General features: G+C 69.7%; 91 protein-coding genes, 1 tRNA gene and 5 pseudogenes. 67 read left to right on the top strand and 30 right to left on the bottom strand.

Translation table 11 applies throughout. From position 1 onward, the window contains the following. Positions 1-311 precede the first annotated feature (311 nt). The 6 genes from ACFV0T_RS18675 (at position 312) to ACFV0T_RS18700 (ending at position 5518) form a co-directional block, all read left to right on the top strand. The gene (locus ACFV0T_RS18675; RefSeq protein ID WP_385779897.1) at positions 312-878 is read left to right on the top strand and encodes an ester cyclase; all 567 of its coding nucleotides are present in this window, start codon (positions 312-314) and stop codon (positions 876-878) included. A 183-nt stretch (positions 879-1061) separates the two neighbouring features. Then, positions 1062-1823: a hypothetical protein gene (locus ACFV0T_RS18680; protein WP_385779900.1), complete on the top strand. Its 762-nt coding sequence runs from the start codon at positions 1062-1064 to the stop codon at positions 1821-1823. Positions 1824-2330: 507 nt separating this feature from the next. Then, positions 2331-2936 (top strand): hypothetical protein, encoded by a 606-nt coding sequence (locus ACFV0T_RS18685; protein WP_385779903.1) that lies wholly within the window; start codon positions 2331-2333, stop codon positions 2934-2936. A gap of 333 nt (positions 2937-3269) precedes the next feature. Then, a complete protein-coding gene (locus ACFV0T_RS18690) occupies positions 3270-3455 on the top strand; it encodes a hypothetical protein (protein ID WP_385779906.1) in 186 nt (61 codons plus the stop codon). 90 nt (positions 3456-3545) lie between these two features. Next, the gene (locus ACFV0T_RS18695; RefSeq protein WP_385779909.1) at positions 3546-4568 is read left to right on the top strand and encodes an NADP-dependent oxidoreductase; all 1023 of its coding nucleotides are present in this window, start codon (positions 3546-3548) and stop codon (positions 4566-4568) included. Positions 4569-4828: 260 nt separating this feature from the next. After that, positions 4829-5518: a DUF899 domain-containing protein gene (locus ACFV0T_RS18700; RefSeq protein ID WP_385779912.1), complete on the top strand. Its 690-nt coding sequence runs from the start codon at positions 4829-4831 to the stop codon at positions 5516-5518. A gap of 183 nt (positions 5519-5701) precedes the next feature. Here ACFV0T_RS18700 and ACFV0T_RS18705 read toward each other — a convergent pair. Both ACFV0T_RS18705 and ACFV0T_RS18710 read right to left on the bottom strand, forming a co-directional pair. After that, positions 5702-6190 (bottom strand): annotated as a pseudogene (locus tag ACFV0T_RS18705) (LysR substrate-binding domain-containing protein); the annotation flags it as partial. A gap of 91 nt (positions 6191-6281) precedes the next feature. Further along, positions 6282-7037: an aminoglycoside adenylyltransferase family protein gene (locus ACFV0T_RS18710; RefSeq protein WP_385779915.1), complete on the bottom strand. Its 756-nt coding sequence runs from the start codon at positions 7035-7037 to the stop codon at positions 6282-6284. A 750-nt stretch (positions 7038-7787) separates the two neighbouring features. Between ACFV0T_RS18710 and ACFV0T_RS18715 the strand changes: the two genes are divergently transcribed. The 6 genes from ACFV0T_RS18715 (at position 7788) to ACFV0T_RS18740 (ending at position 24649) form a co-directional block, all read left to right on the top strand. After that, a complete protein-coding gene (locus ACFV0T_RS18715) occupies positions 7788-11924 on the top strand; it encodes an amino acid adenylation domain-containing protein (protein ID WP_385779918.1) in 4137 nt (1378 codons plus the stop codon). Continuing rightward, positions 11924-21058 (top strand): amino acid adenylation domain-containing protein, encoded by a 9135-nt coding sequence (locus ACFV0T_RS18720; RefSeq protein ID WP_385780194.1) that lies wholly within the window; start codon positions 11924-11926, stop codon positions 21056-21058. Before ACFV0T_RS18715 ends, ACFV0T_RS18720 begins: the two co-directional genes overlap by 1 nt. 10 nt (positions 21059-21068) lie before the next feature. Then, positions 21069-22139, top strand: a complete 1071-nt coding sequence (locus ACFV0T_RS18725) for a GSCFA domain-containing protein (RefSeq protein WP_385779921.1) — start codon at positions 21069-21071, stop codon at positions 22137-22139. Between the two features lie 52 nt (positions 22140-22191). Beyond that, positions 22192-22779 carry a hypothetical protein gene (locus ACFV0T_RS18730; protein WP_385779925.1) on the top strand — a complete coding sequence of 196 codons (588 nt, stop codon included), beginning with the start codon at positions 22192-22194 and terminating at the stop codon, positions 22777-22779. Between the two features lie 93 nt (positions 22780-22872). After that, positions 22873-23751 (top strand): TauD/TfdA dioxygenase family protein, encoded by an 879-nt coding sequence (locus ACFV0T_RS18735; RefSeq protein ID WP_385779928.1) that lies wholly within the window; start codon positions 22873-22875, stop codon positions 23749-23751. 40 nt (positions 23752-23791) lie between these two features. Further along, positions 23792-24649, top strand: a complete 858-nt coding sequence (locus tag ACFV0T_RS18740) for a hypothetical protein (RefSeq protein WP_385779931.1) — start codon at positions 23792-23794, stop codon at positions 24647-24649. A 172-nt stretch (positions 24650-24821) separates the two neighbouring features. Here the strand turns inward: ACFV0T_RS18740 and ACFV0T_RS18745 are convergent, their stop codons facing one another. Together ACFV0T_RS18745 and ACFV0T_RS18750 are read right to left on the bottom strand one after the other, a co-directional pair. Next, positions 24822-27698: a SpoIIE family protein phosphatase gene (locus ACFV0T_RS18745; RefSeq protein WP_385779933.1), complete on the bottom strand. Its 2877-nt coding sequence runs from the start codon at positions 27696-27698 to the stop codon at positions 24822-24824. A 421-nt stretch (positions 27699-28119) separates the two neighbouring features. Continuing rightward, entirely contained in the window at positions 28120-28764 is a 645-nt protein-coding gene (locus ACFV0T_RS18750) for a TetR/AcrR family transcriptional regulator (RefSeq protein ID WP_385779937.1), read from the bottom strand. A gap of 312 nt (positions 28765-29076) precedes the next feature. On the opposite strand from ACFV0T_RS18750, the gene ACFV0T_RS18755 reads away from it, so the two are divergent. Continuing rightward, positions 29077-29841, top strand: coding sequence for an SDR family NAD(P)-dependent oxidoreductase (locus tag ACFV0T_RS18755; protein ID WP_385779940.1), 765 nt, complete (start codon positions 29077-29079; stop codon positions 29839-29841). Positions 29842-30184: 343 nt separating this feature from the next. On the opposite strand, the gene ACFV0T_RS18760 is transcribed toward ACFV0T_RS18755, so the two are convergent. Beyond that, positions 30185-30553: a VOC family protein gene (locus ACFV0T_RS18760; protein WP_385779943.1), complete on the bottom strand. Its 369-nt coding sequence runs from the start codon at positions 30551-30553 to the stop codon at positions 30185-30187. A 263-nt stretch (positions 30554-30816) separates the two neighbouring features. Between ACFV0T_RS18760 and ACFV0T_RS18765 the strand changes: the two genes are divergently transcribed. Both ACFV0T_RS18765 and ACFV0T_RS18770 read left to right on the top strand, forming a co-directional pair. Then, positions 30817-31218 carry a hypothetical protein gene (locus ACFV0T_RS18765; RefSeq protein WP_385780196.1) on the top strand — a complete coding sequence of 134 codons (402 nt, stop codon included), beginning with the start codon at positions 30817-30819 and terminating at the stop codon, positions 31216-31218. A gap of 416 nt (positions 31219-31634) precedes the next feature. After that, the gene (locus ACFV0T_RS18770; RefSeq protein WP_385780199.1) at positions 31635-32174 is read left to right on the top strand and encodes a hypothetical protein; all 540 of its coding nucleotides are present in this window, start codon (positions 31635-31637) and stop codon (positions 32172-32174) included. A 200-nt stretch (positions 32175-32374) separates the two neighbouring features. Here ACFV0T_RS18770 and ACFV0T_RS18775 read toward each other — a convergent pair whose 3' ends face one another. The 3 genes and pseudogenes from ACFV0T_RS18775 to ACFV0T_RS18785 form a co-directional block, all read right to left on the bottom strand. After that, positions 32375-32878, bottom strand: a complete 504-nt coding sequence (locus ACFV0T_RS18775; protein WP_385779945.1) for a nuclear transport factor 2 family protein — start codon at positions 32876-32878, stop codon at positions 32375-32377. A 334-nt stretch (positions 32879-33212) separates the two neighbouring features. After that, positions 33213-33323 (bottom strand): annotated as a pseudogene (locus ACFV0T_RS18780) (IS982 family transposase); the annotation flags it as partial. A gap of 101 nt (positions 33324-33424) precedes the next feature. Then, a complete protein-coding gene (locus ACFV0T_RS18785) occupies positions 33425-34156 on the bottom strand; it encodes an SDR family oxidoreductase (RefSeq protein ID WP_385779948.1) in 732 nt (243 codons plus the stop codon). A 95-nt stretch (positions 34157-34251) separates the two neighbouring features. Here ACFV0T_RS18785 and ACFV0T_RS18790 point away from each other — a divergent pair, with 95 nt between their 5' ends. After that, positions 34252-35103 carry a LysR family transcriptional regulator gene (locus tag ACFV0T_RS18790; RefSeq protein WP_385779951.1) on the top strand — a complete coding sequence of 284 codons (852 nt, stop codon included), beginning with the start codon at positions 34252-34254 and terminating at the stop codon, positions 35101-35103. 344 nt (positions 35104-35447) lie between these two features. Here ACFV0T_RS18790 and ACFV0T_RS18795 read toward each other — a convergent pair whose 3' ends face one another. Continuing rightward, positions 35448-36704, bottom strand: coding sequence for an MFS transporter (locus tag ACFV0T_RS18795; protein ID WP_385779954.1), 1257 nt, complete (start codon positions 36702-36704; stop codon positions 35448-35450). Between the two features lie 592 nt (positions 36705-37296). On the opposite strand from ACFV0T_RS18795, the pseudogene ACFV0T_RS18800 reads away from it, so the two are divergent. The 5 genes and pseudogenes from ACFV0T_RS18800 to ACFV0T_RS18820 form a co-directional block, all read left to right on the top strand. Then, positions 37297-37542, top strand: a pseudogene (locus ACFV0T_RS18800) (cysteine hydrolase family protein); the annotation flags it as partial. A gap of 657 nt (positions 37543-38199) precedes the next feature. Next, positions 38200-39354 (top strand): anion permease, encoded by a 1155-nt coding sequence (locus ACFV0T_RS18805; protein ID WP_385779956.1) that lies wholly within the window; start codon positions 38200-38202, stop codon positions 39352-39354. 21 nt (positions 39355-39375) lie between these two features. Further along, complete coding sequence (locus tag ACFV0T_RS18810; protein WP_385779959.1) at positions 39376-39612, top strand: hypothetical protein; 237 nt, start codon at positions 39376-39378, stop codon at positions 39610-39612. 20 nt (positions 39613-39632) lie between these two features. Further along, the gene (gene ppk2, locus ACFV0T_RS18815; RefSeq protein ID WP_385779962.1) at positions 39633-40517 is read left to right on the top strand and encodes a polyphosphate kinase 2; all 885 of its coding nucleotides are present in this window, start codon (positions 39633-39635) and stop codon (positions 40515-40517) included. A 652-nt stretch (positions 40518-41169) separates the two neighbouring features. Next, a complete protein-coding gene (locus ACFV0T_RS18820) occupies positions 41170-43059 on the top strand; it encodes an arabinofuranosidase catalytic domain-containing protein (RefSeq protein ID WP_385779965.1) in 1890 nt (629 codons plus the stop codon). Between the two features lie 232 nt (positions 43060-43291). Here the strand turns inward: ACFV0T_RS18820 and ACFV0T_RS18825 are convergent, their stop codons facing one another. Then, positions 43292-43948 carry a TOPRIM nucleotidyl transferase/hydrolase domain-containing protein gene (locus ACFV0T_RS18825; protein ID WP_385779967.1) on the bottom strand — a complete coding sequence of 219 codons (657 nt, stop codon included), beginning with the start codon at positions 43946-43948 and terminating at the stop codon, positions 43292-43294. 223 nt (positions 43949-44171) lie between these two features. Then, entirely contained in the window at positions 44172-44639 is a 468-nt protein-coding gene (locus ACFV0T_RS18830) for a MarR family winged helix-turn-helix transcriptional regulator (protein ID WP_385779970.1), read from the bottom strand. Positions 44640-45338: 699 nt separating this feature from the next. Here ACFV0T_RS18830 and ACFV0T_RS18835 point away from each other — a divergent pair. The 8 genes from ACFV0T_RS18835 to ACFV0T_RS18870 all read left to right on the top strand — a co-directional run bounded on the left by ACFV0T_RS18835 (position 45339) and on the right by ACFV0T_RS18870 (position 51737). Continuing rightward, positions 45339-46178, top strand: coding sequence for an LLM class flavin-dependent oxidoreductase (locus tag ACFV0T_RS18835; protein WP_385779971.1), 840 nt, complete (start codon positions 45339-45341; stop codon positions 46176-46178). A 52-nt stretch (positions 46179-46230) separates the two neighbouring features. Continuing rightward, positions 46231-46383, top strand: a complete 153-nt coding sequence (locus ACFV0T_RS18840) for a hypothetical protein (protein ID WP_385779974.1) — start codon at positions 46231-46233, stop codon at positions 46381-46383. Beyond that, positions 46376-47407, top strand: a complete 1032-nt coding sequence (locus ACFV0T_RS18845) for an LLM class flavin-dependent oxidoreductase (protein ID WP_385779976.1) — start codon at positions 46376-46378, stop codon at positions 47405-47407. The genes ACFV0T_RS18840 and ACFV0T_RS18845 overlap by 8 nt, the downstream gene beginning before the upstream one ends. 19 nt (positions 47408-47426) lie before the next feature. Continuing rightward, positions 47427-48149 carry an NADPH-dependent F420 reductase gene (locus ACFV0T_RS18850; RefSeq protein WP_385779979.1) on the top strand — a complete coding sequence of 241 codons (723 nt, stop codon included), beginning with the start codon at positions 47427-47429 and terminating at the stop codon, positions 48147-48149. 496 nt (positions 48150-48645) lie between these two features. Beyond that, the gene (locus tag ACFV0T_RS18855; RefSeq protein ID WP_385779982.1) at positions 48646-49353 is read left to right on the top strand and encodes a hypothetical protein; all 708 of its coding nucleotides are present in this window, start codon (positions 48646-48648) and stop codon (positions 49351-49353) included. Between the two features lie 5 nt (positions 49354-49358). Then, a complete protein-coding gene (locus ACFV0T_RS18860; protein WP_385779985.1) occupies positions 49359-50063 on the top strand; it encodes a DedA family protein in 705 nt (234 codons plus the stop codon). 331 nt (positions 50064-50394) lie between these two features. Further along, the gene (locus tag ACFV0T_RS18865; protein WP_385779986.1) at positions 50395-50850 is read left to right on the top strand and encodes a hypothetical protein; all 456 of its coding nucleotides are present in this window, start codon (positions 50395-50397) and stop codon (positions 50848-50850) included. 134 nt (positions 50851-50984) lie between these two features. Then, positions 50985-51737, top strand: a complete 753-nt coding sequence (locus ACFV0T_RS18870) for a hypothetical protein (protein ID WP_385779990.1) — start codon at positions 50985-50987, stop codon at positions 51735-51737. A 175-nt stretch (positions 51738-51912) separates the two neighbouring features. Here ACFV0T_RS18870 and ACFV0T_RS18875 read toward each other — a convergent pair whose 3' ends face one another. After that, positions 51913-52833, bottom strand: a complete 921-nt coding sequence (locus tag ACFV0T_RS18875; protein WP_385779994.1) for a LysR family transcriptional regulator — start codon at positions 52831-52833, stop codon at positions 51913-51915. A 414-nt stretch (positions 52834-53247) separates the two neighbouring features. Between ACFV0T_RS18875 and ACFV0T_RS18880 the strand changes: the two genes are divergently transcribed. The 4 genes from ACFV0T_RS18880 to ACFV0T_RS18895 all read left to right on the top strand — a co-directional run bounded on the left by ACFV0T_RS18880 (position 53248) and on the right by ACFV0T_RS18895 (position 56814). After that, positions 53248-54030, top strand: coding sequence for an SDR family NAD(P)-dependent oxidoreductase (locus tag ACFV0T_RS18880; protein WP_385779996.1), 783 nt, complete (start codon positions 53248-53250; stop codon positions 54028-54030). 99 nt (positions 54031-54129) lie between these two features. Continuing rightward, positions 54130-54477, top strand: coding sequence for a carboxymuconolactone decarboxylase family protein (locus ACFV0T_RS18885; RefSeq protein WP_385779999.1), 348 nt, complete (start codon positions 54130-54132; stop codon positions 54475-54477). Positions 54478-55476: 999 nt separating this feature from the next. Next, positions 55477-55950, top strand: a complete 474-nt coding sequence (locus ACFV0T_RS18890; RefSeq protein ID WP_385780002.1) for a VOC family protein — start codon at positions 55477-55479, stop codon at positions 55948-55950. 432 nt (positions 55951-56382) lie between these two features. After that, positions 56383-56814: a hypothetical protein gene (locus tag ACFV0T_RS18895; protein WP_385780201.1), complete on the top strand. Its 432-nt coding sequence runs from the start codon at positions 56383-56385 to the stop codon at positions 56812-56814. Between the two features lie 225 nt (positions 56815-57039). Here the strand turns inward: ACFV0T_RS18895 and ACFV0T_RS18900 are convergent, their stop codons facing one another. Then, positions 57040-58929, bottom strand: a complete 1890-nt coding sequence (locus ACFV0T_RS18900; RefSeq protein WP_385780004.1) for a LamG-like jellyroll fold domain-containing protein — start codon at positions 58927-58929, stop codon at positions 57040-57042. 620 nt (positions 58930-59549) lie between these two features. Here ACFV0T_RS18900 and ACFV0T_RS18905 point away from each other — a divergent pair. Both ACFV0T_RS18905 and ACFV0T_RS18910 read left to right on the top strand, forming a co-directional pair. Beyond that, positions 59550-60131: an SMI1/KNR4 family protein gene (locus ACFV0T_RS18905; RefSeq protein WP_385780006.1), complete on the top strand. Its 582-nt coding sequence runs from the start codon at positions 59550-59552 to the stop codon at positions 60129-60131. 533 nt (positions 60132-60664) lie between these two features. Further along, the gene (locus ACFV0T_RS18910) at positions 60665-61084 is read left to right on the top strand and encodes a CBS domain-containing protein (RefSeq protein WP_385780009.1); all 420 of its coding nucleotides are present in this window, start codon (positions 60665-60667) and stop codon (positions 61082-61084) included. Between the two features lie 271 nt (positions 61085-61355). Here the strand turns inward: ACFV0T_RS18910 and ACFV0T_RS18915 are convergent, their stop codons facing one another. Beyond that, positions 61356-62528 carry a PP2C family protein-serine/threonine phosphatase gene (locus ACFV0T_RS18915; protein ID WP_385780011.1) on the bottom strand — a complete coding sequence of 391 codons (1173 nt, stop codon included), beginning with the start codon at positions 62526-62528 and terminating at the stop codon, positions 61356-61358. Positions 62529-62906: 378 nt separating this feature from the next. Between ACFV0T_RS18915 and ACFV0T_RS18920 the strand changes: the two are divergent. Continuing rightward, positions 62907-63116: pseudogene (locus ACFV0T_RS18920) on the top strand (ABC transporter permease); the annotation flags it as partial. Between the two features lie 180 nt (positions 63117-63296). Here ACFV0T_RS18920 and ACFV0T_RS18925 read toward each other — a convergent pair. Further along, positions 63297-63866 (bottom strand): TetR/AcrR family transcriptional regulator, encoded by a 570-nt coding sequence (locus ACFV0T_RS18925; RefSeq protein WP_385780013.1) that lies wholly within the window; start codon positions 63864-63866, stop codon positions 63297-63299. Positions 63867-63956: 90 nt separating this feature from the next. Between ACFV0T_RS18925 and ACFV0T_RS18930 the strand changes: the two genes are divergently transcribed. After that, positions 63957-65459: an MFS transporter gene (locus ACFV0T_RS18930; protein ID WP_385780016.1), complete on the top strand. Its 1503-nt coding sequence runs from the start codon at positions 63957-63959 to the stop codon at positions 65457-65459. A gap of 136 nt (positions 65460-65595) precedes the next feature. Here the strand turns inward: ACFV0T_RS18930 and ACFV0T_RS18935 are convergent, their stop codons facing one another. After that, positions 65596-66408 (bottom strand): TetR/AcrR family transcriptional regulator, encoded by an 813-nt coding sequence (locus ACFV0T_RS18935; protein WP_385780019.1) that lies wholly within the window; start codon positions 66406-66408, stop codon positions 65596-65598. A gap of 285 nt (positions 66409-66693) precedes the next feature. Between ACFV0T_RS18935 and ACFV0T_RS18940 the strand changes: the two genes are divergently transcribed. Continuing rightward, positions 66694-68406, top strand: a complete 1713-nt coding sequence (locus ACFV0T_RS18940) for an MFS transporter (RefSeq protein WP_385780021.1) — start codon at positions 66694-66696, stop codon at positions 68404-68406. Positions 68407-69086: 680 nt separating this feature from the next. Here the strand turns inward: ACFV0T_RS18940 and ACFV0T_RS18945 are convergent. Both ACFV0T_RS18945 and ACFV0T_RS18950 read right to left on the bottom strand, forming a co-directional pair. After that, positions 69087-69944, bottom strand: a complete 858-nt coding sequence (locus tag ACFV0T_RS18945) for an alpha/beta fold hydrolase (RefSeq protein WP_385780203.1) — start codon at positions 69942-69944, stop codon at positions 69087-69089. Between the two features lie 510 nt (positions 69945-70454). Continuing rightward, on the bottom strand, positions 70455-71069 hold the full coding sequence (locus ACFV0T_RS18950) for a dihydrofolate reductase family protein (RefSeq protein ID WP_385780024.1): 615 nt from the start codon (positions 71067-71069) through the stop codon (positions 70455-70457). A 384-nt stretch (positions 71070-71453) separates the two neighbouring features. Between ACFV0T_RS18950 and ACFV0T_RS18955 the strand changes: the two genes are divergently transcribed. The 3 genes from ACFV0T_RS18955 (at position 71454) to ACFV0T_RS18965 (ending at position 75122) form a co-directional block, all read left to right on the top strand. Beyond that, positions 71454-72683 carry a glycosyltransferase gene (locus ACFV0T_RS18955; protein ID WP_385780206.1) on the top strand — a complete coding sequence of 410 codons (1230 nt, stop codon included), beginning with the start codon at positions 71454-71456 and terminating at the stop codon, positions 72681-72683. A 584-nt stretch (positions 72684-73267) separates the two neighbouring features. Continuing rightward, positions 73268-73948 (top strand): hypothetical protein, encoded by a 681-nt coding sequence (locus tag ACFV0T_RS18960; RefSeq protein ID WP_385780027.1) that lies wholly within the window; start codon positions 73268-73270, stop codon positions 73946-73948. A 94-nt stretch (positions 73949-74042) separates the two neighbouring features. Next, positions 74043-75122, top strand: a complete 1080-nt coding sequence (locus ACFV0T_RS18965) for a WGR domain-containing protein (protein ID WP_385780030.1) — start codon at positions 74043-74045, stop codon at positions 75120-75122. Positions 75123-75424: 302 nt separating this feature from the next. Here ACFV0T_RS18965 and ACFV0T_RS18970 read toward each other — a convergent pair whose 3' ends face one another. Next, a complete protein-coding gene (locus tag ACFV0T_RS18970; protein ID WP_385780033.1) occupies positions 75425-75862 on the bottom strand; it encodes a hypothetical protein in 438 nt (145 codons plus the stop codon). Positions 75863-76150: 288 nt separating this feature from the next. Here ACFV0T_RS18970 and ACFV0T_RS18975 point away from each other — a divergent pair, with 288 nt between their 5' ends. Further along, the gene (locus ACFV0T_RS18975) at positions 76151-76504 is read left to right on the top strand and encodes an antibiotic biosynthesis monooxygenase family protein (protein ID WP_385780036.1); all 354 of its coding nucleotides are present in this window, start codon (positions 76151-76153) and stop codon (positions 76502-76504) included. A 217-nt stretch (positions 76505-76721) separates the two neighbouring features. Here ACFV0T_RS18975 and ACFV0T_RS18980 read toward each other — a convergent pair whose 3' ends face one another. Next, on the bottom strand, positions 76722-78119 hold the full coding sequence (locus ACFV0T_RS18980) for a PP2C family protein-serine/threonine phosphatase (RefSeq protein WP_385780039.1): 1398 nt from the start codon (positions 78117-78119) through the stop codon (positions 76722-76724). 100 nt (positions 78120-78219) lie between these two features. On the opposite strand from ACFV0T_RS18980, the gene ACFV0T_RS18985 reads away from it, so the two are divergent. The 13 genes from ACFV0T_RS18985 (at position 78220) to ACFV0T_RS19045 (ending at position 91888) form a co-directional block, all read left to right on the top strand. Continuing rightward, positions 78220-79104, top strand: a complete 885-nt coding sequence (locus tag ACFV0T_RS18985; RefSeq protein WP_385780041.1) for an SAM-dependent methyltransferase — start codon at positions 78220-78222, stop codon at positions 79102-79104. A 217-nt stretch (positions 79105-79321) separates the two neighbouring features. After that, positions 79322-79969: a hypothetical protein gene (locus tag ACFV0T_RS18990; RefSeq protein WP_385780044.1), complete on the top strand. Its 648-nt coding sequence runs from the start codon at positions 79322-79324 to the stop codon at positions 79967-79969. A gap of 110 nt (positions 79970-80079) precedes the next feature. Beyond that, entirely contained in the window at positions 80080-80229 is a 150-nt protein-coding gene (locus ACFV0T_RS18995) for a hypothetical protein (protein ID WP_385780046.1), read from the top strand. 34 nt (positions 80230-80263) lie between these two features. Continuing rightward, positions 80264-80902 (top strand): RNA polymerase sigma factor, encoded by a 639-nt coding sequence (locus tag ACFV0T_RS19000; protein ID WP_385780048.1) that lies wholly within the window; start codon positions 80264-80266, stop codon positions 80900-80902. A gap of 499 nt (positions 80903-81401) precedes the next feature. Further along, positions 81402-82628: an acyl-CoA dehydrogenase family protein gene (locus tag ACFV0T_RS19005; protein WP_385780050.1), complete on the top strand. Its 1227-nt coding sequence runs from the start codon at positions 81402-81404 to the stop codon at positions 82626-82628. Between the two features lie 5 nt (positions 82629-82633). Then, on the top strand, positions 82634-83863 hold the full coding sequence (locus ACFV0T_RS19010; protein WP_385780053.1) for a CaiB/BaiF CoA transferase family protein: 1230 nt from the start codon (positions 82634-82636) through the stop codon (positions 83861-83863). Further along, the gene (locus ACFV0T_RS19015; protein WP_385780056.1) at positions 83860-84639 is read left to right on the top strand and encodes a crotonase/enoyl-CoA hydratase family protein; all 780 of its coding nucleotides are present in this window, start codon (positions 83860-83862) and stop codon (positions 84637-84639) included. Before ACFV0T_RS19010 ends, ACFV0T_RS19015 begins: the two co-directional genes overlap by 4 nt. Before the next feature lie 54 nt (positions 84640-84693). Then, entirely contained in the window at positions 84694-85677 is a 984-nt protein-coding gene (locus ACFV0T_RS19020) for a 3-hydroxyacyl-CoA dehydrogenase NAD-binding domain-containing protein (protein WP_385780059.1), read from the top strand. Next, positions 85674-86567, top strand: coding sequence for a 3-hydroxyacyl-CoA dehydrogenase (locus ACFV0T_RS19025; protein ID WP_385780062.1), 894 nt, complete (start codon positions 85674-85676; stop codon positions 86565-86567). Before ACFV0T_RS19020 ends, ACFV0T_RS19025 begins: the two co-directional genes overlap by 4 nt. A 172-nt stretch (positions 86568-86739) precedes the next feature. Beyond that, the gene (locus tag ACFV0T_RS19030) at positions 86740-87210 is read left to right on the top strand and encodes a hypothetical protein (RefSeq protein WP_385780212.1); all 471 of its coding nucleotides are present in this window, start codon (positions 86740-86742) and stop codon (positions 87208-87210) included. Positions 87211-87672: 462 nt separating this feature from the next. Next, positions 87673-89982 (top strand): SpoIIE family protein phosphatase, encoded by a 2310-nt coding sequence (locus tag ACFV0T_RS19035; RefSeq protein ID WP_385780065.1) that lies wholly within the window; start codon positions 87673-87675, stop codon positions 89980-89982. 136 nt (positions 89983-90118) lie between these two features. Then, entirely contained in the window at positions 90119-90598 is a 480-nt protein-coding gene (locus ACFV0T_RS19040) for a MarR family winged helix-turn-helix transcriptional regulator (RefSeq protein WP_385780068.1), read from the top strand. 222 nt (positions 90599-90820) lie between these two features. After that, the gene (locus tag ACFV0T_RS19045) at positions 90821-91888 is read left to right on the top strand and encodes a hypothetical protein (protein WP_385780208.1); all 1068 of its coding nucleotides are present in this window, start codon (positions 90821-90823) and stop codon (positions 91886-91888) included. Positions 91889-91990: 102 nt separating this feature from the next. Here ACFV0T_RS19045 and ACFV0T_RS19050 read toward each other — a convergent pair whose 3' ends face one another. The 4 genes from ACFV0T_RS19050 to ACFV0T_RS19065 form a co-directional block, all read right to left on the bottom strand. Further along, positions 91991-93313 carry an epoxide hydrolase family protein gene (locus ACFV0T_RS19050; RefSeq protein WP_385780071.1) on the bottom strand — a complete coding sequence of 441 codons (1323 nt, stop codon included), beginning with the start codon at positions 93311-93313 and terminating at the stop codon, positions 91991-91993. A gap of 736 nt (positions 93314-94049) precedes the next feature. After that, positions 94050-94271, bottom strand: a complete 222-nt coding sequence (locus ACFV0T_RS19055) for a helix-turn-helix domain-containing protein (protein ID WP_385780074.1) — start codon at positions 94269-94271, stop codon at positions 94050-94052. Further along, a complete protein-coding gene (locus tag ACFV0T_RS19060) occupies positions 94271-94762 on the bottom strand; it encodes a DUF2975 domain-containing protein (RefSeq protein WP_385780077.1) in 492 nt (163 codons plus the stop codon). Before ACFV0T_RS19060 ends, ACFV0T_RS19055 begins: the two co-directional genes overlap by 1 nt. 401 nt (positions 94763-95163) lie before the next feature. Next, positions 95164-95292, bottom strand: a complete 129-nt coding sequence (locus ACFV0T_RS19065) for a hypothetical protein (protein WP_385780079.1) — start codon at positions 95290-95292, stop codon at positions 95164-95166. 124 nt (positions 95293-95416) lie between these two features. Between ACFV0T_RS19065 and ACFV0T_RS19070 the strand changes: the two genes are divergently transcribed. After that, positions 95417-95707 (top strand): hypothetical protein, encoded by a 291-nt coding sequence (locus ACFV0T_RS19070; RefSeq protein ID WP_385780082.1) that lies wholly within the window; start codon positions 95417-95419, stop codon positions 95705-95707. A gap of 86 nt (positions 95708-95793) precedes the next feature. Here ACFV0T_RS19070 and ACFV0T_RS19075 read toward each other — a convergent pair whose 3' ends face one another. Beyond that, positions 95794-96675 (bottom strand): diacylglycerol/lipid kinase family protein, encoded by an 882-nt coding sequence (locus tag ACFV0T_RS19075; protein ID WP_385780085.1) that lies wholly within the window; start codon positions 96673-96675, stop codon positions 95794-95796. Between the two features lie 137 nt (positions 96676-96812). Next, positions 96813-98405 (bottom strand): FAD-binding oxidoreductase, encoded by a 1593-nt coding sequence (locus tag ACFV0T_RS19080; RefSeq protein ID WP_385780088.1) that lies wholly within the window; start codon positions 98403-98405, stop codon positions 96813-96815. A 76-nt stretch (positions 98406-98481) separates the two neighbouring features. Here ACFV0T_RS19080 and ACFV0T_RS19085 point away from each other — a divergent pair, with 76 nt between their 5' ends. From ACFV0T_RS19085 to ACFV0T_RS19100, 4 genes are all read left to right on the top strand, one after another. Beyond that, positions 98482-99081, top strand: coding sequence for a TetR/AcrR family transcriptional regulator (locus tag ACFV0T_RS19085; protein ID WP_385780091.1), 600 nt, complete (start codon positions 98482-98484; stop codon positions 99079-99081). After that, positions 99078-100676 carry a glycerol-3-phosphate dehydrogenase/oxidase gene (locus ACFV0T_RS19090; RefSeq protein ID WP_385780094.1) on the top strand — a complete coding sequence of 533 codons (1599 nt, stop codon included), beginning with the start codon at positions 99078-99080 and terminating at the stop codon, positions 100674-100676. The genes ACFV0T_RS19085 and ACFV0T_RS19090 overlap by 4 nt, the downstream gene beginning before the upstream one ends. A gap of 222 nt (positions 100677-100898) precedes the next feature. Continuing rightward, the gene (locus ACFV0T_RS19095) at positions 100899-102590 is read left to right on the top strand and encodes a hypothetical protein (protein WP_385780097.1); all 1692 of its coding nucleotides are present in this window, start codon (positions 100899-100901) and stop codon (positions 102588-102590) included. Then, entirely contained in the window at positions 102580-104250 is a 1671-nt protein-coding gene (locus ACFV0T_RS19100) for a hypothetical protein (protein ID WP_385780100.1), read from the top strand. The genes ACFV0T_RS19095 and ACFV0T_RS19100 overlap by 11 nt, the downstream gene beginning before the upstream one ends. 272 nt (positions 104251-104522) lie before the next feature. Here the strand turns inward: ACFV0T_RS19100 and ACFV0T_RS19105 are convergent, their stop codons facing one another. After that, positions 104523-105071, bottom strand: a complete 549-nt coding sequence (locus ACFV0T_RS19105) for a DUF1062 domain-containing protein (RefSeq protein WP_385780102.1) — start codon at positions 105069-105071, stop codon at positions 104523-104525. Between the two features lie 497 nt (positions 105072-105568). On the opposite strand from ACFV0T_RS19105, the gene ACFV0T_RS19110 reads away from it, so the two are divergent. Further along, on the top strand, positions 105569-106123 hold the full coding sequence (locus tag ACFV0T_RS19110; RefSeq protein ID WP_385780104.1) for a GNAT family N-acetyltransferase: 555 nt from the start codon (positions 105569-105571) through the stop codon (positions 106121-106123). A 91-nt stretch (positions 106124-106214) separates the two neighbouring features. Here ACFV0T_RS19110 and ACFV0T_RS19115 read toward each other — a convergent pair whose 3' ends face one another. Continuing rightward, positions 106215-106400: a hypothetical protein gene (locus ACFV0T_RS19115; RefSeq protein ID WP_385780107.1), complete on the bottom strand. Its 186-nt coding sequence runs from the start codon at positions 106398-106400 to the stop codon at positions 106215-106217. 686 nt (positions 106401-107086) lie between these two features. Between ACFV0T_RS19115 and ACFV0T_RS19120 the strand changes: the two genes are divergently transcribed. Next, the gene (locus tag ACFV0T_RS19120; RefSeq protein WP_385780210.1) at positions 107087-109537 is read left to right on the top strand and encodes a SpoIIE family protein phosphatase; all 2451 of its coding nucleotides are present in this window, start codon (positions 107087-107089) and stop codon (positions 109535-109537) included. A gap of 562 nt (positions 109538-110099) precedes the next feature. On the opposite strand, the gene ACFV0T_RS19125 is transcribed toward ACFV0T_RS19120, so the two are convergent. Continuing rightward, a tRNA-Met gene (locus ACFV0T_RS19125) sits at positions 110100-110173 on the bottom strand. 166 nt (positions 110174-110339) lie between these two features. On the opposite strand from ACFV0T_RS19125, the pseudogene ACFV0T_RS19130 reads away from it, so the two are divergent. Together ACFV0T_RS19130 and ACFV0T_RS19135 are read left to right on the top strand one after the other, a co-directional pair. Then, a pseudogene (locus tag ACFV0T_RS19130) lies at positions 110340-110537 on the top strand (HAD family hydrolase); the annotation flags it as partial. Further along, on the top strand, positions 110527-110628 hold the full coding sequence (locus ACFV0T_RS19135) for a DUF6210 family protein (protein WP_385780109.1): 102 nt from the start codon (positions 110527-110529) through the stop codon (positions 110626-110628). The pseudogene ACFV0T_RS19130 and the gene ACFV0T_RS19135, both read left to right, overlap by 11 nt. Before the next feature lie 322 nt (positions 110629-110950). On the opposite strand, the gene ACFV0T_RS19140 is transcribed toward ACFV0T_RS19135, so the two are convergent. Next, complete coding sequence (locus tag ACFV0T_RS19140) at positions 110951-111859, bottom strand: AraC family transcriptional regulator N-terminal domain-containing protein (RefSeq protein ID WP_385780112.1); 909 nt, start codon at positions 111857-111859, stop codon at positions 110951-110953. Between the two features lie 144 nt (positions 111860-112003). Here ACFV0T_RS19140 and ACFV0T_RS19145 point away from each other — a divergent pair, with 144 nt between their 5' ends. From ACFV0T_RS19145 to ACFV0T_RS19155, 3 genes are all read left to right on the top strand, one after another. Next, positions 112004-112321 carry a putative quinol monooxygenase gene (locus tag ACFV0T_RS19145; RefSeq protein WP_385780115.1) on the top strand — a complete coding sequence of 106 codons (318 nt, stop codon included), beginning with the start codon at positions 112004-112006 and terminating at the stop codon, positions 112319-112321. A 101-nt stretch (positions 112322-112422) separates the two neighbouring features. Then, complete coding sequence (locus tag ACFV0T_RS19150; protein ID WP_385780118.1) at positions 112423-113391, top strand: alpha/beta hydrolase; 969 nt, start codon at positions 112423-112425, stop codon at positions 113389-113391. 425 nt (positions 113392-113816) lie between these two features. Further along, positions 113817-115313, top strand: coding sequence for an IMP dehydrogenase (locus tag ACFV0T_RS19155; protein WP_385780121.1), 1497 nt, complete (start codon positions 113817-113819; stop codon positions 115311-115313). The last annotated feature ends 30 nt before the right edge of the window (positions 115314-115343 follow it).

Genomic DNA, 115343 nt, shown 5'->3' on the forward strand with positions numbered 1-115343 from the left:
AACACCACCCACAACTCATCCGGCACCAGCCGCTCAACCAGATCCGTCATGCACGGCTCAACGAACGATCACGCCATAAGAAACGGTGTCTAAGACTCCCGTGATGGGGTGGAGGTTGCAGGCCTCTCGCAGACGGATGCGGGGCGGGGGAGGTCGAGTGGCCCGTCCGGCGCTTTCGGCGGGTGTGCCGCCGTGGTGGCGAGGTGACGTCCAGGAGAGCGCCGATTGTCGATGTGAACTTGACGCGTCAAGTAGTTAGGATTCGGCGGGCACGCGACAAATAGTGACTGGAAGGCATGCACACCATGGGAATGACCGCCACGGACCTTGCCGTCGGACTCTTCCGAGTCCTCGAGACAGGGGATCCCGCTCTGGCTGCTGAAGTGGTGCACGAGGAGTTTCGTAACCGCGAGGCAGCCGTAGCGCCTCCGGCCTGCCGGATCTCCGGGCCGGCCGGCGTTCTGGCGTCGAGTGCGTGGATGAGGTCCGCGTTCGACGGTCTGCGGCTGCCCTTCGTGGAAACCATCCACAACGCCGATCAGGTGTGGGTGCGGCTTCGTATGCAAGGGCGCCACAGCGGTGCTTTCGTCCTTTTCAAGGACAGTGCCGTCGACCAGGTTGTACCTCCCACGGGACGGGAGATCGACTTCGAGCAGATCCATGTGCTCGACCTGCGTGACGGAAAGGTGATCGGGCACGAGGCGGTTCGCGACGACGTCACGATGCTCGGCCAGTTGGGCGTCTTCCCCCCGACGCCGGCCGCCATGATGCGCATGGTCACGTGGCGGGTCAGCGGACGGGCCGCGCGGGCTGCCGCCGAGGTGACGACGCAGGCGGCTCAGGCAGCCGCCGCGTTGCCGCAGACGCCCTCTGCGTGAACTCTCGTCCCACCCGCACGAGCCTTACGGCGCCAGGCGCCGAAGAGGGGCCGACGATCACGTTGCCCAGGTACGGCAGGGACGAGTGATTTCTGACTGCCGGTCGCTCTCCTTGCCTGATTGATCGTGGCTGCATGAGACTTGTGCGTCGGATTTCGGTGGGTGCGGCGGGGGAGACGAGCGATGAAGCTGATGAGAAGCGGCACTGGCCAGGGGGCCGACGGACATTCGCCGCACTCGCCGAGGGCCGGCCGGAACCGGCTCGTGGGTGCGGCGCTGATCATGTTGTCCCTTGCCGCAGCGCTGACTTCCTACGCCGTCTTCGCCACCTGGCTTCCTGCCGATCGCACCCGGTACCGGGAGTACAAGGCGGCCGACGTGTGTTCCGCCCGCACGGTCGTACCACGTGCGGAGGACTGCCTGCGCAAGGTCTCCTTCACAGTGGAGGGCACCCGGAAAGCGCGCAAGAACATGCGGGCGACCCTGCTCGGCCCCGAGCCCTTTTCGAGGATGGTCGTGTCGTTCGGCGACCCGGGGCCGGTGCTGGACGGGCTCGAGCGAGGCGACCGGGTCACCGGTACCGTCTGGCGCGGCGTGGTCGTGGTGGTCGCCGAGGGGGACGTCCGGCAGAATTCCGCCGACACGCCTCGCGACGAACTTCAGATGACGGCCGCCGTCGGCACGTTCGTGGGGCTGGTGGCGGCGCTGGCGCTGATGTTCGGTGCGATACGACTGGCCAGGCCGCGCGACCTCGGACTCTTCACCTGGCACCCATACGGCAAGTGGCTGCTCTTCGTCACGGGTGCCAGTTGCGTCGTCGTGGGCCTGTGCACCGTGTGGACGGGCCTTCCGTGGCTCCTCGTGCCCACGGTCTGCGGGGCGGTCGTCGCGGGTACGGCGTGGTTCCTCCACCGCGACCTGAGGCTCGGACAGGTCGGCCCGTAGAGGACACTGTCCGACGCGGCTTCGGGGTCCTGGTGCGCGGTGAGTGCTGGTGCGCGGTGAAGCGCGCGGTGGTCGCTCGCGCGGCCGATGTTCGGCAGCGCCGACTTCGGCCCCTCCACAGGGGGTGGAGGTCCACCTCGCGGCGCGAGGCCGTTCGTGATCGCGGTCGTGGCCACGGCTTTCCGTGCTTCCAGCACGGAAAGTGATCCGGAATCATTTTTCGCTCGGCGCCGACGGGTTACGCTCTCGGTCGTTGCGCTTCTTGCCACGTTGACGGGATGTCACCATGATTCGAGGAGCCCTTCCGAGCACTCCTGGGACCGTCAATCGGTGTCCGATGCGAGACCGCCCACCGCTCCGGCTCTCGGGTGCGACGACTCGTGCCTCGAATCCGCCTTGAGACGCACGCGCGGTCGCGGGTCGGCTGAGCCTCGCGCTCGCGACCGCCACACCTCACCTGGCTGAAGCCGGTCCACCATCGATGTCATCGCCGGAAGAGGAGCGTCAATGCGACTTTATGCCCAGACTTCAGCGCGTCGGACCCGTCAGGTGGTCGCGGACCTGATCGCCGTCGTCCTGATCGCGGCCGCGGTGAAGTTCGCCCTGGCCGTTCGTGACGTGATCCTGCTGCTGGCCGAGCCCGGACGGAAGGCGCAAAGTGCGGGCGACACCCTTGCCGACGGTCTCGGCGACGCCGGCGACGCGGCCGCGAAAGTGCCGTTCGTCGGGGATTCCCTGAAGAAGCCGCTCAAGTCCGCCGCCGACGCCGGCACCAGCCTCTCCGATGCCGGACAGTCGCTGCAGGACACCGTGGGCCAGGTCGCCACCTTGACCGCGGTCGCCCTGATCGTCCTCCCGGTGGCCTTCGTGCTGCTGTTGTGGCTCCCCCCGCGCCTGCGCTGGATCCGGCGCAGCGCCACCACCCGACGTCTGCTCGACGCCGACGGAGGCGCCGATCTGCTCGCTCTGCGCGCCCTCACCGGCCCGCAGCGCGCTCTGGCCGCGATCCCCACCCCTCCCGGTGGCCTTGCCGACGCCTGGCGCCGAGGAGACCAGCAGGTCATCGACGCGTTGTCCGAGATCACACTGAGGCGGGCGGGTCTACGACCCTGAGGATGCGGTCGGGAATGGCCCCACCAGGTCCAGGGGTCCTTGGTCTGCGGGCGCCTCGAAGCGTTGCCACTGCTGAGGGGCGCTGAAGCGTTGCCACTACCGGCGCCTTGGCGCAGCTCGTCTCTGGCACCGGTCCGCACCCCGCCACGCGCACTGACGTCTGACGGCCTCGTGCAGGATTCGGTCCCTGGCCCGTCGAGGCGACGACGTGCGTGCCTGCTGCCGTTCACGACGCCCGGACAGGGCTGTGCAGCGGCTTTCGCGCGGACGCGTCCGGTCGAGTTGCCCGTCCCACCCTGCCTACGTAACGTCGAATATCGCATCGATTTCCAGATGCGGGAGGTACTGGAGCGGGCCGAGGACGACGTGGCTGCCGGCGCGGCGCGCGTGCTTCTCGTCACAGGCGCCGGACAGGACCTCCGCCTGGGCGACGACGTCCTCACCAAAGTCGTTCCCGACGGCGAACTCGACGCGGGACAGCCCATTCCCACGACGTCCGTGACGTGGAGGTGGCCCTGAGCGACGGCCGATGCGGTCCGTTCGCGCGAGGCCCCCGCCCGGTCTCACTCCGTCGCAGAATCCGACAATCCCGCGCCCAGGAGGGCATCCGTGTCCGACACATTCACCTTCCCCGTGACCAGTCGCGAGTGGCATCTGCTCAGCCGCCCCGAGGGCTGGCCCGTTCCCCAGGATTTCGCCCTCGTCGAGGCCGAGTTGCCCGAGCCCGGAGAGGGCCAGGTACTCGTCCGCAACGCGTACCTCTCCGTGGACCCGTACATGCGCGGGCGGATGAGCGCGGCCAAGTCGTACTCGGCGCCCTTCGAACTGAACGAGCCCATGCAAGGTGGCGCCGTCGGCGAGGTGGTCTTCTCCCGTGCCGAGGGCATCGCCGTCGGCGACCATGTGCTGCACTCCAGCGGCTGGCGTGAGTACGCCGCCGTCGACGGCGAGCAGTGCGTCGAGGTCGATCCCGGGGCCGCACCCCTGCCCGCGTATCTCGGAGTGCTCGGCATGACAGGTCTCACCGCCTACGCGTGTCTGCTGCGCACCGCCTCGTTCCAGGAGGGCGACATCGTCTTCGTGTCCGGTGCGGCCGGCGCGGTCGGCAGCCAGGTCGGGCAGATCGCCAGACTCAAGGGCGCCGCACGCGTGATCGGCTCCGCCGGGTCCGACGAGAAGGTCTCCCTGCTGCTGGACGAGTACGGCTTCGACGCGGCGTTCAACTACAAGAACGGCCCGGTGTCCGATCAGTTGAGGGCCGCCGCCCCCGACGGCATCGACGTGTACTTCGACAACGTCGGCGGCGATCATCTCGAGGCCGCCCTGGGCTCGCTCAACCTGAAGGGCCGCATCGCGATCTGCGGAATGATCTCCGCGTACAACGACACCGAGCCCGCACCGGGCCCGCGCAACCTGGTCCGGCTGATCCAGACCCGTGGCCGCATGGAGGGGTTTCTGGTCCGGGACCACTACGACCTACAGCCCCGGTTCTTCGAGGAGGTCGGCGCCTGGGTGCGCTCGGGAGAGCTCAAGTACCGCGAGACGGTCGTCGAAGGAGTCGAGAACACTCTGGACGCCTTTCTCGGAGTGTTGCGCGGCGACAACACCGGCAAGATGATCATCAAACTCTGAGCCGCCGCCGCTGTTACCGCCATGCAGCGCCCACTTCCTCCATGGCGGCCCGAGGCTCCACGAGGTTCTTGACGAGCTCCAGGACCTGGTGCCGTGGTGCTGGACCGGCACGTGCGCCACACGAGGCGGGCCTCGCGCCGATGTCAGAGCTATGGATTCTCCGATGGGAACAGCCGACCACGGCCACGCCGATGAGTTCGCGCGTCGGGAGGGGTCTACACCCTCACACCGCAGACCGTGCACACGATCAGTGAGGGATCATGGACACCAACGCACTACCGCCCGTCGTCGACGCGGACACCTGGCAGCGTGAGCTCGACGAGCTACGTACCCGGGAGAAGGCCGCGACCCGGGAGCTCGACGCGATCGCCGCCCAGCGCCGCCGTCTGCCGATGGTCAGGATGCCCGAGTACGTCCTAGACGGCGCGGACGGACCGGTTCGGCTCGCCGACCTCTTCGAGGGCAAGAAGCAGCTGATCGTCTACAACCACATGTGGTTCTCCGGCGAGGAGTGGCAGTGCTCCGGCTGCACCGGGTACACCGCGCAGTTCACCCGGCTGGAGTTCCTGGACAACTACGACGCCCGTTTCGTCATCGTCACCCAGGGCCCGATCGAGGAGGCGCTCGCCTACAAGCACCGGGTCGGGAACACGATGGCCTGGTATTCCACCGCGAACAGCCCGTTCGGCACCGACGTGGGCGCGGCGCCCGGTGAAGGATTCGCCGTCAACGTGTTCCTCCGCGACGGCGACACCGTCTATCGCACCTGGCACACCACCGGCCGTGGCACCGAACAGCTGAGCCACACCTTCGCGCTGATCGACCTGCTGCCGTACGGACGGCAGGAGGAGTGGCAGGACTCGCCCGACGGTTGGCCGCAGTCGCCCACGTACAGCCGGTGGTCCGCAGCGAAGGACATCGCCGCGGCGTACGGCCCGGACTCCGCCTAAGGGCTGTCCCGTAATCCCCGGCGGGCGCACGACGACAGCTACGGCACCTCGCCGCGTTGTCGGATCGCCCGCATACGCCCAGTATGCGGACGACCCTCTGCCTTGCGATGCACCGCATCTGACGCCGCGCGCTGATCCACCAGGGATTACGGGACAGCCCTTAGGTCGCCTTGGCCGGTCGGATCACGCCGTCGGCATCCCGGGTGCGCGAACAGTCCGGCGGATCGCGTCGCGGAGCCAGTGGTGGGCCCCGTCGGCTGCGTGTCTCGGGTGCCAGGCCATGCCGATTTTCAGCGGTGGCAGGGCCAGGGGGATGTCGAGGAGGCGCAGGCCGAGGGCGGTGGCGTCGTCGGTGAGGGGCGAGAGGGCCGCGCCGGGGGGTGCGGCAGGTACGAGACAGACGATGTCGCCGCGGGCGGCGAGGGTCATGGCGGTCAGGTGGCTGGCGAGGACGACGCTGACCCGCCGGTGGAGGCTCTGCTTGCCCAAGGCGGTGTCGAGGGGCCCGCTGAACCGGCCGCGGCGGCTGACCGCGACGTGCTGGGCGGCAGCGAGCCGGGCCGGGGTCAGGGGTCCTTCGGTGAGGGGGTGGCCGGGCCGGACGGCCGCCATCATGCGGAGGCTGACCAGCTCTTCGACCTGGGTCTCGGGGTCCACGTGGTCGATGGAGCCGTGTGACCGGCGGGACGCTACGGACAGGGGCCCGGCGCGAACCTGGACCGGCGATCAGGGCGTCAGGCGGCGTCCCGTCCGTCGCCTGAATTCAGGTGCGCAACCGGTCGATCTCGGCGAGTACGCGGTCCACATGTGGACGCACTCGCGCCCGCAACTCGTCGCTCCAGCTCTCCTCGGAATAGCGGCAGTCGAGGTAGAGCTGCCTGGCGTGTTCAAGAGGGGGGCGGTGCTCGGGCGGGAGCCTGGCCAGGGCCCAGTCGGCGGCCGCGTCCTTCGTGGTGATCCGGCCGGTGGCTAGCGTGGTCCAGACGCGGGCGAAGGTCAGCAGGACGTTGCGGGTGTCGCCGTCCAGGGTGTCGAGCAGGCCGGGGATGCCTGCGACCACGGCCCGGATCAGGTCGCCGTGCGGGACGGGATCGAGGACCTGCGACAAGGGCGGGCCGTCCAGGGGATGCTTCCCGGCCAGCGCCATGGTGATCAGCGGGGCCAGATCGGGCATCGGCTCGGGCTTCGGGACCTCCCCGGCCTCGTACTCGGCGCGTAGCCACTCGCCGTACAGGAAGTCGCCGGTCGGAGGGTACCGCCAGGGCCGGATCTCGGACTGGACGACCACGGTCAGCTCGACCGGGCGGGCCTGGTTCGGGGAGCCGGAGATCCCGAGCAGTCCGCCGAGGAGCGCCCGCCGTTCCTCCTCGTCCATGCGCCGCCGTGAGACGACCAGCACATCCACGTCGCTGGCCGGCCTGAGGCCGCCGAGCACGGACGATCCGTGGAGGTAGGTGCCGATGACCTCTGGGCCCAGTACGCCGCCGACGAGCTTCACGGTCTCCTGAATCTGATCCATCGCGCCAGTCTGTCCGATCGGCCGGTCGGACCGCACGGCGTTCATGCGGCCACGGTCGAAGCGAGGCAACACCACCGGTGGTCGGCGGCGGGGCGTGGTCCGCGATCGGACGGCGTTCCACGGATCGGGTGCCCAGGAGCCCCGCCTGGGCGCGCCGGACGCCGCCCCCGTCGTCGGCGGTTCGGCCACCGGCGGGGCGTCGGGGGAGGGAGACCTCCGCCGGTGTCCGCTCCACCGAAACGTGTCAAGTGATACAGTCACACTTGTAACTTCTTGGTGACGTGCCCGTTCGAACGGGCAGGCGGGCGGGCTGCCCGCGCGCCGATCGCGAGTTGCTTTAGTGACCGGGGCGAATTCTTCGCACGGCTTCGGACTGTCTGACTGCGCGGTGTGAGTTCCAGACATTTAATGCGGTCCGACGGTGCTGATCTGGATTTCTCTATACCGTGCAGCCGTGCCTTCTGCGGCTTCCGCGGAACGCCGCGTCTACGCGAAGTTGCTGGTCAAAGTCAAGTGTTGACATGCCCTCCGCCTGTGAATGATGATCAAATCTGCGTCGTGCAGGCCCCCGATAAGTCCGCCTGACTAACGCGACGATGTGACGAGGGAATTGACGCCAATTTCCTCGGAATATGTCCCCCGGCATCCGGTGTGGATTTATCTGCTCAACGGTGTCCGCTGGGATGCCGCCATTTACTGCGCCCCAGTTCCTCCCCGCTCCCACCCCGACAGGAAGGCCAGGTCTTGCCGGTGCAGCACACCCGACGCCCCGTTTCCCCCGCTTCCACGGTCCGGCCCGCGTCCTTCGCCCAGCAACGCCTGTGGTTCCTGGCCCAACTCCGCGGCGCGAACGCCGCGTACAACGAGACCCTCGCCTTCGCGCTCACCGGCCCACTCGATCGCCCCACCCTGGCCGGTGCGCTCGACGCGTTGAGCGACCGCCACGAATCGCTGCGGACCCGGCTGATGGCCGATACGGGCGTCGTGAACCAGCACATCGACCCACCGGGTACGGGCTTCGCCCTGGCCTTCGAGGACCTCACCACGGAGGCCGACCCCGACGCAGGCGTGGCGTACCGCCAGTTGGAGGAGGCGGAGGGAGCGTTCGACCTGGAGGCCGGCCCGCTCGGCCGCGGGCGGCTGCTGGCCCTGGGCGGCGAGCGTCACGTGCTGCTCCTGACGTTCCACCACAGCATCTACGACGGCGCGTCGATGAACGTGATGATGAGGGAACTGGCGACCCTGTACGAGGCGTCGCTCGACGGCGGCCGGGAGCCGCTGCCCGAACTTGCGGTGCAGTACGCCGATCACGCGCACGCCCAGCGTGAGGCCGTCCTCGGCGGTGCTCTCGCCGCCCAGGAGGACTACTGGAAGCGGGCGCTGTGTGACGCGCCGCCCGTACTGGAACTGCCCGCGCACGGCCCGCGCCCGGCCGAGCAGGACTACCGCGGCGGGCGGGTCGAGTGGGACCTCGACGCTGACGTCACGGCCGCACTCCGGAGCCTGGCGCGAGAGCACGGCGCGACCCTGTTCGTGGCCGTCCTGACCGGCTGGGCCATTCTGATGTCGCGGCTGTCCGGCCAGGAGGACATCGTTGTCGGAAGCCCGGTCACGGGCCGACGCGGGCCCGGAGCCGCCGATCTCATCGGGTTCCTCGTCAACTCACTTCCGTTGCGCATCGATCTGTCCGGTTCACCCACCGCGTCCGAGGCGCTGACCCGCACCCGATCCGTCGTCCGGGAGGCTCTCGCCCACCAGGACCTGCCCTTCGAGCGCATCGTCGAGGCGGTGAACCCTCCCCGCAGCGCCTCCCACACCCCGTTGTTCCAGACCATGCTGGCGTGGGTGCCGGACCGGCGTGACCTGCTGCGCCTGCCCGGGATCGAGGCCGAGCCGCTCCCGATCGCCCACGCTCCGGCCAAATTCGACCTCGCCCTGTCGGCGACCGAGTCGCACGGGCGGATCACCGGACACCTGGACTACGCGACCGCCCTCGTCGACCACGCCACCGCCCGACGCTGGGCGGCCCATCTGCGCCACCTGCTCACCGACCTGGCCCGGCATCAGGACCGTGACATCCGGGCCCTGGAGCTGATGGACCCGGACGAACGCCTGCGGCTGATCCGCCAGGGCGACGCGACAGAGGCGGTGGCGGCCCAGCCGACCGCGACCGGCCTGACCGCGCCGGACCGGACCGCGGCCCAGCCGACCGCGACCGGCCTGACCGCGCCGGACCGGACCGCGGCCCAGCCGACCGCGACCGACCCGACCGCGGCCCACTCGACCGCGGCCCACTCGACCGGGCCGCATCCCACCGCGCCCGACCCCACCGCGACCGCTCTGCGCACAGCCGACGGCGTCGCCTCCCTCTTCGAGGCGCGGGCCCGCGAACATCCCACACGGACCGCGGTCGTCGACCGGGACCAGACGCTCGACTACGCCACGCTCGAGCGCCGTGCCAACCGGCTCGCGCACGCCCTCGTCGCCCGCTCGGTGCGTCCCGGCGACGTCGTGGGGCTGCACGCGCGCCGCACCGGCGACCTGGCCGTCGGCATCCTGGGCATCCTCAAGGCGGGTGCCGTCTACCTCCCGCTCGACCCCGGGCAGCCGCAGGAACGCCTCGCCGCCATGGTCGAGGACGCCGTGTGTCCCGTAGTGCTGAGCGACCACGGCGTCGGGGACCGTCCCGGGGACTGGCTCGACCTGCGCACCGTGGAGGCCGAAGGCGCGACGGGTGAACAGCCTCCGGCCGACGAGGGCCGTGGCCCGGACCGGACGGCGTACGTGATCTTCACATCAGGGTCCACGGGACGGCCCAAGGGCGTCGCCGTCGAGCACCGCAGCGTCCTCAACCTCTTCGCGGCCTGGCACGAACGGATGGGTACCGCCCCGGGTGAGGCCGGCTCGGCCTGGTCCAGCATCGGCTTCGACGCCTCGATCCACGAACTGCTGCTGCCCCTGACCACCGGTGGTGTCCTGCACATCGTTCCCGAGGAACTGCGCGGCGACCCGGACGCCCTGCTGGCGTGGATGCGCGAGCACGGGGTGACCCAGGCGTTCCTGCCGCCCGCCTACGTCAAGTGGATCGACGAGGATCCCGCCGAGCGGCTGCGTGACCTGCCACTGCGCAAGCTGCTGACCGGAGTCGAGTCCCTGACCGAAGCGGCCCTGCACCGTATGACGCAGTACCTGCCCGGCCTGCGGATCTGCTTCGGCTACGGCCCCACCGAGGCCACCCTGTACAGCACGGCCTACTACGATCCCCGCCCGCTGGACCGGCCCTGTCCCATCGGGCGCCCCCTGCCCGGTACCCGGTTCTACATACTCGACGGCCGTATGCGGCCCGTCCCGCCCGGAGTGGTGGGAGAGGTGTACCTCGGCGGGGCGTCCCTGGCCCGTGGCTACCTCAACCGGCCCGACCTCACCAAGGAACGCTTCCTGCCGGACCCGTTCGTGCCCGGCGCACGTGTCTACCGCACCGGAGATCTCGCCCGCTGGGGGCAGGACGGCCAGGCCCACTACGCGGGCCGCGCCGACGACCAGGTGAAACTGCGCGGCTTCCGGATCGAACCCGCCGAGGTCGAGGCGGCGTTCATGGCACTGCCCGGCGTCCGTGAAGCCGTCGTCCTCGTCGACCGTGACGCGGCCGGACAGCCCCGGCTGGTGGCCGGGGTGGGCAGGGGGACAGCGCCGGACCGCACCGCCGACGACTGGCGCACCGTACTCGCCCGCCGGCTGCCCGACTACATGATCCCCGCCGTCGTCCTCGGCCTGGAGTCCCTCCCGCTCAACCACAGCGGCAAGGTCGACCGGGGGGAGCTGCTGCGGCTCGTGCGGGAGCGGAGCTCCACCCAGGTCAACACGGCCAGCCCCCGGGACCACGTCGAACACGCCCTGTACCGCATCTGGCAGCGCGTCCTGCTGCACCCCGACATCGGCGTGAGCGACAACTTCTTCGACATCGGCGGCACTTCCCTCGCGGCCATCAAGATGGCCCACGAGGTCGGCGAGACCTTCGGCCGCCAACTCCCGGTCGCCGAGGTCATGTTGTGTCCCACCATCGAGGCGCTCAGCGCACTGCTGCGCGAGGACGGAATCCACCGCGCGCCCGGCAGCCTCATCGAGTTCCGCCGGGGCACGGGCCCCCGGGTGGTCTGCGTCCACCCCGCCGGCGGCACCGCCTTCTGCTATTTGCCCCTGGCCGCCTTCCTGCCTGAACAGGCCGGGCTGTACGGCATCCAGTCGCCGGGCGTGAACCCCGGAGAGGACGTCCTGCCCACCGTGGAGGCCATGGCCGAGGCGTACGTCCGTCTCCTCGAACCCCTCGGCGAGGGCCCCCTCGTCCTCACCGGGCTCTCCTACGGCGGTCTGGTCGCCCACGAGATGGGGCGCGTCCTGAGCCTGGCCGGCCGGCACGACGTGAGCGTCGTCCTGCTCGACACCCAGGCCACCGACGACGCCTCCGCCCGGATGGCGATCACTGCCGTCGACGCGGCCGAGTTCCGCGACAAGCTCGTGAGGTTCAACGGGATGTATCCCGGCATCGACGACGCACAGGTCGAACGCTATTTCCGCCTCTACAACCACAACCGGCTCACCGCGCGGGACCATCTCCCCGCCGTCTCCCCGGCCCGGCTCATCCTTGTCCAGGCCGTTCCCGGTGGCACCGACACGCCCTTCCACAGCGAGGTCCGCGACTTCTGGCGGCGGCGCGCGGAAGGGGAGTTCCGGGTGGAGACGTTGGAATGCGACCACTGGGAGATCCTGGAGGGCGGCGAGGCCGCCCGCGTCGGTGCCCTGCTCGCCGCCGAACTGGCGCACCACGAACCCGAACCGGCCACGCCGGCCGCCGCCCACGTCGTCGCAGCCTCGATACGGGAAGCATGATGATCCCCCCGGTCTCCCTCAGCCCGCTCGCCGACGCCGTCCTGGCCCAGGCCCGCCGGACGCCCTCCGCGGTGGCCGTCGAGGACGGCGCCCGGACCCTCGACTACGCCGAACTCGACCTGCTCAGCGGGCGGGTGGCCGATCGCCTGCGCGCGAGCGGAGTGCGCCCCGGCCACGCAGTCGCCGTCGGCCTGCCCCGTTCCTGGCGGCTGATCTGTGTCCTGCTCGGCATCCGCCGCGCCGGAGCCACCGTCGTACCCCTGGACCGGCTCAGTCCGCCCGAACGGCAGCGACACATCCTGGTGGACTCCGACGCCGTCGTCGTCGTCCGCGACGACCCGCGCACCCCGGACGAGGTGGCCGCCGAGCTGCTTCTGAGACCGGAGGAGCCGGCCGACCGGATCGGCCCGGCCGGGGACGCTCCGGCCTCCGACGGCGACACCGGCACGGGCTTCGTCTTCTACACCTCCGGCAGCACCGGCCGCCCCAAGGGCGTCGAGGTCACCGACGCGGGCGTCCTGCGTCTGGGCCGCCCCGGCTACGTCGAGCTGCGGCCCGGCGCCCGCTACGCCTGCCTCTCCAACCCCGCCTTCGACGCTCTCAGCTTCGAGGTGTGGGCCCCGCTGCTGACCGGCGGCTCCTGCGTCGTGCTCGACGACACCCAGGTGCACAGCCCGCACCGGCTCGCCGCCGTACTGCGCGAACGCCGTATCGACACGATGTTCATCACGGTCGCCCTGTTCAACGCGGTCGTCGAGAAGGTGCCCGACTGCTTCGCCGACGTCGGCCAGGTCCTCGTCGGCGGCGAACAGCTCAACGCCCCCCTGATACGCCGCTGGTACGACGCCAACCCCGCCTCCCACACCGTTCTGCACAACGTGTACGGGCCGACGGAGGCGACCACGTTCGCCCTGTACCACCCGATCCCACGGGACTTCGCCGGCGACACGATCCCCATCGGCACCGCGCTGTCGGGCACCGGCCTGCTGACGCGCACCGAGGACGGGCACACCGCCGAGCCGGGCGAGGTGGCCGAACTGCTGCTGTCCGGACCGGCGTTGGCGCGCGGCTACCGGAACCTCCCCGAGCAGACCGCGCGGAGCTTCGTCGAACTGCCTGACGTGAGCGGCCGCCCGAGCCGCTGGTACCGCACCGGTGACCTGGTCCGCCAGGACGCCGAGGGCCGCCTGACCTACGTCGGGCGGGCCGACCGGCAGGTCAAGGTACGCGGGTTCCGTATCGAACCCGGCGAGGTCGAACGGCAGCTCCTGGCCCACCCTGCCGTCCGCCGGGCCCACGTGTGCACCCGGCGCGACGCGGCGGACCACAACGAGCTGCTGGCCTTCGTCGTCCTCGGCGACGACCTTCCGTTCGACACCTACGAACGTCACCTCGCGGCCGCACTGCCGACCTACATGCGCCCGCACCACACCTACCGCGTCGACGAACTCCCCCTGACCGCCAACGGCAAGGTCGACCAGGCGGCCCTGCTGCGTGACGCCGGCACGCCGTGGCGCGGCGGCCACGAGGACGAGGTGGAGGTCAGCGCCGAGCAGCGGCCCGTGCTGGACATCGCCGAGGAGATCCTCGCCGTCGCCGGCCTGCGTCCCGGCGATCGCTGGATACCGAGTGGTGGCGACTCCCTGAAGGCGCTGCGGTTCCGCTTCGAGATCCTCGATCGCTTCGGCGTCGACCTGCCACAGGAGAGCGTGCTGCGGGCCGACTTCGCCGCCCTCGCGGACGCCGTCCACGCCCCGGACTCCGCCGCGGGCGAGCACCCGCCCGTACCGGTCGCGCTCGACGGCCCGACCGCACCGGCCACCGGCGAGCAGGAACGCCTCTGGCTCCTGCACCAGCGCGACCCCGAGGACCGCTCCTACGACGTACCTCTCGTCTTCCACGTCGAGGGAGCCGTCGACCCGCAGGCGCTGTACCGCGCTGTCCGCACGCTGGTCGAGCGCCATCCCGCCCTGCGCATCCGCCTGGTGCCCACCCCGAACGGTCTGCTCCAGCGGACCGAGGACCCTTACGACCCCTGGCAGCGGCTGGAAGTGCGATCGGGCGAGCGGTGGCAGGACACCGCGGACCGATTCTTCGGACACCGCTTCGACCTCACCGACCCCCGGATGCTGCGGGCCGCCTGGACGGAGCGGCCCGACGGCGGACTCCTCCTGCTCCACCTGCACCACGTCGCCGTGGACGGCTGGTCCCTCAACCTTCTCTTCCGCGACCTCACCGACGCCTACACCGGCGCGGACCGGACCCCTGTGCCCGCCGTCACGCCCCTCGACTTCGCCCGCTGGCAAGGGACCTGGCACACCAGCCCGCCCTACGAGCGCCACCGCGCGCGCCTGCTGTCCCACTACGGCCGCGAAGCCGAACCGTCACCCGCCCTGCCGGCGCCCGACAGCACAGACCGCCCCCGGGCGAGGCTGCTGCGCACCTCCCTCGACCTGGTCCGCCGCACCGCGTTGGACCGCCGCGCCGCGGAACTCGGCCTGACCAGGTTCCAGCTCCTGGTGTCCGCGTTCACCGCGAGCGTGTACGGAGTGACCGGGCAGAACCGGCCCCTGATCGCCGCCCCCGTGGCGAACCGGCCCCGACCCGAATTCGCGGACACCGTCGGCATGTTCGCGAACACCGTCCTGCTCGACCTCGCCGTACGCCCGCACGACTCACTGGCGGATCACCTCACCGAGCACGCCGACGCCGTGCGCACCGTCCTGGCCGGACAGGAGGTCGCCCTCGCCGACGTCCTCGCGGCCCCGGCGCTCCGCGAGCGCTCCCCGCTGTTCGACTACCTGTTCGTCCTGGAGAACACCGAGTTCTCCACGCTGCGCCTGGACGGCTGCCGGACCCGAGCGGAGTGGCCCGAACCGCTCGGCGCCAAGTGCGCCCTGACCCTGTCCGTCGTCGAGCACGAGTCCGGCTTCGACTGCCTGTGGGAGTACCGGGACGACATCGGCGCCGAGCGCGCGGAGGCCGCGGCCCGGCTCTTCCGCCACGCCCTCGACCACCTGACCACGGACGCCGACGTCACCCTGCGCGACCTGGTAGCCCCCTACCGCCGGTCCCTGCCCGACACCGGCAAGGGCTCCGTCCTGGAACCCGGCTTCACCACCGTCGCCGAGGGCTTCGCCCGACAGGCGGCCCGTACGCCCGACGCCCCGGCCGTCACCGACGGCGCATCCACCCTCACCTATGCCGAACTCGACGCACAGGCGAACGAACTGGCCTCCGCCCTGCGCGCCCGCGTGCCGTCGGACCCCGCCGCGCCGGCGACGGTGGCGCTGTACCTCCAGCCCTCCGCCGAACACGTCGTGGCGCTCCTGGCGGCGGCCCGCCTCAATCTGACCGTCGTCCCCCTCGACCCGGCCTACCCGCCGTCCCTGCTGCGTCACGTGCTCGACCAGGCCGACCCACTGTGTGTCCTGGTCGCCCCCGCCGACCTCGGCGTTCTCGACACCCTCGCGCCCCGGTCCCTGCCCCGGCACCCGGTCACCCTGGCCGACACCCCGGGAGCCGCGCCCGTGCCGCACCGGCATCGCGGACAGCGCCCCCTGTACACCCTGTTCACCTCCGGCTCCACCGGCACCCCCAAAGGCGTCCAGGTTCCCGACCGGACCCTGTGCAACCTGCTGTCCTGGCAACGTACCGAGGGCGGCCTCGAACGGACGGCCGTCACCCAGCAGTTCTCCATGCTGTCCTTCGACGTCTCCTTCCAGGAGATCCTCACCACCCTGTGCTCCGGCGGTCTGCTGCGCCTGGTGAACCCCGCCTGGCGGCAGGACGTCCCGGCCTTGCTGGACCAGTTGGAGACCGGGGGAGCGGAACGGATCTTCCTGCCGTACGTGGCCCTGCAACTGCTCGCCGAACACGGTGTGCGTACGGGACACTTCCCGTCCCGGCTACGCGAAGTGGTGACGGCCGGCGAGCAGTTGGTGTGCACCGACGCGATCCGCAGGTGGTTCGCCGGCCTGCCGGACGCGCGCCTGTTCAACCACTACGGCCCCACCGAGACCCACGTCGTCAGCGCCCTGTGTCTCGAAGGGGATCCCGCCGCCTGGCCGTCGCGCCCCGCGATCGGGCGTCCGGTGTCGCACGCCGTGCTGCGCGTGGTCGACGAGGACGGCCTGCCCGTCCCGCCCGGTGTCACCGGGCACCTGCTGATCGGCGGCCCGATGGCCGGGCGCTGCTACCTCGGCGCGGCCGCCGCCGCGCACCGCGACCGGTTCCTCGACGACCCCGACCTCGGGGTCCTCTACCGCACCGGTGACCGGGCCCGCTTCGACCGGCACGGCCTGCTGCACTACGCGGGCCGCGACGACAGCCAGGTCAAACTCGGCGGCCACCGACTGGAGTTGGGGCAGGTCGAGGCCGCGCTGCTGGAGTACCCCGGCGTGGCCAACGCGGTCGCGCTGGTCCACGACGGCCGACTCGTGGCCGCCCTCCAGTGCCGGGGCGAGGACCCCGACCCCGCGGAACTCACCGGCCACCTCGCCCGTCTGCTGCCCGCCTACGTGCGCGTCAGCCGCTTCCGTCGCCTGGCACACCTGCCGCGCACCCCCAGCGGCAAGCTGGACCGGCGGGCGGCCCTCACCGCCCCCGGCCACGAACTGCGCCCGTCGGGTCACACGTCCGCAGCTCTCACGCCGCTCGAACAACGGCTGACCGACCTCTTCGAGAGCGTGACCGGCAAGCCGGTCGCCGTGGACCAGAGGTTCTTCGACGCCGGGGCCACCAGCCTGGACCTGATGCGCTTCCACCTGCGCTGCGCCGGAGAGGGCGATCTCCCGTTCGGCGTACCGGACTTGTTCGAGCACGTCACCCCGCGCGCCCTGGCCCGCCTGCTCGAGACCGGTGACGAAGACGACCGGCCGGCCCGGGAGACCTCCGGGGAGCGGACCGAGGAGCCCGTCGCCGTCATCGGCATGGCCGTACGCCTTCCGGGTGCCCGCGACCTCGCCGCCTTCTGGGACCTGGTCACCACCGGCCGGCGCGGCATCGAGCACTTCGCCACCGGCGACGACCGGGTCGGCGCGCGCAGCCAGATGGACGGCCTGCTCGCCTTCGACCCCGGCCGCTTCACGATCAGCCCGCAGGAGGCGCGGCTGATGGATCCCCAGCAACGCCACCTGCTGATGAACTGCGTCGAGGCGCTCGCCCACGCCGGGCTCGGCGACCCGGCGGCCCACCGGGTCGGACTCGTCGCCTCCTGCGGAGAGAACACCTACTTCCAGCACATGCTGCGCGAGGGGGACCCGGACGCCCTGCCCGACGCCTTCCGGCTGGCCCTGCACCACGAGAAGGACTTCCTCGCCACCAAGGCCGCCTACCACCTCGGACTCACCGGCCCCGCTCTCACGGTCCAGTCCGCGTGCTCCAGTTCGCTCGCCGGTGTGCACGTCGCCGCCGGGATGCTGCGCCAGGGCGACGCCGACGTGATGCTCGTCGGCGGCGTCCTCGTCGACACCGCACTGACCGACGGCTACACCTACCGCCCGCAGCACATCTTCTCCCCGGACGGCCACTGCCGGCCCTTCAGCGCGGACGCCGCGGGCACCGTCGGGGCCAGCGGCACCGGCGTGGTCGTCCTCAAGCCGCTCGCCGCCGCCCGCCGGGACGGCGACACCGTGTACGCCGTCATCACGGGCTCGGGCCTGAACAACGACGGCTCCGACAAGCTCAGTTACAGCGCCCCCGCGCTCGCCGGGCAACGGGCCGCGATCCGGGCGGCCCTGAGCCGCAGCGGCCGCGAGGGCACCGACCTCGCGTATGTCGAGGCCCACGGCACCGGCACCCGGCTCGGGGACCCGGTGGAGGCCGCCGCCCTGCGGCAGGCGTACGGCCTGGCGGACGACGCGCGCGTGGCGCTGTCCTCCGTGAAGAGCCAGATCGGCCACCTGGGCGCCGCCGCGGGCGTCGTCGGCCTGGTGCGAGCCGTGCTCGCCGTGCACCACGGGATCATCCCGCCCACCGCGGACTTCGACCGGCTCAACCCCGAGATCGAGGACGGGCCGTTCCGTATACCGGTCGCGGCCGAACCCTGGCCGCACGGCGCGCCGAGAGTGGCCGCCGTGAGCAGCTTCGGTATCGGCGGAACCAACGCCCACCTGCTGCTCGAGCACCCGGAGCCGCCGCCCGGCCCCGCCGCTGCCGAGCCGGTGCCGTGCCTGGTGCTGTCCGGCAGCTCCGCGGCCGCGGTCCATGCGGACGCACGCCGTATCGCCGCCTACCTGAGAGCCCATCCCACCGCCTACCCGCAGGTCCTGCGCCATCTCCAGGCGGGACGGCCGGCACTCGGCCATCGCGCGGCCGCGTTCTGCCCGGACGTCGACTCCGCCGTCGCCTGGCTCGAAGCGCTCCTCGAGGTCACGGCACCGCACCCGGCGAAGCGCCCGCCTGCGCACGGCCGCGACCCGGGCGCACTCGCGCGGGCCTGGACGGCCGGCGACACCCTCGTGTGGCCCGACGGGCCCGCTCCCGCACCCTGGGACTTCCCGCCGCCCGCCTTCGACACGGCGGAGTACGACTTCCCCCGCGCACCCGGTCGGGCCGAGGCCGTAGGGTCGGCCGGCGAACCGGTCCCCCGGCGACTGCCCGCCGGCCAGTGGCTGCACCAGCCGGTGTGGACTCGGCTGCGCCGGGCCCGCACCGGCGGCCATGAGCCCCGGCGCACCGCCGTGGTGGTCGCCGCACCGGACGCGGACGCCGAGTCGTGGCGGTTCCTGGAGCGCCACTACGCCCGCGTGGTGACCGTTCGCGCGGGAACGACTTTCACCCGTCGGGACGAGGACCGCTACGAGGCCGACCCCGCCGACTCGGGGCAACTCGCCACCCTGATGGACCAGGTCGCCCGGGACGGCCGATCAGGTGTCGACTGGCTGCACGCGCTGCCGCTGGCCTTGGACGACAGCGTCGACGAAGACGCTCTGGAGACGGCCCAGTGGGCCTGCCTCGACACGGTCGCCGCCCTCGCCCGTGCCCTGTCCGACATCCCGGAGACGGACCGGCCACGCGCATGGCTGCTGTCCCATGGAGCTCAGCCGGTCACCGGTGCCGTCCGTACTCCTGCCGCCGGGCTGCTGGGCGCCGCCCTCCACGTTCCCCGGCAGGAACTGGGCGTGCCCCTGCGCTGGGCCGACCTGCCGGGTCCCCGCCCCGCCCACTGGGCCGCACACCTGCCCGACCTGCTCCTCGACGACACCCTCGCCGAACCGGCGACCGCGCTGCGCGACGGCTTCTGGTGGCACCGGACCGTCCAGCCCGTATCCGCCCCCGAAACCCCGCCGGACGCCGTACGGTCGGCGGCCCCCGGAACCCACCTGGTGCTCGGCGGTACCGGCGGCATCGGCGGCACCCTGGCCGCCAGCCTCCTGGAGCACCCCGGCAACCGCGTGGTCCTCCTCGCCCGCGGAACGGAAACACCGGCCCTGCCAGGAGCACACCCGGACCGTGTCACGCTCGTGACGGCCGACCTGGCCACCGACGACCTGGACAGGGTCGCGGACCGGCTGGCCCCGCACCTCGACGGTCTCGCCGGCATCGTGCACGCCGTGGGCACCCCCGCCGGCGGACTCCTCGCCCACCGCGACCCCGAAACGGCCCGCCACGCGACGACGGCCAAACTGCGCGGCGCCCTGCTCGTGGAGCGGCTCATCGCCGAGCACGATCCCGACTACGCGGCCTACTGCTCGTCCATGGCGGCCGGCTACGGCGGAGTCGGACAGTTCGACTACGCAGCCGCCAACGCCTGCCTGGACGCCTACGCCCACTACGCGCCCCCCGCCGGCGAGGACGCCACCGTGCGGATGACCATCGGCTGGGACGCCTGGCGCGAGGTGGGCATGGCTCAGCGTGTGCTGAGCGCGGACGTCCGCCACCAGCACCATCTGGCGGTGGCGCTCACTCCCGAGGACGGCGTGGCGGTGTTCGAACAGGCCCTGCGCATGCAGTTGCCCCATCTGCTGGTCAACACCACGTCCCTCGCCCAGGCGCACTTCTTCTACGAATCGACGGCGGCCACACCAGCCGCCCCCGCCCCACGACCCGGCCTCGCCCCACGACCCGACGCCGGCTCCGGCCCACGACCCGCCTCCGCGCCACAACCCGCGCCTGCGCACGACGACCCCGCCGTCGGGCTCAACGAGGTCCTGCTCGACCTCCTGGGCGTGGACGCCCTCGACCCGCAGGCCGCGCTGTACGACCTGGGCGCCGACTCGCTCACCCTGCTCGAGCTCCTCGACGAGGTGAAACGCCGCTACGGTACCGACGTCGAACTGTCCCGCCTGAGTCACCGGGTGAGCCTCGCCGAGATCCTCGGCCACCTCGAGGCCGGCGCACCGGCGTCCGCCGCGGTGGACGTCGAGGTCTGGCAGCGCGGAACAGGCCGGGACGTGCTCTGCCTGGTCCACCCGGTCGGCGGCGACATCCAGGCCTACCGGCCCCTGGTGGCCGCCCTGCCCGGCGAGCTGACGGTCTGCCTGATCGCCGACCCGAGGCTGCGCGATCCCGGGCTGCCGGCCCGGTCCATCGCCGACCGCGCCGCGCACTACCTGGACGCCCTACGGGCCGCCTTCCCCGAACCCGACCGCCGACTACGGCTCGCGGGCTGGTCGTTCGGGGCCTGGACCGCCCTGTCGATGGCCGCTCTCGCCGAGGCCGACGGCCGCCCCGCCGACGCGCTGCACCTCCTCGACCCGCCACCACCCGGCGCGGGCAGGCGGCTCGCCGCCTACGACGAACGACAGGTGGACGCCGTGTTCGCCCGAGAGCTGAACGGCGACACCGCTGAACGGCTCCCGGAGTCCGGCCGCGCCTACGCCGAACGCCTCGCGCGCTGCTGCCGCACCAACCTCGCCGCCATGGCCGAGCACCGACTGCCGCGGCTCGACCGGACCCCGACCACCGTGTGGCTCGCCGAACGCCCGGTCGAGGAAGGCATCCTGGCCCCGGAGCCGACCGCGCCGGACGCGTGGGAGGCGCACCTGCCCCGGCCGTCGCGCGTCCACCACGTCGACGCCACGCACTACGAACTCGTCGCGGAGCCACACGTCCGTCCGATCGCCGCCACCCTCGCGCTGCCCCCGGCCGAGGCGCACACCACCCTGTCCCAGTTCGCCGGAAGGGCCTGAGGAGACCACCGTGCAGCACCCCTACACCCGCCTGCCCGCGCGGTCCTTCTGGCGTACCGCCGTCGCCGAACCCGACCCGCTCGCGATCAGCGACCTGTGGACACCGAAGTTCACCATCGGCCAGGACGACCCCGTCGTCACCGCCGGATCCTGCTTCGCCGCCCACATCGGCCGCGCCCTCCTGGAGGAGGGCATGCACTGGTACGACGCCGAACCGGCACCACCGGGCCTGACCCGCGCCGAGCGGACGGCACGCGGCTACCGCCGCTTCTCCTTCCGCACCGGGAACATCTACACCGCCGCAGCCCTGCGCCAGTGGGTCGCCTGGGCGCTCGACGAGGAGAAGCCGCCCGAGGAGGTCTGGGAGGAGGACGGCGCCTTCCACGACCCCTACCGGCCCGCCATCGAACCGGACGGCTTCGCCTCCCACGACGAGCTGCTGCACTCCCGCGAGATCACTCTCGCAGCCATCCGCACCGCTCTCACCAAGGCCGACGTCCTCGTCTTCACCCTCGGCCTGACCGAGGCCTGGCACGACACGCGGACCGGCACCGTTCTGCCGATGTGCCCCGGGACCGTGCGCGGCACCTTCGACCCCGCCCGGCACGTCCTGCACCAGCACACGGTGGCGCGGGTCCACCGCGACCTGACGGACCTGCTCGCCCTGGCCCGCGGTGTCAACTCCCGGCTGCGCACCGTCCTGACCGTCTCCCCGGTGCCGCTCACGGCCACCGCCACCGGCCGCCACGCCCTCGTCGCCACCACCCACTCCAAGTCCGTACTGCGCGCGGCGGCCGGCCAACTCGCCGACGAGGCGGACCACGTCGACTACTTCCCGTCGTACGAGATCATCACGGGCTTCCCGTACCGGGCGCGCTTCTACGAACCCAATCTGCGCACGGTCAGTCCTGACGGAGTGGCCTTCGTGATGCGGCACTTCTTCCAGGCCCTCCAGGGCCGGACCGACCAGGCGCCCACCGCGCCCGGACCAACCACCCCTGCCGCCGGCGGAGAGGACCACTGGTGTGACGACGCCGTGCTCGACTACTACAGCCCCCGCCCGGTTCCTCCTGCTGGGTGACTCCCACGCCGGCTGCGTCGGACGGGCGGCCCAGGCCGCCGGCCTGCCCTTCGTGGGCGGCCCGGTGGGTTCGGGACGGGACTTCCTGGGTCCCTTCTTCGACACCGACGGCACCGACATCGCCTTCCGGGAGGCCGCAGCACAGCGGCTGTACCGGGAGTTCCTCGACACGCTCGGCGTGGGCGTCCTCGCCGGGCTGCCGGTGCCGCTGGTGTGCACGTTCGGACTGAGTGCGCACACGGTGGCCACCCGCCAGAACTGGGACGTCCACCGGGACCGGCAGGGCGCCGTCCCGGACGGTTTCCTGCGCAGCCGCCTCTTCGCCGACCTGGTGAGGGCGAGCGTCCGAGGAGCGCTCGCCTTCTACGACCACACCGCCGCGCTGGGCCTGCGCGTCCTGGCGCCGCTGCCGCCCCAGCGCGTGCCCGGCCTGTCCGACCCGCGCGTCTTCTTCGCGGCGCAGGACGTCGTCGGCGCCGAACTCGCCTCCCGGAACGTCGAGATCGTCGACCTGCGCGCCCGCGTCACCGACGGCACGGGACTCCAACGCCCGGCCTTCTGCCAGACGGACGACACGATCCACGGCAACCTCGCCTTCGGCCGCCTCGTCGTGTCCGAACTCCTCGACCGAGGTCTGTGACCCCCTGCCCCGCACCGATTGCCCCATTCCCCCATTTCCCGATGCCCCCATTCTCCCCGTTCCTTGATCCCATCGATGCCACGGAGGTCCCTCATGGAGGACTACGCACTGCAGGCCGTCGAACGGCTCACCACCCGGCCCGCCGAGCCGTACGACACCTTCTCCGCCGCCCCGATCACCCCGCTGCTCGGCGCGGAGATCACCGGCCTCGACCTGTCCCAGGAGCTGACGCCCCAGCAGGAGAAGGAACTCAAACACGCGTTCCACACCCATCACGTCCTGGTCTTCCGCGACCAGGACATCACCCCCGACGAACACAAGCGGTTCGCGCGCGTCTTCGGCGAACTGCACCCCGTCGCACTCGCGCCCGAGGGATCCGACCCGCACATCCTGGAGATCAAGGCCACCAAGGAGTCCCGCGAGGTCGCCGGCAACGGCTGGCACGCCGACGGGACCGCCGACGCCGAACCCTCCCTCGGCTCGATGCTGTACATCACCACCGTTCCCGAGGGCGGCAGCGGCGGCGACACCCTCTTCGCCAACATGCACCTCGCCTACGAGTTGCTCTCACCCGCCATGCGCGGCTTCCTGGACGGCCTGACCGCTCTGCACGACGGAGCCCTGCCGTGGACCGCCGCCGGAATGACCCCGCCGCCCGAGTACGAGGTGCCGCGCACCGAACAGCCCGTCGTCGCCCGGCATCCGGAGACCGACCGCAAGCTGCTGTTCGTCAACGCTCCCTACACCTCGCACATCACCCAGCTGTCCCGCGCCGAGAGCGACGCCCTGCTCGGCATGCTGTACGCGCACATAGCCCGCACCCCACTGCTCCACTGCCGGGTCCGCTGGCAGGAGCGCACCCTCGTGCTCTGGGACAACCGCAGCGTCCAGCACCACGCCGTGTGGGACTACTTCCCGCACACCAGGGAGGGCCGCCGCGTGGCCGTCAACGGCACCCGCCTGCACGCCTGATCCGGCTCTCCGACCTCCCCGACGAAAGGCAAGGTGCTCCATGACCACGACCGCCGCCTCGGAGGCGTTCCTCGCCGCGCTGCGGTCTTCGGCCGCCGAACCTCCCACGGCGGCCGTGGCCGGGGCACCCTCGCCGACCTGGCTGTGGCACGTCGCCTCCGCCCTCCACGAGCAACTGCCGGCGGACATCGCGGACGGCTGGGCGGCCCGACTGCACGGGCTCCTCGCCGAACGACCGCCCGCGACCGGCCTGCACGCCGTCCATGTCTGGCACGCCGACACGATCGTGCCACTCCTCGCCCGGGCGGTTCCCGACGAGGACTCCGCCGTGATCACCGCCCTGGGAGACCTGCATCGTGCGACGACGGCGGGCAGGCCGGCCGATCGCGACACGTGGAGGACCGTGCTCGGGCCGGCGCTCCTTCGCCTCTACGACGCCGCCTACGACCGGGCGAGCACGTACGCCGAGGCCCACACGAGTGCCCGCGACTACGCGCTGGCCAATGACTTCGTCCCGGCCGAGGCCGACATCTACGGTCACGAATACGCGCGGCTGAGCAGCGAGGCGAACGCGCGGGCCTTCGCCGAGGCCCACGCGCGGGTGCTCGGCGACGCACTGTCCCGCGCATACGTGACGGAAGGGAGGGACGGGACGGAAGAGAGGAATGGAACGGAAGGGAGGGAGGGGACGGACAGGAGGGACGGGAGGGAGGGGACGGACGGGAGAGACGTGATGCACGGGAGAGAGATGACGGACGAGTGTGCGGCGTACGCCGACACGTATCCCGGTGCTCAGGTGCGCGCCGTCGTCCGGGCCACGACGACGCGGGACGATCCGTTCCCGTCCGTACGCCTGGCCGAGGGACTCCTCCTGGCGCTGGAGGCCTCGCGGCCGTAGCGGCGCGCGCGGATCGCGGTGCCGTCGCCCGGATTCGAGCGCCGTGCCGCTCATCGGTCCGCGGCCACCACGAATACCTCGCTGTCCGCATGTCCGACGATGAGACCGACTTCGGCGGCGGCGGATTTCGCCGAGTCCGCCGCGGTCACCTGGGATCAGCGCTTCGCCACAGTCAACCCTGCTCCGAGGCTGGGCCGTTGAGGGACTGCTCCGTCCAGATGCACTTGCCGTCCGGGGTGTAGCGCGCGCCCCAGTGCTGGGTGAGAGCTGTGATCAGTTGGAGGCCGCGCCCTCCTTCGTCGGTGTCCGCCGAGCGGCGGATGCGGGGCATCGCGGGGCTGGCGTCGAAGACCTCGCAGATGAGTTTGGTGCTGTGCAGCAGACGCAGGCGGACGGGGCCTCTGGCATGCCTGACGACGTTGCCGACCAGCTCGCTGGCCAGGAGTTCCGTCGTGGGAATGAGATCGGGAAGGTCCCAGGCGGCGAGCTGCTCCCGTACGTGCCGTCGGGCCTGGCCCGCTGCCGGAGCGGCGTCGGGCAGTGGCCAGGAGGCGATCCTTTCGGCCGGGAGAGCGTGCAGTTGTGCGACGAGGAGCGCGGAGTCGTCGGCGGTCAGTTGGTCCACGGGCAGCAGACCGTCGATCAGCCTGTCGCACAGCTGCTCCAGGTCGGCCGTCGCCCCGTCGTCGTGAGCCGTGCCCAGGAGCCGGGCCAATGTGGTCATGCCCGCGTCGATCTCGCGAGTGGAGGACTCCACCAGGCCGTCGGTGTAGAGCACGAGCAGGCTTCCGTCGGGCACCGGCACCTCGACCTTCTCGAAAGGCATCTTCGTGACACCCAGCGGTGGGTCGGCAGAGGTGTACGGGAAGTGCACTGAGCCGTCGGGGTGGACCAGCGCGGGTGGTGGGTGACCGGCCCGTGCCATCGAGCAGACCTGCGAGGTGGAGTCGTAGAGGGCGTAGATGCAGGTGACGTAGGACTCCTCGCCCATGCCGCTGACGATGTCGTTGAGGTGGCTCATGATCTCGTCGGGTGGCAGTTCGAGGTCGGCGAGGGTGTGCACGGCGGTGCGCAGTCGGCCCATGGTGGCCGCTTCGGGCAGGCCGTGGCCGACGACGTCACCGACGACGAGAGCCACTTGGCCGCCGGAGAGAGGGATGACGTCGTACCAGTCGCCGCCGACGTCCATGCCCTGTCCGGCGGGGAGGTAGCGGGCGGCGGTGGTGCACGCCGGCAGTGTGGGCAGACCGCGCGGGAGGAGGCTGCTCTGGAGCGCGCGGGACCGAGTGTGCTCGAAGTCGTAGAGCCGGGCCCGCTCCAGGGCCTGAGCGAAGAGGGCGCTGATGGTACTCAGCAAGGCACGCTCGTCGTCGGTCAGGTGGCGTGGGTGGTCGAAGGCCACCATGCAGACGCCGAAGGTGCGCCCGGAGGCGGTCAGCGGCAGATAGGCCCACGCCTGCTCGTCCGCCGCCTCGGGCAGCAGGAGCTCGTCGGGTACGTGCTTGGACTTCTCTGCCTGGGAGGAGAAGAACAGCGGGGTACCCGAGGTGATCGTGTCCCACTCCGGGTCGCCGGGTACCCGGGTGCGGTTGTCGAGGGCGGGCCGGAACTGGCGCGCATGACCGACGGCCCCGACGTTCTGAAGTCGGTTGCCTTCGATGACCCGCACCAGCAAGCCGGACGCGCCGAAGGGTGAGAGGACCCTGCGGGCCACGGCGTCGACCACATCCTGTGAAGTCGTCGCCTTGGCGAGTTCGGCGTTCAACTCCGCGACACGAACCGCACGTTCACTCGCCGTACGTTCCGAACGCTCGGCCTCGACCTCCAGACGCCGGGTCTCCGTGACGTCGGTGAAATAGAGGGTGCGTCCGTCCGGCCCGGGGACGAGGCGTACTTGATACAGGCGGTCGCTGCCCCACAACATCGAGTCGAAGCTGGCGGGCCCCTCCTCCCGTGCCGCCGTGCGGAACTGCTCTTCCAGCCTCGGAGCAGGCCTGGTCGTGGGCAGCTCCCACAGCACGCGTCCGAACAGCTCCTCCTCGGAGAGGCCCAGGATGCGCTCGGCCGCCAGGTTGGCGAAGGTGACATGCCAGTCGTCGTCCACGGCCAGGAAGCCGTCGCTCATGTGGCGCAGGGCCCGGCTCAGGGCGTCGCGGGCGGTTCGGGACTCGCTGGTGTCCCAGCCCATACCGATCATCCTGTACGGCTCGCCAGTCTCGTGGTACGTCGGCTTGGCCCGGGCCCTGGTCCAGCCCCAGCTGCCGTCCGGTCTGCGCACCCGGTACTCGACGTCGAAAACCGATCGGTCACGGATCGCCCGCTCCACGGCGGCGAGCGTGTAGGCCAGGTCGTCGGGATGGACGACCCTCATCCAGTCCTCGACCTTGCCCGTAAAGGCGTCCGGTGTGACGCCGTAGAGGCCCATGGACGCTTCGTCCCAGATCAGCTCGCCGGTCTCGATGTTCCAGTCCCACGACCCGATGCTGACCTCCTTGAGAGCCTGCCGCAGACGAGCGGAGCTCCGGTCGTCCGGCGGAGGTCTGACCGGAGGTGGCGCCTGGGCCAAGCGTTCCTCGGTCCATGCGACAAGGCCGCGCAGGAAGTCCCACTGGCTCGAGGTGGGTTTTCCCTGCACACCGGTCTGGACGGTGAGCACGCCGATACTGCGGTCTGCGCTCGATATGGGCAGGGCGGCCAGGCCGGTGCTGAGCCATGCGACGCCACCGTGTTCTCGGCCTGAGCCGGCCGGTGCGGCCGCGTGCGTCCCGGGACCGGCGGGTGCCATCGGCACCCACACCTCAGTGCCGCGTTGGAGGGCCTGGGCCGGTGCCAGCGGGCCGTCCTGGTCGATGATCTCCCAGGCGTGGATGCAGGCGGAGGGAATACCGGTCGCCGAAACCAGCCGGAGCGCGGACATGGGTCCGCGGAGGTGGATCGTTCCCCCGAGAGCGCTGAGCTCCGCCACGGCGTGCTGCAGTGCCAGACGGAAGACTTCGCTCTCCGTGAGGCCACGGGCCACCGACCCGAGCAGGGCCAACCGACCGTTCATACGGGGAACCTTCATCTCGTGCAAACCGTGCCTGGCAAGATTCTTCCCGGCCGATGCCGTGTCCGCCATACGGGCTCGTGGGCCCTGGACTGTCGAGCTGTGTCGAGCAGCCCTGGCGAACTGCCTTGGTGGCAGTGGGTGACCAGGCAGGGGAGTCGCCGCCGCGCACGGATTCGCGGCGGGTGCCGCGCCGCTTTCCATGATCAAGTTTCCGGCGCCGATGACGGCACCGTCACCGGTGACGGTGGTGGTGACGGCGGTGGTGGCGACGTTCGGTGCGATGAGGCCGACGTCCCCAGCTCCCTTGCCGCGCACCCTGCTGCGGGAGCCGTCGTGGCCGCGGTGCGGCGTCCGTCTGGTGGCCGATAGCGCGGTCCGCCTCGCGGCCGCCGGCCGCGCGGACGCTAGAAGGACGCGGACGCTAGAAGGAGGAGGGAGGGGGAGTGACTGGGGTCTCGGCATGGGGCGGGGGCCCCGGCAGCTTCGCTGTGCCGTCGGCCTGCATGCCGTCGAAGACCAGGTGGAGGTAGCGGCGCCACAGGTGCGGCTGGGTGTCCTGCAGGCGGGACGTCGTCTGGGGGATCCCGCTCATCAGCAGCATGACGTCCTGCCCGGTGATGTCCTGGCGGATGGCACCGTGTCGGCGGGCGCGGTCGGTCAGCGCGTCGGTGACCGCGTCCAGCTTCTCCTGGCTTCTGTGTACTTCGGGGTGATCGTGGGCCACGCCGTGGACGACCTGGCAGAAGGCGCGGTCCTCGACCTGCAGCTCGACTGCGGCGCTCATGAACTCGCGCAGTCCGTATGCCGGGTCCTCGGCTTGAGCCAGTCGCTCGCCGGTCTCGGCGAGGCGGTCCATCTTCTCGGTGACGATCGCCGCCAGGAGGTCGTCCTTCGTGGTGAAGTGCCGGAACACGGTCGCTTTGCCGATCCCGGCCCGCTCCGCGATCTCGGAGACGGGCACTTCGGTGCCCTGTTCGGCGAACGCATCGGCTGCCGCGGTCACCAGGAGCTTTCTGGTCCGGACGGCATCGCTGCGCATCGGCTTGACCGCTGCTGGATCCGTCACGGCTCCTCCCTCGTTCACGAGCGCGTGCAGTTTAACGGACCCCCTGGTCAGCTTGTACGGCGCGCAATGTGACCTATGGGTCACCTTCCCGGGGTCCGAACGTGACCGCGCGGTCCGTATGCGTGTTACGGTCAATGTGACCGCCCGGTCCGGTTGTGTCGGAGGACCCGTCTCATCACCCCTACCGCCCTAACCCCTACCGCCCTCCGCTGTCGAGGCCTGGACGGCTCGTTGCACACCCTGATCGAGATGGCGTACACCCGCATCCCGGCAGCCTTGACCTCCGCCATGCCGGGCACCGAAAGGAGAAGCATGTCCAACCGTCTGCAGTCCAAGGTCATCATCGTCACCGGAGGCTCCTCCGGCATGGGCGCGGCCCTCGCGAAGCGCGCCGCGTCCGAGGGGGCCGCGGTGCTCATCGGGGCCCGTGACAAGGAGCGTGGCGAGGCGACCGCGGCGGAGATCGTCCGAGACGGCGGCAAGGCACTGTTCGTCCCGACCGACGTGACGGTCGAGGAGGAGATCGCCCATCTGGTCGATGTCGCCGTCAAGGAGTTCGGCGGCCTGCACGGCGCGTTCAACAACGCGGGCGGCGGCAACAGCCAGGGAGCGCTCGGAGACATCGACGCACCCTTCTGGGACAGCGTCATCGCCCTCAACCTGACCAGCGTCTTCTACAGCCTCAAGCACGAGATTCCGGCGATCGTGGCCAGCGGCGGCGGCTCCGTCGTCAACAACGCCTCCGTGGTCGGCGTCGTGGGTGACCCGGGGGCTCCGGCCTACGCGGCTGCCAAGCACGGCGTCGTGGGCCTCACCCGCTCGACGGCGCTCGACGCCGCCAAGGCAGGAGTGCGGGTCAACGCCCTGGTGACGGGTCTGGTGAACACCCCGCTGTGGCGGGGCTTCACCGAGAGCAACCCGGAAGCCGCGAACGCCCTCCTCGACCAGCAGCCGACCGGCCGCGCCGCCGAGGAGTCGGAGATCGCCGCGTTCGCCACCTTCCTGCTCAGCGACGAGAGCCCGTTCATCACCGGCGCCGCTCTCGCCATCGACGGCGCGCTGACCGCCGGCTACTGAGCCTTCCCCGGCCCGACCAGCCGGTCCGCTCCGCCCCACCGTGCGCCGGGCGTCGCACCCACACCGTGGCTGCGCGAACAGCCCCGGCCAACTGCGGTGCCCGTCACGTGGGCCCGGGCCGACTGGCGGACTCGGACGTTCGCGCCGCAGCCGCGTGACCGGACCGAGCGCGTTCGCACGGGCTCCCGACCCCTCTACGAGATGCAGGCCGACGACGAGGCGAAGACGGACAGGGCGGGTTGATCGCGACTCGATACGTACCGTTGCCGGACCGCATGACGCTGGGGTGTGCGGGGTCGGCGTAGCAGCTGGCCCACGATCAGCACACGCACCCGGAACAGCGTCACTGGGCCGGGATCGGCTGAGTGAGGTTCACCGGGTTGCCGTCGGGGTCCTGGATGTGGGCGACGCGCTGTCCCCACGGCATGTTGTTGGGGCCGCCGCGGACCGAGCCGCCGAGCGCCGCCACCCGGCCGAGCGTCTCGTCGACGTCGTCGACAGCGATGCTGAGCAGGATCCGCGACGCCGCCCCAGTCCCCGGGTCCGCCTTGGCCACCAGACCGAGGTCGGTGTCGCCGATGCGCAAGCCGAGGTAGAAGGGCGGGCCTTCCGCCGGTATCCGGAAGATCTCCTCAGCGCCGAACAATTTCGTATAGAAGCCGAGCAGAACGTCCTGGTCGGCAGTCACGATCACTGGCTGGATGGTGGACATGGCACTCCTGTCGAACGGTCGTGTCGCTGGGTAGACCGTTTGAAGACGGCGAACTCATCGGAAGAACCACCCCGCCGGACGATCTAGGACACGGACTGCCGCCGACGACCAGCACGAGCACCCGGAAACGAGGTCCGGTCACCCCGCTGAGGTGGCGGCGGCTCACAAGGACCGTCGGGACGGTTCGGCGGGCAAGTTCAGGAAGCGAGAGTTCGCCGTGAGCGTCGGTCGATCCGCACCCTGTGTCAGTGCTCCGCGGCATGATGAACGCCGTGAACACCGAGATGCTGATAGATGTCTGGCAGCGGCTCCTGGCCGACCCCCGAAAGTCGTGGGTGCTGTTCGAGCATGGCACTTGTGTCGTGCTGACCGCTCCGGATGGAGAACTTGCTGACCAAGCTACCGAGATCCTTGGCGAGTTCGGCTCGGTACATGCCGGCTCAGCGGCAGGAGACTTCGGGGTGATCGACCTCAAGGATGTCGAGGGATGGGTAGTCACCGGCCATCACAACGACGTCCTCACCTATGTCGGCCTTGATGAGCCTCGTGATCAGTCGGAGATCGCTGTCGGACTGTTGGGACGGTCCAAGCGTCATCGGGATGGCACCGAACTGCGCATCGTCCATGTCGAGGACAAGCGAGCTTCGGCGGACGCCGCGCAGTAGGGCACCTCACTGCGCGCGTGGAGCAGCTCTGGACGTGGTCGCCGATCTCGGAGGGCCCTCACGTATCCCCGCACGGCGCCAGGTCCGTCGCCCGAAGGACTGTGGCGGAGCGGGGCGCAGAAGGCGAGGGTGTGCTCAAGTACGGCTTCGAAATGGCTGAGGCCGCGGGTGGGAACGGGGGCGGCGTCCCGACGGTGGTGATGCGGTTTCGGTGGTTGACGACTTCGCCGAGGTCGGTGTCGTGCCGGCGGGGGAGCGGACCGATCAAGGCGTCGACTCGGCTGGGGTCCCGGGCCGGACCGATGGCCGTTGAGCGGTCGCCGTGCGGCAGTTGGGAGGCCTGCCGCTAGGCCGGGTTCGGCGGGGTAATCGGGAAGCGACAGCGGTAACCGTCGATGTTCGAGGAGGTACGTACCGTGCACGCCTTGAAGAGCTGGCTCGACCGCAGTCTGTTCGCACAGGGGGTCCTGGTTCTTGTGTTGGCTGTGGGGGTCAACGCCCTGCTCCGTCGGGGTGAGCACCCGGCGATATGGGTGATCCAGGCCGCGCTCTACACCGCCATCTGCGTCGGGTTCATGGCCGTACAACGTCGCAGGATCGCGCGTGCGGCCGGCACCGACCCACGCGGACTCGCTGAACTCAATCGCAAGATCGTGCACCGTGTTGTGCCACAGGATCCCCAGGAGCAGGCGACCATGCGACGGCTCGTCGACGAACACCTCGGGCGCATGGAGCGGGGAAAGCGGTGGCTGCCGTACTGGCTGGGCTTCATGGGCCTGGTCGCCGCCGGACTGCTGGTACTGGGGGTGAGCACCGGTGAACTGACCTTGCCGCTGGTCTTCGCGGTCGGAGTGATCGGGTTCTGCTACTGGATGATGTGGATGCGTCGCCGCTCGTTGGAGCGCTGTCGCTACATGGACTCAGCTCTGAAGAGTCGGCGGACAGTTCTGAGTTGAGCGGAGCTCCGCGAAGAGCGCGTCCCCCGCCGCCTCCTGCGCGAGGCCCGGTCTCATAGATGATCTAAGGGGCAGTTCGTGAGCCCGCTGCTTCGACCGTCCGTGGCAGGTACGGCGCAGCGGGCAGGCCGGGAAGGTGTCCCGGAAGGACCGCCGACGCCGTACCACCCGGTGTTGCGTGGCAATGATCCCCCTGTGTATCAGGACATGACCTTGTCCCGCAGGAATCGGACGACCTCCGTGAAGTCGGTCATGGGCAGGCCTTCGGAGGCAATCAGATCCACTTGGGCCAACACGGCGGCCTGGTCCCAGTAGAGCCGTTCGCTCTCCATCAGGCCGTCGCGGAATTTCACCTTCACCAACAGGGGTACTTCGAGGTCCCGTCCGGTCGGGGCGAGTCCGGGCAGCAGGAAAGGGATCTCCTGGTCGTGACGCATCCGCATGAGGATCTCTTCGACGAGGAAGTCGTCGCCCACCGACCGATCCACCGTCTCGGTGACGGTGTTCTGCGGAATGCCGGGAATGAAGACGTCCCGGTAGTACCGCCGTAGGTGTTCCTTGCCTGAACCACCGCTCATCGTCGGCAGATGCATCACACTGGCGTCGTCCACCATGGTGCTCACTGTCAGGTCGGCGTCCTTGGTCTCGAACTCGTACGCCGTGTGCTGCTCCCACAGGGCGACCATTTCCTCTTGGTTCACCATGTCTCCTTCGCAGGTCTCTCGCAGGTGAAGGGGCTCCTTGCCGATCAGCCCCAGGCCGACCAACGAGAGTCGCCACGGAAAGGGTGCGACCAGGGATCACTCGAACGTACGAGAGCCGCCCCGGTGGCACGTGCTGTCGTACACCCCCCTCCTTGGGGCGGGGCCGACTCGCGACTGGCATTCCGTCACCTCATGAGTCACCCTTCGGTGGCTGCTCGCACAGCCGACTGGCCTGAATCCAGGCGTATGACTCACGGCCGCACGCCGGACAGCGGCCACGCTCGTGCGCGGCGGGCGACACGCTCCATCTCGACTAGATGAATGATGCGAAGGGTTAGTGGTCATAGGCGGTCAGCGAGCGCATGACGGGCTGGCCGGTGTGGTCGTTGGGCCAGATCGCGCTGGTCAGGCCGAGGATGCGTTGCAGGACGCGGGCCATCACTCCGCCGTGGAGCATGTCGAGCAGGGTCTGCCGTTCGTCGGCCTTCGCGCCGGTGAGCGTGAAGGCAGCGCCATCAGCCTGGCGGGTGATGGCCGCAGTGCACATCACCAGGGCACCGCGCCGGCGTCGTCGAAGAACTGTCCGGTGGGGCCGTCGTCGGGCAGGGTCGCGAGTTTGATGGCGATCGCCGCGCCCTGTTCGGGGGTGCGCACGCCGCGGAAGCCGTTGAGGTCGGTGGCGACGTAGCCGGGGCAGCCGGTGTTGATCAGGATGTTCGTGCCGCTCAGCTCCCGGGCGTATTGGAGGGTGACGGCGTTCAGGAACGTCTTCGACGGCGCGTACGCCGCGGACACCGGACCTGCCGTCTGCTCGGCGGCGGGTCCTGACTGCCGGGTGAGGGAGCCGACGCTGCTGGACATGTTCACGATTCGTGGTGCGGCGGAGCGGCGCAGCAGCGGCAGCATCGCGTTGGTGACGCGGATGACGCCGATCACGTTGGTGTCCACGACTGTGTGTATGGTGGCGGGGTCGATCCGGGTGGGCTCCTGTGGCATGTCGCCTGCGATGGCGGCGTTGTTGACGAGCACGTCGAGGAGTCCGGCCTGTTCGTCGATCAGCCGTGCGGCGGCGGTCGCGCTCGCGTCGTCGGTCACGTCCAGCGGTACGGCGAACGCGTCGATGCCGGCGGCGCGCAGTTTCTCCACCGCGGCGCTTCCGCGCTGGTTGTCGCGGGCGCCGACGCCGACGCTCCAGCCGAGGGCACCCAGGCCTGCGGCGATCTCGTAGCCGATTCCCTTGTTCGCGCCGGTGACCAGCGCGATCGTCCGTTCAGTCATAGGGACGATGCTGCCTTCGGGCCTCGGCGGGGGTCCAAGACCGATCGGGTGCGCAACGATACCGTCAGGGTATTGATCCGGGATAGCGTGGCCGGATGGAGACCCGGGAACTGCGGTATTTCGTCGCTGTCGCCGAAGAGCTGCACTTCGGGCGTGCCGCGCAGCGGCTCGGGATCGCGCAGCCACCGTTGTCACGGGCGATCCAGCGGATCGAACGCCGGCTCGGGGCAGTGCTGTTGGATCGGACCAGTCGCACTGTCACGCTGACCGAGGCCGGCTCGGTGCTGTTGGTCGAGGGCCGGGCGGCTCTCGACGCGGTCGAGGCCGCCGAGCGTCGGACCCGCCGCGCCGCCCTTTCCGTGACCGGCAGCCCCGGCCTGGTCCTGGTCACGAAGGCCAGCGCGTCCAGGGAACTGCTGGCGAGACTGCTCGACGCGTACGCCGCCGAACCCGGCGCGGTCCCCGTCGACGTCATCCTGTGCGGTCCGGCCGAGCAGGAACGATTCCTGCGCGAGGGCCGGGCCGACGTGGCGCTGCTGCACCGGCCGTTCGACTCGACGGCCGGATTCCACACCGAAGAGCTCAGCACGGAGAGTCAGGTCGTGGTCCTGCCGGCCGGGCATCCGCTCACCGCCCGGGCCCATGTGCACATGGCCGACATCACCGGGCTGCCGGGCCTGCCCCTCCCACGCTGGCCCGACCCCGACGGCACCTACCCGCCCGGTCCGGGCCCGCAGGTCCGCGACCATGCGCAGTTGTTGCAGCTCGTCGCGCTCGGCCGGGCCTGTGCGGTCTCACCGGAGTCGTGCCGAGCGCAACTGCACGGTGACCTCGCCGCCGTGCCCGTGCTGGACGCGCCGACAGTCACCACCGTGATCGCCTGGCCACCGCACAGCCGGTCCAGAGCCGTCGCCGACCTCATCCGGACTGCGACACGTCTCCAGTAGCCCCCACCCGACCGGCCAGGCTCCACCCATCGTGGCCCGGCTCAGGCGGCAGATCGCGGTGGGTGCACGCGGCTGGTGTCGGTCTGCGCGACCAGGTGACATCTGTCTCGACCACTCACACCTTCGCATCATTCATCTAGGCCGCGTGCATGGTGGCCGCGTGCCGTGCCGTGCCGAATGCCCTGGTCGGGCGGCCGACGGTCCGGCCACGGCACCGTGCGTCAGCGACCGGGAACGGCTCGTACGTCAGGCAGGCTGGGCCCACATCGCCGCCGCAGCCGACCGCTAGCGGGCCCACCGCGGCCACGCCGCCAGGCTGCTCAAGATCGTCCGCAGACGGTGCATCAGCCCCGTCCAGTGCCTGTATCAGACTCCACATGAGGGTCGGTCGAGCGGTATTCGTCTGTCGAGTCGGTCTGAGTCGGTGTCCGCTTGGACGCCGTGGCGGCTGTCGTGAGGGCGTGGCGGTTGGACCAGGTCAGGGCTGCCGTCGCGGTCAGGGCGAGGAGGGGGACGGCGAATCCGGCTCGTGTGCCGCCGGGACCGTCGACGAGCCGGCCGGCCGTGGCGGCGGCGACGGCGATGCCCGCCGCACTCGCGGAGTTCGTCCAGGTGAAGGCTTGGGTCAGGACCGATCGGTCCATGACCGACTCGACAAGCGTCGAGGAGGCGATGATGCACGGAGCGACGCCCGCACCGGGGAGCAGGAGGGCGAGGCCGAGCTGCCAGGGGGTGTCGGCCAGGAGCGGCAGCAGTGACGCGGAGGCCAGGAAGGCCAGGATCAGGGGCAGTTGGGTCGCGGACGGGGTGTGCCGGCCGTGTCGCCCGTAGGCCAGACCGGCCAGCAGGCTTACCGCGCTCATCATTCCGTACAGGAATCCGGCTGCCGCGGCGGTGTGATGGACGTCGGCGAAGGCGCTCACCGAGACCTGCGTCGAGCCGAAGAAGACACCCAGGGCCAGATTGACCGCCAGTAGGGTGGCGAAATTCCGGGTCAACAGAGTCCCCGGGCCCCGGGCAGCCCCATGTTTCGGGGCGTCCGTTGCGCCGGGCGTCGGGGCGGTACGACGCAGCGCCGCGAAGGCCAGTCCGGCGCCGACGACGAGCGCCCCCGCCAGCAACGTACCTGCGGCCGGGTGCAATTGGGTTGCCGTCAGCACGGCGAGAGCGGGACCGAGGAGGAAGGCGACCTCGTTGCTGATCGTTTCGAGTGCGAGAGCCGGTGTGAGTTCAGCCCTGCCGTGCAGCAAGGCCGACCAGCGGGCCGCGGAGAGCGCACCGAACTGTGGGATGGTCGCTCCGACGGTGAGGCCGGCCGCCATCAGCGTCACCGCGGGCGCCCCCGTCAGGGCCAGCGCGACCAGGGCGGCGGTCGCTCCGGCGTGGGCACACAGGAGGGGGACGAGGACGCGCGGCTGTCCGAAACGGTCCATGAGACGGGCCGTCTGCGGGCCCACCAGGGTCTCCGCCACGGCGAACGAGCCAGTGACCAGGCCGGCCACCCCGAAGGACCCGGTCTCGGCATGGACCAGCCAGACGACGCCGAGACCGGCCATGGCCACCCCGACCCGAGCGGGCGCCGCGGCCAGGAAGAAGGCCACCGCGCCGGGGGTCCGCAGGGCTGAACGGTAGGAGGCGATGCCCGTCCTCCCCGATCCGGTGTTGCGAAACCCCCGTGCGGTACGGCGGAAATCCGGTGCGGTACGACGAAACCAGTGCCGCGGAGTCACGGTGAACCTTCCGCTGCGCGGTGGGACGGTCCGAGAGAACGACGCCCGTCGCGGGCACCACCCCCCGCCGCCAGGAGTCGTCCAAGTTGACGCAGACGGGGCGGAATCGAATTCCGCGTCGGCGTCGGCTCCAGCGCCGGCAGAAACGTTGAGTGTTGTGATCGAGGAAACGAGATCGAAGAGCGGGTCAGGCAGGAAACGACACTAGCGGCGAGGGAGGGCGGAGAGAAGACCGTCCCGGAGAAGTACGTCGGCCCGGCCGGCGCGACGGTCGCCGGTTCGGCGGTCTCCCGCGCAGCAGTCGCGGAGGACGGTTGGCTTTCCGGCGCTGAGTATCTGGCGTCGCGCCTCGTGCTGCCATCCCCGCAAGCCGCCGATCAGACCTCAGGGCCGATGGAGTGGCCTGTACCGCCAGCTGAGAACGCATCAGGCCCAGGGAGGGCGCGAGGATGCAGTTCCCAGCTTCTACGAGACCCCGCTCGCCTACCTCCTGGGCCAGCTCGACGTCGGACACGTCGTGCTCTGCGGACAGGTCACGGAACAGTGCGTGCTGTACTCCGCGCTGGACGCCCACATCCGCCACCTTCAAGTGACCGTGCCGGACGACGCGGTCGCCCACATCCATCCCGACCTCCCCGACGCCGCAATGGAGATGATGACGCGAAACATGGGAGTGAACATCTGCGCCGTGGACGCCGTGGAGTTCTAGCCGTGCTTCCCGCTAGCGCGCCAGACGGCTCATGGCAACAGGCGGGGCCTGGCGGCCCCATGGCGCGGCAACGCTTCCCAGCCGCCCTTCGTCCGATGGCCGGCCGTCCGCCCTTGGGTCGCCGCCGACCTGTCCGACCTGTCCGCGCGGCCCGGCCCGCCCGTCGCACGCTCTTACGCCGTTACACCTCAAGGATCGGGGAAGTTGCCTTGCACCAGGCGGATGCGGGGCTCTCTGACGTCGCATCGAGCGTCGACAACCTTCGAGTCCGACTTACCCTGCAGCCCCTCACCCCTCACCCCTCACCCCTCACCCCTCACCCCTCACCCCTCACCCCTCACCCCTCACCCATCACCCTCAGCCCCCGAGCCCCTCACCCCGCACGGCCACGAAGCACTTCCGCCCGCACTCGTCGTGAACTCCTGCGCCACACCGGCGCAACGCCAGACCCGCACCGACCTTGGGTACAACACCTCAGTGGACCCTCGCCGTTCAGCGCCGCTAGCCTGGCCGGGTGCGACCGTCGGCAGCGTGCCGCTCATGGAGTCGCCGGACCGGTCCGATACGACCCCAAACGCACATTCACCTCCGCTCGGCCACGCGTCCACGTCGCCTCCGGTTTCCCGGGTGTACGCCTCGGATTGCTTCCATCGAGCGATGGACCACATCACGTTCCTTGTGGCGGTCGTCATCGTCACGGCTCTGGCCTTCGACTTCACGAACGGGTTCCACGACACGGCGAACGCAATGGCCACGTCCATCGCGACCGGCGCGCTCAAGCCGAAAACAGCGGTCCTGATCAGCGGCGTCCTGAACATCGTCGGTGCCTTCCTGTCCACCGAGGTCGCCAAGACGATCTCGAGCGGCATCGTCGACGACACGCTGGTCACACCGGGCATGATCTTCGCGGGGCTGGTCGGGGCGATTCTCTGGAATCTGCTGACCTGGCTGCTCGGACTGCCGTCCAGCTCCTCGCACGCCCTGTTCGGCGGCTTGATCGGAGCCGTGTGGGTCGGCGCGGGCGAGCACGGCGTCCACTTCGACAAGATCATCGAGAGGGTGCTGATCCCTGCCGTGGCCTCACCGGTCGTGGCGGGTGTCGCTGCGCTGCTGGCCACCTACCTCGCGTACCGGATCACCGCGCGGGGCCGCCAGGAATCGGTGACCAAGGGGTTCCGGCTCGGCCAGATCGCCTCGGCCTCCCTGGTCTCGCTCGCGCACGGCACGAACGACGCGCAGAAGACGATGGGTGTCATCACGCTGACCTTGATCTCGGCGGGCTCTCTCGGCCACGACGCCGGTCCCCCCGTGTGGGTCATCGCGTCGGCCGGTCTCGCCATCGGACTCGGGACCTACCTCGGCGGCTGGCGGATCATCCGCACCATGGGCAAGGGGCTCACCGACATCCAGTCGCCGCAGGGGTTCGCGGCGGAGGCGGCCTCCACCACCGTGATCCTCACCTCCGCGCACCTCGGTTTCGCGCTCTCCACCACGCAGGTCTGTTCCGGAGGCATCCTCGGCGCCGGTCTGGGCAGGCGCCTGGCCGAGGTCCGCTGGGGCACGGCGGGCCGCATGGTGATCGGCTGGCTGATCACGCTGCCGGCCGCCGCACTGGTCGGCGGTGTCTCGGCGAGCGTGGTGAAGCACGGTGGGAACGTCGGCACCGCGGTGATCGCTCTGTGCGCCGTCGCCGTCGCCGCATTCATCGTCGTCGCCTCGCGCCGCGACCCGGTCCACGCGAACAACGTGAACGACACCCACAAGGTCACCGTCCGTGGCGGGACGCCTGCCGGCGTCGGCACCGCCGCCTGAGCCCGAAGAGAGTTTCGTACGATGGATCTGGACTGGACCGCACTCGGTGAGGTCACCGCGGTGAGTATCGGAGTCACCGTCGCAGTGGTCGTCGTCTTCGCGCTCGGTGTCCTGGGTATTTCTCAGGTCGAGACCGCGCGGGAGACGGACAGCGGCGGCACTCACGTCCTCGGTCTCGCCCAGGCCGGGATCTGCTTCCTGGCCTGCGCGGCCGTGGTCGCGTACGGGATTTATCTGATCGTGCCGCAGTTCCACTGAGGCCAAGGCGGAGAGACACGATGACAGCACTACTGGCGGGCATGACCGTCGACTACAGCGACCACGACGATCCGGTGCTGATCCGGCCGGACGGCACCCCGGTGGACACCTGGCGGGAGAACTACCCCTACCAGGAGCGCATGGAGCGCAAGGAGTACGACTGGCACAAGCGGCTGCAGCAGATAGAACTGCTGAAGCTGCAGAGCTGGATCAAGGAGAGCGGGCGCCGCCTCGTCATCGTCTTCGAGGGGCGCGACGCGGCCGGCAAGGGCGGCACGATCAAGCGGTTCACCGAGCACCTCAATCCGCGGGGCGCGCGCGTCGTGGCCCTGGAGAAGCCGACCGAGCGCGAGCGCGGGCAGTGGTACTTCCAGCGGTATGTCGAGCATCTGCCGACCGCCGGCGAGATCGTGATGTTCGACCGCTCCTGGTACAACCGGGCCGGCGTCGAGCGGGTCATGGGCTTCTGCACTGACGACGATTACCGGCGCTTCATGCGGCAGGCGCCCGCGTTCGAGCGGATGCTCGTCGACGACGGAGTGGACCTGATCAAGTTCTGGTTCTCGGTGTCCCAGGGCGAACAGCGCACCCGCTTCACGATCCGGCAGGTCGATCCCGTACGACAGTGGAAGCTCAGCCCCATGGACCTGGCCTCGCTCGACCGCTGGGACGACTACACGGCAGCCAAGGTCGCCATGTTCCGTGAGACGGACACCGTGCAGGCGCCCTGGACCGTTGTGAAGAGCAACGACAAGAAGCGGGCCCGTGTCGAGGCGATGCGCAGCGTCCTTGCCCGTTTTGACTACGCGGACAAGGACGAGGACGTCGTCGGCAGCCCCGATCCGAGCATCGTGGGTGCGGCCGCGAACCTGCTGGAGGCGGGCGAGGACGACCACGATCACTGAGCGGGCGCCCAGGAGATGTTCGCGGTGCATGGGTACGCCGCGGGCACGGCGCCCTGTGCCGCCCGCTTCGGGTTTCCGCGTCATCGTCGTCGATGAGTCGTAGCGGCGCAGCCGAAGTCGTGGCAGAAGATCGCGGCCACGAACGACGCGGCGTGTCGGTGAGGCGGCCAGAGCTGGGCGTCCACAAGGCGTGACAGCGGCTGCGGCCGGTTGTCGAATCCAGTAGCTCAGCGACGAGGGGCGACGAATCCGGCGCTGACGCGGCCACCAGGGCGACGACTCCTGGGGCCGCTGCCGCTGCCCCATTTCCTCCGACGACCGGTGGACCCTCCTAGCTGTCGAGAGCGTCCTATGGGACCGGCGGCACGTTCAGCGGGCCTGCGCTGCGAGCCGCAGCCGGGTCCGGCTCCGTGGCCAGTCGCAGGCGTCGGCGTGACCGCGCGTCCGGACGACCTCCGAACTCCACCGCGTCAGTTCAGTTTGCGCCGTGACCGAATAAACACGTTCCGACATCAAGCAAAGTACGTACCAAAGCGATGACACAAATATTGACGCCTTCAAACAGGCTGCGTAGGTTCCGAGCCGCGAGGCGAGCGGTCCGTCGATGTAGGCGGCACATCCGGTCAAGGCTCTACCTTGGAGGAGACTTGTCATGCGCATAACCAGATCGTCTTTGGCGGAGACAGTGTTAGGCGGGACTGCCGCCACCGTTCGACGAGCGGCGAGGGCGGTGGCGGTCGGGGTGTCGGCTCTCGGCCTGGCCCTCGGCGTCCTGGTCGGCTTTCCCGGCGCGTCGCAGGCGGCCGGCTCCCTTCCCTGCGACATCTACGGCGGCGCCGGCACGTCGTGCGTGGCCGCGCACAGTACAGCGCGGGCCCTCTACTCCTCGTACAACGGACCGCTCTACCAGGTCACCCGCGCCTCGGACGGCGTGAAGTCCGACATCGGCCTGCTGGCCCAGGGCGGCTACGCGAACGCGGTACAGCAGGACACGTTCTGTGCGAACACGACCTGCCGCATCACGAAGGTCTACGACCAGAGCCCGCGGCACAACGACCTCACGCCCGGGCCGGCAGGGACCGCCGGTGGCGTCGACCGAGGAGCCGACGCCAGTGAGATCGCCGTGACCGCCGGCGGCCACAAGGTGTACGGCATCTGGATCTCACCCGGCGTTGGCTACCGCTACACGGGAGTGGCGTCGGGTGTCGCCGTCAACGGGCAGCCCGAGGGTGCCTACATGGTGGCCAGCGGCACGCACGTCGGCTCCGACTGCTGTTTCGACTACGGCAACGCCGAGCGCACCCCGGCCGACACCGGCAACGGGCACATGGACGCCGTCAGTATCGCGACCACCTGCTACTTCGCGCCGTGCACCGGTTCGGGGCCGTGGGTCGAGGCCGACCTGGAGAACGGCATGTTCCAGGGCGACAACGGCTCCAACACCGCCAATCGCGGCAACAACAGCCCGTTCGTCACGGCCGTGCTGAAGAACGACGGCCAGACCGAATACGCCCTCAAGGGCGGCAACTCCCAGTCGGGCGCGCTGACGACGTGGTGGGACGGAGGTCTGCCCACGCGCGGCGGCTACCGGCCGATGCAACAGGAAGGCGGCATCATCCTGGGCATCGGCGGGGACAACAGCAACCGCAACAGAGGCACGTTCTTCGAGGGTGTCATGGTCGCCGGCTACCCGACCGACGCCGCGGAGAGCGCGGTCCAGGCGAACATCGTCTCGGCCGGATACTCCGGTGAGACGGACGTGCCCAACGGCCCGCAAGGGACGATCACCGGTCCCGGTGGCAAGTGTGTGGATGTCGCCGCGGACGACACCGGTACCAACGGCACGGCCGTTCAGCTGTGGGACTGCCAGACCTACGCCGAGGACCAGCACTGGACGCATCAAACGGACGGCTCGCTGTCCACGATCGGGCGGTGTCTGGACATCGTCGGCAACGGTACCGCCAACGGTGCCAAGGTCGAGTTGTGGGACTGCAATGGTGTGGGTGGTCAGAAGTGGGTGCAGCAGGCTGATGGTTCGCTGCTCAACCCGCAGTCGGGCCGTTGTCTCGACTCACCCAGCGGCGCCACCGCGAACGGAACGGCGCTGCAGATCTGGGACTGCAACGGCGCCACGGCCCAGAAGTTCTCCGTGAACGGCGGAGCCGCGGTCACCGGTCCCGGTGCCAAGTGCGTCGATGTCGCCGCGGACGACACCGGTACCAACGGCACGGCCGTCCAGCTCTGGGACTGCCAGTCGTGGGCGGTGGATCAGCACTGGACGCACCGCGCGGATGGTTCGCTGTCCACGATCGGGCGGTGTCTGGACATCGTCGGCAACGGTACCGCCAACGGCACCGAGGTCGAGTTGTGGGACTGCAATGGTGTGGGTGGTCAGAAGTGGGTGCAGCAGGCTGATGGTTCGCTGCTCAACCCGCAGTCGGGCCGTTGTCTCGACTCGCCCAGCGGCGCCACCGCGAATGGCACCCGGCTGCGGATCTGGGACTGCAACGGCTCCGCGGCCCAGAAGTTCGCGCTGCGCTGACGTACCTGTACCGGCTGTCCGGGCACCCGCGAGGTGCCCGGACGCAGGCCTCCGGCCCACGCGGGTGCCGTCGCGGCAGTCCGGGCGGTGCCGCGTGCGGGCGCCGCCCAGGGCTCCCGCGGCCTGGCAGCAAGGGCCACCCCGGGAAACGTGCGCGGGCCGGTGACGCCGGTCCTCCGATCCGCTGACGGGCGCCGCATGCCTGCACGGTGACGGCGTGGCGTCGGCTGTGTCAGACGTGCGTGAGGAGGCGCTCCAGCGGCCGGGGAACGCGATCGAGGTGCAGGTGCGCGACCAGGGCCTGCGCGTAGAGCGCCTTGCGGCCGCTGTGTGTGCCCATGAAGCGCCGCAGCTGGTGCTCCACGGGCCGTTCCCGCTGTGCCGGCTGGCCCTGGAAGGTGCGGAAGGGGCGCATCTCGCCCTGGGTCTCGATCACCTGTTGCACGCCCTCGGCCCCGACCGCGCGGATCAGTTCGTCCTCCAGGTCGGCGTCGCACACATGGAACCCGAGCGTCTCCAATTCGGTCTGCGTGAGACCGGTCCCGAGCCCGACCCGTTCAAGATGACGCTGGAAATGGCGCTCCTCGCCGATGTCGTAGAGACCGGCCAGCGGGAGGCCGAGCCCCGGCGGGCCGCACACGTCCAGGAAACGCCCGATGTTGGTCGCACCTCCGAGCGGTACGACCGCGACACCCTCCGCACCGAGGTCGCGGCCGTAGCGTGTGGCCAGCGCTTCGAGCGCGACCTGATCGCTGCTCCCCTCGACGAGCACGATCGTCCGCGCACCGCCGCCGGCCAGCTCCCGCGCCACCGCGGCGGCCGCGTCCGCCTCCGCTCCGCGGGCCGCCCACGCGACCAGTGCCTGGCGGAATCGCCTCAACTCGTTCACGAGACCTCGCTTCCCGATGCCATCCTGGCACGGCCGAGATCTCGTACGCACGCACGTTTTCCGGGGGTGGATGACGCAAGAGTTCGGAGGAGGTGCGGCTTCGGGTGAGCCGATCCACGGCCTCTCCCCGTCGCCTCGGACCCACCCGGTCGGGGCCGTATTCGAGTGATCGGGTCCGAGGAGGACACGCCCACGCGACACGGGCCGCCCCGACCCGGCCTGGTCAGGGCGCGTCCTCGTCCAGCTTCTCCAGCACGCGCTCGGAGATCTGGGCCAGCGTCCGCAGCTCCGCCGGCGTGACATGGTCGAGGAACAGAGCGCGCACCGCCTCCACGTGACGTGGGGCAGCGCCCTTGATCATCGCGCGCCCCGCGTCGGTGATGACCACGAAGGCGCCGCGCCCGTCCTCGGGACATTCCTGCCGCACCACCAGTCCGCGCCTGGCCATACGGGAGATGTGGTGAGAGATGCGGCTCTTCTCCCATTCCAACGCACGGGCAAGATCCAGAGACCGCTGCCGCCCGTCCGGTGCGTCCGTGAGTTCGACCAGTACGGCGAAGTCCGCGGGCGAGACCGTGGACTCCGTCTGCAACTGGCGTGACAACCGGCCCCGGAGCCTCTCCTGAAGGCGGACGAAGCTGCGCCACGCGTGTTGCTCCTCAGGCGTCAACCACCGCACCGTTTCTTCCATGGAGAGAGTGTAGGCTCGTTGACACATCACCAAACTGCCAGAGGTCTTCGGTGATGTGACCGGCCTCGCCTTCGCCCTGCCCGGCCGCATCTGAGGGTCGCCCTGACTCCTGAGGCGCGGCACCGCCTGAGCTGCCCCGGCTTTCTCGTGCCGCGCTTTCGGGCCCGCCTGTCGAACGCCGGCGCCCCTCGGATCGGCATGTCATGGCGCCTGGGCCTTCGCGTCCCGCGAAGCCGGACCGGGTCTGCTCGGCGAGGGGTCGGCCCATTCCCCATCGTGTCCGGACGGGGGAGAAGGTGTCCGGGACGGGCGGACCGCCACGCCCGACCTGGGTGGCGGCACTCTCGATGTGCTGGGCGGCGGTCGCGGAGCCGAGGCGGACGGCGAGGGGACCGCCAGGGGTCATCAGGGAGGGGCGCGGTCGCCCATCCGCTTCTTGCGGCGCGAGGAGCGCGGCGTTGTCACCTGGGGACACGGAGGACTCGCCGTGCGGGCGTGACGAGCGTTCGGAGCGGAGTGCCTCCGTCGTCTCGATGAAGGCACGCCAGATCTGCGGTTCCTCGGCGGTGGGGAACACCCTGTGTCGCTCTCCCATGACGCCACCCCCTTTGGTTGACACATCAATCATGTCTGCTAAAGATTGACACGTCAAGCATCCGGTGTGACGCCGGATGTCCCGGGAGTCAGCAGGAGGAGTCCATGACTGCCACAACGTTCCAACTGGGGCTGAACTCGTTCGGAGAGGTCGCGACCGACGGCGACCGGCCGCTGAGCGATGCCGAGACCGTTCGTCTGTTGATCGAGGAGGCCAAGCTCGCCGAAGCCGTGGGGCTCGACGTGTTCAGTGTCGGTGAGCACTACCGCCCAGGCCACAACGACAGCGCCACCCCCGTCCTGCTCGCCGCGATCGCCACCGCGACGGAACGCATCCGGCTCGGAACCTCGGTGACCGTACTGAGCACCAACGACCCCGTGCGGCTCTACCACGAGTTCTCCACCCTGGACGCCGTCTCGAACGGGCGCGCCCAACTCGTACTGGGTCGGGCATCGGCCACGGAGTCGTTCCCGCTGTTCGGCTACGACCTCGCCGACTACGAGGAGCTGTTCGAGGAGAAGCTCGACCTGTTCATGCGCCTCCAGCGCGAGGAGACGGTGACCTGGTCGGGGAAGTTCCGGCCGCCGCTCGTCGAACAGCAGCTGCATCCGCGGATGCCGCCGGGTGGTATCCCCACCTGGATGGGCGTGGGCGGCAGCCCGAACTCCGTGGTCCGTGCCGCCCGTTACGGCCTGCCGCTCATGCTGGCCATCATCGGCGGGCGCCCGCAGCGCTTCGCCGGCCACGTCGAGCTCTACCACCGCACGCTCGAACAGTTCGGGCACGCCGGGCAACCCGTCGCCCAGCACTCGCTGGGACTCATCGCCGACAGCGACGAGGAGGCGGACCTGGTGGCGTTACTGGCAGCCGGTCGTCGCCGCCCTCGCGGAGGAGCGCGGGTTCTACAAGCCGACTCGCGAGCGCTACCTGGCGGAAGTCGGTAAGGGCGCGCTCTTCGTCGGCTCCCCCGAGACCGTCGCCCGCAAGATCGCCACGATGGCCCGGGACCTGCACCTGAGCCGTTTCGACCTCAAGTACGACGTCATGAACCTGCCCCGCGAAGCCCGGGCCCGCACGATCGAGCTGCTGGGCCGCGAAGTCGCCCCGCGGGTGAAGCAACTGCTCACGAAGGAGCCCGCCCATGTCTGACCTCGTCTTCGGTCTGGACACGTTCGGCGATGTGCCGGAGGACGACTCCGGCAACCCGGTGTCCGACGCGCGAGCCATCCGGCAGGTTGTCGACGAGGCAGTTCTCGCGGAGGAGACCGGCGTCGACGTCCTCGCCCTCGGTGAACACCACCGCCCGGAGTTCGCGATCTCGACTCCGGAGACCGTTCTTGCCGGTATCGCCACCCGTACCCACCGCATCCGTCTGTCCTCCGGTGTGACCGTGCTGAGCTCCGACGATCCGGTCCGCGTCTTCCAGCGCTTCTCCACCGTGGACGCACTCTCGAACGGCCGGGCCGAGGTCATCCTCGGGCGCGGCTCCTTCACCGAGTCGTTCCCCCTCTTCGGATACGACCTGAGCGACTACGACGTGCTGTTCGAGGAGAAGATCGAGCTCTTCGCCAAGCTGCTGGAGGAGAAGCCCGTCACCTGGAGCGGCACCAAGCGGGCTCCGCTCGACAGCGCCGACGTCTTCCCCAAGACCGAGTCCGGGCACCTGAGCACGTGGGTCGGAGTCGGCGGTTCACCCCAGTCGGTCATCCGTACCGCGACCTACGGGTTCCCGCTCATGATCGCCATCATCGGCGGCACCCCGGAACGGTTCGCGCCCTACATCGACCTCTACCAGCGAGCCACCGAAAAGTTCGGTACGACCGCTCACCCGGTCGGGATGCACTCGCCGGGCTTCATCGCCGACACGGACGAGGCGGCCCGGGAGCTGCACTGGCCGCACTACCGGGTCATCCGTGACCGGATCGGCGCGCTGCGGGGCTGGCCGCCGATCCGCAAGGAGGAGTACGACGCCGAGATCGAGCACGGCTCCCTCTACATCGGCTCTCCCGAGACGGTAGCCCGCAAGATGGCCCGCGCCATCAAGGCACTCGACGTCGGCCGGTTCGACCTCATCTACACGACGGGAGCGCAGCCGATCAGCGCCCGCCTGCGCGCCGTCGAGCTGTACGGCACCAAGGTGCTCCCGATGGTCCGCGACATCCTGGCGGGCTGACGCAATGAACGGAGAAGAAGTGGACATCCCCACCGCCGCCCCCGTGCGCACGGTCGGCATCCTGGGTGCGGGGAAGGTCGGCACCGTGCTGGCACGTCTGGCCCTGGCGGCCGGGTGTCGCGTGCTCATCGCCGGATCGGGCGACCCCGCAAAGATCGCACTCACCGTTGAAGTCCTCGCCCCCGGCGCCGTGCCGGTCACGGCGGCGGCCGCCACCGAAGCGGATGCCGTCATCCTGGCGCTCCCGCTCGGCAAGTACCGCAGCATTCCCGCCGAAGCGCTGCGGGGCAAGCTCGTCATCGACGCGATGAACTACTGGTGGGAGGTCGACGGCATCCGTGAGGACCTCACCGACCCGCTCACCTCCTCGAGCGAGATCGTGCAGGCGTACTTGACCGGAGCGCGTGTGATCAAGGCGTTCAACCACATGGGATACCACGATCTCGAGGACACGGCCCAGCTCGCGGGGACGCCGGGACGCAAGGCGATCGCCATCGCCGGTGACGACCCGGACGCCCTCGCCACCGTCGCGCGCCTCGTCGACGCCGTCGGCTTCGACCCCGTCACGGCAGGCCCCCTCGCTGAAGGAGTACGGCTCGAACCGGGCACCGAGCCGTTCGGTGCCGACGTCGACGCCGGGGAACTGCGCGCGATGCTCAGCCGCTTCCCGGAATCGGAGCGGGGACGGGCCGTGATCAGTGCGAGGACCGCCGCCTCGGCGTCGAGCGACCGGGCAGCCTGACCGACCACCCTGCCCTGGCGTGTCGGCATACGGCTGCCCGAACGGTGGACAGGGCAACTCAGTCCGCCGACGCATCACCGCGCCGGACCGCCGCCGAAGTTCACGGCTGTCGCTTCCGATCCATAGGCGCCCCTTATACCCGCATTACTCGTGATCCTCTACCGGCGCCGCGCGCAGCCGTTTACCGTCCATCCGTCAACCAGATAGTTCACTCGTCAACAACCCTTATCGAGGTGTTCCCCATGGGAACTGGCACCGTGACCGCGACGGACACCGCCTTCGCAGCGCACCACTCGGCCGGCCAGGCGGATCGCACACACAGAACCGGACCGTCCTTCCGCCGCCCAGGTACACCCACGCAGCTCCTCAGCGGCACGTCGGCGGGGACGGGCGTCGGGCGACTCCTGGCGCCGCCTGTGCCGCAGCGCTTCAGCCGATGCGCCGACCTCGTCCGAACCGGCGACCACCGCACCCCCGTTGAGCTCGGGCGGAACCGGTGAAGTCCACCCTGCGTGCCCCGCGCACGCGGTCGAACGCCGTGAACCGGACGTTGCGCCACGCAGGCACGGGTGCGGCGGCGCTGGCCCTCCTCCACGCGGCCCTCATCGCGCTCATCCCCGGCGATCGAGACCACCTCGGCCTGCTGGAGACGGCGAGCGCCTTCACGCAGATCCACGCCATCGCCCCCTTGCTGATGGCGCCGACCCTGCTCTGGCTGGCCCACCGGCGACCCGCGGCCTACGCTCGCACGGCCATTGCGTTGCTGCTGTCCATCACGGCCGGTCTCGTCGTCGGCAAATCCCTGTCCGTGCGCGGGCTGCCGACGCAAGAGGGGTCTGTCGTCCGTGACTACGTGGCGTTGCCTGGAGCCCTCGCGGGTTGGTACCTGCTGATGGGACTGGCATTGGCCGCCGACCTCACGGCCGTGCGGGCGCGCATCGCCGTGATGGTGGTGGCTCTGTCCGGGGTGGCTACGTCCGTGCTGACCGCCGGCCACCACATGCACGCCGCGCTCTGGGCCGCGGGTGTGCCCCTCGTCGCGTATTACGTCGCAGGACGTGTCCAGCGGCCCCGGAGACGCGGTCGTGGGCCTGATGCCGACGCTTGGGACCCCGAAAGCCGGGTCGTGCCGTTCCTGCGTCGTGACGGGGCGACGCGGCAACGGCCGGCCACCGGCTCCGTACCGCTGCGGAAGACGGGCTGACGACCTTGTACATCGATGGATTCATCGAGGCCGCCGGATGGTGGTCCTACGCTGTCGTGTTCGCCGCGACAGCCAGTGAGACCAGCGCCTTCATCGGGCTGCTGGTCCCCGGGGAGACCGTCATCCTTCTCACATCCGCCATCGCGGGCCGAGGCGACCTCAACGTCCTGATCCTCGCCGTCGCCGTCGTGATCGGAGGGATCACCGGCGACAACCTCGGCTACGCGCTTGGCCGTCGGTGCGCGCGTCATGCCGGCAGACGGCGCTCACGCGGGGCCGGCCGCCATCACTCCCACGGACGGGCCCAGGCCTTCCTGGAGCGTCACGGTGGCGCGGCGGTGTTCACCGGCCGGTTCATCGGCGTCGTGCGGACCTTCCTTCCCTACGTCGCCGGCGTGTCGGGCATGCCGTACCGCCGGTTCCTCGTCCACAGCACCGCGGCATCACTGGTCTGGGGCATCGGCAATGTGCTGCTCGGCTATTTCGCCGGGGCCGCCGCCATCGAGTTCCTGCATTCGGCCGGGTCGATAGGCATCGCCGTACTCGCCACCCTGACCGTGGCGGCCTACGGCGTCGCAAGGTTCCGGAGACGGCGCGGACACCGCCTCGTCGCGCCGACCCCGTCCAGGGCCGTGGCGTCCGGCGAGGCCACGCGGGCCTCCGAACCCATGCTGCCGGTGCACGCTTTCACGCATTCACAGGAGCAGTGAGCCATGTCAACCGACGATCTCGAACCGGCGGTCGCACCGCTGGACGCCCCTGACGCCGAGGACCCGAACCTCACCGGCGCCAAGGCCGCGCCCTTGGCCCGCGCGGCCGTGGCCGGGCCGCCCATGCTGCCCGGACTGTGTCGAGGCCACCGCCATCACCCTGGTCATCCTCCTCTCCTGCGACGGCAGTTACCTGAGCGGGAGACTCCCGCTGCCGAACGGCGGCGGCCACGCATCACCTGCGACCAAGGCCGGGGGACAGCCGACGGACCGGCCCCCCTCGCTGGTGTCGCACTTCTCGCACCACCTCACGACCGTCCGACACCCACTCATGAGCAGCGAATATCCCACCCTGGGAAAGGAAGTCATGGCTACCTCCATCACCGACATTCAGACCGACCACTCCTCGTCGGCGGATTTCCTCCCCGGCCCCGGCACCGGCCGGCATCGGGGCCTGCGCGCCGAGGACGATCGCTGCCCGGTCGGAAGCGAAACCGCTGAGGAGCACGGCCGTCACCGCGGAACCGCTCTCAGCTCCCTCATTCAGCCGGCCGAGGACCTCCCCAGCCGTAGCGACGAACTCGCACAACCGCACGCTCGGGACGAAGGCACGGGCTCCGCGTGGCAGCGCTGCATCGCCGTTGAGCTCGTACCGGTCGAGACTTTCCCTCGGTACGAGGAAACACCGAACGCATGGAGCGCTCAGGGGCAGAAACCGCCCGAGCCGATCGCCGAGGACGCCGGCTCCGACCACTTCACGGTGGACGGACAAGCTCGCGCGGCATGAGGTGACACCCGGCCAGACACCCTCTGGGCGTACGATCCCGGCCAACGCCAAGCCAACACCGACGGAGGCCGGCGGCCCTGACCTCGGCTAGGCCCTTTCGTTCGGATCTCATGAGGCTTGTCATACTTCCCCGAATGGAGATGCAAGCCGTGGAGGCGGCACGACGTTGGCTGGCTGATCAGGGCGTCAGCCAGGTGCGCGACGGGTGGGTGAGCGACGAGGAGCCGGACGTGCTGCTCACAGCCGATCAAGTGGCGCATTCCTGGGCAGGCGACGTGTTCGCCGAAGACCTGGATGCAGAGGACCAGTTGCGGCTGGCTTTCGGTCTGCTGGACCTCCTCGACGACTACTGGGTCACGTGCGAGATCCGGTTCGCGAACCAAGGAACGAAGGGTCCTCTGCCGGCCGACATGCTGTGGGACGGCTACCGTCAGCGATTGGAAGCGGACAGAGACGTCGAGGCCGTCACCTATTCGCTGTGGGTGGACTGGTTCGAGGACCAGTCCACTTCCGCGACAGCCTTCGCCGAAGTGCTCGGTGAGGACATCGACCAAGTGGTGGCAAGTGGATCGGCAGCCCAGCTGCGCCGAGCACGTCGGGTTCTGGAGGGTTCGGGCCCGGTGCGCTGGCCCGTGAAGGAGCCGACATACCGCACCGCCATGCGCCTCCCCGCCCTCCATGCGGCCCTCTTCAAGGGCTTCCTCGCGAGCTTCCATGACTTCTACGGCGACCTGGAACCGGCCGTCGCACTGACCCTCCTCGACCGGTTGGAACTCCCCAGGAACACCCAGCACCTTGCGGAACTGCGCCATGTGCTCGCCGTGGGGCACAGGAACCACTACCGCAGCCCCGGCGCCTGGGACGATGCGGTTCGTTCCTGCTCCTGAGGCGTCGGCATGGCAGACCAAGGAAAGATGCCGGAGACGTGGATTCCGGCCAGGTGGATGTTCGCCGCCTTTTCACAGCGAGTGGCGATGCCGCGCCAATCTTCAAGCGGTCGATGCACGTGCGAGAAACGCCGTGCCAGGCGTCGCGGGCCGGACGGGACTTTCGAAACACGCCCTAGTCCTCGGCTTTTCGGGGTGCCGTGTCGCGCCCGGCCCGTGGGGACTCACCGGCCACGATGAGCGCCGCGACCAATTCCTCCAGGTCGGCTCCGAGAGGGGTGTCGCAGTCCCAGACGGCCTCGTAGGCGATCTCGACGGGTGCCCCGGCCTGGAGGAGGGGGCGGCAGCTGGTGTGTTCGTGCGTGATCTTGGATTGGGGCAGGAGCGCTGCGCCCAGGCCTATCGCCGCCCACTCGTCCACCGCCCGGAAGCTGGCGGCTTCGCCCGGGTAGGTGCGCAGCGCCAGGTCGTGGCTGTGGAAGAGTTCAGTGGTGAACGTGGTCAGTCCGCAGGTGCTGGGCCCGAGGATGTAGGCGGCGTCCGATGCGGCCTTGAGCTCGACCGGGCTGTCGTTCCCGGAGGCTGAGGGGTCGATCACGACCACGGGTTCGCGGGCGATGACGCGGTGCCGGAACGTGGGCAGGCCGGCCACGGCGGGGACGAGGACGATGTCCAGGCGGCCTGACTGAAGGTCGCTGCTCAGGGGCTCGAGGTCAGCCTCCCGCAGGACCAGGTCGCGGGGACGCTCCAGCGTACGGGCGGCCTGGAACGCCTCGGCGACGAGATCGGCCCCGATCAGGGGCGACACACCCATGCGGATCGCTTCGGTGACAGGTCGGGCCAGCCGCTGGGCCTCGGCGCCAAGCGCGTCGAGGCCGTCGAGGACATGCTCGATCAGTGGCAGGATCTGTGCGCCATGTGCGGTGGGCTTGACCCCGCGCGGCGAGCGGTCGAAGAGTTTGACGCCGAGTTCCCCCTCCAGTCGGGCGACGCCATTCGACAGGGCCGGCTGCGTCACCCCGTAGGCCCGCGCGGCGGCACTGAAGGACTTGGTCCGGGAGACGGCCTGGGCGTAGCGCAACATCTCGATGTTCACGATTCCCTCCTCTGCGCGCCATAGCCACCCGTTATACCCACATTCGCCTTGATCCTCTACCGGCGCCGTGTGGAGGGCCCTACAGTCAGAGGCGTTCCTGGATATCCGGGAACCGGCAAGACCGCGGCCCCGGGCCGTCGCCCCGACCCGCCGACAAGCGGTCCCAGTCCACACTCATCTCAATTATTCCGATGTCTGGCCCACAGAGTTCCTTGCAATGCGAAGTGGCTCGGCCGCCTTCGGCGCGCTGCTCGCGAATTGAAGGAAAGGAACACGTCCCGGGCACTCAGGACGGGCGCTCGCGCTCCACCAATGCGCGTGGTCCACATCCGAGCATCGCCATTACCCGGACACAACCACACGAGAGGCCGTACGGCTTCCTCGACCCTGTACGGAACCAAGGAGCACACACGCATGTCCAGCAACACTCTCGACTTCACCGGGCAGAAGGTCATCGTCGTCGGCGGTACCAGCGGTATCGGGCTGGCCAGCGCCCGCCGTGTCCTTCAGGGTGGCGGCCGCGCCGTCGTCATCGGCCGATCCCAGGCCAGCGTCGCCGAGGCGGTGGCCGACCTGGCCGGATCCGAAGAGGTCTTCGGCCTGGCCGCCGACCTGCTCGACCCCGCGGCCGTGGAACGCCTGCGCGATGACCTGACCGAGCAGCACGCCGACGCCACCCTCCTCGTCAACGCCGCCGGGATCTTCGAGCCCAAGTCCTTCCTGGACCACACCGCGGAGGACTACGACCGGTACCAGGCCATCACCCGAGCCTTCTTTCTCCTGACCCAGACCGTCGCTCGCAACATGATCGCCCGCGGCAACAAGGGAGCCATCGTCAACATCGGCGGCATGCTGGTGCATCAGGCCATGGCCGCGACACCGTCCTCGGCGTACTCGGTGGCCAAGGCCGGCGTGCACTCTCTCACCCAGCACCTGGCCCTGGAACTGGCACCGCACGGCATCCGGGTCAACGCCGTGGCTCCTGCAGTGGTCCGCACCCCCATCTACGAGGCCTTCATCCCCAAGGACGACATCGACTCCGCGCTCGAGGCGTTCAACGACCTCCACCCTCTCGGCCGGATCGGAACCCCCGACGACGTCGCTCCCACCGTGGCCTTTCTCCTGTCCGAGCAGGCCGACTGGATCACCGGCGCCATCTGGGACGTCGACGGCGGCGTCAGGGCCGGACGCATCTGACGGGCCGTCAGGCCCCTTCTTGCTTTCTGCACATATCCAGCCGACTGCGGGACGCCACCACGTCCCGCCACCCCTCAGTCGACACCACAGGAGCGCATCGTGCCCTACCACGAGCACACCGACCACCAGTACGCCAAGCAGATCCGCGCCGGTGCCCCCGAGGCCTTCAAGGCATTCATGGCTTGGGACGCACAGGTCCTGCGCGGCAGCGGCAACGTCATCCCGCCCAAGTACACCGAACTCATGGCTGTGGCCGTGGCACTGACCACCCAGTGCGCGTACTGCATCGAGGCGCACACCAAGGCGGCGCACTCCGCAGGCGCAACCCAACAGGAACTGGCGGAGACCGTCATGACTGCCGCGGCACTGCGCGCAGGCGGTAGCTACGCGCACGGCTTCATGGCCATGAAATTCTTCGACCAAGCTGAGAAGAGCGACACCCAGTAGCCCTGCCCGACCTCGTAATGAGTCGACGCTGCTCGCTCTCTACAACACGCTCCACCACTGGGGCTCGGCCATCGTCTCGTCGGGTTCATCGATCCGGTGGTGTACGGGGTGGGCGGCAATTCATACGGCACCTCCCACTCCGGCAGCGTGGGCGCCCGGGTCGATGAGCCCTTCGAGGCGGCCCGTCACCAGGGAGAGTGCAGGGCGGGGCAGGGATGTGTCCATGATCAAAAGAAGCGCCTTGGGAGAGACCTGAGGGCTTGCCGAGCGCCCCGGAACCTCTTCGGTGACTTTCTTCAAATGGCCTGCCGTCGAGTCTTCCACTAGGACGACAATCCGTGCCATCCCAAGGCTGGGAGCTGGGGCGCGCGCGAGAGGAGTTGCGTCTAAAATGACGGGGACCGCAAGGTCTCGTAACCCAGGAAGGCAAGTCGCCATGCACTGCTTTGACTGCGTTCTTGAGAGCCGTGCTTCGACCGTCCCGTCAAGCCCGCCCATTGCTGCAGCGGTTTGCGCTCGATGCGGGGCCGGAATCTGCGGTAGGCATGCGCATGTCACTAGCGACCCGCTTGCCGCGTCCACCGATTCCTCCAGCTCGGTGCCCGAAGCCAGACGACTGACGTGCGGACTCTGCTACGAAGCGGAGCGTGCTGCCGGTCGTGCCTGAGCGATACGCCGCAGTTCCTGCCATGGGTGATCTTCGGTCGCGGTAAGAAGGCAAAGTCGCATAACCCGATCCGCCGCATTCGGGCTGATGCTGAACATGATCGATAGAGCAACGGCTTCGCAGCGCAGCTCGGCCACCTCAAGTTATAGCGGGGATGTCAGCGGCGGTTGAACCTTCGCCACCTTCAACTCCGCTTCGGGCGTGGCAAATCGACGCAGAGATCACCGTCACCTACTGTTTTGGTGACGAATCAAGCGAATCGAGTGCCGTACCGCCACATGCTCAACCGGGGTGGTTCGTGTTGCAGAACCCGAATGAAGGTGAATGAGCGAATGGATCTGAAACTCGAAGTCATCGTGCTGCCCGTCTCCGATGCGGATCGAGCCAAGAATTTCTACGAGGCAGTGGGATTTCGCCTGGACGTCGACAACACGTTCAGCGACGACTATCGATTGGTGCACCTCACTCCGCCCGGGTCGCAGTGTTCGATCATCTTCGGCAAGGGGACGACCTCCGCCGCCCCCGGCTCGGTCCAGGGCCTGTACCTCATCGTCTCCGACATCGAAGCGGCCCGCGCGGAGCTCGTCGGCCGCGGCATCGAGGTGAGCGAGGTATTCCACGACGCCGGCGGGCTTCTCCACCACGGCCACGAAGCCGGAGATGCCGTCTTCCACGGCGCAGGCCAGGAGCGGATTGACGGCCCGCATCCCGACCGCACCTCCTATGCCTCCTACGTCACCTTCAACGACCCGGACGGCAACGGCTGGGTGCTTCAGGAGATCACGGAACGCCAGCCTGGCCGGTAACCAGACGCCCGCCTGCCCTGTCGAACCGCGGTCATCCGGTGAAGCAGCAGCCTCCGCGGCCCTGACGGCCTCCGGTTCCCCCAGCCAGGAACCGGCGAGCAGCGCGAGCCGCGGGGAGGCGGACCTGGACAATTACTGCTGGGACGCCGAGACGGGGTGGGACCCGCTGTCCGGCGACTCGAACGTGCAGCAATTCGCCGACTCTCACGTCTCCGTGGTGTCACTGCCGGACCGGAGTGCCCTCCTCGCGGCCGGGACGAAGGGCGGAAGGCTGACCGCCCATCACCTCGTCCGAGCACTGGGGCTCCGGCGGGCTGGGTGGCAGGGTGCGGTCGTCGGGGCTCTGCGTCGTCTCATGGCGAGGAGGACGCTGGAGCGTGAGAGGTGTTCCTGGCTTCCGTAGAACATGCACCAAGCTGGAACGATGTCGGCGTGCATGTCGAGGATCAGGTTGGCGAGGGTGTCCCGGCGGAGCTCGCAGTGTTCCTGCGGGGCGCGGTCGACGGCCGCCCGGTGAAGATCGCTCCTTCCGTCTGCGGAGGTTGCGGTGGCCGCGTGTTCCACGTGTTGGTCAACGCGTCCGGCGCGCTACGGGAGTGTTCCGGCTGCGGCGGCCGTGCGTTCGTCGCGGACAGCGAGGAGTACTGGAACGAGGAGTCCTGGGAGGACGACGAGCCTGGGGCGGCCGGCTGTCCGTGCGGGAGCGAGGAGTTCGAGGCCGCGGTGGCGTTCTCGCTCGGCGACGACGGATCGGTCCGCTGGGTGACCGTGGGCCTGCGGTGCGCCGAGGACGGATTCTGCGGGGTCTATGCCGACTGGAAGATCGACTACGGTCCTACGGATCACCTCCTGACCATTGTCTAGGTGCGGGCTTGACGGCGGCCCGAACGGGCCAGGGTCGACAGAAGGTTCCGCCCCTGAGCATCACGAAGAGGACGTCGGGCCGTGTCCGGCGAGGCGGCGCAGGGCTTGGGGGTGGTGCTTGTCCTGGGTGACCTTCTTGTCGTAGGAGGTCCGCTATACCGGGTCGCCGATCGTGTGCCGTGCCGCCTCCCGAGGAGCGGGGCCGGCACGGCACACGGCACCGCGTTACGCGAGGGGCGTGAGGAAGTCCCGCACGGGCAGCGCGCGGTCCACGATGCGGGTGTCGCCGATCCAGCCGTAGAAGCCCTGGCCGAAGCGCTCGTCGAACTGGGTGGCACCGATCACGAACGGCTTGCCGAGTGTGGCGATGCCGGTCGACCGCTGCGTGGGGTTGCGGGCGATGCGCGAGCCGTCCACGTAGACCACCGTGCGGCGGCCGTCGTTGACGACCGCGATGTGCGTCCAGCGGCCGATGGGCAGGGCGTGGCTCCACGATGTGGGGTCGGCGTCCTGCTTGTGCGGGTAGACCACGAACTGAAGGAACCGCTCCGGGGAGAGGTTGAGGCTGCAGGTGGGCTCCAGCGGGGACCAGCCGGTGGTCTTGCCGGCGTCGCCGTTCCTGCCCTCCCAGCTGAGGATGCCCATCCAGGCGTGGTCGCCCTCGAAGGGCTCCGGCAGCCGGATGAACGTCTCTATGGTGTAACCGGAGGTGAACTTCTCGCTGTTGAGCGCTGCCCCGGCGGCGGTGGTCAGGATCGCACCGTGGTCAGGGCTCTTGCCACCGTCGAAGCGCAGGCTGGCGTGCGCCGGCTGGCCGGGGTGGTGGTCCGCGGACCAGGTCAGCGCATCCTGGCCGGCGGCGCCGACGCGGCTCACGGTGAGGTCGTTGCCGTGGCCGGAGAGGTCGCGGACGACGACGCCGTCGGGGACGGACGTGCCCGGCTTCCCGGCGGCGACCGTGCCGGAGGTGTCGAAGCGCCAGTAAGCGACCGTGCCGCGCGGCATCACGGCGGCCGGCGGCCGGGGCGCCGGGGGCACCACCGGGGAGAAGCCCGCGAAGCGCTTGCCGAAGTCGATGTCCAGGCTGAACCGGTCGACGGGACCGGTCAGTTCGATGGTCTCCGCCTCCAGCGGGCTGCGCTTCTCCGGGTCCCGGGCGAGGAACCACGGGGAGAAGGTCTGGACGTCGATCACGTTCCGGACCACGTCGAAGCCGTACATGCGGATCATGCCGGCGCCGCCGTAGTAGCGGTCCTGGTAGTTGGTGATGTGGACGTGGACATCGTTGTCGGCGTCGTTGGTGAGCACGGTGCGCCCGGGCGGCCAGTAGTGGCCGCCGAGCGCAAGGAAGATCTGGTCGTTGCCGCGGATCAGCCCGTCCCACAGACGCGTGCCGTTGTCCGACAGTTGCGCCTTGCCGTCGTCGTCGGACCACGCGATGTCGTGCGTGGTGAGGATGGCGGGCAGCGTCGGGTGTGCGTCGAGCACGCCCTGGGCCCACGACAGGCCCTTGTCCGACACACGCCAGTCGAGGGCGAGGACCAGCCACTCGCGGCCCGCGGCGCGCAGCACGTGGTAGCTGTTGTAGCCGTCGGGCGACGCGCCTCGGAAGGTCGGCATCGAGGCGTAGCGGTCCGGGCCGAACGCGTCGAGGTAGGCGGAGTCACCGCGCTGGTCGTCGGTGGACGAGCGGATGTCGTGGTTGCCGGCGAGGACGCTGTAGGGCACCTTGCCGTGGATGGTGCGGAAGGTGTCGGCGGCGAGGCCGATCTCCTCCTCCGTGCCGTGCTCCGTCACGTCGCCGAGGTGCGTCATGAACGCGATGTTCGCCTCGTGGCGCTCGGCGGCGAGGTAGCGGAAGGTCTCGCGCAGCGGCTCGGGGTCCGCGCTGTCCGCGTCGAAGAGGTACTGCGTGTCGGGGAGGACCGCGAGTGCGAAGCGCGGGCTCTCCTCGTCGAAGTGCGACCGGCCGCCGCTGTTCGCCGAGTCGGCCCGCGCGGGCGTCGCCGCGATCGTGGACGCCGCCGTCACCGCCGCGCCGGCCGCCGGTATGGCGACGGCCGCCTGCAGCAACGCGCGTCTGTCCAGTCCGTTCTGGTGTCTTGACGTGCCCATGTGCCCTCCTGAGGTGAAACGTGTGGTTCGAGGGGCACGCTGCGCAGTGGTCGTGACCGGTCGATGGCAGGCAGCTGAACAGGGGCTTCAGATAGCCGCACGAATGACAGCTGCCGTCAGGCGGGCGGTCCTGCGCGGGCCGTCCGGCACGCGAGCCGTCCCGCGCGCGAGCCTTCCGGCCGTGCGGTCCTGCCGCCCGCGCGGATCCGCAGGAGCGGTCCTGTCCGGGAGGGTTCGGGGGCAGGTGTGCAGGTGTGCAGTTGGGACACGATTGCGGATCCGATCGGGGCGCGCTGTCCCGAGCTGCGGCCGACCGGAGGACGACGACCCGGTCAGGGCCGCCTGGTGATCGCGATGACGGATGTCAGCGGGAGTGCCGTGCGGCTGCTCCACGCCATCACCGGCCGGCCCCTGCCTTGCCCGGTGCGCACCTCGGTCGGCGCGATCGCCGCCGCCCGGTAGGCAGTAGCCTCCCCGGCATGATGAACGGTCCTGATGTGTCGGTGGCACTGCGACTCGGAGTGCGCACTCGCTCCCAGGCCTGGGACTTCGTACGATGGTTTGCCGACGGATGGACGGGCCGTCCGCTGCAGCCCGAAGACGGCTGCTCCGATGACGAGTTGGCAGCCGCGGAAGCCGATCTGGGCTTCGAACTGCCACCCGCCTTGCGGGAGGGGTACGCGCTCTTCGGCCGCCGCGACGACCTGACTCGGCAACAGGACCCCTTGGTCTGTCCGACCGGGCTCTACGTCGATGACGCCCGCAACGGCGTCCTGGTCTTCCGCCGCGAGAACCAGGATTGTGCCTACTGGGGGATCCCCCTCGCCCAGATCGAGCGGGATGATCCACCAGTGGTGGTGCAATCCCACGCAGGCTGGATTCCCTTCCTCGCTCGGATGTCCCTGGCATGGGCGGAGCTCGTGCTGAGCGAGTCGCTCTTCGGGGCGGACAGTCACTACGACGCCTGCGAGCTCCCGGACACGCTGACGCCGAGACTCGATGCTCGATACGTCCGGGTCGCCCTGCCTGACCATCCGATGTGGGCGAGTGAGGACGACTCACCCGTGCGCTGGTACGCGGCCCCAGGCCGGCTGGTGCGCCGAGACGGCCTCCAGGATCATTCCTGGATCCACGCCCGTGGTCGTACAGCTACCGATCTTGAGGCGATCCGTGAGGAGCTTCCCGGCCCCTGGGTCCGCTGAAGCGTGCTCGCCACCGATGTCGTTGCCCGCGACAATCAACGAGTGACGGGACTGGTGACGAGGCGGCAGCCGCGAGGCCGCGGGACCGACTTCCTCGTTCGCCCCATCGCCATCTGTGAGGTGAGAGAGCCCCCTCCGAGCCGGCAGGGGGCTACACCGCGAGTCGGCCTGTGCCCCTCAGCCGCCGCCGGGCGCTGCTCCGCCCCCATCTCCGCCGCCCCCGGTGGCCCCGCCGGTGCTGATAGCTCCTGTACTTCCGCCGCCTCCGGTAGTGGCGCCGGGGTGGTGGCGCCTGTGCCGTCCGCCGCCATGGTGGCGGCGGACCGTGACGAAGGGCCGCGGGTGCCGCATCCGTGCAGAGCCACGCCGTGCAGCTGCACGGCCGTACCGAGATGACAGGCGTCCTCACTCGTACGACGGTGTGCCGCGGGGCGGAGTCGCGTACTCCGAACAGGCGAATGAGGATGGATACGAGGACGCCGAAGCGGACGCACCCGCGCCCGCAGCAACGGCGCGATCAGGAGGTTGAAGCGATGACCACCGCCGCAGACATCATGCACCCCGGGGCCCAATGGATCCCCGCCACCGAGACCCTCGACCGGGCCGCCCAGCTGATGGCCCAGCTCAACGTGGGCGCCCTGCCGATCAGCGACTCCGCGGAGCGGCTGTGCGGCATCGTCACGGACCGCGACATCGTCGTGAACTGCGTGGCGAAGGGGCACGATCCCGCGAAGGTCACGTGCGGTGACATGGCCCAGGGCACCCCGCGCTGGATCGACGCGGGCGCGGATGTCACCGATGTGCTGGACGAGATGCAGAGTCACCAGATCCGCCGGCTGCCCGTGATCCGGGACAAGAAGCTGGTGGGCATGATCAGCGAGGCCGACCTCGCCCCGCACCTCTCCGACGACCAGATGGCGACCTTCGTGGAGAAGATCTACGCGGAGGCCTGACCAGGCAAGACCGCTGACAGGACCGCCCGTGCCGACTGGTGCGGACGGTCAGGCATGACCAGGTGTCCCGCTCGTCAGGCGGGCTGGCTGCTACAACTGGCGAGGAGTTCCCGTCGGTCGGAGGGGGAGCCAGGCTCGGCGTTGCAGGTGCCGAGGGTCTGGTCTACGTCGACGGCGAAGGCTTTGTAGCCCAGGACGAGGTCGCCGACGAGTTCTGCGCGTTGTGCCCGGTATCGAGGGGAGGCTGGGGACACCACGTGCCGATCCACGCTTAGGCGCTCTCTGCTGGTATTCGGTCCCGCTGCACGACGATGACGGCCATGTCGTCGTCGAGGCGGCCGCCGGCGTATGTGCGGACGTCGGTGGCAAGTCTCTCGACCAGCGGACCGGGTGCCTGATCCGCCCAGGCTGCCGCACGCTCGGCGAGCGGGTAGAAGCCACCGTGCGCGTCCCGGGCCTCGCTGACGCCGTCGGTGTACAGCACCAGCCGGTCGCCGTGCTCGAAGGGGAAAGTCGCCGGAGCGTAGGCGCTGGGTGTGCCGTCTACGCCCTTGGACAGGGGCAGTACGCCGAGGCCCAGCGGAGGTGACGGCTCGGGCACCGCCAGCGCTGTCGCTGTGCCTGTCGGGCCGTGCAGCAGAAGGGGCGGCGGGTGCCCGCAACTGATCACATGCACCACCGGCTCGTGGTCCGGGATGTCCATCACGGCGGCGGTCACGAAGCGCTCGGCGGCGTCCTCCTTCGGCTCTGAGAACTCCGCGAGTCCCCACCGAACGGCGTCCTCGATGTAGGCGACCAGTTCCGGCAGCGGTATCTGACGGTGTGCGGCGGCGCGGAAGGCGCCCAGCACGATCGCCGTGTCGCTGATCGAGGGGAGGCCCTTGCCCCGGACGTCCCCGATGAGCAGCCGTGTGGAGCCGGGGATCCGGGCGGCGGCGTAGAGGTCGCCACCGATGGTCCCGTCCGCCTCGGCGCTGCAGTACGCCGAGGCGAGCGTGAAGGGTCCGGTCCGCTCCGGCAACGGCCGCAGGACGACGCGCTGTGCCGCGTCGGAGACGGAGCGCGCCCGGAGGAGTTCCCGCTCGCGCCGGTCCCGCAGACGCGTGAAGAGGACGAAAAAAACGCAGACGGCGAGGAGAGCGGATAGTTCGACGACGACGCTCTCGGTGGTCAGTGTCTGTCGCTCCACTCCGGCGGAGACCAGGGCGAGTACCGCCAGTGCCCCGATCAGCGTGGTGACGCGCGGGCCGGCGCCGATGGCGGTGACCGCCACGGCGACGACCAGCAGGTGCGCGAGATGGATGTCAGGCGGCAGGAAACCGTCGGCTACCGGAATGGCGACGATGAACAGGAGCGGTCCGAGCCACCACAGGGGTTCCGGCGCGGCGCGTCGCAACGTTCGCAGGGTTTCGGCGACAGATGCCGTGATCATGGGAGTGCTCACGTCGTGCTCCGGTGCTCCTCGTCCTCACCGGCTAACACGTGGCCGCTTGTCCGTCATTCCCGTGGGCTGCGAGGGGAGGACGGTCGCCCACTTGCGGCATCGCTCGCATGGCATCACGTGATGCCGGGTGGTGCCACGTGATGCCATGCAATGTCCCTGCCGAGTCATTCGATGCCACGCGGCGCCATTGGAGTCAAACCGTGCGACCGCAAGCACGTGGGCTTGCCCGCAGGTGCGTGGATGGGTGTGGCGCCACGGCCTCTCAGGAGCCCCCGGAAGGATTCGCAGTTCAGGATGACCGCTGGCAGCTGGCCCGGAGCGTAGCGCCAATCAGGCTTGCGATGGTGTCATTGTGGTGCCATGATGACGTCACGGATCTCGCCCGTATTCCCCTTGGATACGATGCCGGGCTGGTTCCATCCCATCGCCGAGTACCAGCCCTTCACCCCCGCCATCGAAACCCTGCGCGGACTCCTCCTCGGCACCGAGATCGGCGACAACGGATGGATCGCCCTCGCCTGGTGCCTCGGCCTGGTGGTGCTCGGCTACCGCTGGTCGACCTCGAAGTTCAACCAGGATCCGAAGTAGGGGCGAGCAACGTGCCCTGCTTCAGGGCGGCGTACTCCGACACCGCGTCGGGGTTCGCCGCGACGGTGTCGACTTGCCCGGGTCGCGCGGGAAGGTGACATGACGAGGGTGAAGCGGCCGGTGCGGTTGCCGGCGGCGGCGCCGCCGCGCAAACCGCACGGTGGGGTCGGCCGCCGCCGGTCAGCGCACCAGGGGGAGGAAGACCGTGTCGACGATCTCTTCGAGGACGTGGTCGGGCACGGGGGCGAAGGTCGTGAGGATCTCGTGGCGCAGCAGGTCGAAGGGGAGGGACTTGATGCGTTCGGTGAGGAGTTCGGGCTTGATCTCGCCGCGGTCGACGGCGCGGGCGAAGAGCACGTCGAGAGCCTTCTTGCGCCCCGTCGCGAGAGGGTCGCGCAGGTCACCGGGGCTGGTTCCGGTCTCCTGGTGGTAACTCGCCAGGTGCACGTTCATGACGGTGATGAGCTGGACGCGGGTGGCGTTGATCTCCCGCATGAGGGTGAGGATGTCCTCCCGCAGGTTTCCCGTGTCGGGAGTGTCGAGGCGGCGCTCCTCCAGCATGTGCATGATGACCGCCCGGACGAGTTCGTCGCGGTCGGACCAGCGGCGGTACAGGACGGAAGGGCTGGTCCCCGCGCGCTGAACGACGGCGTCCATGGTGAACCTGGCGTAGCCGTTGTCTGTGAGTTCTTCCCAGGCGGCATCGAGGAGCGCCTTCTCCAGTGCCGCTCCGCGGCGTCGCTCGGGCATCCGCATCTCCCTTAGATAGAGTTGCCTATCTTATTCCGGCGCCCTACTCTGCCAGTCGTAAGATAGGAAACTGTATCTTAGGTGGTGTTCGTGAGCACTCCCAATGGGGCCGCAACGGCGCCCGCGGCGACGGCCCTCGTGCCCGACTCGCCCCGGTCGTTGCGCGAGGCATGGGTGGCCTTGGCCGGACTGTCGTCAGTGTTTCTCTTCGAGATGCTGGACAACTCGATTCTGAATGTCGCGTTGCCCTCGATCGGCCGCGAGTTGCACGCTTCGACGATCGCCTTGCAGTGGGTGACGGGCGCATACGCCGTGGTGTTCGGCGGGTTGATGCTGGCGTTCGGCGCGATCGCCGACCGGTTCGGTCGGCGCCGGATCATGCTCATCGGGCTGGTTCTGCTCGGCGTGGCGAGCCTGGCGACCGCTTTCGTCACCACTGCGGAGCAACTGATCGCCGTCCGGGTGGCGATGGGGGTCGCGGCCGCGATGACAACGCCAGGGTCGATGGCGCTGGCCTTCCGGCTGTTCGACGAGGACGCCCTACGCGTTCGTGCGACGACCCTCATCACCACCGTGGGTCTGGTCGGGCTCGCGATCGGCCCGACAGCCGGTGGTTTCGTGCTCGCGATCGCGCCATGGCAGGTCCTGCTGCTGGTGAACGTGCCGATCGCCGTGTTCGCGATCATCGGTGTGCGGACCGGCGTCGCCGCGGACGTGACAGCCGACCTTCACCGCGATCCGGTGGACAGTGCAGGCGCGGTGCTGGCCACGGCGACGATCGTGCTCGCGCTCCTCGCGCCGACGCTGTTCGTGAACGAGGGCGCCGCATCGTGGGCCCCGTGGGCGACCACGACCGCGGCGGTCGTGGCGGCGATGCTCTTCTTCCTCCGCGAGCGTTCGGCGCGTTACCCACTCCTGGATCTCAAACTCGTTGCTCACCCGCTCGTTTCAAGCGGCCTGGCGTTCAAGGCCGCGTCCGGGCTGGCGACCGCGGGCCTCGGATACATGGTGACCCTGCAACTGCAGCTCGAGTGGGGGTGGTCGCCCGCACTCGCCGCCATCGGCATGCTGCCGCAGGTCGTCGTTCTCATCGCGGGCGGAGCGGTCATCAGTCCGTTCGTACAACGGGTCGGTCTTGAGCGGGCCGCATGGCTCAGTGCCTCGGCGGTCGTGTCCGGGCTCGCCGTCTACGCTCTGCTGGGCAGGTTCGGGTACGTGTGGGTCGTGGCCGCACTCGTGCTCGTGGCGGCTGGGATGCGCGTGGTCGGCGTCGTCGCCGGCGTCAACGTGCTGCGGGGTCTGCCGACGAATCGGACCACGATCGGCGCGGCCCTCGTCGACACTGCCACCGAGGTCACCTCCGGCGTCGGCATCGCCGTCAGCGGCACCACCCTCGCGGCGCTGTTCACCGGCAGCATCGCCACATCGAACTGGAGCACGCGGCAGACCGGGGAATTCCAGGAGGCGGTCACGTTCTCGGGCCTCGTACTCACGATGGTGGCTGCGGCGCTCGTCGGCTGGGCCATCCTGCGCACACGGAGCACCGCGGATGGCCGAGCGGGCGCGCCCGGCGCCGAGGCCATCGACGAGTAGACCGAGGTGTGCGGATCCAGCTTGGCGCCGGCCGCCCTGTGCGTGGCAGGGGCTGAGATAGGGGCAAGGGCAGGGGCGGGGAAGGGAACAGCGGCAAGGAAAGGAACATCGGCAGGGGCGGCGCGGGTGTCGTCGGTCAGGAGGTGTCTGTGCCGCGGTGGCGGTCCGGTGCCGGGGGGACCTGCGGGTCGGGCAGGTAGCTCGCCAGGCCGCGCAGGATGATTTCCAGGCCGATGTCGAACCTCTCGTCGGAGGAGTCCGTCACCATCACCCCGGCCAGGGCCCGCAGGTGGGGGAAGTCCTCGGCGGGCAGAGAGGCGAAGTAGTTCTGCATCTCGCCGGCCATCTCGCGCCAGTCGGGGCGGGCCAGGGAGGAGTTCTCGCCGCTGTGCTGAGCGGCCCGGTCCTGCCACATGCCCTCCTCCAGGGCGAACCCGTCGATGTAGGTGGAGATGAGGTCGCCGGCCTCCGCCGCGATGCGGTCGGGCAGCCCGGCGGTGCGGAACACGGCGAGCAACGCCTCGACGTGCGGCAGCAGCTCGGCCGTGAACGGGACGTGGGCCATGGAGATTCTGGCCATGTCCCGGTGGGCCAGCAGACGCCGGCGTCCGGCGCGGGCGTAGTCGCGTACCTGCTCCTGCCACCGCTGAGGGTCGGGTTCGGGCATCGTGAAGCCGTCGAAGAGCCGGGTGTACATCAGCTCCAGCAGGTCGTCCTTGGAGCTGACGTGGGCGTAGAGGGCGGAGACCGTCACCCCGAGTTCGGCCGCCACCTGACGCATCGACAGTCCGTCGAGCCCCTGGCGGTCCAGCACGGTGAAGGCGGCCTCGACGACCCGTTCGCGTGACAGCGGTGTGCGTGCGGGGGAGATGCGGGTGCGGGCGGGGCGCTCGCGTTCCCACGGGGACGGCGGAGGGGGTGCGGGGGTGCCGGCGGCCGCGTCGGTCATGAGGACAGTCTAGGCATCGGCCAGAACAGTGTTCACCTCGGCGAGCGGTGCTCACCCCGACGGTCGAACGCGATATATCTTGTCCGGACGTCGAAGTTACGCTATATCTTAATGAACGCTGTTCTCCTGGTGAGCGCTGTTCTGTTAACGTGAACACCGTTCTCCTGAGTGTCGGGACGCCCGCCTCGGGGTCCTACCGGCCGACAACCGGCCCCGCCCGTTCATCCGTTTTTGCCGCGCCCGCGGGACGTCACCGCGGACTTGGCCGTTCCGCGAGGAGTTTTGATGTCCACCACCGGTGTCGCGTCCACCGAGACGCCCGCCGACTCGCCAGCGCCCTACCGGTGGCGCTGGGCTGCGCTCTTCGTGATCCTCGCGGCCGAGGTGATGGATCTCCTCGACGCCGTCGTCACAAACGTCGCCGGTCCCTCCATGCGGGCCGACCTCGGCGGCGGCGCCTCCACACTTCAGTGGCTCGCCGCCGCCTACACCCTCTCGATGGCCGTCGGCCTCGTCACCGGAGGACGGCTCGGAGACATCCACGGGCGCCGCCGGATGTTCCTCGTGGGAGCCGCCGGCTTCACGGTGGGCTCACTGCTGTGCGCGGTGTCCGCGTCACCCGAGATGCTGATCGCCTCACGCGTCGTCCAGGGACTGTTCGGCGCGGTGATGCTGCCGCAGGGCCTCGGCATGATCAAGGAGATGTTCCCGCCGAAGGAGTCCCAGAAGGCCTTCGGCATGTTCGGCCCCGTCATGGGACTGTCCGCCGTGTGCGGGCCGATCCTCGCCGGCTGGCTGGTGGACGCCGACTGCTTCGGCACCGGCTGGCGGATGATCTTCCTGATCAACCTCCCGCTGGGTGCCGCGGCCCTCCTCGGCGCGCTGCGCTACCTGCCCACAGGCCGGTCCGCGAGCAAGCCGCGCCTGGACATCCCCGGCATGCTCCTGGTCTCGCTGGCCGCGCTGCTCATCATCTTCCCGCTGGTCCAGGGCCGTGAGTACGACTGGCCCGTGTGGACGTTCTTGATGATGGCCGCCTCCGTGGCCGTCTTCGTCGCCTTCGCCGTCTACGAATCACGTCGAAGCAAGGCCGGCCGCGACCCGCTGGTCGTCCCCAGCCTCTTCCGCAAGCGCGGCTTCAGCGGCGGTATGACACTCGGCCTGGTCTTCTTCTCGACCATGCAGGGCTTCATGCTGGTCTTCAACCTCTACACCCAGATCGGCCTCGGCTACTCGCCGCTCAAAGCCGGCCTGGTGATGGTGCCCTGGTCCGGCGGCATGATCGTGGGCTTCGGGATCGCCCAGGGCGTCGCCCGGTTCGGACGGGCCGTCCTGCAGGCGGGCGCGCTGGTCATGGCGCTCGGCGTGGCCGGCGTGTGGCTGACCCTCGACATGGTCGGCGACGGCGTCGGCCCCTGGCAGCTCCTGCCCGCCTTGCTCGTCACCGGCATCGGCATGGGCCTGCTCATGGCGCCCTTCTTCGACATCGTGCTCGCCAGTGTCGAGCAGCACGAGACGGGATCGGCCTCCGGCACCATGACCGCGGTGCAGCAACTCGGCGGCGCCTTCGGCGTGGCCATCCTCGGCACCGTGTTCTTCGGCCTGCTCGGCGGCGGCATCGCCACCGCCGTCGACCACCGCTCCGACGACCTGCGAAGCCGGCTGGCGGCCGCGGATGTCGCGCCCGCCGCCCAGCAGCGCATCGTGGCGGACCTGCGCACCTGCGCCTCGGACCGCGCCGTCGCCAAGGACCCGGCCGCCACTCCGGCGTCCTGCGCCCGCCTGGAGAAGGACACCCGCGCCGCGGTGACCTCGCCTCAGGCGGCCGCCCGGATACCCGCCGTGCTGCAGGACACCGCGTCGTCCGCCTTCCGCGGCGGCTTCGGTTCCGTCATGAAGACGCTGTTGTGGATCGTCGACGGCATGCTCGCCCTGACCTTCCTGCTCGCCTTCCTCCTGCCGCGCCACGCCCGCCCTGGGGAGCCCGCCGGGCACTGAGGCCCCGTCCCTCCGCCGGCGGCACCGGAGAACGTGACGGCCCGGGCGCACCTGAACAGGGCGCCCGGGCCGTCCCGTTGGTCTTCCGTCCCCGGCTGCCCTGCCCATGGCATCCAAGGCAAGTTCCTGGCGGCGCCCGGCCAGGGAACGCCACCGGACTGCGGCCCTGCGCGCGGCCGGCGGCATGGTCTCGTCAGGCCAGGGCTTTCGCTGACGGGGACCGACGGTTGGGGTCCGGCCCCTGCTCGGCTGGGCCGCCGACACTCACGCCCTTGTGCTGCCCGCCCACTTCAGCGGCCACAGCGCCCTGGAGATCGAAGACACCGGCAACACGTTCGCGATCAAGGGCTGGGCACCGATCACCCGGTACTGACCGCGTGATGTCCAGCGCCGCCGCCCCGGGCCATGGCCTCGGCGCGGCGGCGTTCGCCCCGTGTGGTGCCGCCCCTCCTGGAGCAGAATGCGCAAATCGCGGGACGCGAGCGTCACCTCGGCGTCGACGCACTCTGTTTCTCGCGGTGCGGTGGAGTCGCGGAGGCGGGTGGGGTGACTGCTGCGGCCGGGGGAGGCTTGCGTCTGTCTCGTCCCGAACCCAACCGCGCGGCAGCGTGCTTCTGCGACCGGGTCCGCGCACCTGTGCACGGCGACGGTATGCCCAGGTCGATCTTCAACGCCCGGGACTACGACGACAGCGCGGTTGTCTGTCCCAGGAACGCTGTGACGGTCGCGGCGAACCGGTCGGAATCGTCGAGCCATGGGTAGTGTCCGGCGCCGGGCTGGACGACCAGTTCGGCGTTCGGGAAGAGACCCGCGAACTCGGCCATGGTGCGAGGAGGAGCTCCCAGGTCGACTTCCCCGGCCAAGATGAGGACCGGCGGCATGAACTGGGCGAGCGCGCCGCGGGTGGTGTCCGAGCTGAAAGCGCCGTCGGCGCCGAAGGCAGCCACGACGTCCGCGTTCATCCGCTCGTCCCCGGCAGTCTGGTGCGCCTGCGCCGCCTTGTCCCAACGGCCGTAGGAGAACGGTGTGATCGCCTGCCAGCTGTCGGCGGTGGCCTTGCCCGCCACGATGTCCTCCAGGGCTGTGAACGCTTCCGTGAACCACGGCTCGTCGCGGCGGAGCCGTGCTGTCTCAAGCCGGAGGTCTCCTGTGATGGTGAGGCCGACGGCCCTGACGCTCGGCGTGATCAGCGCGAGTTTGCTGACGTTTTCCGGATGGTGGCTCACGTAGAGCGCGGCCAGATTCGCGCCGGCGCAGTGCGCGAGCAGGTCCATCTGGTCGAGGCCAAGATGCTCGCGCAGGGCTTCGACGTCTTCGACGAGTCGATCGCAGCGGTAGGAGGCCGCGTCCTGCGGTGTCGCGGACTGGCCGGTTCCGCGGAGATCCAGCCTGATCAACTGCCGGTGCGCACACAGGCCGGCGAGGTCGCCGAGGTACGCGGAGTCCGTCGGGCCTCCGGGGAGGCAGATCAGCGGAAGGCCGTCCCCGAACACGTGGTAGGCGAGCTCGGTGCCGTCATGAGCGGAGAAGGTGGGCATGGGCGCGACCTTGTCAGCGGCGTTCGGGTGGGGCAACTGGGTTTTCCCGGCAGGCTCGCTGTCGCGAAGGTCAGGCGGTGCCGCTGCTGCTTCGGCGAGGAACGTTCTGCCCTTCAGGACCACCGCCACCAGGGGGCGGGGCAATGACCTGCTTGCGGCGTGGAACGAGGCCGGTGCGGGGCCAGTTCGCCCGGTCGTAGGGCTGCTTGTACGCGACTCGGCAAGGCAAACAGACGTATGAGGTCTTTGCGTGGGCCACACGCTCAGCCTAGAGATCACTCCGGAAGCCGGCCAACGGTATTTCTCAGGGCTCAGGGGCCGCTCGGTTGCGTGATGTGCTGTGCAGCCCAACTGGCCCACTGGAGCGATCACCACCGTCGGGCACGGGGCCGATGCCGGCACATCGCTGGTTCGGGCGGCAGCGAGGACGCGGAGCGCACCGATGGGCGCGGCTGTGCAATGGCGCCCCACGAGGGCGCCATTGACTGCTCGATGGGAGCCTCGACGTGGTCAGAGGACGTCGTAGGTCAGGTGCGTCGCGGTCGATGTCGAGATCACGCTCCGCTGCACCAGCGTGCGCGGCGCTGTGCCGGTGAACAGTGGGGTCCCTGAACCCAGTACGACAGGCGCGAGGTGCAGTGTCAGCACGTCGACCAGACCGGCCTCGAGCGCCGAGCCGATCGAGGCACCGCCGCCCATGAGGACGACGTCGAGGTTCTTGCCGCTGTCCGACGATGCTGCCTCGGCGCGCTTGCGTGCGGTGGTGACGGCGTCGGACAGACCGGTGGTGACGAACGTCCAGTCGAGGCCGGTCAGCCGCACGGACTTCGGCGGCGAGCTCGTCACGACGACGAACGCGGGCTTGCCGACCTCGCCGGCGCCGTAACCGATGCTGTCGTCCCAGCCCTTCGGCCCGTCGACCACGTCGAAGAGCCGGCGTCCGAGGACGACTGCGCCCGAACGGGCGGTCGCCTCGCGCAGGATCCGGCGGTCGTCGGGGTCGTCGGAGAACACCCAGGTGTGCAGGGCCATGCCGCCGGCGCCCAGACCGCTGTGCGGGCCGGGGTCGGGCCCGGTCACGAAGCCGTCGAGGGAGACCGAGATGTCAGCGATGATTCGAGTCATACCAGGACTGACCCGATCCGCCGCCCGAACTCATCGCTCACGCATGAAGTGTGCGCCGGATGCGAACGACTGGCACTGCGGGGAGGCGGTGGGTGCGGCGCTGCGCGATCCAGAGACGGCGATTTGAGGGGTCGGGTCTGGGACTTCGGTTCCTCGTGCCCGCAGCCCGGGCGACTTCTGCCGCGTTCTGGGTATCCCTGTCGGCCGCCTTGGGGCCGCGACGTGTGCGTGCAAGGCCTGGAAAAAGGCGAAGGCAAGGAGGTTGCCCTCTCCTTGCCGTGCTCAACGTATAGCGCACTGGGGGACTTGCGGCAAGGCCCCCGGCATGCCGCAGAATCGCCGACCGAAGCCGGAACCTACGGAAACGGGGATCGCGACGTGCGTGTGTTGTTGTCGACGTATGGGTCACGTGGGGACGTCGAACCGCTGGTGGGGCTCGCGGTGCGGCTGCGGGAACTCGGCGCGGAGGTGCGGGTGTGCGCGCCGCCGGACGAGGACTTCGCGCGGCGGTTGGAGGGCGTGGGCGTGCCGTTGGTGCCCGTCAGCCGGTCGGCGCGGGCGTGGACGAAGGAGGCCCCGCCGGCGGCGGGTCTGCCGCAGCGCGCCGCCGAGGTAATCGCGGGGCAGTTCGTCGCCCTCACCGAGGCGGCCGGGGGATGCGACGTGCTGGTGGCGACAGGGATGATCCCGGCCGCGGCGGGTGCGCTGTCGGTGGCTGAGATGCTGGGCATCCAGTCTGTGTCCGTGACCTTCCAGCAGCTCACCCTGCCGGCGTCGCACCGCCGGCCGCTGGCGTATCCGGGGCGGCCGCTCCCACCGGAGGTCACCGACAACCGGACGCTGTGGGACCTGGACGCCCAGAACATCGACGCGCTGTTCGGCGAGGCGCTCAACATCAACCGGACGGCGGCCGGTATGGCCCCGGTGGACAACGTCCGCGACTACGTCATCGGCGATCGGCCGTGGCTGGCGACGGATCCGGTGCTGGACCCGTGGCAGGAGACGCCGGACCTCGCCGTCGTCCAGACCGGCGCCTGGCTCTTGCCCGACGAACGCCCGCTCCCGGCCGACCTGGTGGCGTTCCTGGACGCAGGTGCGCCGCCGGTGTACGTGGGCTTCGGCAGTATGCCGATGCACGCCTCGACGGACGTCGGTCAGGTGGCCGTCGAGGCGGTGCGCGCGCAGGGGCGCCGCATCGTCATAGGGCGCGGCTGGGCGGACCTCGCCCTGAGCGACGGCCGGGACGACTGCTTCGCCGTCGGCGAGGCCAACCATCAGGCACTGTTCAGCCGGGTGGCCGCCGTCGTGCATCACGGCGGCGCGGGCACCACGACAACCGCAACCCGGGCCGGCGCGCCCCAGGTGGTGGTTCCCCAGCTGGCGGACCAGCCGTACTGGGCCGGCCGGGTGGCCGAGCTGGGCATCGGCGCGGCACACGACGGTCCGACGCCGACCTTCGAGTCCCTGTCGGCCGCGCTCACCACGGCCCTGACCGACGAGACCCGCGCACGAGCGACCGCCGTGTCCGGCACGATCCGCGCCGACGGAGCGACGGTGGCCGCGAAGCTGCTGCTCGACGCGATCAGCCGGGAGAGGCCGGGGGTGTGCGCGTGAACCATGCGGGATCGCCGCGCAGGACGATACGCCGGCGTCGGCGCACCGCACTCCAGTGGCTTCATCCGCTTCGCCCGCAGCCTGGTCCGCCGATGACGGCCGGCGCAGTGGGACCCGCACCAGGGGGTTGAGTTCGTGGTGCGTGAGTGACCTGATGCGCCGGGACGGTTGCGCCGACGCCGTCCAGGTCGGCCGGGCAGGGGGATCTGGAGGCGGATGTGAAAGCGCCCGGTCCGCTGGGGCGCCGGTGGACGGGGATTCCAGGGCAAGCACGTTGGGACGATCACCCGGTCCGGCCGTGCCTGCTCCCTCGCAGCGGCTCCATCTGGTCGACCCCCGGTTGCCCGGGATGCTGGGTAGCCGGAGAACGGCCGCTGTGGGAGCTGCTGCCGGCGCTCCCGGCACCCCCAGGCTCTTCTCCCCATCCTGACCAACTGCCCATCCTCACGCGCCCGGCCTCCGTCAGATCACGCCTCCGTCAGATCACCGGCCTACGGGGTCGCCGGCTGGCCTAACGGCGCGGGGTGGTTCGTGGCGCTCCTGGCGACGGCCTGGGTGTCATCGGCATGGGCTTGGATGAGCACATGACTGTCTATGACGTAGCCCGTCGGCTCCCTGCCATCGCCGACCTGCGGAACCTGTGCCGTTCGCTGGCGATGCTCGATGCGATCCTCAGCCCGGACTGGGAGGCCCGGTACTACTCCATGAACGCCGGCTGGGCCGACGGCGAGGAGATGGCCTCGATGCGCAACGGGTCGGGAGACGAGTACGCCATCGTGTTCTCGGCTGCCGGGGCTTATGTGCGGGGCTTCGACCACGAATCGCCGATGAGCCCGTATGGCAACGACGGCGAGCCCTGGCCGGGAGTGGTCGACGAGGTCCCCGAGCTCTTCAGGCCTTTCGTCGAGGAACCGGCGTTCACCGACGAAGACGGCGTGCCCGTCGTGACGGCCTGCTTGTGGCGGGGAGTGACGGACGATCGGTGGCACCACGGGACGATCGACTTCCCCGATCGCGCTGTCGATCCTGACGGGGCAACGAGCCTGTTCGAGCTGCTGGTCGACCCTTCGCCAGGAGCGTTTCAGCGCTTCGCCGAGGACTACTACGAGGTGCCTGTGGACCTGGGCGCGGTGAGCCAGGTGTATGCACTGCGGCCCCTGACTCAGGACCTCGTGTCGTTGTTGAACCCTGAGGTCAGCTTGACCGACCTGGCCCAGGACATCTCCGAGATCCGCTATCCGCAACCGGACCGGGAGCCCTCCTGAACGCCAGGCTGCCGGAGGTGTGGTGCGGGCCGGTGCACTGCCATCAGGCCGGCGTGGCCGCCGACACAGCGCTCTTCCTCAGTGTCGCGCAGGTGTGGGGGACCTCGACGTTCACGTTGGCCGGATGCAGTCACCGGATAGCGTGTCGCATGGAGGACAGCCCGGGGTTGCACATCGGCGCCCCTGTTCACATGTGCTGGAGGAACTGGTGGGGGACTGGCGACGATTCGAACTCCTGCAGGGGGCCAAGTCCGAGTACCGGGAGGTTCGCCAGGAAGGGATCCGCTGTTTCCTCCGCTGGGGCGCGACAGGCACCAGCGGCAAGGCGAGCACGTCGACGCTGGACGACGAACAGCACGCCGGCCGCCACGCCTCCCGCAAGATCAACGCATGGCTTCGAAAGGGCTTCACCGAGGTCGAGCGGCCCGCGGACGCGGCCGAACTCGACCACCAGACGCCCGTCATCGACGTGATCAAGGCAAGCAGCCGGCCGCATGCCCCGGTCTCCACGTATCTGCCGGTCGACGGCTTCGAGGAGACGTACCACCATAGCCACGCGCCGGATCACCCGATGGGCTTCCACGAGTACTTCGTGCTGCGCGACCAGGGACGCAGCGCCGTTCGCTTCACCGTACTCGGACGGTGCCACGACCCGGCTGCCGTGTCGTCGTTCCTGGCCGCCCTCGGCGCCTGGCGTGACCTGCCTTTCGACGGACGGTCCCACCACAAGGTGCCGCTGCCGGAGCCGGTGGGACCTTTCAGCCACGCGTTGCTCTGCGCGCCGGCACTCGGGCAAGCCTGCATCGCGTATCCAGCCATCGCCGCTCGCGTCGCGACAGCCTTCCCGATCTTCGACTGCGAGATCGGAGACGCGGATCCGGAGGTCCTCGTCGACGCGCGAATCCACGGTCACGGCGCACTGCGCTACAGCGACTGGACCCGTCAGGCACAGGCGGTCGTCGACCTCAGGTTTGATGTCCAGTCGTCCAACTACCGGCGGACGCAGACCTTCAAGGTCTTCAGATCCGCGGACCTCAAGGCGCTCTTGGACGTGCTCCCGGTTGCGTCGGCGCAGAGTTGGCTGGAGATCCGCTCCTTCCGAGGCGAGATCAGGCGCTTCACACCCGAGACAGCCACATCGATCTCGGAGGTCAGCTCGTTCCTGCACGGCTGAGTTTGTGTGAACCTTCTCCGCGAGCGCGCACGCCGCGGCCGGCGTGCCAGGAATGGCCCGGCCCGGCGCTTCCCCGTCTCCCGGCCTCTCGGATCGGACCGGTGCTCGGATCAGCCGCATGATCGGCCGGACAGGTCCTGGGCGGCTGGTCAGCCCTTCCCGGGCTCTCTCGGTGCTGAGTCGCTGCCTGCGCTGTGCTAGGCCTGTCGCCACCGCCCTTACGACGGTGCGAGCGCGCTCTGCCTTCGTCGTGGGACGGGTGCTGTCGGAGAGGGAGCGCCTGTTCGGCAGGGCCCATGCGACTACACCTGCTCCTGGTACACCCTGATCTCGACAGGCTTGAGGGTGCGCATAGTTGTCCAGGCTGCTCGTCGGGTCAGTTCTCCGGCCCACTCGTCGAGATCGTCCCCGGCATCGTGGAAGAACCACGAATCGAAACCTCCCAGGGCCTGAAGGGCGGGCGCGGGACTGAATCGAAGCTCGCAGTGGACCTGCACGTAGTGGTCGTGCTCGCCGTCACTGTCAGCCATCTCGAACTGTCGGGTGAGGTCCAACATGAACGACACAGGACCGTCGAACGAGTAGGTCCCGTACTGGAACAGAAGGCCGTCAGCATCGGGTCGGTGCGGGACATCGAACAGCCGTCGTCCGAATCGGAGGAAGGCGAGCCAGGCGTCCTCCGTGTCCAGGTGCGCAAGCGGCCACCGCCCGACCCACAGTTCGTTTTCGAGCAGTCCCACGGCCTCGTCCGTGGACGGTCTTCGCGTCATGCGCGCCCCCTCGTCCGCCGCGGCACTCAGCGTACTCAACCCGGCAGACCTTCCGGGTCACAGCACCAGTGCCGCAGCAGCCAACGTTCGCCCTGGAGCTCCCCGTTCCGTGCGCCGCTCTGTGAACCGGCGGGCTCGTGGCCGTTGCCGGGAGCCGGCGGAGAGCTCGGACGGCTTCGGTCAAGAGCCCGATCCCTCATGTATCCCGTTCAGCAAAGACGCTGGATCGTCGGGCGTATCCCGCCTTACGGTGACGCCATGAGCGATCACCCGGAAGCGCCTGTCGCGCCCGTCGAGGCCTTCGAACCTCCCTACTACGTGGCTGTCTTCACTACGGTGCGAACCCAGGACCAGAGCGGCTACAGCGAGACCAGCGCGCGCATGGAAGACCTGGTGAAGGACGTCCCTGGGTTCCTGGGGATGGACCACGCGCAGACTCCTGGCGGGCTGGGCATCACCGTCGGGTACTTCCGCGACGCCGACGCCCTCACGGAATGGCGGTCCGACGCCGAGCACCGCGCGGCGCAAAAGCGTGGGCAAGCCGAGTGGTACCAGAGCTACACGCTGCATGTGGCGAAAGTGGAGCGGAGCCACGGCTTCACGCGAGCGTAGGTCTCGCGGAGCCACGGCTTCACGCGGGCGTAGGTCTCGCGGAGCCACGGCTTCACGCGGGCGTAGGTCTCGCAGAGCCCGACAGCGGCTGCCGGGGGTGCAGGCGGCCGCGGAGGTCTCGGCGTGGGCCTGGTCGGTGTGGCCCGGCGTGAGGGGCGGCCTTCCGGCGTGTGAGGTGCGGGCTCCCGGTGCGCCGGAGCGGTCGGACCCGCACCGCTCAGGACGGTGTGGGGTGCTTCGCGGGTGTCAGTTCGGCGAGGAGGAGCGTCCGGTCGTCCGCGCCGCCACCGGTCGGCAATGTCTTGTGCAGCAGGCGCCGGCACAGAGATTCCAGCGCGTCCGGGCTCTCGGCGCCCGCGGGTTCGGAGCCGTCTGTGCCAAGGAGGCCGGCGAGGTGGGCGATGCCCTGCTCGATGTCGGTGTCGCGGGATTCGACCAGACCGTCGCTGTAGAGCAGCAGCAGTATCGGTTCGGGCACGTGGACCACGGTGGGTTCGTAGCTGCCCATGCCGAGTCCGAGGGGCAGGCCCGCGCTGGTGAGTGTGACCGGACCGGCGTGACCGTCGGCGGTGCGGATCAGTGGTGGAGGATGGCCGGCTCCGACGAAGGTGCACAGCTGGTTGCGCGCATCCCACTCGGCGTAGATGCAGGTGGCGAAGGACGCGCCCGGTGTGTCGCAGGCCAGCGCGTCCAGTCGGCGCATCAGCTCGGCCGGCGTGATGTCCAGACCCGCGAGGGTTCGGACGGCCGTGCGCAGCTGGATCATGGCGACGGCTGATTCCGGCCCGTGCCCCATGGCGTCCCCGACGATCAGACTGACGCGGCCGTCGGAACGGGGCAGCACGTCGAACCAGTCACCGCCGATGATGTTGTCCTGCCCGGCCGGGAGATAGCCGTGGGCGATACTGCACCCGTGGAACGTCTGCGAGGTCGCGGGCAGCAGGCTCTGCCGGATGGCCAGCGCCATGCGGCGCTCGCGTTCGTAGCGCCGGGCGTTGTCCAGGGCCACGCAGGCCCGTGCGGCCAGCGATTCCACGGCCGCGGCGTCCCCGGGCAGGAAGGGCGCCCGGTCCGGACCTCGTGTGCAGGCGATGAAGCCGACGGCGGTGCCTCGCAGATGCAGCGGGACGACGAGGAAGGACGCCGTCCGCAGCAGGGCGTCCATACGCGCGGCGTCACCGCCGGCGGAGCTGAGGCGTTCGGACGTGTGGGCGTCGACCGAGTCGAGCAGCTGTGTCGTCCGGGTGGCGATGCAGCGCGTGTACGGGGTTTCCCGCGGGAAGACGATCACCTCGCCGACGGGCAGTGTCCCCTCCCAGTCCTCGGGCGCGTCCGTCCCGATGCGCAGGGCCAGCCGCCGGGCCTCGATCTGGGCCGGATCCGCAGCGTGGTAGGCGTTCTCCTCCAGCAGCCACCGCTCCAGCAGGTAGACCGATGCCGCGTCACAGAACCCGGGTGTCAGCGCCTGGACGACATGGCTTCCGGTCAGGTGCAGGTTGAGTTCCGAGCCGATGGCGTCGCCTGCGTCCGAGAAGACGGGCCGAAGGCTCGCGAACGCGGCCTTCGCATCGTCTGCGTGGCCGTGTGCTTCGTTGCGCAGGGTGGTGCCTTCCACTGGAGGGAGCCGAATCGCGTGACATGGACATCACCTCACCACGCCTGGTCGGCAACTATATGATGGAGCGTCAAGATCACTTCCCGGAGGGAGAGTTGCGGTGTCAGGTGGCGAAGGACTGCCTCAGGGCGTCGACCCGGACAAGGCGAGCGTTGCCCGGATGTACGACGCAATGTTGGGAGGGCAGCACAATTTCGCCATAGACCGGGAGGCGGTGGCGGCGTTCACGGCCATCGACCCTCAGGTGCGCACCCTGGCGCGGGCCAACCGGGCCTTTCTCGGGCGGGCTGTGCGTTTCCTGGTCGATGCCGGGGTGCGGCAGTTCATCGACCTCGGCTCTGGCATTCCGACCCAGGGCAACGTCCACGAGGTGGCGCAGGCGGCCTGCCCGGGAGCCCGGGTGGTCTACGTGGACAGTGACCCGGTCGCCGTGGCGCACAGCGCCGCGTTGCTCGCCGACAACCCGGACACCGCCATTGTGGACGCCGACATTCGTCGCCCGGCGGATGTGTTGTCCTCTCCGCAGGTGCGCAAGCTGATCGACTTCGACCAGCCCGTCGCCGTGCTGATGATCACGATCCTGCACTTCATCGCGCCCGAGGAGAACCCCGCCGGCATCGTGGCCGCGTTCCGGGACGCCCTGCCCGAGGACAGCTGGCTGGCGCTGACGCACGCGACGAACGAGGACCGCCCGGACACCGCCGCCGCCGTGGGGAAGTTGTACCGTTCCCGGGCCACCTCACCGGTCACCGCCCGGTCCCACGGCGAGATCCTCGGCCTCTTCGACGGCTTCGACCTCGTGGACCCCGGCCTGGTCTACGTACCGCTGTGGCGCCCGGACCCGGACGACGACATCCCGCAGAACCCGTCGGAGTACTGGGTGTACGCGGGCGTAGGCCGCAAGCGCTCGGCGGACGGCGGCGCCGGTCACACGGTGAGCCCCTCGGAGGCGATCCCGGGGACCCCGCCGGGACCATTCGCCTGAGCGTGGACGGTCGCCCCCGGCGCGGCCGGCCCTGTTCAGTGCCGCACTGGCGCGCGGGACCGCACCCATCCTGCGGAGTGCGGTCCCGGCCGACAGGGCGGCCCACCTCCAGAGCCCGGCGTGTTCACCGCGTTCCGCCAAGTCGCCGCCACACGGGCCCCTGCAGCCGGCCGAAGCGGGAGTCGACCTCTTCCTGAAGGACGGCACCTGGCTACGGATGCAGGAGCTCGGCCGGCGCGGACGCCGACGTCTGCACGGGCCCGATCCGACGGAGGCGTTGCATCGCGGGGCCGAGGCGCGAGCGGTGATCGGCGCCCTCGTCGAGCGGACCGCGCGCCGGTCGGCCCCGCCGGACCGGCCGCGCACAGGACGCCGGGCGGTCCGGGTCACCGCGACCTACCGCGAGCTGGCAGCCGTCGACCTCAACCGCGGTGGTGCACGCCGCAACAGCGTGGCCGCTCTCATCTTGTGGAATCTCGTGCCGGCGATCCCGGTCGTGGCGATCACCGCCGGCGCGGACATCGACGAGATGATGCCGTTCCTGCCGTTCTTCCTGGGCTTCTTCCTGCTGATCGCTCTGCTGCAGCGGGCCGCGGCACGTCGCCTCGGGGCGCCTGCTCGTCCGGACGGACGCCGGACAGAGAAGCGGGCCGTTCAGCTCGCCGCCCACCCGGCCGGGCCCAGTCCTTCGCGCTGGGCGGCCCAGGGGGTCCTCGCCTGCGCATGCTGCGCACCACGGGGTGTGTACTTCGCCGTCCGGGCCGTCATCGCGGCACGCCGCAACGGGCAGCGCCCGACGGCCGGCGTCGCCGTCCTCGTCCTCCAGTGCGCCGCGCTCGTCGCGAGTCTCGTCCTGCTGATCTGAACGGGTGCCGAGAAATTCACCGCGGGCGGTAAACGAACCGGCGACCGGACCCACGTAAGGGGTGTACGGCCGTCCGCGGGGACGGCTCCCGCAGAAAGGCCGAACGCCGAATGACCGAACACCTCTGGCTCGACCTGGCCGTCGCCGTGGCGCAGATCCTGCTGCTCCTCGCGCAGACGGTCACGCAGTGGTGCGTCCTGCGTGTACAGGTCCGCCGCGACCACTCGCCCATCCCCACCGAGACGGAACTGGACACCTGATGACGACACACACGCCCGACCACGACGCCGGCGAGTGGGCCGACCGGATCCAGGACCTCTACGCGAGCATCGCGAGCACCTCCTGCGCTATGCCGGGCGGCAGTTGGCGCGACAAGGACACCCGCCGTCGGCCGCCGACGCGGAGGACGTCTTCCAACAGGCCTTCGTCGCCGCCCTGGTGACCTGGCCCACGATGACCGAGCGCCTCGGCAATCCGCTGGGGTGGCTCTACGCGGTGGTGTCGCGCAAGTGCCAGGACCTGCCCGCCCACGTCCGGCGTTCCACGCCCGTCGACCACACAGGACTGGAGCCCGCGTCGGGCCTGCCGGGATGGACGTCCACGTCGGCGGTGTCCGATCCCCAACGGGCGGCGGAGGCCGGTGCCGTGATGGGTGAGATCCTGCGACTGCCCGACGCACAGCGTGACGCGGTGCTGCTCAGGATCGTCGCCGACTGGAGCTATGCGCGCATCGCCGACGCCATGGACATGGATCCCAGCACCGCACGGGTCCATGTGTTCCGGGGGCGCCGCGCCGTCTCCGAGCGGCAGAACGGGGCCGGTCTCGGCGTCTTCGCCGAGCTCAGCGCGTTTCCGCGGGCCGCGCTCGTGTCCCTGATCCTGCTCGCCGTTCTGGCCGCCGGAGCGTTCGCCGTCCTGGTGGCGTGGTGGTGATCGCTCGGGACGACGCCCACGTGCCCCGGCGCTCCATGGCGGTCCGCGAAAAAGCATCCGTTTCCCTGTGCGCGCTCCATGGCGGCCTGCGGAAGCATTCGCTGGGCCTCATCAGGAGCCGTCCCGCGACGCCACGGCGCGCGGGCCCCGGGGCCGGGGCTGGGCCCCGCGGTTGCTGTCTGGCACGAGGAGCCGGTTAATCTCACGTCGCTGACGGCGAAGGCGGTCGAGATGGCGGGGGTTCGTGCCGCCGCGGTCGATCGTTCCCCGCACACGTGGTCGCCGTGACGGACCAGGCAGGGGTCTGTCCGGGCGGTTCTCTCGAACTGCGACAGTCCTTACCCGGATTTATGGTGATAAGGGCAACCTGTGAGGATGGGGATGTGAGGAGGCGGTTCCGGCGCGTGTCCCCGTCGCCGAGGTAGTCGAGTCGCCGCCCAGGCGCGGACTCACGGGCGATGCCACCAAGCCATTTCCGTCGTGCTTGAGGGAGATCGCCATGAGCGATGCCACGAGTCTGCCGACACCGTCCGGGCCGTACCTGGGCGAAGGGCTGCTGCCCGCGGATTTCTACGCGTACGAGGAACTGCTCCCGGACCGGGAACGGCAGCAGATCGACACCGTTCGCACCTTCCTGCGTACGAAGGTGGACCCGATCGTCGACGACTACTGGGCCCGAGCCGAGTTCCCGTTCCAGCTCGTCGAGGGCTTCGGATCGCTCGGTCTCGTGGACTGGGCCGACCCGGACTCCACGGAGCCCAGGCCGAGCAATCTCCTGTCGGGCTTCATCGCCCTCGAACTCGGCCATGCCGACGCCTCCCTGGCGACCTTCTCCGGTGTGCACACCGGGCTGGCCATGGGCACGATCCTCGGCTGCGGTTCCGACGAGCAGAAGCGCCGCTGGCTTCCGGCGATGAGCCGGTTCGAGAAGATCGGTGCCTTCGCGCTGACGGAGCCCCACGGCGGGTCAGACGTGGCCGGCGGCCTGCGCACGACCGCACGCCGCGACGGCGACCACTGGATCCTGAACGGCGCCAAGCGGTGGATCGGCAACGCGACGTTCGCCGACCTGGTGGTGGTGTGGGCGCGCGACACCGACACCAATCACGTCATCGGCTTCGTCGTCGAGAAGGACACGCCAGGGTTCACCGCGACGAAGATCGAGCACAAGATGGCGCTGCGGATCGTGCAGAACGCAGACATCGTGCTGGAGGACTGCCGCGTTCCGGAGGGCAACAGGCTCCAGAACGCCAACTCGTTCAAGGACACCGCCAACATTCTGCGCCAGACACGCAGTGGTGTGGCGTGGCAGGCGGTGGGCGTCATGTTCGGCGCCTACGAGATCGCGCTTCAGTACTCGAAGGACCGTGAGCAGTTCGGGCGCCCGATCGGCGGCTTCCAACTCGTCCAGGATCTGCTGGTGAAGATGCTGGGCAACGCCACGGCCTCCTGCGGGATGGTGACGCGACTGGCCCAGTTGCAGGACGCCGGGATCTTCCGGGACGAGCAGTCCGCACTGGCGAAGGCGTACTGCACGGTGCGGATGCGCGAGAACGTCGGATGGGCGCGCGAACTCCTCGCCGGCAACGGCATCGTCCTGGACTACAAGGTCGGCCGCTTCGTCGCCGACGCCGAAGCCCTCTACTCCTACGAAGGCACGCGGGAGATCCAGACGCTCATCGTCGGACGAGCCGTCACCGGCGGCCTCAGCGCCTTCGTGAAGTGATGACGATGACCACCGAATCCGTCTTCACCGGGCTGAAGGTGCTCGACGCGTCGACCTTCATCGCGGCGCCGGCCGCGGCGACGATACTCTCCGACTTCGGAGCGGACGTCATCAAGATCGAGCCGCCGGGAACGGGGGATCCCCAGCGGCGGTTGAGTTCCGTGCCGCCGAGCCCTCAAGCGACGGCCAACTACAGCTGGCACCTCGCCAACCGCAACAAGCGCGGCATGGTGATCAACCTCAAGTCGCCCGGTGCCGTGAAGATCCTCAAACGCCTCGTCGAGTGGGCCGACGTCGTGATCACCAACTTCCCCCACGGGACCCGCGAGAAGCTGCACCTCGGCTACGAGGAAGTCTCGGGCTGGAATCCGAAGGTCGTCTACGCGGACATCACCGGCTTCGGCGACGCCGGCCCCGACGCGCGGCAGCCGGGATTCGACCTGACCGCCGCCTGGTCGCGCAGCGGACTGCTCGCCTCGACCCGCGACGCGGGAGCCCCGCCGACGGTCCCGGTGTGGGGGAGTGGTGACTACATGACCGCGATCGCGATCTACGCCGCGATCGTGACCGCCCTCTACCACCGCGACCGGACGGGACAGGGGACCAGTGTCGGGACGTCGCTGCTTGCCTCGGGTGTCTGGGCAACGGGAACGCTGGTGGCCGGTGCGCTCGCCGACGGCACGCCGTTCGAGCTGCACGACCGGAAGGCGCCGGCGAATCCGCTGATCAACCCCTATCAGACCGCGGACGACGAGTGGTTCATGCTGGTCGCCTCACCGATGTACTGGCAGGGGCTGGTGCGGGCCATCGAACACCCCGAACTGCTGGAGGATCCCCGGTTCGCCGAGGCCGAGGGCTTCGTCAGGCACTCGGACGTGCTGACGGAACTGCTCGACACCACGTTCCGCTCGCAGCCCTTCGCCCACTGGAAGGATGCCCTGGAGCGGGAACGCATCACCTTCAGCCGGATCCAGACACCGGAAGAGGCCGCCCGGGACCCGCAGTTGCGCGCGAACGACATCGTCGTGCCGATCGAAGGGGTCAGCGGGCTCGAGTACACCGTCAACAGCCCGGTCAACCTACGGGGCGTCGCGAAAGTCCCGGCCAAGCGAGCCCCTGACCTGGGCGAGCACAACGACGAGATCCTCGCCGAGCTGGGCATCGGCGCCGACGAGATCGCTGAACTGCGGGAACAGGGAGTGATCCCGAACCGGACGGACGGCGAGGCGTCATGAGTACCGCGCCCGGAACCGACCTGGTGCTCCAGGAGCGGCGCGATGGCGTGCTGACCGTCACGATCAACCGCCCGGCGCAGAAGAACGCCGTCAACCACACGGTCGCGGTACAGCTCGCGGCGGCCATGGACCTCCTCGACGCGGACCCGGAGCTGTCGGTCGGCGTACTGACGGGCGCGGGTGGGGTGTTCAGTGCCGGCATGGATCTGAAGGCATTCGCCAAAGGCGAACTGCCGGTGATTGCCGGCCGGGGCTTCGGCGGGTTCACCCGCGCTGAGGTGCGCAAGCCGTTGATCGCCGCGGTCGAGGGCTGGGCGCTCGGTGGCGGCTTCGAAATGGTCCTCGCCTGCGATCTGATCGTCGCCGCGGAGGACGCCCGGTTCGGGCTCCCCGAGGTCACCCGCGGTCTCGTGGCGACCGAGGGCGGCCTGATCAGGCTGCCGCGCAGCCTTCCCCAGCACGTCGCCGCGCGCGTGTTGCTCACCGGGGAGCCGCTGACCGCAGCAGAGGCGAAACAGTTCGGGCTGGTCAACGAGCTGGCCCCACCCGGCACCGCGCTGGACGCGGCTCGGGAGATGGCGGGGCGTGTCGCACGCAACGCCCCGCTGGCGCTGGGAGCCGTCAAGGATGTCCTGCGCGGGACGCAGACCTTGAGCCTGAGCGATGCGTTCGCGCGCCAGGACGAGCTCACCGGTGGGCTGGCCACCAGCGAAGACGCGAGGGAAGGCGTACTGGCGTTCGCCGAGAAGCGCGCGCCTGTCTGGCGCGGCCGCTGAGCCGGGCCCGGCAGCCCCTACTGCCCGTGACGACTCCCAGGAGCAGTGATCATGATGACGCGCAGGCCTGTCCACCGTGTGGCGATCGTCGGTACCGGGACCATCGGCGCGAGTTGGGCGACGCACTATCTTGTCCGCGGCTTCGACGTCACGGCGACCGATCCCGCTTCCACCGCGGAGGCAGCGCTGCGTTCGTATGTGGATGCCGCATGGGACACGGCCGCCTCGATCGGGCTCGTTCCAGGCGCCTCGCCCGAACGCCTGACCTTCACGACAGACCTGGCCCAGGCCGTCGGCGACGCCGATTTCGTGCAGGAGAACGCACCTGAACGCCCGGAGCTCAAGGTCAAGTTGTTCGCGCAGCTCGACGACGCCTCGCCACCGGACACGATCCTCGCGTCCAGTTCCTCGGGCATCACCATGAGCCAGATCCAGGCCGAATGCCGGCGTCCGGAGCGGACCGTGATCGGTCATCCCTTCAACCCGCCGCACGTCATCCCCCTCGTCGAGGTGGTCGGCGGGACCAGGACATCCGCGGAGACGATCAGGGACACCATGTCGTTCTACGAGGAGATCGGCAAGAAGCCCGTTCTCCTCAAGAAAGAGCTTCCCGGGCACGTCGCCAACCGGATCCAGGCCGCGCTGTACCGCGAGGTCGTCCACCTGATCCAGGAGGGAGTGCTCGACGTTGCGGACTCCGACGACGTGGTCTCGTGGGGGCCGGGCCTGCGATGGGGTGTGATGGGTCCGAATCTGCTCTGGCACCTCGGCGGCGGGGCAGGCGGTATCGAGCACTTCATGGACACCCTCATGCCGCGGATGGCGGCGTCCTGGCAGGAGCTGGGCACTCCCGAGTTCACGCCCGAACTCAAGGAGACGATCGTGGCCGGCGTCCAGCGCGAGGCCGACGGGCGCTCGATCGACGAATTGGCCGCCTGGCGGGACACGATGCTCTCGGCCCTTCTGGCCGTGCGCGCCCAGGACGGCCCGTCCGGGCCGCCGCCCGCGGCGGGCGAGCGTAAGACGGAGACGTCGTGACAGCCGGCCAGGAAAGACTGTTCGCGCTGGAGGCCAGCGGCGGCGGCCGCCTGTTCTCCGTGAACCCCGACGGCTCGGACAAGACAGTCATCGTCACCGGGTGCAGGATCCCCGACGGGATCGCCGTGGATGTCGAGGCCGGACACATCTACTGGACGAACATGGGCGTTCCCTCGGAGAACGACGGATCCATCGAGCGCGTCGACCTGGACGGCGGCAACCGAACGACTGTCGTCCCGAGCGGCGTGACGTACACGCCGAAGCAACTCCACTTCGAGGCGACGCAACGGAAGTTGTATTGGGGCGACCGCGAGGGCATGCGCGTGATGCGCTGCGACCTGGACGGCACGAACGTGGAGACCCTCGTGCGGACGGGCCAGGGCGAGCAGGACAGGCGGGACGAGACCACGTGGTGCGTGGGAGTCGCCGTCGACGTGGCTGCCGGACACCTCTACTGGACACAGAAGGGCCCGAGCGACGCGGGACTCGGAAAGATCATGCGGTCCGGTCTCGACCTGCCTTCGGGGGAAAGCGTCGATGAACGCAGTGACGTCGAGGTGCTGTTCGACGACCTGCCGGAACCCATCGACCTGGAATTCGACCCCGGGCACCGCATGCTGTACTGGACGGACCGAGGCGACCCGCCGCGCGGCAACACCGCGAACCGCGCGCCGGTGGACCCGCCGGGCGGCCGGCGTCCGCCCGAGATCCTTCTGAACCATCTGATGGAAGGCATCGGCCTCGCCCTCGATCCGGAAGGGGAACACATCTACGTGACCGACCTCGGCGGCAGCGTCTACGCGGCCGGTCTCGACGGGGCGGACCCGAAGGAGATCCTCGTCGCGCAGGGCAACCTCACCGGCATCGTCCACACCGTGCTGCCGGCCTGAACGCGCCCGCCCCGGCCGGAGAGCCCACCGCACCCGGGCCAGGAAGCCGGAGCCGCGAGCACCTCGGCCCTGTCCCGCGCAAGAGACGCTGGGCCTGACCTGCGCTGACCTGGAAGACCTGCGGTCCGGGCACCACCGGGCTTTCGCCGCCGACCAGGGGACACTGGGACGTATGAGAGAGCTGCCTGAAGACGACCAGCCGAGCGGTGCGGGTCTGGTGCCCAGCCACGATGAGGTGGCTGCAGCCGCCGCCGCGGGTGACCTCAGCGATCCGCGTAATCCCATGTCCACCGCGTTCGCGTTCTGCAACTCCGTGACGGCCGACGGCGGACCGGACGTGGCCGCACTGCGGCTCCTGTGCACTCCCGAGTCGTGGGGCGAGTGGGGGGACTTCTCCAAGATCGTGGAGATGATCGGCGACTGCGGCCTCGCCACGCGCTCGGATGCTCCGGGCACGGGGGAGCGGGGGGTGCGCTACGCCAAGGTGGTAGCCGTGCCGGATGCGGACCAGGCGGTGCGGTCGGACGGTGACGTACTGGTGAACGCGTGGATCATCACGCTGCAGTGGCGGCCGGCGGACGGCTATTGGCGAGTGCACGGTTTCGGTGACTACGTCCTTCCGGAGGATCTGCCGCCGGTCTGACGCCGGTTCAGCCGCGGTGTGTTCCAGGAGCCTGAGCCAGATCTCGCTGAGGGCGGGGAAGGCGGGGACGGCGTGCCAGAGCCCGTCGATGGGTATCTCGCCGGCGACGGCGATGGTGGCGGAGTGCAGGAGTTCCGCGATGCCGGGCAGGCGCTGCCGGCCCTCGCCGTCGTGGCTGACGTCGCCGTCGGCCGGTACGGCTCGATCCATACCAGAAGCCTACTGCTCACCTAACCCGTGCACAAGGTAATCGTAGGCGATGGAAATGTGGCGAAGGTGTCTCGGGCCGGGGAACAAGTCGGTGCCGGGCGGCCGCGCCGCATGACGGTTCAGGGTGGCGCTCGACCCCTCAACGATGTGCCGTTGCCACTAGAGTGCTAGGTGAAAGCCCTGGTAGAGGCGAACTGAGCCGAGCGGCGTGGCTGTCGGGCGGACTCGCGGCCGGTACGGAGGTGCTTTCACGTGCCCACAGGTGAGGTGCTCCTCCTCGTTGACGAGGGCGGCCGGGTGGCCGAATGGGGGCGAGCGGCGCAGGAACGGTTCGGGTGGTCCGCCGCGCAGGCGGTGGGCCAGTCGCTGAGCGCGCTCGTCAAGGACGGCGGCCGGCGGCGCGCCGGGCTTTCGGATCCCGCCACGCTCGCGGTCAGACCGGTCGTCCAGGGTGATTGCGTGCTGTGGCAGGTGTTCGCGACGGGGGAGGCCCCCGCGTCCTGGGACGCGGCGGTCCTCGAAGCCCTGTTCACGCATGCCCCGCAGGAGGTCTGGGTCCTGGACGGCCACCTGCGCGTCGTGCGCGCGAACGCCCTTGCCGGCAGGCGCGGTACACCGGCGGGGCATGGGTCGGGGGACCCTCCCACCGAGCCGGGCAAACCCTTCACCGAGATGTGCGGCTTCGCCGACCCCGGACGGGAGGGCGCCGTGGCGCGCGGCGTCCTGGAGGGCGGGGAGCCCGTGGTGAACCGGCTTGTACGCGGTGCCTCGGCGCCCGCCGGGTCGGGCCGCCGACTGTACTCCGTCTCGTACTTCCCGCTGGAGGGCCCCGGGGGCGAGGTGGTCGGACTGGTGGTGTCCGCCGCCGACGTCACCGAACAGGAACGCGCGCGGACCGGCCTGGCGCTTCTGGAGAGCGTGCGCGACCGGATGGGGCACCGGCTGAACGTCATGGACGTCTGCCAGGAGCTCGTCGAGGCCGTCGTACCCGCCTTCGCGGCCACCGCGGTCGTGGAGGTGGTCGAGAGCGTACTGCGCGGAGAGGAACCGCCGCTCGTCCCGGTCCACCCGGGTACACCGCTGCGCCGCGCGGCCGTACAGGGGCGGCGCCCGGTGCCGCCGGACGGAACCGTGCGTCCCCTGCCGTCCGGGACACCGTTCTCGCCCGTGCTGTCCGACCTTCAGCCGCGCCTGGTGCGGGTCGGCAGCGACAGCGGCTGGCTGGCCGCCGATCCCGTCAGGGCCGTCCTGGTCGAAAAGGGCCGTGACCGTTCCCTGATCGTGGCGCCGCTCGTGGTGGGCGAACAGGCCCTGGGCCTGGTGACCTTCTGCCGTGACGCGGACGAGGAACCCTTCGTCGAGGAAGACCTCACGGTGGCGTCCGCCATGTGCGCGCACGCGGCGCTCTGTCTCGACCGGGCCAGCCGGTACATGCGCGAGTGGATCGTCATGTCGACCGTCCAGCGCAGACTTTTTCCCGGGCCCCCGGCCGACCATCCCACCGTGCAGACCGCGTCGCTGTACATTCCGGGCGCCGGGGGCGGCGGCACGTGGTCCGACGCCATCGCGCTGCCCGGCGCGCGGACCGCCCTCGTGGTCGGCGACGTGGCGGGAGAGGGGATGCCCGCGGCGATCACCATGGGACTGCTGCGTACGGCCGTCCATACCCTGACCGCCCTGGACCTCCAGCCCGACGAGCTCCTGGCCCGCCTGAGCGACACCACGGCCCGTCTCGTCGCCGCCCGGGCCGCGCTACCGCCCCTGGACCCGCTCGCTCGCGAGCCGCTGACCGCTGATTGCGCCGTCGCGGTCTACGACCCCGTCGAACTGACCTGTACCGTCGCCAGGGCCGGCCTCCCCGAGCCCGTGATGGTCCTGCCCGACGGGACCTCCTCCACCCTGCCGGTCCCGGCCGGGCCCGCACTCGCCGAAACGGACACCGCCCCCTTTCCCGCCGTCACCGTCCGTCTGCCCCCGGGCAGCACCCTGGCGATCGGAACGCCCGCACTCGCGGACGCGGTCCTCGCGCCCTCGGGCCCGCTGCGCCCAGTCCTGGACGAGGCCGGCGCCAGACCGCTGCCGGAGCTGCGCGACCGCCTTGAACAGGCGTACGGGCAGGCAGGGGACGGCGGCGAGACGGTGATGCTGCTCGCCCGCACCCGGGCACTGCCTGCCGAGCAGGTCCTCACCTGCGTGCTGCCGGCTGGAGCGGAAGCGGCACCGATCGCCAGGAAGACCGCTCGTCGTCGGCTTCAGGCGTGGGGGATGGACGAGGACACGGCGTTCGCCGCCGAGCTCATCGTCAGTGAGCTCGTCGGCAACGCCACGCGCTATGGCGTTCCTCCCCTGCGGCTGCGTCTGATTCTGGATCGCATGCTGACCTGTGAGGTCAGTGACGCCGCCCTCAGCGCTCCCCAGGTGAGGCATGCCCGCACCGTCGACGAGTCGGGGCGGGGACTGTTCATCGTCGCGAGCCTCGCCGAGCAGTGGGGCACTCGCTACACCGCGGAAGGCAAGATCGTGTGGGCGGAGCAGCCGACGGGGGAATCCTCGGCGGCCTGACCACCACCGCCCGGCGTGTCCGGTCGCACGCCGCAGTGTGTGGCCCGCAAGCATGTTAATTGCGTGCAATCTAATAGTGCCCATGTAAGTTTGGTATAGTGTTCCATCTGGGGTCATGGCAGGGAGAGGAGTTGCGATGAAGAGGGACGAGACAGGCGTGGAGGAGCCGGCGGTGACCGACGAGGAGGTCAGCCTGCTGCTGGACGACCAGATGTGCTTTGCCCTCTACGCGGCGCAGCGGGCCCTCACCGGTCGCTACCGTCCCCTGCTGGAAGAGTTCGACCTGACCTACCCCCAGTACCTGGTGATGCTGGTGCTGTGGGAACACGGTGCGCTTCCGATCAAGGAACTGGGCAAGCGCCTACAGCTCGACTACGGCACCTTGACACCGTTGCTGAAGCGCCTGCAAGCTCACGGACTGGTCCGGCGCGAACGCCAGGCGAGCGACGAGCGTTCGGTGCAGATCAGCCTCACCGAGCAGGGTGCGGAACTGCGCGAGCGCGCTCGCGTCGTCCCCGCCACCATCGCGAAGGTCGCGGGCCTGACCGCGCTGGAAGTCGCGCAGGTCAAGTCCATCCTCGAGCGGCTGACGACAAACGTCTCCGCGGGGCAGTGAGGGTTTTCAGAGTGGCCACCGAGTCGAGTGACGGCTGAGACGGTGCACGCGGGTTGTCACATGGGCAGGCTCGCTGTCGCTGTCGCTGTCGCTGTCGCTGTCGCTGTCGGTGTGGCCGGGGCCGGGGCTGCATGCGTGGGACTCGACCAGCTGAACACCTGTGCCACCGACGCCGGTTGAGGCGTCCAGGGGTTGTCAGTGGCCGGTGGCAGGATCACCGGCATGGTTTTCGTACGTACTACTCCGCCGCGGCCTGTGGATGTGACCGCGGTCTTTCCCGAGCTGGCTCCGTTGGCGCGTTCTGCGATCCGGCTGCATCCTCGTCCCGGGTCGCCTTCGACAGGGGAGAGCTCGGTCGGGGGGCCGTTGCTGTGGCCGGCTGAGGAGCCGTGGCCGCACTGCGAAGGCACGCACGTGGACAGCGGATTCCGCGAGTCGCCGGCAGAAGTGCGGCTGACCCGGCGCAGGGTGGCCCGTCAGCTAGGTGATCCCCATGGTCCCGCCTTCACACAAGAGGAGGAGGCGATCAAGGAACGGAACGCCGCGATGCTCGCGGAGCGACTCGACGCAGGCCCTCCGATGCCCGCGGAGTGCCCGGTCCCCATGCTGCCCGTGGCCCAGCTGTATCTACGCGACATACCCCTGTTGCGGCCGCCCGGACAGGCCGATCTGCTCCAGGTCCTCTGGTGCCCCTACGACCACGATCCGGATCACAAGCCGTCGACCGCACTGTTCTGGCGGTTCGCCGCGGAGGTCGGCGACGTCCTCGCCGCACCGCCGGAACCGTATGAGGTGAACTGGCAGGGATATGTGCCGGAGCCGTGCGCGCTGGCACCAGAAGCGATCACCGAGTACCCCGACAGCCTTGATCTGAGCCCGGAGACGCGGCAGATGCTGGAGGACCGGAGCAGATGGCAGGCAGCCGGCGTCGGCGTGGACAGCGTCTACGCGGACTATCCGCGGGACTTCTATGACCGTGAGCTGGCTGACGCTCCCGGCTGGAAGGTCGGCGGCTGGCCTCCGTGGGGCCGCACCGACCCGTATCGCCGATTCTGCGGTGTGTGCGACGCTCAGATGGTCCCACTGCTGACCATCGCTTCCTTCGAGTGGGACGGTGGTGAGGGACGCAGCTGGGCGCCGTGCGAAGACCAGGCCGCCGCCTACGCGAGTCATCACGCCGGCCAGGACCCTGCGCAGCCGACCAAGGTAGAAGTAGGCAGCACCGACAACATGCAGCTCTACGTCTGCCCGACCTCTCCCGAGCATCCGCACACCGACCTGATCCAATGAGCTGTCGGGCCTGTCACACACCCTCCGCAATCAGTGAGTGCGAGGTCGCGTCGCGCCGACGGGCCTGACTGCCCTTCGACGCTTTTCGACCTGCCGAACGCCCTACTTCCCCGCGTTCTTCGATGAGTTGCGCAGTGATGTGAACGCGGCGCGAAGCTCGCGCGTGAAGATGTCCGGGACCTCCCATGCCGCGAAGTGGCCTCCGTCGCGCACCTGGTGGAAGTAGAAGAGGTCGTGGTAAGCGCGGGACGCCCAGCTGCGGGGGGCTTGGTAGATCTCACCGGGGAACACCGTGATGGCGGCCGGGATGGACACCGAGACGGCGTTGAAGTTGTTGGCGTTGTTCTCCCAGTAGAGCCGCGACGAGGAGACCGCGGTGTTCGTCACCCAGTAGAGGGTGATGTCGTTGAGCATCTCGTCCCTGGTGAGCACACGCTCGGGGTGGCCGCCGCTGTACGTCCACGCCGCGAACTTGTCGTACATCCAGGCGGCCAGTCCGGCGGGTGAGTCGGTCAGCCCGTATCCCTCGGTCTGCGGACGGGTGACCATCATGGCAGAGTAGCCGGATCCCGTCTTGTAGAAGGCGGCGAGCTTGGTGTACGCGGCCCTCTCGTCCGGACCGAGACCCGACGGTACGGGATCGCCGCAGGCGAGCTTCTTCGCGATGTCGGGCGGGACGGTGGCCGGGAAGTTCACATGGATTCCGAGCAGGCCTGCGGGCTTCTGCACGGCCATCTTGTCGGAAATCACGGCTCCCCAGTCGCCGCCCTGGGAAACGTAATGCTTGTATCCGAGGCGCTCCATCAGCACGGCCCAGGCGCGGGCAATTCGGTCGGGGCCCCACCCGGTCGTCGTCGGTCGCTCCGAGAAGCCGTAGCCGGGCATCGACGGAATGACAAGGTGAAAGGCGTCCTCGGCACGACCTCCGTGTGCCGTGGGGTTGCTGAGCGGCTCGATGACCTTCAAGAACTCCAGGATGGAGCCGGGCCAGCCATGGGTCAGGATTATCGGCAAGGCGTTCGGGTGGCGGGAGCGGACGTGAATGAAATGTATGTCAAGTCCGTCGATCTCTGTCATGTACTGCGGCAGGGAGTTGAGCTTCTCCTCGATGTGCCGCCAGTTGTAGCTCGTTCCCCAATAGTGGGCGAGCTCCTTCATCGTGGCCAACTGGACACCCTGCGACTGGTCGTGCACCGTTTCGCGGTCGGGCCAGCGTGTCGCCATGATGCGTCGTCGCAGATCGTCGAGATCCTGCTGTGGGATATTCACGCGAAAGGGTCGTACGCTCTCCCTCTCGCTCGATGGACCCGGCATGCCGGATTCCCGTGCGTGCAAGCCGAAAGCTCCTGTCGCCGCCGCGGTCGCAGCGGTTGCCGAAGCGGCAATGAAATTCCGGCGAGAGTACGAACGGAGGAATTCGGGCATGACGATCTCCCTAATCATTCCTGGATCCCGGAGTCGCGAGGGAGAAGTGATTCCTCGCTCGGTATTCTGCCCAAGCGGCATGAATGGCGATTGCGCGCTCGGAGTCACTGACCCGCGGGCGAGTGGAATCATGCTTGAGTTCGCGGAGTTACCTGGTCACTCACGCGATGCGTCAGCAATATTACTGCCCGTAACGCTATCTTTCTCTCCGTGAGCGCGCAACTCGGTTGGCGGTTGCGCCCCGGTCGCTTCGGCGTAGTCGCGCGGCGTCCGTTTCATGACCATGTGGGTCCGAGGATGGTGAGCGGCCGGCTGGTGTCACGGGACCGGCGGTGATGCTGCTCCTCCCGGCGCGGCGAAGGGCGCTGGTGGCGAGATGCGGTGCTCATGCCCGATACGCGTTGGCGTCGCTGGTCGTCACCGCGGCCGCCAGGTCGGCGCGGGTCTCCAGCAGCGGCTGGAAGCAGGTGACCTCGTCGCGACCACGGCGAAGTCCTGGCCGGCCGCCAGATGGCGAACCCCCGCCCTTCCGTGCAGGAAGGACGGGGGTCTGTGCTGGGGAGGTCTCCTTCGCAAGGTCGCGATCGTCGGCCAGGACGGTGCGGTGCAGGTCGACCGGAATCTGCCCAACGGGGTCGGGCCGGTGCTGCGGGTGATCGGCGATCCACGTCCATGCGGTCCACGTACTGTGTCACGGGCCTGGTGCCGGGCGTCTGCCCGCCCGCCCTGGGGTACGTCATCCGCCGGTGGCGTCCTCGGCCTCCCAGCGCAGCAGGTCGCCCGGCTGGCACTTGAGCACCTCGCAGAGCGCGGCGAGCGTCGCGAAGCGCACCGCCTTGGCGCGGCCGTTCTTGAGTACCGCCAGGTTGGCGGGCGTGATCCCCACGCGGTCCGCGAGCTCGCCCACGGACATCTTCCGCCTGGCCAGCATCACGTCGATGTCGACGGCGATCGGCATCAGATCACCTCGTCCAGCTCGGCCTGCATCTGAGTCGCTTCGACGTCGCGGGCGACGGCCTGGGTGAGCAGCATCCGCAGCACGAGCACCAAGAGCGCGACCCCCAGGATGGCCACGCCGACCCCGCCCATGATGAGCGTGACGCCGGGGTCGTCCCGCTGGCCCGGCGCGTTGATGGCCGTGACCGCGAACCACACGAGGGCGGCCGCCACGATCGCGCCGATCACGATGTCCACGTACCGGAAGGCGGCGTCGGAGAACACGGTTCCGCGTCGCACCATCGTCACCAGCCGCCATACGCAGACCAGGGCGACCTGGACCGACACCATGCCCAGGATCGTGATCACGCGCAGCGGGGTCAGCGGGAGCGACCCGTCCTCCGGGTCGTTCCCGCTGACCAACGCCCACACCAACAATGCCTGTACGAACACGGTGCCGGCGAGCACCACCACGAGCACCGCGCGCAGCGCACGCACAGTCAGGTTTCCCATGCCCCATCCCTCCATCGAGTTACGATTGGAATCTATCGAATTTCGATAAGCGAGGCAAGGGTCGGGATGGAGGGGGCGACGGTGTCGCGCTGTGGCGGGAGGTCGCAGCCCCTCCCATGGCATGGCGCTCGCGCGAACCGTCTTGATCTTGTCGGAGTCGGCCTCGCTTGAGCACAGATCAGACTCAACCCGACGACGTCGAAGCCCTGGGTTGCGTCCTGGCGCCGACAACGCGCGGGCCTGCCACCAGGAACGGCGTCGCGCTCACGGCCGTCCAGGCTGCCCGCGCCGTCGGCATCGGAGCCCGGTCGGCCGGAGGAGCGTCGGGCTGACCGACTCGGAGCAGGGCTGAGCGGCCTGCCCGCCTACACCAGCACCGTCAGGAGCACCGGCTCCACCAGCTACACCTTCCAGCTCGGCGGACTGACCCTGGCGGCCGGCGGCAGCACCTCCGTCTCCTCCACCGTCGATTCCTCGACGGACCTGTCGAAGACGCCCCTGTCCGGCACCACCACCATCGACGCGATCAACAACCAGACCTACACGGCCCATCCGAAGTTCACCTCGGTCGACGACGCCTACCAGGCCGTGCGGGACCTGCTCGCCTCCTCCGCCCTGACCGCCGCCCAGAAGGCTGCTGTCACGGTCTCGAACGTGCAGCACAGCACAGCCGGCGACGCGACCACTCCCGTCACCTCCTGCACGGTGACGCTGACCGGCAACTACCCCGCCGCCAACGCCTACACGGTGCGCCTGGGCGACCTACAGCGCAGCGCCATCAGGATCCTCACCACGGCGTCCAGGGCCGCCTGGTTCCAGCAGCCGGCCCAGTCCCGGAAGGTCCGGGGAATCTCGGTGGGTTCCTACACCAAGGGCTTCAAGGACCTGGACCCCACGGTCGCCTCGGCCAAGAGCCGCGCCGACCAGCCCCGCCGCAAGCACTGAGAGAACCGGGCGGCGGCCGATCCACGTCGGCCGCCGCCCGCGTTCACCAGCCTCCGCCCGGAGTGGGCGGGCACGGTGATCGTCGCTCAGAACAGCATGGCCAGGTCGCCCGGCCGCACCCGGGCGGTGACGGGCAGGACGGCATCGACCTCTCCGTCGGCGCCGTAGGGCACCGGCCGGTCGGCCTCGATGTGGATCTCCCTGCCCCGCAGGACGACGACCTCGGGCCGCTCGACGTGGGTGCCGGTCTTGAGTTCGTTCATCAGCGTGAAGAACAGGCGGCGGGGGGCCTCGCGGATCATGACGACGTCCAGCATGCCGTCGTCCACGCGGGCGGACGGGGCGACGATGCGGCCGGAGCCGTAGTAGGCGGAGTTGGCGGCCACGACGGTGTATCCGCGGTGCGGGTGCTCCTCCCCGTCGACGGTGACCCGGTAGGACGCCGGGCGCCAGCCGGCGACGGCACGCAGCCCGCCGGCGTAGTACGAGGCGGCCCCACGCAGCAGGCGCGACTGGTTGGCATGCCGGTTGGCGAGCGCGTCGACACCCGCGTACACGCTGCCCAGCACCACGGTGCGCGGGTGAACAGCCGACTCGACCTCGATGGTGTCCACGCGCCGCGGCTCGCTGTCGAGCAGGACACGGGCCAGGTCTGCCGCGTCGGTGGGCAGGCCGAGAGCCCGGGCGAAGTCGTTGCCGCGGCCCGCGGGCACCAGGCCCACCACGGCGTCCGTACCGCTGAGGGCGCCGCCTATGCTCCCGGCCATGCCGTCGCCGCCGACCGCGAGTACGACCCGGCCCTGCTCCCCGGCCCGGCGTGCCAGCTCCTGGGCGTGGACGAGGCTGCGGCTGTACTCGGTGTCCAGTCCCGCTCCGGCCTCCCGCAGCAGACGGGCGACCTGGAGCAGCGCCGCCGCTCCGGCTGAGTCGCCCGCAGTGGGATTGACGACGGCGGTGAACTGTCGCATCGATGTGCCTCCGGGCGGTGACGGTGGGACGGAACGTGGGGCGGAACGTGGGGCGGAGTCGGGAGCGGCCCCGGTGGGCGACCGGAGCCCGAGGGCGGACCGGCGGCCGGACGGCGACCGGGGGTCTGCGCGGGGAGTCATTCCACGGGCAGCAGCACCCCAGGATTGAGAAGGCCGTCGGGGTCCAGCCGCCGCTTGACGGCGCGCAGTGCCTCGACACCCAGCTGCCCGGCTTCCCGCACGTACCAGTCGCGGTGATCGGTGCCCACTCCGTGGTGGTGGCTGATCGTACCGCCCGCGTTCAGCACGGCCTCGTTCGCGGCGGACTTGGCCGGTGCCCAGTGGGCCACGGCGTCCTGGCCCTGTGCGCTGACCACGGTGAAGTACAGCGAGGCACCGTTCTCGTACACGTGCGAGATGTGGCACATCACCAGCGGCGGGGTGCCTGCCTCGGAGAGGGTGTCGGTCAGTGCGGTGCGCACGGCCGCGTAGAGCTCGGGAACACGCGACCAGAAGGTCGCCGTCTCCAGGGTCTCGACGAAGGCGCCGGCGTCGAGCAGGGAGTCCCGCAGGTACGGCGCCGCATAGCGGCCGTGTGCCCAGCGGTCGCCGGGCTCCGCTCCCAGGAAGGTGCCTCCCGCGGCGCGCAGCACCGCGGCGGCCTGCTCGCGGCGGCTCGCCGTGTCCTCCTCGGTCCCCTCGTATCCGGCGATCGCCGTGCATCCGGCGTTCGTCGGCGTCTCGGCCGAACCGATGGCGTCGGGCTGGGCCAGACCGACGAAGGTCTCCGTCTCGTCGGACAGTCGCAGCACCGTGGGACGCGGGCCGTCCTGGGCGAGCCGGCGCAGGGCGGTGGCGCCCTGCTCGAAGGAGGCGAAGCGCCACCCTTCGTAGATACGGGTCTGCGGGAGGGGCCTGATACGTACCGTGACGGCGGTGATGACACCGAAGGCTCCCTCGGAGCCGAGGATCAGCTGCCGCAGATCGGGGCCGGCCGCCGAGCGCGGCGCGCGTCCCGCGTCCAGGGTGCCTTCGGGGGTCGCGACGGTGAGGCCGAGGACCATCTCGTCGAAGCGGCCGTATCCGGCGGAGGCCTGTCCGCTGGAACGGGCGGCTGCGAATCCGCCGATGGTCGCCCACTCGTAGGACTGGGGGAAGTGCCCGAGGGTGAACCCGTGCTCGGCCAGGAGCGCCTCCGCCTCGGGTGCGCGAAGGCCCGGCTGGAGGGTGGCGGTCCGTGAGACGGGGTCGATGTCGACCAGGGCGTTCATACGGCGCAGGTCCAGGGCGACGAAGATGCGGCGCTCGGGCGCGAGGCCGCCGACGACGGACGTACCGCCTCCGAACGGGACGACCGCGAGGCCGTGCTCGGCGCACACCCGCAGCACGGCGAGGACCTCGCTGTGGGTGGCGGGCAGGACGACGGCCGCCGGGGCGTCCACGACGTCTCCGGCACGGATCTTCAACAGGTCCGGCGTGGACTTGCCGCGCGTGTGTCTGATCCGGCTCTCCGCGTCGGTGCTCACGTGGGCCTCGCCGCCGACGGCTTCCGCCAGCGCGCGCAGGGCGGCGGCTTCCAACGGGGGCTCGGGGAGGGAGATCTCCTCAAGAGTGTGTGTGCCGGTGTCCCGCGGCTTGACGCCGAGCAGATCCCGCAGCAGCGCGGTCACCGAGTCGGGCAGCGGTGCCGCCTTGGCGGGGTCGCCCCAGCCACTCCACAGCATGTCCATGAACGCTTTGTCCTCATCGGTCGGTTGGCGACGCGCCGTCTCCCGCACGGCCGCACAGGGCGTTACACTGTTACACATGGCGCTTATTCGTCACAAGCACTCGGACAATGATCCCGTCCTCGACGCGGCACGCGACTGCGTGCTGGCGTTCGGCGTCCGGCGCACCACCCTCACCGACGTCGCCCGCCGCGCCGGCGTCTCACGGATGACGCTCTACCGCCGCTGGCCCGACGTGCGCTCACTGGTGGGCGATCTGATGACGCGCGAGTGGATCGACGTGGCCGGCCGCGCGATGCCGCAGCGCCGGCCCGGCCGGGACATGCGCGGCCTGATCGTGGACGGCCTGGTGGCCGGAGTCGAGGCGTTCCGGGCCCACCCGCTCTTCCGCAAGATCATCGACGTCGACCCCGAACTCCTGCTGACCTACGTCCTGGACCGCCGGGGAGCCAGCCAGGAAGCCCTGTTGGGCCTGCTCGCCGACGCCCTGGCGGAGGGGCACGCCGACGGGTCGGTGCGGCGGACACACACGGACCGGCAGGCCCGCGCGGTACTGCTCGTTGTCCAGTCCTTCACCCTGTCGCTGCGGACCATGACCGACGAGGACGACCCCGAACTCGACGGGTCCGCCTTCCTCGACGAACTGCGCACCCTTCTGGAGAGGACCCTCAAACCGTGAGCCCCACCAGCAGTCCGTCCGGCTCGGCCGCCCCCGCCTCCGGATCGTCGCTCTCCGCCACCCGCCGGCGCCGCGAACTGGCCGAAGCCGTCGACGCCGACGTGGTGGACGTCCTGGTCGTCGGGCTCGGCGCCACCGGCGCCGGGGTCGCGCTGGACGCCGCCGCGCGCGGCCTCAGCGTCGTCGCCGTCGACGCCCACGACCTCGCCTTCGGCACATCGCGCTGGAGTTCCAAACTCATCCACGGCGGACTGCGCTACTTGGCTTCGGGGCAGCTCGACGTCGCCCACGAAAGCGCTGTCGAACGCGGCGTCCTCATGGAACGCACCGCCCCTCACCTGGTGCGCGCCCAGCCCTTCGTCCTGCCCCTGACGCCTTCGGTGTCACGAGGCCAGGCGTCCCTGGCCTGGGCCGGCTTCCGGGCCGGGGACGCCCTGCGTCTGGCGGCCCGCACCTCCCGTGCCACCCTGCCCGCGCCGCGCCGCCTCTCCGCCGTGGAAGCCCAGCACCTGACCCCGTCCGTACGCCCCGGCAGCCTGCGCGGCGGCCTGCTGTCCTGGGACGGCCGGGTCACCGACGACGCCCGCCTGGTCACCGCGCTCGCCCGCAGCGCCGCGGCCCACGGCGCGAAGATCCTCACCAGGGTCAGGGCCCTGGAGCTCAGCGGGAGCACCGCCCGCGTCCGCGACGAACTCACCGGAGAACACGGCGAGATCAGGGCCCGCGCGGTCATCAACGCATCCGGCGTATGGGCGGGCGATCTGGTCGAGGGCATCCGTATCCGCCCCTCGCGCGGCACCCATCTGGTGCTGCGCGCCGACCTGCTCGGACCGCTGCCCGCAGGCCTGCACATACCGATTCCGGGGGAGACCAACCGATTCGTCCTCGTGCTCCCGCAGGACGACGGGCGCGTGTACGTCGGGCTGACCGACGAGCCCGTCGACGGTGACATACCGGACGTGCCCGAGGTGCCCGAGTCGGACATCGGGTTCCTGCTGGACGTCCTGGGCTCCGCCCTGCACACACCGGTCAGGCGTCAGGACGTCATCGGTGCCTTCGCGGGACTGCGTCCGCTGCTGGACACCGTGCCGACCCGGTCGGCGGACACCACCCGTACCTCCGACATCTCGCGCCGGCACGCCGTCCTCACCTCCGGCGAAGGGGTGGTCACCGTCGTCGGAGGCAAACTCACCACCTATCGGCGCATGGCACAGGACGCCGTCGACGCGGCGGTCGCGGCCCGCGGCCTGCGCGTGGGCGCCTCGACCACCGCGTCCCTGCCCCTGGTCGGAGCCGCCGCCCCGCACCGGCTCGGCGTGCTCGCGGCACCCGCTCACCTCGTCCGCCGCTACGGCACCGAGGCACCCGCCGTGCACGCTCTGGGCACCCGCGACCCCCATCTGAACGAGCCCGTGGTGCCGGGGAACCCCGTCACACGTGGAGCCCTGTTGTGGGCCGCCCTGCACGAGGGCGCTCTGGACGAGGCCGATCTCCTGGACCGGCGCACCCGCATCGGGCTCGTGGCGCAGGACCGGGCGGCGGCCGTGGCGGCGGCCAGGGAAGCACTTGACGCGGCCGCCGCTCAGCCTGCGTGAGACGCCCGGCGGACGGCGCGGAACGGCACGCGGGCGCCGCGCCACCGCCGGGGGTCGGCTGGGGCGTCAGGCGCGCCACCCCGTTGATGGGCTCGAGGAGGAATCGGCCCCTGACCTCACGAGGCCCCTCCCTCACAGCCGGCACACAGGTGGGTTAGCCTTCGGCATTCGGTCTTGATCAGATCAGGCCGACGCACTCTTATGACCTGTGGGGGGTCCTGCATGCGCATTTCGCGCGCACATCGGGCTGCCGTCTTTCGTAGCGCGGCCGTCCTTCTCACGACCGGCCTCACGGCCGTGTCGCTGGCCGCGGCGCCTGCCTTCGCCGACCCGGTGACCGTGACCGGTCTGTCCACCGGAGACGACGGCATGCTGTCCGTGGCCCTGCCGGACGGCGGCCAGGCGCTGTGGGTGAAGGTGAGCGTCCGCGACCCGGCCCAGCCGGACGCTCCCGTGCTCGCCTCGACCGACGAGATGTCGTACAGCTGGGAACACGGCTGGACCACGGACGAGCCGCTGCGCCTGCCCGGGGGCGCCGGCTACGGCGACTACCCGGTCGACGTCGACTACCGGCTGCCCGGCGGCACCGTCCAGCACTGGAGCGGCGCCGAGCACGGAGCGGCCGGACTGTTCGGCTACCGGCTGCACACCGGTGTCGCCAAGGTCGGCTTCGACCGCGCGTACACCGACTTCGACCACCGCGACGCGACGCTCAGCGGTTCGGTCACCACCTTCGACCCCGCGACGGGCGTGACCGGGCCGGCCCGGGCCGGTACCCAGGTGAGGATCGCCTGGGACTCCCACCGGGACGGTTCCTGGACCGACGCGTCGCAGACGGTCGTCACCGACGAGTCCGGCGCCTTCGCACTGGCCGTCACCCCCGGCGGTACGTTCCAGAACGGCACCGCCACCGTCGTCGCCCCGGAGGCCGACACCGATCCAGGTGTCGCCGACGCCATTCCGGATCTCGACGTCGCCAAGACGCGGTACCGGATCAGCGCCCAGGCCGACAAGGAGCGGGTCTACGCCGGGAAGACCTTCAAGGTCACCGGCACCGTCCAGCGGTTCACGCCCAACGGCTGGGTGCCCTTCGAGGGCGCGCCGGTCGTGACCACTCTGCGTGCGCCCGACACCTGGAACCACACGGTCACCGACGTCATCGGCAGCGGCACCGCCGGCGCGGACGGAACGTTCTCGTACGACGCGAAGCCCAACTACACCACCAGCCACTTCACTTATGTGCGGCCCTCCGAGTACCTGGCGGACACCGCCGACCCGTTCCGCGACGACGTCACCGTGCCGAGGACGGGTCAGATCACGAACCTCAGCGCCAGCCTGGACGCCTACCGCACCATCACCGTCAAGGGCCGGCTGAAGCCGGAGTGGATCTGCACGGATCAGACGGTGACACTGCAGTACTCGAAGAACGGCCGTGACGGCTGGCAGAGCCTCGCCTCGGTCAAGGCGGAGGGCGGCACCTCGGGCTACTGCCCGTTCACCATCAGCACGCTCGGCCGCCCCACGGGCTACTACCGGCTGACGCACGGCGAGAGTTACACCCTGCTCCCCGTCAACTCGGCCACGTTCAACCGCAGTCGGATCGAGACCCGCATCGTGTCGTTCGACATGACGCCCAACCGGCCGTACCGCAACGCCTCGCTGACCGCCAAGGGCACGCTGCAGTACAAGTCCGGCAGCACCTGGAAGAACTACAAGGGCGGAACAATCGTGCTCGTCCTCAAGCCCAAGGGTGACAGCAACTGGTACTGGGTGGTCAAGGGGAAGACCGACTCCGCCGGCCGCTTCAGCCTCAAGACCAAGGCGTACGAGGACGCCACGTGGGGCGCCTACCTCGCGGCCGACTCCAAGCACTTCTACAGCGAGTCGAGGACGGAGTACGTCGATGCCCGCTGAGCGCAGCTCTCTCACTCTGGCCGCCGCCATCGCGGTGGTCGCCTCCCTGCTGACCGCGGCGCCTGCCCTGGCCGACGACGCGGGTCCGGTCGGCATCGGCGCGGCTCGCACCGCGTGGAACCGCGGGATCTTCACCGTCACCGCGTGGACGGACGCTCCGGGCGCCGCCGTGACGTCCGTCTCCGCCCGCGTCCGGGCCGGCGACACGGTGGTCGCCGAGGTGCCGGCGCTGACCAGGACGGGCTCGACCTGGGAGGTGCCCGCCGACGCCGCGCTGAAGCTGGTCGAGGACGGTGGGACGATGCCTCATCTCGGCGCCTACGCCATCGATGTCAGCGCCACCGACGACCAGGGCCACACCACGACCCGCAGCGAGGCGGGAACGCTGGACTTCACCCTGACGCCCGCCCTGATCGACGCGGACGGCGCGGAACGACTGGAGTTCACGCGTCTGCCGACCTATGACCGGCGCAGTCTGGGGGCCACGGACCGCCTGGTCGGCATCGAGCCCGGCACCGGCGATCGCGTGCCGATCGAGGGCCGTACGGTCGAGGTGACCCGGGCCTACGACGGGGGCAGGCCGCGGCCGGACGACACCTTCACGGCTGTCACCGACGCCGAGGGCCGGTTCACCACCGAGGACCTCGACCTGGCGAACTGGGCCAACTTCACGGCCCGGTTCACGGAGGACAGCGGCCAGGTGCACGGCAAGGCCACCGCGTTCGGCCGTCCGTCGATCTCCCCGACGAAGGTGTCCGTGACGGCCACCGCGGACCTCACCCGCGTGCTGCCCGGCCAGAAGGTCACCGTCACCGGCACCGTGAGCACCGGCGGAGGCCCTGACACGGCCGGTCTGGCGGGCATCCCGGTGCGGGTCAACCTGCGCTACTTCGGCAGGGATTCGCAGGCGCTCACCGCCACCACGGACGCGACCGGGCACTTCTCGGCGGTGCTGAACCCCCCTGCGGGCCTGGGAGTCGACGGATGGTCGGTCGGCCCCGCCGACATGTACCTCTCCGCGACCCCCGCCACGGGCTCCCTGGTCGTGCCCGAGGAGTCCCTGCTTCGCAAGGTGAAGTCGTCCATCGCGGCCAGTGGGCTGGTCAAGGTCACCGGCCAACTGCAGCGCGCGTACAGCGACGACTCGACCGACGCGGAGTCCGTGCGCCTGGAGTACTCGGCCGACGGCCGCACCGGCTGGAAGAGCCTGACCACCGCCAAGTCCGGTTATTACGGTGACTTCACGCTTTCCGCGTGGGGCTACGTCGACGGCTACTACCGGGTTCACCACCTCACCAGCGACAGGCTGGCGGAAAGCACCACCGCCCCGGTCCGGCTGACCCGAGTCAACACCCGGATGTACTCGCTCAAGGCGTCCTCCACGAAGGTCAAGAAGGGGACCGGCGTCACGTTCACCGGCGCGCTGAAGGAGTACGTGTCCGGCACGTGGCGGCCGTACAAGGGCCGGCACGTCGAGCTGTTCTTCCAGAAGAAGGGCTCGACGAAGTGGACGTACGTCGCCTCGGGCACCACGAGTTCGACGGGCACGGCCACCCTCAAGGGCAAGCCCACCGCCGACGGCAAGTGGCTGATCCAGTACTTCGGTGACGCCACGCACTTCGACAGCGACGGCACCGCCGTCTACGTCGACGTGCGCTGACACGCGCGTCCGCACGAGGGAGCGGGGGCCGGCCGGGACAACCAGCCGGCCCCCGCTCTCGTGCCTCCACCGATCATGAGACGGCCGCCTTGCCCGAGCACTTCGCGAACGCTGCCATGACGTCGAGGTCGAGGTCGAGGGCGAGGGCGAGGGCGAGGTCGAACGCCCCACGTCCACCTACCTCCGTGTTGAAGTACGTGGTGGTGGACGAAGGCGGACGGGGCGAGTGCCTGTCCGGCGGATCTTGCCGGACAGGCCGCCGGTCCCGAGGTTCAGCGCTTGAGCGTGAAGGTGAAGTCGCCGGAGAGCTTGCCGCTCAGCCGGACTGCCGAAACGACTTGCCCCTTCCCGATCAGTCTCTCGACCTCGGCCCGCGCGAGACCGCATCCTTCGGCGATCAGTCGGACCGGCCGGACAGGGATCCGCGCCGCGAAGCGGACCGATACGTCGATCACCTCGCGGTCCAGGTGATCCGATCCGCCGGTGTCGAGGCGCCAGGCGTTGTCCCAGTCGAGGGCGACGCGATTGCGGCGCCGCACGACCGGATCCTGGAGCAACTCCGCTGTCAGGCCAAGGTCGTTGTCATGCAGCCGGTCCAGCAGTTCTGGCCGTACGGAGCGCACATTCGTCCGCTCCAGGACCGTGAGCTTCGCCGTTTCCCCGCAAGCGGTACAGAGCACGAGGAGCCAGGCGTCGATGAGCTTGTGGTTTGCGTTGACGCGAAATTTTCCGCTTGCCCGGAAGGTCTCGGACGCGCACGCGTGGCAACGGCGGAGAACGGTCGGCAGGCAGGTGGGCATGACCACCCAGTTTTCGAGCACAGAAGTACACCGGTTTCAGTGAGAAGTCCGCAGCAAAAAGGAGCGCGGCGCACAAGCGCGACGCGCGACGATTCAGCGCTCGGGAGGTCTCACAGGGTGTACAAGGGCACGTCCTTACCCAGACGACTTGGTTCGGCAGCACGGTAATGGCGCACAGCGGCGCCGCTCCACTGGTTTTCGACCGCCTCACCGCCGGGTTCTGTCGGGGGGAGGGCATGCCGAGGCCGAGCAGATGGGGGTGGCCGCAGATGCCCAGTGATACCTGGCGGAGCTCGAAGTACAGCTGGCAGTCGTGCCACTCATGCCTGGCGGGCTCGCGGTACTCGTCTTGTGGGCGGTCAGCCCGGCGCCGGTCGAGGAAGCCGCAGTAGGCACCGCACCAGGTCGTCCTGGAAGACCGCCAGTGCGTGGAGTGGGGTATTGGAAGTGCCCCAATACCCCTGATCTCGACAGTGAAATGGGGTGCGTCTCGAAGGTGATCGCGGCAGGATGCGATCATGGTTCAGCCCTTGGAGGTTCCGCGCTTGGCCGCGGGAGACAGGTTCCTGCTTCGTCCTTGGGAGCTCGGCGATCTGCCTCTCGTGCGGGAAGCATCGAGCGATGACTACATCCCACTGATCACGACCGTTCCCGCGACGTACTCGCAGGAGTCGGGCGAAGCCTTCATCCGACGGCAATGGGAGCGAGCGTCTACTGGCAGCGGGTATCCGTTCGTCATCGCGCGGACCGAGGACGGGCGCCCGCTCGGAATGGTCGGACTCTGGCTGAAGGACCGGGGCGAGGGACGAGCATCCCTGGGGTACTGGCTGGCTGGGCCGGCTCGCGGCCAAGGGGTTGCGGCGGAAGCCCTCTCCGGGGTTGTCCGCTGGGCCTTCGATGACCTGCGGATTCACCGTCTTCAGCTGTATGTCGAGCCGTGGAATACCGCCTCCGTGCGAACGGCTGAGCGCGTCGGGTTCCGGCGTGAGGGCTTGCTCCGCAGTTGGCAGCAGCTGGGTGAGGAGCGCCGGGACATGTTCATGTATTCGATGCTGGGCGCTGATCTGTCCTGACCGGCTGCCGGCTGACGTCAGTGGCGTAGGCGCCCCAGTCTCCGGCGGCAGCGGCGGTGCGGTCCGCAGCGCGCGCTCATTGGTGGACCGCTCAGCGGCGGAATCTCCTGCGGGCCCACAGGAACCCGATCACGCCGCCCACGACCACCAGGTACGCGGTCAGCGGTCCATCGTTCAGGGCAAGCCCGGGCAGGGCGATGATGGTCACGATCAAGAGCCAGCCGCATCCGGCTACGACGAGGTCCGCCGAATCAGGGCGGCTCCGCTCGTTCTCCACCCGTTCTCCATTCACCGGCTTGGTCGGGTCGGTACGTCACTTCGACAGCCGACATGCGCGAGCTCACGGCTTCCCACCGTACGCCGATCGATCACGTCGGTTGCAACGACTGCGGGCTCTCATCCGAGTACGGCTCGAAGGCGGCGCTACGCGTCGGAGATGGGCGGGCAGCGGGACTGATCATCAGACCTTCACACGCCCTGCTGCAGAGCCCACGGCAGCCGATCGGCGAGCACGGCCCATTCAAGGACCGCCCCGGTCGACGCGGCCACGCGCACCATGGCTGTCTGAGGGCCTCAGCGACCAGGCTTCCCTCCCTCTGGGGTCGCCTCGGGTCCGTGGCATCGAGTTCCGTGATCCGGACGACGACCGCGCCCACGGTGATCATCCCAGGTGAAAGGCCTGCGGTGCCGGGCATCCACCGGCTTGATGTCCGAGGTGGCCGCCGGGCGAGAAGCGGAGTCCGCTCTCGACTTTTCATTCCTCGGCCGGCCGGCCGCCCGCCCCGCTTGGTCATGACGCGATCCCCGGTCGGCCCTCCCCGTAAGCCACCCAGTGGCATCCGTCACGGCCGCGGCTGTCACAAACCAGGGCGCTGTCTGGTCCTTCAGGCAAGAAGCGCAAATCGCCCTTCGATGACGATACCGCCCATCCGTCAGCCATCCGAGGACAGCGACCCGATGACGATGACCATGCCCGCCGCCGCAGTGGCACTCGGTAAGCAGTTGAACACATCCGACATGCCCGACCTGGCGATCGCGCTGCTCGACGAGCAGGGGACGGTAGTCGCGTGGACGCAGGCCGCCGAGCAGCTTGTCGGGTATGCCGCCGGGGACGTGGTGGGCAGGTCAGCCGCACTCGTGGTGCCGTGTTTCGGGGATGCGGAGACGACGTCGGCGTTCGTCGAGCGGTGCCGTGCCCAGTACGGCTGGTCGGGCGCCTCGGCGATGCGCCACCGGGACGGTCGCGTGCTCAATGTCTGCCTGCGGTTCACAGTGCTGCACGGGCAGGACGGAACCACGGGGTGGCTCGCGTCCGTGACCGATGCCGGCGCGCTGTCCGGGGAGGCGACGAACGGATCGGTAAGGGGCTCGCAACTCGCACGTGCGCCGATCGCCGTCTCCATTCGTGACCGGCAGCTGCGGTGCACCTTCGTGAACGACGTGATGGAGAACCACGACGGCGTTCCCCGTGACCGACGGCTCGGACAGCGGTTCACCGATGCGCTGTCCGGTGCCAAAGTCGAAGTGCTTGAGGCGATGATGCGGCAGGTACTGCAGAGCGGTACCACCAAAGTCCACGAGTACCGGACGTGGCTGCCGACGAACCTGGGTCAGGAGCACCCCTTCGCGGCTTCGTGCCACTGCCTCTTGGACGCCGACGGCCAGGCGCTGGGGGTGTGTGTCATCAGCGTCGATGTCACGGAGAGCCGGCGGGTGCTCGAGCGCCTCGCTGTCCTCGGCGAGGCCAGTACGCGCTTCGGCAGCACCCTGGACGTGATGCAGGCGAGCCAGGAACTGGCCGACGTCGCCGTGCCCCTGCTCGCCGACTACGTCGCCGTGGACCTGGAGCAGTCGGTCTCGTTCGGCGAGGGGACTCCGGTCCGCATGGGGCCACTGGGTGAGCGCCGTCCTGTGTTCCGGCGGGCCGGCCTTGCGTCGATCCACCAGGGGGTCCCGGAATCCCCGTGGGTACGCGGTGAGCCGATCCAAGTGCCTGACGACGCACCCATCAGCGACGTCCTGCGCACCGGCAGGTCCCACCTGGAGCCGGTCCTGGACGTCGCACCGGGCGCGTGGATCGAGCAGACCCCGGCGCTGGCGGAGAGGATCCGCCGGCATGGCGCCCACTCGCTGATGATCGTACCCATCCGCACCCGGCGCGCCCTGCTGGGCATGGCGTTGTTCGTCCGCACCGAGGATCCCGTGCCGTTTCAGGAGAACGATCTGCTCCTGGCCGAAGAACTCGTCAGCCGCGCCGCACAGTCATTGGACAACGCCCGCCAGTACGCCCGCGAGCACACCGCGGCGCTCGCGCTCCAACGCAACCTGCTCCCGCCCCGTTTGACGGGCGGTACGGCGGTCGACGCGGCCGCGCGCTACCTGCCCGCCGACATGGACCACGGTGTCGGAGGCGACTGGTTCGATGTGATCCCGCTGTCCGGTGCCCGCGTGGCTCTCGTCGTCGGCGACGTCGTGGGCCACGGCCTGCACGCCGCCGCGACCATGGGCCGGCTCCGCACCGCCGTGCACACGCTCGCCGACATGGATCTTCCCCCCGACGAACTGCTGGCCCGCCTCGACGACACGGTCCAGCGCCTGGGCGAGGAACACGCCGATACCCCGGCGGGCCCCGCGGTGGTGGGGGCCACCTGTGTGTACGCCGTGTACGACCCGGCCACGCGCCGGTGCACGATGGCGCGGGCCGGACACCCCCCGCCCGCGATCATCGACCCCCAGGGCTGTGTCACCTTCCCTGACCTTCCCCCCGGAACCCCGCTGGGCATCGGACTGGGTGACCCCTTCGAGTCCGTGGAATTCGAACTGCCCGAGGGAAGCCTCATCGCCCTGTACACCGACGGCCTCATCGAGACCCGCGACCACGACATCGACGAGGGAATGCACCGCCTGGGCGCCTCCCTCGCCCAACCCGGATGTTCTCTGGAAGACCTCTGCGACCTCGCCACACAGCCGCTGTTCGGCCTTGGGGCATGCGACGACGTCACGCTGCTCCTGGTCCGGACCCGCTCCCTCAGCGCCGGTCAGATCGCCTCCTGGACACTGCCCAGCGACGAGACCACCGTCCGCCAAGCCCGGAATCTGGCGGCCTTCCAGCTGAACCAATGGGGCCTGGACAGCCTTGAGGACTCCACCAAACTGATCGTCAGCGAACTGGTCACCAACGCCGTCCGCCACAGCACCGGCCCCATCAGCCTGCGCCTGAAACGTCACCAGGTCCTGACCTGTGAAGTGTCCGACACCGACGCCAGCTCCCCGCGACCGCGCCGCGCACGCACCGTCGACGAGAACGGCCGCGGCCTCGCCCTGGTCGCCCAGATGTCCCGCCGATGGGGTACGCGCTCGGCGCCGGTCGGCAAAGTCGTCTGGGCCGAACAAGACCTACCGTTCGCCGCGTGAGGAGGGCCACCCCGGTAGCACAAGACTCTTGATCATTCAGGTCATGAATTGACGAGCCCCGCTGCGCGGTGGCCCGGATCGCCGCGCTACGACGCTCCAGGAAGCTCTGCCCCGGGGCGCCTCGCGCGGGGCCGCTTTCCGCCTGTCCGGCAGGTGGCCCTGTTCGACGCCTCGTCGAGGGGGGTGAGGCCACCTCGTCGGCATGGCTTCGGACAGCCGCATGCCTCCCGTGGGGAGCCGGGAGGCGCGGCGGGCCCCGCCCGTTCGCAGCGGACGGGCAGGGCCCAGCAGAGGGATTCTCCGTCCGGGGGGTGAGGAGATCCCGTACGCACACCATGCATCACAAACCAGCCACTGGCATAGATCGCGGCCGAAACTGATTGCATGGGTCTCTGTCAGTGCCGATGGCGATGGTGGACCCGCGAAACGTCCGGCGCCTGTGACTGCCATGACGGGACGACCGATGCCGCCCACTGTCGAGCCTCGGTCGCTTTTGAGAGCCCGTCGGCTGCGACGGACGCAGGGCCCGGATCCATGTGGATCCGGGCCCTGCGTCATCCAGTAGCGGGGACAGGATTTGAACCTGCGACCTCTGGGTTATGAGCCCAGCGAGCTACCGAGCTGCTCCACCCCGCGGCGATGAACACCACCCTACGCCATGACGAAGTGCACTGGTGACCACGCCGCCACGGTAGGAGGCGGAGCCGTCCCCTGTACCGCCCTCGCCCCGGTGTCCTGCGGCACGGGCTGCTGTGTGCCGCTCGCGAGTCCACCTCGGGCGGCAGGACCGGAGCGTGACACGGCTCAGGGCCAGGACAACTCTGAAGCGTTACGCCTCATCCGCCCGGGCATCGACATTCCAGCCGAGCGTCAAGCCCGCGAAGAAGCCGGTCGAGGGGAGTACCTCGATGAGGCGGACCTCTACGACGACGTACGCCCTGCGCCGGCCGCGCTGGGCATCCGACGGGTACACCGAGGAACTGCACTCCTTGAGGCTGGACGAGAACCGGATCCGTGACACGGATGAGGCTTGGGTGCCGGTGATCACACCGGATGGGCCGGGACTGCTGCTGTGGGCCAACTCGGACTGAACACGCGGTTCGGCTCCGCGTGGTCGTCGGTCGCCGGTCGCCGGTCGCCGGTCGCCGGGTCGCCCGGTCGCCGGTTCGTCGGGCGTGGCCCTCGTGCGGCCCGCTGCTGGAGCTGGCGCAGTTGAGACGCTTGGCGCTGTCCACGGCATGGACCGAGGTGGTGCTGGCCGAGCACCTTGAGCTGGATGCCGGCCCGTTCCCCTGCTCGGCGCCGCTGGACCGGCTGTACGCCCTGGTCGTAGCCGAGCAAGCGGATCTGGCGACGGAGACAGGCGGGTCCTTGCTTCTCCTTGCGTGCTTCTCTGTGGATGGCCCAGCCCGCTCAAGTCAAGACGCCGGCTGGGCTGCGTGTGGCGGTGTGTCGTAGGCGGGCCGCGTCCTGGCTCGGGGGTGCGCCGAACCGGCGGCGGTATTCGCGACTGAATTGGGACGGGTTGTCGTAGCCGACGCGTTGGCCGACTCCTGTGACGTCGCCGGGGTGGGTGGCGAGCAGCAGACGGGCTTCCTGGAGCCGGATCTGTTTCTGGAACTGGATGGGGCTCATCGCGGTCACCGCCTGGAAGTTGCGGTAGAAGGCGGAGACGCTCATGCCGGACAGGTGCGCCACGTCCTCTACGCGGAAGGGCTGTGCGTAGTGTTCGCGGATCCAGCGTACGGCTCGGGAGATGTGGCTCAGTCCGCTGTCGGCGAGTCCGAGGTGGCGTACTGTCGCGCCTTGCTCGCCTGTGATCACACGCCACAGGATCTCGCGTTTGACCAGCGGCGCGAGCACGGCGCGGTCGCGGGGCTGGTCGAGCAGGCGCAGGAGCCGGATCACCGCGTCGAGCAGTGCCGGTGAGGCGTCGCTGACGGCGATGGCAGGCGGTGCGCCTGTGCCCGTGCGGGGGGTGTCTGCGGGGCCGCCCTGCAGCAGCAGTTCGGCGATGGCGGAGGGTTGCAGCGTGAGGCCGAAGCCGAGGGCCGGCCGTTCGGGGCCGGCCTGGGTGAACTGTCCCGTGACGGGCAGGTCGACGGATGCGACGAGGTACTGTCCGGCGCCGTACTCGTAGACCCTCTCGCCCAGCGCGAGGCGTTTGGCGCCCTGGGCGATGACCGCCAGCACGGTGCCGGACATGGAGGGCGCCGGCGGATCCGCCTGGTCGACCTTGGAGATCAGGACACCGTCGATGGCGGTGGTCCAGTCGGGGCGGGCATGGCGGTCCAGCAGGGTGCGGAGCTCTTCGAGTTGCATGCGCCCATTGCAGCACCACTGCGCGCGACGGCTCTCGTGCTCGCGAGGATCGTGCAAGGAGAAGCGAGGATCGTTCTAACGTTTGTGCAGGTCAAGCGAGTTGAATGGAACCACCGCACTCCATCACTGACGAAGAAGGCAGCCATGATCGCCAACTACGGCTTCAACGCCACGCTGACCGCAAAGCCCCGGATGGGCGACCGACTGGTCGAGCTGCTGCTGACCGGTCTGAACGAGGGCAGCCCCGGCGCGAGCGAACACTGCGTCGTCTACCTCGTCTCCCGTTCCGCGTCCGACCCCGACGTCGTCCACGTCACCGAAGGCTGGACCAGCGAGGAGGACCACCACCGGATCTTCGCCCGCGAGGCCGCCCAGGCCATCGTGGCGCAGTTCGCCGGGATGCTGGCCAAGGATCCCGAGTACACCGACTACGTCCCGGTCCGCGGCAAGGCCGCCTTCTGAACCCCGCACCGAGGGCCCGGCCCGCCGCCTCGACGCCTGCCGGCACGCCTCCATCCTCATCCTCCGACCGCCCCGCACCTCCCCACGAAAGGCCGACGGCCATGACCACAGCACGCCCCGCCCTGGACCCCGAACTGCGTGAACTCCTGGCCGATATGCCCCTGATGTCACAGCTCGGCCCGGAAATACTCGCCCAACTGCGCCAACTCCCCTCGACGCCCCTCGAACCCCTGCTCGCACACCGGCAGGTCGCCCGGCGCGAGATCTCCGTGTCCGCCGAGGACGGATCCCCGATCCCCTTGTCGGTCTTCACCCCCGCGAACAGCGACCGCACGACCGCCGCACCCTGCATCTACTGGATGCACGGCGGTGGGATGGTCATGGGCGACCGCTTCTCGCAGATCGACATCCCCCTGGAGTGGCTCGACCAGTTCGGCGCGGTCGTGGTCTCCGTGGACTACCGGCTCGCCCCCGAGGCCACCGGCACCGCCCTCGTCGACGACTGCTACCGAGGACTGCTCTGGATCGTCGAACACGCGGAAGAACTGGGCGTCGACCCGGCCCGGATCGTCGTCGCCGGCGCCAGCGCGGGCGGCGGCCTCGCCGCCGGCGTCACCCTGCTGGCCCGCGACCTCAATACGCCGGTGATCGCCGCGCAGATGCTGATCTGCCCCATGCTCGACCACCGCAACACCAGCACCTCGAGCCGCCAGTACTCCGGCGGGCCCGGCGTCTGGACCCGTGAGATGAACGAGTTCGGATGGCGCGCCGTCCTCGGCGACCTCACCGGCGATGAGGTACCCGCCTACGTCTCGCCCGCGCTGGCCGCCAACCTCTCCAACCTGCCGACCACTTACATCGACACCGGTTCCGCCGAAGTGTTCCGCGACGAGGACACCGATTACGCCACCCGCATCTGGGCGGCCGGTGGCCAGGCCGAACTCCACGTCTGGGCGGGCGGCTTCCACGGTTTCGACGCCTTGTACCCGCAGGCACAACTATCGGCCACGGCGCGACGAACCCGCACCGACTGGCTCGCCCGAATCCTGTCCATGAACTCCGCCGCATGATGCCTCCGATGTCTCTGCTGATCAGGCCGAACCGGCCTCATCCTCAGCAGGCTGGGTCATGGCATCCAGTGCCCTGGTCGACCGCACCCGTGGTGCGCCTACCTGCCGCGTGAGTCCGGGGGATTCGCCGACGATCGGTCGTGTACGCCCGCCGCGATCGGGGTGAGTAGCACGCTGCCCGTGCAGAGGGCCTGAAGGACCGTGGCGATTGCCGATGCGAGGCGCGATTCGTGCTGCGGCCGGCCGATCGATAGGGTGCCAGGTCACGACCGCACCCGTCGATCCACGGGCTGGTCAGGGCTCTGCCGCGGTGTGTGGCACCTCCACGGCTGCCTTGCCGACCCCTGCCTGCCCGGGCCCTGGGACACGGGGGCGTTCTTCACGGCGGGGCAGTCGGGCCCCGGCCGACGGGTCAGGAGGAACGAGTGGCACAGATCATCGCCGAGGTCTCACGGACGTTCAACGAGTTTCTGCTCTTGCCCAACAGGACCCGGACCGACTGCTCGCCCGCGACGGTCGAGCTGCGCACGCCCCTGGTGCGGCACATCGTGGGCGAGCCGTCGGCGATCGAACTGCACTCCCCGTTCACGTCCGCGATCATGCAGGCCGTCAGCACACCGGAACTCGCGATCGCCCTCGCGCGCAACGGCGGTCTGAGCTTCCTGCACCACAACCAGTCGATCCAGGACCAGGTCGCAGCGGTCCGCCAAGTGAAGAACTTCAAGGCCGGATTCGTCACCAGCGACACGAACGTCCGGCCTGACGACAGCCTGGGTCTCCTGGTCGACGTCATGCGCCGCACAGGTCACAGCACCGCCGCGGTCACCCACGACGGGACCGCCACCGGACGCCTGCTCGGCCTGGTGACCTCCCGTGACTTCCACCCGCAACGCCACGACCTGGCCGAACCGGTCAGCGAGCGGATGACCGCCATCGCCGACCTGCCTCATGCCGGGCCTGACGCCACGCTCTCCGAGGCCAACGCCCGGCTGTGGGACGAACGGCTGGACTGCCTCCCGGTGCTGGACGGCGAGGGCAACCTGCAGTATTTGGTGTTCCGGTCCGACTACACGGACAACAAGCGGTTCCCGAACCAGGTCGTGGACGCCGCCAAGCGCCTGCGCGTGGGCGCGGGCGTCAACACCCATGACTACCAGGAGCGCATCCCGGCCCTGGTGGAGGCGGGCGCGGACGCGTTGTGCTTCGACTCGTCCGACGGCTACAGCGACTGGCAAGCACAGGCCCTGACCTGGGTGAAGAAGCACTATCCCGAGATTCCGGTCGGCGGCGGCAACGTGGTGGACGGCGAGGCGTTCACCTTCCTCGCCGAAGCGGGGGCGGACTTCGTCAAGGTCGGTGTGGGCGGCGGTTCCATCTGCATCACTCGCGACCAGAAGGGCATCGGCCGCGGCCAGGCCAGCGCTGTGCTGGACGTCGCGACGGCCCGGGACGCCTTTTGCGAGCGCACCGGCGAGTACGTGCCCATCTGCTCCGACGGCGGCCTGGTCCACGACTACCACGTGGCGCTGGCGCTGGCGATGGGGGCCGACTTCGTCATGATGGGGCGGTACTTCGCGCGCTTCGACCAAGCGGCCGGCGCGAAACTGCCCACTCGTGACGGCTTCGTGAAGGAGTACTGGGGTGAGGGCTCGAACCGTGCCCGCAACTGGCAGCGCTACGGCCAGGGAGGCCAGGGGCTGCTCTTCGAGGAAGGCGTGGACGGCTACGTCCCCTACGCAGGCGATCTCAACGAAGGGCTCGCCCTGACCGTCGCCAAGCTCAAGACCACGATGGTCTCCTGCGGCTCCGCCACTCTGCCGGAGTTCCAGTCCACGGCCCGGCTGACCCTCGTCTCGGACCAGAGCTTCCAGGAGAGCCACGCCAGCGTCACCCTGCGGGACACGCCGACGACGGTCTCCTGACAAGCCGCCGAGGCCCATCGAGGACCACGG

This window comes from Streptomyces sp. NPDC059582, assembly GCF_042735715.1.
In the GTDB taxonomy this organism is placed as follows: Bacteria; Actinomycetota; Actinomycetes; order Streptomycetales; family Streptomycetaceae; genus Streptomyces.

Excerpts from the sequence above, each read along its gene's own strand:
- ACFV0T_RS18810 (WP_385779959.1), top strand. The coding sequence starts at position 39,376 with ATGGATCTGGACTGGACCGCACTCGGTGAGGTCACCGCGGTGAGTATC.
- ACFV0T_RS19150 (WP_385780118.1), top strand. The coding sequence starts at position 112,423 with ATGACCACAGCACGCCCCGCCCTGGACCCCGAACTGCGTGAACTCCTG.
- ACFV0T_RS18995 (WP_385780046.1), top strand. The coding sequence starts at position 80,080 with ATGACCGAACACCTCTGGCTCGACCTGGCCGTCGCCGTGGCGCAGATC.
- ACFV0T_RS18865 (WP_385779986.1), top strand. The coding sequence starts at position 50,395 with ATGAGCAGCGAATATCCCACCCTGGGAAAGGAAGTCATGGCTACCTCC.
- ACFV0T_RS18940 (WP_385780021.1), top strand. The coding sequence starts at position 66,694 with ATGTCCACCACCGGTGTCGCGTCCACCGAGACGCCCGCCGACTCGCCA.
- ACFV0T_RS18960 (WP_385780027.1), top strand. The coding sequence starts at position 73,268 with ATGACTGTCTATGACGTAGCCCGTCGGCTCCCTGCCATCGCCGACCTG.
- ACFV0T_RS18680 (WP_385779900.1), top strand. The coding sequence starts at position 1,062 with ATGAAGCTGATGAGAAGCGGCACTGGCCAGGGGGCCGACGGACATTCG.
- ACFV0T_RS18775 (WP_385779945.1), bottom strand. The coding sequence starts at position 32,878 with ATGGTGAACCAAGAGGAAATGGTCGCCCTGTGGGAGCAGCACACGGCG.
- ACFV0T_RS18890 (WP_385780002.1), top strand. The coding sequence starts at position 55,477 with ATGGATCTGAAACTCGAAGTCATCGTGCTGCCCGTCTCCGATGCGGAT.
- ACFV0T_RS18975 (WP_385780036.1), top strand. The coding sequence starts at position 76,151 with ATGAGCGATCACCCGGAAGCGCCTGTCGCGCCCGTCGAGGCCTTCGAA.
- ACFV0T_RS18840 (WP_385779974.1), top strand. The coding sequence starts at position 46,231 with ATGGCCCGGGACCTGCACCTGAGCCGTTTCGACCTCAAGTACGACGTC.
- ACFV0T_RS18845 (WP_385779976.1), top strand. The coding sequence starts at position 46,376 with ATGTCTGACCTCGTCTTCGGTCTGGACACGTTCGGCGATGTGCCGGAG.
- ACFV0T_RS18755 (WP_385779940.1), top strand. The coding sequence starts at position 29,077 with ATGTCCAACCGTCTGCAGTCCAAGGTCATCATCGTCACCGGAGGCTCC.
- ACFV0T_RS18990 (WP_385780044.1), top strand. The coding sequence starts at position 79,322 with ATGCAGGAGCTCGGCCGGCGCGGACGCCGACGTCTGCACGGGCCCGAT.
- ACFV0T_RS18820 (WP_385779965.1), top strand. The coding sequence starts at position 41,170 with ATGCGCATAACCAGATCGTCTTTGGCGGAGACAGTGTTAGGCGGGACT.
- ACFV0T_RS18830 (WP_385779970.1), bottom strand. The coding sequence starts at position 44,639 with ATGGAAGAAACGGTGCGGTGGTTGACGCCTGAGGAGCAACACGCGTGG.
- ACFV0T_RS19050 (WP_385780071.1), bottom strand. The coding sequence starts at position 93,313 with ATGCCCGAATTCCTCCGTTCGTACTCTCGCCGGAATTTCATTGCCGCT.
- ACFV0T_RS18745 (WP_385779933.1), bottom strand. The coding sequence starts at position 27,698 with ATGAACGGTCGGTTGGCCCTGCTCGGGTCGGTGGCCCGTGGCCTCACG.
- ACFV0T_RS19080 (WP_385780088.1), bottom strand. The coding sequence starts at position 98,405 with ATGGACATGCTGTGGAGTGGCTGGGGCGACCCCGCCAAGGCGGCACCG.
- ACFV0T_RS19110 (WP_385780104.1), top strand. The coding sequence starts at position 105,569 with ATGGTTCAGCCCTTGGAGGTTCCGCGCTTGGCCGCGGGAGACAGGTTC.
- ACFV0T_RS19015 (WP_385780056.1), top strand. The coding sequence starts at position 83,860 with ATGAGTACCGCGCCCGGAACCGACCTGGTGCTCCAGGAGCGGCGCGAT.
- ACFV0T_RS19060 (WP_385780077.1), bottom strand. The coding sequence starts at position 94,762 with ATGGGAAACCTGACTGTGCGTGCGCTGCGCGCGGTGCTCGTGGTGGTG.
- ACFV0T_RS19120 (WP_385780210.1), top strand. The coding sequence starts at position 107,087 with ATGACCATGCCCGCCGCCGCAGTGGCACTCGGTAAGCAGTTGAACACA.
- ACFV0T_RS18925 (WP_385780013.1), bottom strand. The coding sequence starts at position 63,866 with ATGCCCGAGCGACGCCGCGGAGCGGCACTGGAGAAGGCGCTCCTCGAT.
- ACFV0T_RS18900 (WP_385780004.1), bottom strand. The coding sequence starts at position 58,929 with ATGGGCACGTCAAGACACCAGAACGGACTGGACAGACGCGCGTTGCTG.
- ACFV0T_RS18710 (WP_385779915.1), bottom strand. The coding sequence starts at position 7,037 with ATGGATCAGATTCAGGAGACCGTGAAGCTCGTCGGCGGCGTACTGGGC.
- ACFV0T_RS18910 (WP_385780009.1), top strand. The coding sequence starts at position 60,665 with ATGACCACCGCCGCAGACATCATGCACCCCGGGGCCCAATGGATCCCC.
- ACFV0T_RS19045 (WP_385780208.1), top strand. The coding sequence starts at position 90,821 with ATGGTTTTCGTACGTACTACTCCGCCGCGGCCTGTGGATGTGACCGCG.
- ACFV0T_RS18785 (WP_385779948.1), bottom strand. The coding sequence starts at position 34,156 with ATGACTGAACGGACGATCGCGCTGGTCACCGGCGCGAACAAGGGAATC.
- ACFV0T_RS18740 (WP_385779931.1), top strand. The coding sequence starts at position 23,792 with ATGACCACGACCGCCGCCTCGGAGGCGTTCCTCGCCGCGCTGCGGTCT.
- ACFV0T_RS19075 (WP_385780085.1), bottom strand. The coding sequence starts at position 96,675 with ATGCGACAGTTCACCGCCGTCGTCAATCCCACTGCGGGCGACTCAGCC.
- ACFV0T_RS18805 (WP_385779956.1), top strand. The coding sequence starts at position 38,200 with ATGGACCACATCACGTTCCTTGTGGCGGTCGTCATCGTCACGGCTCTG.
- ACFV0T_RS19055 (WP_385780074.1), bottom strand. The coding sequence starts at position 94,271 with ATGCCGATCGCCGTCGACATCGACGTGATGCTGGCCAGGCGGAAGATG.
- ACFV0T_RS18685 (WP_385779903.1), top strand. The coding sequence starts at position 2,331 with ATGCGACTTTATGCCCAGACTTCAGCGCGTCGGACCCGTCAGGTGGTC.
- ACFV0T_RS19030 (WP_385780212.1), top strand. The coding sequence starts at position 86,740 with ATGAGAGAGCTGCCTGAAGACGACCAGCCGAGCGGTGCGGGTCTGGTG.
- ACFV0T_RS18690 (WP_385779906.1), top strand. The coding sequence starts at position 3,270 with ATGCGGGAGGTACTGGAGCGGGCCGAGGACGACGTGGCTGCCGGCGCG.
- ACFV0T_RS18765 (WP_385780196.1), top strand. The coding sequence starts at position 30,817 with ATGAACGCCGTGAACACCGAGATGCTGATAGATGTCTGGCAGCGGCTC.
- ACFV0T_RS18835 (WP_385779971.1), top strand. The coding sequence starts at position 45,339 with ATGACTGCCACAACGTTCCAACTGGGGCTGAACTCGTTCGGAGAGGTC.
- ACFV0T_RS19010 (WP_385780053.1), top strand. The coding sequence starts at position 82,634 with ATGACCACCGAATCCGTCTTCACCGGGCTGAAGGTGCTCGACGCGTCG.
- ACFV0T_RS18700 (WP_385779912.1), top strand. The coding sequence starts at position 4,829 with ATGGACACCAACGCACTACCGCCCGTCGTCGACGCGGACACCTGGCAG.
- ACFV0T_RS19020 (WP_385780059.1), top strand. The coding sequence starts at position 84,694 with ATGACGCGCAGGCCTGTCCACCGTGTGGCGATCGTCGGTACCGGGACC.
- ACFV0T_RS18760 (WP_385779943.1), bottom strand. The coding sequence starts at position 30,553 with ATGTCCACCATCCAGCCAGTGATCGTGACTGCCGACCAGGACGTTCTG.
- ACFV0T_RS18720 (WP_385780194.1), top strand. The coding sequence starts at position 11,924 with ATGATCCCCCCGGTCTCCCTCAGCCCGCTCGCCGACGCCGTCCTGGCC.
- ACFV0T_RS18790 (WP_385779951.1), top strand. The coding sequence starts at position 34,252 with ATGGAGACCCGGGAACTGCGGTATTTCGTCGCTGTCGCCGAAGAGCTG.
- ACFV0T_RS19100 (WP_385780100.1), top strand. The coding sequence starts at position 102,580 with ATGCCCGCTGAGCGCAGCTCTCTCACTCTGGCCGCCGCCATCGCGGTG.
- ACFV0T_RS18880 (WP_385779996.1), top strand. The coding sequence starts at position 53,248 with ATGTCCAGCAACACTCTCGACTTCACCGGGCAGAAGGTCATCGTCGTC.
- ACFV0T_RS19085 (WP_385780091.1), top strand. The coding sequence starts at position 98,482 with ATGGCGCTTATTCGTCACAAGCACTCGGACAATGATCCCGTCCTCGAC.
- ACFV0T_RS19140 (WP_385780112.1), bottom strand. The coding sequence starts at position 111,859 with ATGCAACTCGAAGAGCTCCGCACCCTGCTGGACCGCCATGCCCGCCCC.
- ACFV0T_RS18735 (WP_385779928.1), top strand. The coding sequence starts at position 22,873 with ATGGAGGACTACGCACTGCAGGCCGTCGAACGGCTCACCACCCGGCCC.
- ACFV0T_RS19005 (WP_385780050.1), top strand. The coding sequence starts at position 81,402 with ATGAGCGATGCCACGAGTCTGCCGACACCGTCCGGGCCGTACCTGGGC.
- ACFV0T_RS18945 (WP_385780203.1), bottom strand. The coding sequence starts at position 69,944 with ATGCCCACCTTCTCCGCTCATGACGGCACCGAGCTCGCCTACCACGTG.
- ACFV0T_RS18950 (WP_385780024.1), bottom strand. The coding sequence starts at position 71,069 with ATGACTCGAATCATCGCTGACATCTCGGTCTCCCTCGACGGCTTCGTG.
- ACFV0T_RS19040 (WP_385780068.1), top strand. The coding sequence starts at position 90,119 with ATGAAGAGGGACGAGACAGGCGTGGAGGAGCCGGCGGTGACCGACGAG.
- ACFV0T_RS19145 (WP_385780115.1), top strand. The coding sequence starts at position 112,004 with ATGATCGCCAACTACGGCTTCAACGCCACGCTGACCGCAAAGCCCCGG.
- ACFV0T_RS19095 (WP_385780097.1), top strand. The coding sequence starts at position 100,899 with ATGCGCATTTCGCGCGCACATCGGGCTGCCGTCTTTCGTAGCGCGGCC.
- ppk2 (WP_385779962.1), top strand. The coding sequence starts at position 39,633 with ATGACAGCACTACTGGCGGGCATGACCGTCGACTACAGCGACCACGAC.
- ACFV0T_RS18870 (WP_385779990.1), top strand. The coding sequence starts at position 50,985 with ATGGAGATGCAAGCCGTGGAGGCGGCACGACGTTGGCTGGCTGATCAG.
- ACFV0T_RS18935 (WP_385780019.1), bottom strand. The coding sequence starts at position 66,408 with ATGACCGACGCGGCCGCCGGCACCCCCGCACCCCCTCCGCCGTCCCCG.
- ACFV0T_RS18675 (WP_385779897.1), top strand. The coding sequence starts at position 312 with ATGACCGCCACGGACCTTGCCGTCGGACTCTTCCGAGTCCTCGAGACA.